This is a genomic window from Pseudoclavibacter sp. RFBB5, assembly GCF_002931555.1.
GTDB lineage: Bacteria > Actinomycetota > Actinomycetes > Actinomycetales > Microbacteriaceae > Pseudoclavibacter.
In genome coordinates, this window is sequence record NZ_PSTZ01000001.1 from 451,413 (window position 1) to 565,308 (window position 113,896).

Sequence of the window (113,896 nt, forward strand, 5' to 3'; positions counted from 1 at the left end):
TTCGCATAGACGAGGAAGTAGAGGGGGAGTGCGCCGAGCAGCAGCACGAACGCGGCGGGGAGCGCGTACCAGGCGTCGTTGATCCACGGCTCAGCATCGAAGTCGCGGATCCCCAAGGCCATCTGGCGACCGGAGTTCCGCTCGGCGATCAGCCCGAATCCGAGCAGGGCACCGAGGACGAAGAGCGCGGCGCCTGCCGTCCAGAGCGCCGCGAGCGTGCGCGGGCTCCCGATGCGGCGCTCCGCTCGCGCTCGCCGTGCTTGGACCGGGTCGATGGTGCTCATGGGTGGATAGTGACAGGCGGATGCGCCCCGCACCAGTCCCGGATGCTTCGACTTCGCCGCGCAGGTGCCCCGTGTCACAGCGCGTCGCCGCGCACGCCCCGAGCGCGCGGCGTCGGATGCACGCAACGGCGCAGCTGGCTCGTGCGGGTTAGCGCGCGGCCCGCTCCGCATCCGCTGCCCCGTCGGCCCCGGCGACGAGGTCGTCGCCGGCCTCATCGACGTCGGATCCGCGGAGCTTCGCGATGCCGCTCATGAGGTGGTACACGACGAGCGTCGCCACGGTGCCGAGGACGATGCCGCCGAACGTCACCTGGCCGCTGTTGATCGTGAAGTCGCCGATCGCGACGATGAGGCCGACGCCCGCCGTGAACTGATTGGTGGGTGACGAGAAGTCGACCTTGTTCTCGAGCCAGATGCGCACGCCGATGATGCCGATGAGTCCATAGAGGGCCGTCGTGATGCCGCCGAGCACGCCCGCCGGGACGCTCGCGATGAGCACTCCCACCTTGGGGGAGAGCGCGAGGAGGATCGCGGCGATCGCGGCGACCCAGTAGGCGGCCGTCGAGTAGACGCGCGTCGCCGACATGACGCCGATGTTCTCGCCGTACGTGGTGGTGGGGGAGCCGCCGCCGAAGCCGGAGAGCACCGTCGCGAGGCCGTCGGCCAGCAGGGCCCGGCCCGCCATCGGGTCGAGGTTGCGGTTCGTCAGCTGGCCGACGCCCTTCACATGGCCGACGTTCTCGGCGATGAGCGCGAGCACAACCGGCACGAACATCAGGTAGACGAGCAGGTGCTCGGCGGCGAAGACCGGAGCCGTGAACGTGGGGAGGCCGATCCAGGCGGCATCGTCGAATCCCGCGAGGTCGACCTGATCCATGAACGCGGCCACGATGTAGCCGACGACCACGCCGATGAGGATCGACAGACGCCCGACCATGCCCTTGAAGGCGACCGCGACGACGATGACCGTCAGCAGCGTCACCGACGCGACGAGGGGCGACGCCTCGAAGTTGTTCTTCGCCGCAGGGGCGAGGTTGAAGCCGATGAGCGCGACGATCGTGCCCGCGACGACGGGCGGCATGAGGAGGTTGATCCAGCGGGTACCCGCGAGGTTGACGATGAGCCCGACCACCGCGAGCAGCGCGCCGACGACGATGATGCCGGCAAGTGCGACGCCCTGCCCGTCGGAGGCGACGGCCGCGAGGATCGGAGCGATGAACGCGAACGACGAGCCGAGGTAGCTGGGTATGCGGTTTCGGGTGATGAGGAGGAACAGCATGGTGCCGATGCCCGAGAACAGCAGCGTGGTGGACGGCGGGAAGCCAGTCAGCAGGGGCACGAGGAACGTCGCGCCGAACATCGCGACGACGTGCTGAGCGCCGAGCCCGATGGTGCGCGGCCAGGTGAGGCGCTCCTCGGGCAGCACGATCTCGCTTGCGGGGACGTTCTTGCCGTCTCCGTGCAGTTTCCAGGGCAATGCCACGGCGGTCTCGCTTCCAGGTCGTTCGGCGGGGATCGGCCTGCGCGGGGGATCGGCGCGTGACCTCTACGAGATTAGGGGATACGGTGACCGCCGTCGCGCGTCAGCCAAGGTGACGTAGGAGTGAGATCCAACTCGGTGGCGGCGGCGATCCAGCTCACGTCACCCTGAGTGTCGATGCCGTGCGTCACCCTGACTGTCGCGCGGAACAGGGCGGCGCAGAGCGGTCGAGCGGCAACGGGCACTCCGCGCGCTGGCTACGCTTGTCCCTGTACCGCGAGCAGCACGATCAGGGGAGCCGCATGAGCGACAGCCACGAGTCCGCAGTCGACTATGAGCAGGCGGAGGGTGGCGACGGCGGACACGTTGCGACGCCAACGCGTGCGACGCAGGTCGCGCCGACGAGACGTGGCAGCGGGTCGACGTTCAAGGAGCGCCTCGACACGTTCTTCGAGATCACGCACCGCGGCTCGAACGTGCCGCGCGAGATCCGCGGTGGCCTCGTCACGTTCATGACGATGGCGTACATCGTCATCCTGAACCCCCTGATCCTCGGCGGATTCTCGCAGGACCAGGCGACGCTCGACGTCGAGGGCGGCTGGCTGCAGGCGTCGCAGGTCGCAGCGGTCACGGGGCTCACGGCCGGCGTCATGACGATCCTGTTCGGCGTCATCGCGAACCTGCCGTTCGGCCTCGCCGCAGGCCTCGGCATCAACTCCTTCCTCGCCGTCAACGTCGTGCAGCAGGTCACCTGGGCTGAAGCGATGGGGCTCGTGGTCATCAACGGCCTGGTCATCGTCGTGCTGTCGGCGACCCGCCTGCGCGAGATGATCTTCCACGCGGTGCCGCCGCAGCTGAAGACCGCGATCACGGTGGGCATCGGCCTGTTCCTGGCGTTCATCGGGCTCGTGGACGCGGGCTTCGTCACGTCATCGGGGAACGCGTCGCCGCCCGTGCAGCTCGGTGTGGGCGGTTCGGTGACGACGGTTCCGACGCTCATCTTCGTGATCGGCCTCATCGTGATGGGCGTGCTCATGGCCCGTCGTGTGAAGGGCGCGCTGCTCATCGGCATCGTCGGCACGACGGTCGTCGCGGTGATCGTCGAGGCCATCATGAAGCTCGGCCCTGCGTTCGAGAACGAGGGCGGATGGTCGCTCAACGTGCCCATGCTGCCGACGCAGATCGTCTCGGTGCCGGACCTCGGCCTGATCGGCGCATTCGACTTCGGTGCGTTCGAGCGCATCGGCATCCTGGCCGGCGTCATGCTGGTCTTCACGCTCGTGTTCACGAACTTCTTCGACGCGGTCGGCTCCCTGACCGGTCTCACGCGCGAAGCGGGTCTGCAGGACAAGCAGGGCAACTTCCCTCGCCTCAAGTCGTCGCTGGTCGTCGAGGGCATCGGGGCGGTCGCGGGAGGAGCGACCTCGAGCTCGTCGAACACGATCTTCGTGGACTCCGCCGCGGGTGTCGGTGAAGGTGCCCGCACGGGACTCGCGAGCGTCGTGACCGGTGTCATGTTCCTGCTGGCGATGTTCTTCACGCCGCTGACGCAGATCGTCCCGCTCGAGGTGGCGGCCGCGGCGCTGGTCGTCGTCGGTGTGCTGATGGTGTCGCAGGTCCGCGAGCTGAAGTGGGACGACTTCTCGGTCGCCCTCCCGGTCTTCCTGACGATCGTGATTATGCCGCTCACCTACTCGATCGCGAACGGCATCGGCGCGGGCTTCATCTCGTGGGTGCTCGTGCAGACCCTGACCGGCAAGGCGCGCAAGGTGTCGCCGCTGCTGTGGATCGTCGCCGTCGGCTTCCTCATCTACTTCGCACGCGGCCCCATCGAGGTCATGTTCGCGTAGACGTGACGGGGAGCCGCTCACCCGCCCGCTAGTACTGGCCTGGGTACTGACCGCCGCCGCCAGCGGGCCCGTAGCCCTGATGCGCCGTGTACGCGCCGGCCCCGGCGAGGCGCGCGTTGGCTTCTCGGACGAACTGCGGGATGAGGAAGAGCTCGACGATGACCCAGATCGCGACGCCGAAGATGAGGAGCAGGCCGATGCCGAGCCAGGACGTCGCGAATCCCACGAGGTAGAGCACGAGCTGCGTGATGGCGATGCCCGTGCGGCCGAGGTAGAAGTTGTGGATGCCGAGTCCGCCGAGGAAGATCGCGAGCACGTACGTGATGCCGACTTCCTTGCCGCCGCTGACGACAACCGTCTGCTGGTAGAGCACGGGCGCGTTGGGGGCTGGTGCCTGCGTGGGCGCGTAGTGCCCCCATTGGGCGCCGTCCCAGTAGCGCTGCCTGCCCGTCGGGTCTGGGTACCAGCCGGCGGCCGGCGAGGACGGCCCGTGGTTGGCGTCGGACGAGCCGAAGGTGTCGTCTTCGGGCTGCGATGCGTATGGATCCGATGGAACGAGGCTCATCAGGCACTTCCCTGCTGTCGAGTGGATGCGTCACTCATGCTAGCGAGCACCACCGACACTGGGCGGGCCTGTGGGATTTCGGGACCGAAGCGCGTCAGGGTCAGAGCGTCGGGTGTGCGCCTGGTGCCTTGCGCAGCGCTCGCCGGACGAGCAGCCCTTCGGAGATGAGGAGTGCAGCCACGATCGCGGCGCCGAGCAGGAACCACAGCGCGGGGCCGACGACGTCCCCCGAGGCCCAGAGCAGTTCGCGGTCCTCTGTCTGCCACGGCCACAGGGCGCGGAGCGACCCGGCCATGAGCCCCGTCATGAGGGCGAGGGTGACGCGGCGGTGCTTGGTGAGGAGCCACAGCAGCACCTGCACGAAGAGCGCGAGGCCCGTGACGGCGCCGACCGCGAAGAGCGCGATGTATCCGAGGTCGAGCGAGTTGAGGGCGCGCAGCGTCGGCTCGTACATGCCAGTCGTGACGAGGACGAAGGATCCGGAGACCCCGGGCAGCACCAGCGCGCAGACCGCGACGGCGGCCGAGACGAGGATGGCGACGGGGGATGGGTCAGCGTCGTTCGCAGACGGGAGTCCCGTCAGCACGAAGCTCAGAATGGCGGCGGGGACCGCGATCGCGTAGTCGCGCAGCTGCCAGCGCGCCCCGAGCATCCGGGCCGGAACGATGAGCGACACGGCGATGAGCCCCGCGAAGAGCGCGCGGGATGGGATGGGGTGCGCCTCGATGAGGGGCGCGACGATGCGGGCGGCGGCGACGATCGCCACGAGCATCCCGATGCCGATGGGCAGGACGACGCCCCACCTGACCTGCGCGAAGTGCTCGCGTGCGCGCTGCAGGCCCTGGCCGCGGATTGTGTCGACGGCGGCTCGCACGACGCCGCGCACGAGATGGCCAGCTGAGTCGATGAGGGTCTCGTAGACACCGATCAGCAAGGCGATGGTGCCGCCGCTGACGCCCGGGATGATCTCCGTCACGCCGATGAGCGCGCCTCGGAGGAGATTGACGAGGACGTTGAGCGCTGACAAACCGGCCCTTCTCGGGCGCCGGGGTCGGGGGCGGCGCCGGATGCTTGTGCGCCAGGAGAGGCGGCACAAAGCCTCTAGTCTGTCAGGCCGCATCCGCGACCGCACCCGCGGCGCCTCGCCGCCGCCAGCATCCGGGTCACGAGGCGGGCGGCATTCACAGCGGATTCACGCAATCCACCGGCACTCAGCCCGGCCGGGTCTGGCGCGCGTACCGTGTCCGCCATGTCCTCCGAACCCAGCCTCGCAGTGGCTCAATCACGTCGCGGACGCCTCCGCGGTGCAGCCCCCGCCGGCCTCGCCGGCATCGGTGCGGCGGCGCTCGGAGTCGGCCTCGGTGAGCTTGCGGCCGCGTTCCTGCAGACCACGGCGAGCCCGATCGTCGCGGTGGGGGCCCTCCTCATCGACCTCGCACCGCCCTGGGCGAAGGACACGGCGATCGCGCTCTTCGGGACCGCCGACAAGATCGCCCTCATCGCGCTCGTCGCGGTCGTGCTGCTCGTCGTCGCCGCGGTTGCCGGCGTACTCGAGCGGGCTCGTCCGCCGTGGGGGCGCGTGCTCATCGGGCTCATCGCCGCGATCGGTGCTGTCGCTGTAGCCACCCGTACCCCCTTCTCGCCCCTCGATACCGTGCCGCCGCTGCTCGCCATGGTGGTGGCTGTGCTGACGTTGCAGTTCCTCTCGAAGACGCTCGCCGATGCTGAGCAGCGGGCCCGCCAGCGCTCGAGGGAGTCGGCCGTCGCCGTCGGGCGGGGCTCAGCCGCAGGCGCGACAGGACGCGCGACCGGAAACGGTTCGGAGGCCGAAGGGCCAGCCGGCGCCGACGTGGAGTCGGCCGCGCCGCCCGCCGGCGTCGACCGCCGTCGCTTCCTCATCTACTCGGGGGCATCCCTCATCGTCGGCGCGATCGCGGCCGCCTCAGGTGCCGCGCTCTCGGCCGGAACTCGCGCCGTCACGGCCGTCCGCGAGGCGATCGCCCTGCCCGCGGCCGCGGTGAAGGCCGCCGCCGTCCCTGCGGGCGCGCAGTTCGACATCCCGGGCCTCCCGCCCGTCGTCACCCCGAACGCCGACTTCTACCGCATCGACACGGCCCTCAGCGTGCCGCTCGTGAACCCCGAGGGCTGGTCGCTGCGCATCCACGGCCTCGTCGACAACGAGGTGACCATCACCTGGGACGAGCTGCTCGCCCTGCCGCTCGAGGAGAGCATCACGACCCTCATGTGCGTGTCCAACGAGGTCGGCGGCGGTCTCATCGGCAACGCCCTCTGGCTCGGCTACCCGCTCCGTGAGCTGCTCAAGCGCGCGGGCCCGCAGGCGGACGCCGACATGGTGCTCTCGAAGTCCGCCGACGGGTGGACCGCCAGCACCCCCATCGGCGCGCTCACCGACGACCGCAACGCGATCCTCGCGGTCGGCATGAACGGCCAACCCCTGCCCGCCGAGCACGGCTTCCCGGTGCGGATGGTCGTGCCAGGCCTCTACGGGTACGTGTCGGCGACGAAGTGGGTCGTCGACCTCGAGGTCACCCGCTTCGACCGGGTCAACGCATACTGGACCGACCGCGGGTGGAGCGCCGAGGGGCCGATCAAGATCGGCTCGCGCATCGATGTGCCAAGCGCCGGAAGCCTGAACGCGGGTCCGACGACGATCGCCGGGTTCGCGTGGCAGCAGCACACGGGCATCGAGGCCGTCGAAGTGCAGATCGACGACGGCGAGTGGATGCCGACTGAGCTCGCCGCGCCCATCTCCGACGACACGTGGCTGCAGTGGAAGCTCGACTGGGACGCCCCAGCCGGCGAGCACTCCGTGCGCGTTCGCGCGACCTCCAGCGATGGCGAGGTGCAGACGGATGCGCGTGCCAACGTCGTCCCAGACGGTGCCACCGGGCACCACGAGATCAAGGTCAACGTCACGGCGTAGACCTCGGCATCGGCGGGGCCGCCCGCATCCGCTCGCGCCACACCTTCCTCCTCCGCAGAGGTGTGGGAGGCGCAGCCTCGTTCCGGGACGAGCCTGCATTTCCCAAAGGTCTGCGCCGAGTCCCAGCCGGAGGCACCGCGCAAGACGCCCCGATAGCCTGGCCGGGATGCCCCCACATTCCCCCGAAGAGGCTCCCCGTCCGTCGACCCTGCGCGATCTGCCGCGCGCCGCGTGGATCTCGGCACGAGCATCCACCCCGAATACGCCCCTGGCCGTGCTGTCGGTGCCGATCTACGCGTTCTCGATCGTGCCGATGACGCTTCGTGGCGGGCTCTACCTCGATGAGTCGCGCACGGGAACGGTGCTGTTCGCGCGGCGCCGACCCATCCGCGATGGCCTCGTGGTCGGGCTCGTCACGGCTGCGGCGTTTGCGCTCTGGGTGGCCGGCATTCTGCTGTTCGACACCATGCTCGTGCTGCTGCTCGGGATGCTCGCCTACGCGGCGCTGCTCATCGGAGCTGTCATCGCGCTGGTGCAGCCGGGAGGGACGACGCTCTCGGCGTCCGGGCCGGAGACCCCCAAGGGGGAGCGGTGGATGGTCGCGGCGCTGGCGCAGCTTCCCGGCACCCGCATGACCGCGGTGATGCTCGCGAGGCGCCTGATCGAGCAGGCACCGCCCGGCTCGATCCTGGTCGCGGCCGCGGCGACGGATGCGCTGCACGAGCGCTACGTGCGCGCCGGCTTCACGGCGGGGCGGGCACGGCGCGTCTATCGCCTCGTTCCCCCGCGGACGCAAAGAAACCCCGCCATGTAGAAGCTAGGCGGGGTTTCAGTGGCTCCGACGGGCGTCGATCCCGTGACCTCACGATTTTCAGTCGTGCGCTCTACCAACTGAGCTACAGAGCCGGAGGCTGTTGCCTCGTGGCGACGCACTGATGTTCGTCGCCGTTGCAAATTGCCCTCTTCGAGAAGAGGGCAAGATGCTTGGCGACCCTGACGGGACTTGAACCCGCGACCTCCGCCGTGACAGGGCGGCGCGCTAACCAACTGCGCTACAGGGCCTTACTGTGGTGTCTCAGCCTGGGCTGATCCATCCGTATTCGATTGCGACAGTTCAATGTACAGCATCCCAGCACCTGGTGTTGTCACGACCGTGACCCCAACGGGATTCGAACCCGTGTTAACGCCGTGAAAGGGCGCCGTCCTAGGCCGCTAAACGATGGGGCCGAGTGCTTGTAGCTGACTTGACTACCGAGAGAAGAGCATAGGGGCGTTTTTGGCTCGCGGCAAATCCGGTGCCGCATCGCGGCTCGTTCGGCGTGTCGCGCCGGACGTGGTCGGGTGCGCGCGCAGGCTTCCACGTATCCGGATGTTCCCCACGAGGCGCGGGATTCCGGCCCACACGACGACCCGGTACAGGTTTCCTCACCCGGGTCTCTGTGACGCGCTAGGCAGATGTTGACAAACTTGTTACTGTTTCTCGTGTTGTTGGTGTGAAACGAGTGACTGCAGTGGTAAATGCAGTCTCGCGTTGCCGCAGAGGCGTCCGCCTCGTTCCGCACCCAAGATCCATCACGAGGAGAGCGAATGCCCGCCACCAGGAGCCGGAAGCCCCTGCGACTCCGCGACCGCTGGCGTACCCCGCTCGTGGGCGCAGCATCCGCCGCCGTGCTGGCCGCGCTTGCGCTCTCCGCCGGCCCCGCATTCGCCGCCGACGATGACTACGCCACGTGGGAAGACGTCGTCGCCGCCGAGGGCAACGTCGACCGCCAGGAATCGCTCATCAGCGAGATCGAGCAGCAGATCGCCGACCTCGACGCAAAGGTGACCGCAGCAGCCTCCGAAGCGCAGGCCGCTGGCGAAGAGCACGGCAAGGCGCAGACCGCGTCGAGCGAGAAGTTCGCCGAGGTCACGATCCTGCAGGAGCAGGCGGATGCGGCCGAAGAGAAGGCCGCGACGTCACGCGAGAAGGCCGGTCAGCTGGCTGCCGCCATGAGCACCCGCGGCGCAGGCGACCCCAAGCTCGCCCTCTTCCTCAACCCAGGCGACGCCGACACGCTGCTCTACCAGCTCGGCACCATCAGCAAGCTCTCCGAGCAGACCGACGGCATCTACAACCAGGCCGTCACCGAGAAGAACACGGCAGACGTCCTCGGCACCCAGGCGACAACCGCGCACGACGAGCTCGCGAAGCTCGAAGCCGACGCGAAGACCAAGTTCGACGCCGCGCAGGCCGAGCAGGTTGTCCTCCAGAACGAGAAGTACCTCGCCGACAACAAGAAGGCCGACCTCCAGGCCATGCTCGCGCCGCTCAAGGAGAAGCGCGACGTCACCGCCAGCGACTACGCAGCCGGTGAGAAGCTCCGCCAGGAGCAGGTCGCGCAGACGAACCGCGAGCGTGCAGAAGCCGCGGCCGCCTACCAGGAAGAGGCGTACCAGCAGGCCGTCGCCGACGCTGAAGCAGCCGGCGTCCAGGCGCCAGCCAAGCCCGACATCTCCACGGACGTCCCAGAGGCATCCGCCCCGCTCGCGCCAGCAGACCCGACGGACACCTCTGTCGCCCCGGAGTCGCTGCGCCCGCCGGCACAGGCTGCACCTCCTCGCCAGCCCTCTGCTCCGCCGACGGCCACGGCAGACCCGACTGCGCCGGTCGCGCCCCAGCAGCCGACCACTCCCGCCGAGTCGCCCGCCCCGAACCCTGACCCCGTCACGCCAGCGCCGACCACGGACCCAGCGCCGACCACGGCCCCGGAGCCGACGCGGGCCCCGGAACCGACGCAGGCCCCGGAGCCGACGACCGCGCCGCCGACCACGGCACCCGAGCCCGACCCGACGAAGCCCGACATCGAGATCCTCCCCGAGGAACCGCAGAAGCCTGACGTCGAGCTCGAGCCGGAGCCCGAACCCGAGCCCGAGGTTGTCGCACCGACCACTCCGGAGACCCCGAGCGGCGTGCTGGCCGGCTACTACGGACCGATCAGCAGCGGCGTCGTCACCGACGAGTACGGCATGCGCCTGCACCCGATCTTCGGCACCTACCGCATGCACAACGGCCTCGACCTCGGCGTCAACGGCGGCACCTGCGGAGCCCCGCTCTACGCAGTGCACAGCGGCACGATCACCTACGCCGGCTACAACGGCGGGTTCGGCAACCACGTCGTGCTCGACTTCGGCAACGGCACCCAGGTCTCCTACTCGCACATCATGGACGGTGGCATCAACGTCTACGTCGGCCAGACCGTGAACGCCGGTGACGTGCTCGCCTACGCCGGAACCACCGGTTCCTCCACGGGCTGCCACCTGCACTTCGAGCTGAAGTACTGGGGCACCCTGATGGACCCGAAGCCGTGGCTCGCCTCGGCAGGCATCTACTACTACTGATCCCCGCTCGCACTGGCTGACCCAGCGCGCGCAGAAGGGCGGCTCCTCGCTTCGGCGGGGAGCCGCCCTTCTGCGTCTGACGTCGGCGGCGGTTGCCTGTGGGACGATCCTTGCGCTCGACGTCTGTCCAACATCAGTGCGACTTCGCGCGATTCCGGACCTTAGGGGCCGCAGATCCCCGATATTGCACTCATGTTGGACAGCCGCAGCCGCAGCGTGCACCAGGCGCACGAAGAGCCCCGCATCCACGTGGGATGCGGGGCTCTCGTCAGCCTGCCGCCGGACGAACCGGCGAACGGTGCCTACTCGGCTGGCTTGTACTGCGCGATGGAGCGCTCGATGATCGCCTCGGCGGCGGCAGCGTCGCCCCAGGCCTCGACCTTGACCCACTTGCCGGGCTCGAGGTCCTTGTAGTGCTCGAAGAAGTGCTTGAGCTGGTCCTTGGTCGAGTCGTCGACGTCGCCGAGGTCCTGGATCTTGGCCCAGCGGGGGTCCTTCGCGGGCACGCAGAGGATCTTGTCGTCTCCGCCCGCCTCGTCTGCCATGTTGAGCACGCCGACGGGGCGCACCTTGAGGCCGACGCCGGGGAAGAGCGGGTACTCGAGCAGCACGAGCGCGTCGAGGGGGTCGCCGTCGTCGGCGAGGGTGTGCTCGAAGAAGCCGTAGTCGACGGGGTACACGAACGGCGTGAAGAGCACGCGGTCGAGGAAGACGCGGCCGGTCTCGTGGTCGACCTCGTACTTGTTGTGGCTTCCGCGTGGGATTTCGATGACGACGTCGTAGCTGCCCATGGCGCTCCTTCGTTGCGCCTGGCGGCGCTCATTCTCTGTGGCTTGTCGGCGGGGCCCTGTGGGGCGCTGCTCGCCGCACGAAACCGTTGGTCTCGTTCGGCTTCAGGGTAGTGGATGCGCCTCGGTTGGGGGTGCGGATGCGCGCTTTCCGTCGGCATCGGCGGCGGCCGTTGCCTGCGCCTCGCCTTGTGACGCTCCGCTGGAGCGGCGGCGACGGATCGTGGCATGCTGGTCTGCATGGCTGATCTCAAGGAAGCGCTGCACCTCGATCCGTTCATCCCGCTTCGGGAGGGGACGGGCCAGGCGCTTCCGCACGCGTTGTCGCTTGGGACGGCTCTTGTCGCCGGCGTGCAGTTCACCCTCCTCGCCGCGGCGCTCTTGAGTCTCGTGCGTCGCAAGCCGACCGAGGTGCGGGGTTCGCGACTCGCGTGGGGTGCGTTCTCGCTCGTGAACTTCGTGGGTCCGATCTCTTACTTCCTCTTCGGCCGCAAGCGTTGAGCCTGCTGCCCGCCACCGCGCCTCGCCGCACCTTCGGCGGCGCTTGTTGCGGCTCCGAGCGTGACGGTTCGCGCGGGCGCGTTTAGGCTGTACCTGTGTCAGATCGCCCTCGCCTCACTCCAGCAGTCGCCGACCTTCGCCGAGCCGTCCGTGGTTCGCTCCTCGGGCGTGTGCAAAAGGGCGACCGTGTGCTCGTCGCCTTGAGTGGCGGACCCGACTCTCTCGCTCTTGCCGCTGCCGCCGTCTTCGAGGCCAAGCGCCTCGAGGTCGAGGCCGGCGCGATCATCATCGACCACGACCTGCAGGAGGGTTCGGCGAAGATCGCCGAGCACGCTGCGGAGCAGGCGGCTGAGCTTGGCCTCGCCCCGGTGAGCGTCGTGCGCGTCAATGTCGAGGACCTGGGGGCCGGCCCTGAGGCGTCTGCCCGCGTGGCCCGCTACGAGGCCATCGAGGCCGTGCGCGTCGAGACCGGCGCATCCTGGGTGCTGCTCGGCCACACGCTCGACGACCAGGCCGAGACGGTGCTGCTGGGCCTCGCTCGCGGCTCCGGCGCGAAGAGCCTGCACGGTATGGCGCCCGTCACGGGAACGCTGCTGCGCCCGCTGCTCGGCCTGCACCGCCAGGTGACGGTCCAGGCGTGCGAAGACCAGGGCATCACGCCGTGGATCGACCCGCACAACAGCGACCCCGCCTACACCCGCGTCCGCGTGCGCGACACGGTGCTGCCGCTCCTCGAGAAGGAGCTCGGCCCCGGCATCTCCGAGGCGCTCGCCCGCACGGCGACGACGCTCCGCGAAGACTCGGAGACGCTCGATGCGCTTGCTCTCGAGTGGGCGCACGAGATCGTGAACACCGATGATGACGGCCGCATCTCCCTCGACGTCGGCGGCATCGTCGCGCAGCCTCCCGCGCTGCGCCAGCGCATCTGCCGCATCGTCGCCGAGCAGGGCTTCGGCGTCTCCCTCACGCGTCGCCACACGATGGCCGTCACGGCCCTCGCGACGGAGTGGCGCGGTCAGGGCCCGGTCGACCTCCCCGGAATCCGGGTGGAGCGCGAGAAGGGTCGCATCCTGTTCGGTGCGACGGCCTCCGCGCACGACGACCACCTTGACGAGACCGCCTAGCTTCACCCGTTCCGCCGCACACCACGTTCGTCTTCTCGAGCGCTGAAACACCCCAGGAGCCAGGATGCGCGCCACTGATATCCCGAACGACGTCCGCGAAGTCCTCATCACGGAAGAGGAGATCCAGGCGAAGCTCGCTGAGATCGCCCGCCGCATCGAGGCTGATTACGCCGAGTGCGAGCCGCTGCTCATCGGCGTGCTGAAGGGCGCGGTCATGGTCGTCTCCGACCTGTCCCGTGAGCTGACGATCCCGCTGAAGATGGACTGGATGGCCGTGAGCTCCTACGGCTCCGGCACCGAGTCGAGCGGCGTCGTGCGCATCCTGAAGGACTTGGACACCGACCTCACGGGCCGGCACGTGCTCATCGTCGAGGACATCATCGACTCGGGCCTCACGCTGTCGTGGCTCAAGCAGAACCTCGAATCGCGCGGCCCAGCATCCGTGGAGATCTGCACGCTGCTGCGCAAGCCGGAGCGCCTCAAGTCGGATGTGCCCGTGCGCTACGTCGGCTTCGACGTGCCCAACGAGTTCGTCGTCGGCTACGGCCTCGACTACGACGAGCAGTACCGCCACCTGCGCGACATCATCGTGCTGCAGCCGCACGTGTACGGCGGCGAGTAGGCGGGGTAGCGCGACCCGGTGCATCCGCGCGCCTTCAGCGAACACTGGAGACCCGTGTCGGTGGTGCCGAGTACCATGACTTTCGATCGCGCGCCCCGGTGCGCTGGCGAAGAACCGGCTGAAAGGCACCGAGCACGCCACTCGAGTCTCGACTTATGAAGCAAGTTACCAAGATCCTCAAGAGCCCGATCTTCATCGTGGTGCTCGCCGTGCTGGTCATCGGCCTCGGCTTCAGCCTCATCAACGGCAGCGGCACCCGCGAGGTGACGACGCAGCAGGGCCTTCAGCTCCTCCAGGAGAAGAAGGCAGACAAGGTCGTCATCGTCAACGGTGACAACCGCGTCGACATGGAGCTGGCGCAGGCCGACCCCGAATACGGCCAGAATGTCCAGTTCTACTTCGTGGATGCGCGCGCCGACGACGTCGTGTCGGCCGTCGACACGGCTGCTCCCGCCGGTGGCTACGACGACGACGTGCCTCAGCCGAGCTGGCTGCTGTCGGCCGTCAGCATCCTCTTCCCGCTGCTGCTCATCGGCTTCTTCATCTGGATCCTCTTCGCCGGAGGCCTGGGTGGCGGCGGTGGCCGCGGCGTCATGCAGTTCGGCAAGTCGAAGGCGAAGCTCGTCTCGAAGGAGAGCCCGCAGGTCACGTTCGACGACGTCGCCGGTGCCAACGAGGCGCTCGAGGAGCTGCAGGAGATCAAGGAGTTCCTCAAGGAGCCGGCCAAGTTCCAGGCGGTCGGCGCCCGCATCCCGAAGGGCGTGCTGCTGTACGGCCCTCCAGGAACCGGCAAGACCCTGCTCGCCCGCGCCGTCGCGGGTGAGGCTGGCGTGCCCTTCTACTCCATCTCGGGTTCCGACTTCGTCGAGATGTTCGTGGGTGTCGGCGCGAGCCGCGTCCGCGACCTGTTCGAGCAGGCCAAGCAGAACTCGCCCGCCATCATCTTCGTCGACGAGATCGACGCCGTCGGTCGTCACCGTGGCGTCGGCATCGGCGGCGGCAACGACGAGCGCGAGCAGACCCTCAACCAGCTGCTGGTCGAGATGGACGGCTTCGACGGCTCGACGAACGTCATCCTCATCGCCGCGACGAACCGTCCGGACGTGCTCGACCCGGCGCTTCTGCGGCCAGGCCGCTTCGACCGCCAGATCGGCGTCGACGCGCCAGACCTCGACGGCCGCGCCCGCATCCTGGGCGTGCACGCCAAGGGCAAGCCGCTGTCGCAGGACGTCGACCTTCGCGTCATCGCGCGCAAGACGCCCGGCTTCACGGGTGCCGACCTCGCGAACGTGCTCAACGAGGCGGCGCTGCTCACGGCCCGCTCGAACGCGCAGATCATCGACAACGAGGCCCTCGACGAGGCGGTCGACCGCGTCATCGCCGGTCCGCAGCGTCGCAGCCGCGTCATGAACGACCAGGAGCGCCTCATCACGGCGTACCACGAGGGCGGCCACGCCCTCGCCGCCGCCGCGATGCGCCACACCGACCCGGTGACGAAGATCACGATCCTCCCGCGCGGTCGCGCCCTCGGCTACACGATGGTGCTTCCGCTGGAAGACAAGTACTCGGTCACCCGCAACGAGCTCCTCGACCAGCTGTCGTACGCCATGGGCGGCCGCGTCGCGGAGGAGATCGTGTTCCACGACCCCACGACGGGCGCATCCAACGACATCGAGAAGGCCACGAAGACGGCCCGCAAGATGGTCACCGAGTACGGAATGACCGCATCCGTCGGCTCCGTGAAGCTCGGGGAATCCTCCGCTGAGACGGTCTACGGGCAGCAGGCCGGCGCAGGTCGCAACTACTCGGAGTCGGTCGCCGAGACCGTCGACCGCGAGGTGCGCCTCCTCATCGAGCAGGCGCACGACGAGGCGTGGAAGGTCATCAACGACAACCGCGACATCCTCGACCAGCTCGCGGCCGAGCTCCTTGAGAAGGAGACGCTCGACCACGTTCGGCTGGAAGAGATCTTCGCGCCCGTGCGCAAGCTGCCCGAGCGCCCGCAGTGGCTCTCCAGCCCCGACCGGCCCGTGAGCGCGCTGCCGCCCGTGCCGCTCAAGCCGCACATCCCGGTCGACCAGATGGACCCGATCGAGCACGCTCAGGATGGCGGCGCCGAGCTCGGCTTCTAAACCCCGCATGCACGACGAAGAAGGTAGGTTCCCGGCGATGGGAACCTGCCTTCTTCGTGTGTGCGTGCACCTGCGGTCAGGGCATGGTGGCTAGGAGCCGCGCGTCTTCTTGAGAGCGGCCGCCGTCACGGCGATGCTGACGACTGCGAGGGGCACGATGAGGATGCCCATCTGCAGCAGGTTCCAGCCGAACGCGAGGAACATGGCAGTCAGGAGGGCCGTGGCCACCCAGAGCGTGATGGCGAGTGGCGTGGATGCGAAGCTCCGGAAACCGGGGCGTTCGGTCGTCATAGGTGCTCCTCCGATCGTCGGTACGCACTTCGTGGCAGCTACGCCGGGGTTTGCGTGGCCCTTCGACCCTCTCGAGGCGGGCGGTGGCCTGTCAACCTGAGGCGTTGATGCCCAGGCAACCTGCAACCGGCACGACGTCGCTGGCCCGGTCGGGGGCGCCGTCGCGCCCGCCGCCCGCTTCCATGAGCCAGTTGCTGATGATGTCGAATCTGGATGGCTCCCCTCCGCCTCGGACGCACGCCTTCGCGTCGCCGCGCGACTCGCGCGAGTGCCGCGGGGATGCGCGCGGGCTTCGTTTCGCGGGAGGATGGAGACCGACCCGCGTTGCGGGCGCTGCGGAGTGAGGACTTGCAAATGAACGATGTCGGTTCCGGATCGTCGGAGCGGGTCGATCTTGCGCGCGCGCAGGCTGCCGTGCGGGAGTTCCTGGCGGCAATCGGCGAGGACCCCGACCGCCCTGGCCTCGCGCGCACTCCCGAGCGGGTCGCGGAGGCCGCGCTCGAGCTGTTCGGCGGCATCGGGGTTGAAGCGATCACGCCTCTGGCTGGCGCCAGGTTCCCCGTCGCCGACACGCAGCAGCCGCTCGCGGCTGTCTCCGGCGCGGCCGGATCCGCGGCTCCGCTTTCCGCATCTGCGAGTGCCGTCGCGTCCGAATCTGCCTCCGCACGCGAATCCGCGTCCGCAGCTCCATCCGCGGACAACGCAACCGCGCCTGTGTCGCAGCCCGTCGTCCTCCGCGATCTCGCCTTCAGATCCATGTGCGAGCACCACCTGCTGCCCTTCTCTGGCCGTGTGCACCTCGCCTACGTGCCCGGTGATTCGATCGTCGGCTTCGGTCGTCTGCACGCGCTCCTCGAGACGCTCTCCGCACGACCGACCCTGCAGGAGCGCCTCGGCGACGAGCTGGTCGACGCAATGATGACGGCGCTCGACGCCCGCGGGGCGCTTGCGATCATCGTGGCGAGTCACGCGTGCGCCGGGCTTCGCGGCTCGCGGCAGCAGGCAGGCGTCGTCGTGACCGTGTCTGCGCGGGGCGAGCTCTCCGAGCCCATCGCTCGCGCCGAGATCATCTCGCTCATCGGGGCGCAGCCGATCGTCGCCGCCGATGAGGCCGCCGCGACGCCCGCCGCGAGCGGTCAGTCGGCTCCGCCCGCCGCGCCCATCGTCGGTCACGTGCTGCGCGGCGCGCGCTTCGACCCACGGTTGGGGACGCAGGCGAGCTCCGCGTCAGCCGACGAGGACGACACGGCTGGAGCGCCAGAAGCAGCGGAGCCGGAGGCTGCAGGGACTGCAGCGGCGGCACCCGCATCGCACGCGCCCGCCGAGGTCACCGAGCGCGACGCGCAGCTCGACGCGGCGACGGGTGAGCAGTGGGCGGAGGACTCCGGCCCCGTGAACACGCGACCGTTCGAGCTGCCGCAGCGGTTCACGAACCTGCTGCAGCCTGCGATCCCGAAGCGTCCGCGCATCCTGGGCATCCTGAACATCACGCCGGACTCCTTCAGCGACGGCGGCAAGTTCGAGGATCTCTTCAGCCAGAATCGCCGCACGAAGCGTGCGCTGCGACGTGCGCGTGAGCTCGTCGCACAGGGCGCCGACATCATCGACGTGGGTGGCGAGTCCACGCGCCCCGGCGCCGTGCGGGTGCCGCAGGAGGAGGAAGCCGCGCGCGTCCTGCCGGTCATCAAGGAGCTCGCGGGGCTCGGCGTGCTCGTGAGCATCGACACGATGTACGCGAAGACGGCCGAGGCCGCACTCGAGCTCGGCGCCGAGTACGTCAACGACGTGTCGGGCGGACTGGCCGATCCCGCGATGCTCGGCCTCGTCGCCGAGAGCGGGAACCCGTTCATCCTGAGCCACTGGCGCGGCCACTCGGTGCGCATGAACGAGCTCGCCGACTACCGCGACCCTGCCGCCGAGATCCTCTCGGAGCTGGCGGGTGCCCGGGACCGCGCCGTCGACGCCGGGCTGGACCCGTCGCAGATCGTGCTCGACCCCGGCCTCGGTTTCGCGAAGCGCCGCGACGACAACTGGGCCGTGCTGCGCGAGCTCGAGCAGTTCGTGGCGCTCGGGCATCCGCTGCTGGTGGGCGCCTCGCGGAAGCGCTTCACGGGCGAGATGCTGGGACCGGATGCGGACGTGACCGAGCGCGACCTGCCGACGGCGATCATCACGGCGCTCGCCGCGAAGGCGGGCGTCTGGGGCGTTCGGGTGCACAACGTCGAGGCGAACCGCGTGGCGCTGGATGTCGTCGACGCGTGGCGTGAAGGAGCACAGGATGACTGATCACTCGAGCGGACACGAGCCGAACCTGGACGCCAGACGGGTGGCGGATGCGCCCACCGCCACACGCAGTGCGGCCGCTGATGCTGCTCGCGGGCATGCGCACGAGCACGCGTTCGTGCGCGAGCGGGTTGTCGGTGCGACCAACAGCGTCGCCGGTCAGGTCCCGTCCGAGCTCGCAGCAACGGCGACGCCAGAGCCGGTCCGCCGCACCGGTGTCCCGGAGCCCGAGCTGGACCGCATCATCATCAGGCGCATGCACGCCCGCGGCCATCACGGGGTGTTCGAGCACGAGCGCCGGGACGGGCAGGACTTCTACGTCGACGCCGAGGCATGGGTCGACGCGGCCGCGGCCTCGTCGAGCGATCACATCGGCGACACACTGCATTACGGCGAGTGGATGCACGCGTTGCACGCGATCGTGACCGGTGAACCGGTCGATCTCATCGAGACGCTGGCCGAGCGCCTGGCGGCGGCCACGTTCGGCTTCGACGACGCGGCGGCGGTGCGGATCACGGTGCACAAGCCCCAGGCGCCTGTCGCCTTGGACTTCGAGGATGTCGCCGTGAGCATCCTGCGGCATCGGCCGGCCGCTCCGGGGGAGTACCTGGAATCGGCGGCCGCGCACGCGGTCCAGGCACCCAGCGCCCAGACGGCAGCCACGGCCGTTCCTGCCACCGTTCCCGCTGCGGCTCCGAGCACCGCCGCGTCGGCGAGCGCCGAGGACGATTTCCTCGCGCGTGAAGCGGCCGCCGCCGCGCACACCGCCTCCGACGCGTCGATCGTCCTCGACTCCGGGGGAGCCCCCAACGTGCCGCTGCCACGCATCGAGCCTGCTGGCGACCTCTTCTCGCCGATCGCGCAGCGCGAGCAGGACGAGCGCTCGCCCTCCGATGCGGCCGTCGTGAGCCGCGCCGGTGGCGCCCCGAACGCCACGTCGGCCCAGCTGCCGACACGCGTTCGCCAGGCGGTGATCGCGCTCGGCGCCAACCTCGGCGACCGCGACGCGACCCTGTCCTCCGCCCTGCGCAGCATCTCGGAGCTGCCAGGCACGAAGCTGGTCGCCGCTTCGAGCCTCTACGAGACGCCCGCGCTGACGCTCGAGGGCGTCAGCGAAGAAGCCCCCGCCTACCGAAACGCTGTGGTGCTCGTCGACACCGATCTGCCCGCCGAAGACCTTCTGCAGGCGCTGCACGCCATCGAGGATGCGCACGGCCGTACGCGCGAGACGCGCTGGGGGAGCCGAACGCTGGACCTCGATCTCATCCAGGTGTCCGGCGAGCTCCGCGACGGTGCTCTGCAGCTCCCGCACCCGCGGGCGCACGAGCGTGCGTTCGTCCTGGCCCCGTGGCTCGAGGTCGACCCGCGCGCGCAGCTCGCCCCGCACGGCAGCGTCGCGGAGTTGCGGGCGGCCGCTCCGGATCGGGTCGATCGGATCGTGCAGTGAACCTCGCGAGCAGAACGCGACCTGGCCTGCTCGTCGGGCTGGTCGTGATCGGAGGCGTGCTCGCGTGGTGCGTGGAGACCTGGCTCGTGACATCGGGTCGTCCCGTCATGGCGCCGCCGCTCACGATGCCCCTGACGCTGGTCGTGCTCGCGGCGCTGCTCCTGTGGCTCGCGTGGCCCATCCGGGCGTACACGCGCCGCCTCTGGCGTGAGCGCCGCGAGGCCGAGTCGCGGCGGCGTGCGCCTGGTCTCGAGCGCGGCGGCCGTGCCAACCCCGGGAACTGCGACGGACGCCAGGGCCAGGGCCAGGGCCAGGGCCAGGAGGGCCAGGAGATCGAACGCGACGTCAGGGGAAAGCGCGTCGACCCGCAGTACGCGTTCCGCGTGCTGGCGTTCGCTCGAGCGGCGAGCCTGGCTTCATCGCTTATGGGCGGCGTCGCGTTGGGGGTGCTCGTCTTCGCGTCGACCCGCACGGTGCCGCCCGAGGAGCCCATCTGGCACGCCGCGGTGTCGCTCATCGGCTCGGTGGTCCTGCTGGCGGTCGGACTCATCGCCGAGTCGTGGTGCCGCATCCCGCCGGGTAACGACGCGGCCTCTACCTCGCCGAACCCGATTGCGGTATAGGGGCGTTCCGTCGAAATCGCAGTAAGTTCATAAGCATTCCTCTTTCGTATTATCCGGGTATTTCGCTCCCATTTGAGAATCGCCGGAAGCGGGTGCCGCTAATTGCTTTTCCGACTACTGTTGACGACTATGCCCGAGGCTTCGTACCGCATTCTCATCATCGAAGACGACGGTGACGTCGCCGAATTCCTTGAAACGGTGCTTCGGAGGCGTCTCGGGTGCGAGGTTCGCGTGCTGCGCGACGCGGTTGCCGTGCTGATGAACGTGAACGATTTCGATCCTGATCTGGTGCTCACGGATGTAGAGCTGCCGGGAGCGAATGGCCTCGAGGTTCTGGGAAGACTGCGTGAGATCAAGCCCGATCTGCCTGTCGTGGTGATGACGGCGCACGCTTCTGTCGAGTACGCGGTGCACGCCCTGCGCCACCGTGCCGACGAGTTCCTGCAGAAGCCGATCTCGAGTGCGCTGCTGGTCAGCACCGTGCAGCGCCTTGTCGAGGCGGCCAGGGCCAGGCGCGCGCAGAACTCGCGCCGACGAGTGCTCGCGATCGGGGCGCATCCGGATGACGTAGAGATCGGTGTCGGCGGCACGCTGGCCGCTCACGCGGCTGCTGGCGATTCGATCGTCATTCTGACGCTGTCTCGCGGCGGGCGGGGCGGTGACGCCGCGGATCGGCAGCATGAGTCTCTTGCCTCTGCGGAGTCCCTTGGCGCGCGCCTCTTCCTCGAGGACCTCACGGACACGGCCATTCCGAACAGTGATCCGACGGTCGGCATCATCGAGCGGGTGATCGCCGAGACCGATCCGACGATCGTCTACACGCATTCCCGGAATGACCGTCATCAGGACCATCGCGCAGTGCATGAGGCGACGCTCGTCGCGAGTCGGCGGGTTGCAAGCGTGGCCTGTTACCAGAGCCCCTCATCGACGATCGATTTCCGTCCCACACGGTTCGTGACCGTCGACGGGTTCATAGATACGAAGCTGGGTCTCCTGGCGCGTTTCGCTTCGCAGGCCGACATCCGCGACTACCTGGCACCGGACTTCGTGCTCTCGGCGGCAAGATACTGGTCGCGGTTCGGGACGGGGACGTACAGCGAGCCGCTCGAGGTGATCCGGGATGCGAGTAGCATCACTGTGGAGCGCGGCGACGGTGAGTTCGCGACGGTGCACAATCTGGGCACGACTGAGACTGAGAAGAAGAACCGCGCATGAGACTTCGTGTTCTGATCACTGGTGCCGGTGGGCCTGCTGGGGTCGCGGTCATCCGCTCTCTGCTCGGCCGGGCTGACCTCGAGGTGTTCGCAGCTGACATGGACGGCTGGGCGAGCGGCCTGTATCTCGTCGATGCGGCGCACCGGAGGCTTGTTCCCCCCGGACTCTCGGAGGGTTTCTGCGACGCGGTGATCGCCGTCGTAGCTGCCGACGGCATCGACGTGGTCGTGTCCACAGTGGATGTGGAGCTCCCATCGCTCGCGGTTCGGCGCTCCGAGCTCGGAGCGGCGCTCGCGGCGCCCTCCGAGGAGGCGCTTGCGACGTGCCTCGACAAGTGGCTGCTCGTGCAGGCGTGCGAGCCGCACGCGCTGGTGCCGGCGACTGCTCTGCTCGATGACGAGGGCATCGCGCGCGACTGGGTCTTTCCGGTCATCGTGAAACCTCGCAGCGGTGCAGGCTCGCGCGGCGTGCATCTCGTGCACTCGCGCGAGGAGCTCGAGGCGAAGACGCGCGATGCCGCCTTGCTCATCCAGGAGAACCTCCCGGGCGACGAGTTCTCCGTGGACGTCGTGATGGGTGCCGACGGTCAGGCGATCGCCGCAGTTCCTCGTCTTCGGGCGCGCGTGGATTCCGGCGTGGCGGTTGCGGGCCGGACGGTGCATCGCTCGGAGCTCGAGGAGACGGCTGCCGCCTGTGCTCGCGCGGTTGGGCTCGTGGGGGTGGCGAACGTGCAGCTGAGGTACAGCACCGATGGCCGCCCAGCGCTGCTGGAGATCAACCCGAGGTTCTCGGGCGCTATGCCGTTGACGATAGCGGCCGGTGTGGATATGCCGTCGCTCGCGGTGGATATCGCGCTCGGCCGGTCGGTTCCTGCGCGCGTCGAGTTCCGTGAGGTCGCGAACGTTCGCTTCCTCGAGGATGTCTTCCTGCCCTGGGATGAAGTGCTCGCTCGTGCCTGAGATGCAGGCGGGTCCCGGTCTCGACGCGCTGCTGCTCGGCGACTGGCATGTCCATTCCGATTTCTCGGACGACGCGGAGAGTCCCATCTCGGCGAATGTCCGCGCCGCCGAGCGGGCCGGCCTGATGGCGATGCGGGCGACCGATCATGTGCGCCGTGACACGGCATGGGTGCCGGAGTTCGTTGCTGCGGTCGTCGAGGCGCGGGGCAGGACCGGTGTCGAGCTGGTGATCGGTGTCGAGGCGAAGATCCTGGATGCGCGTGGCACGCTCGACGTGCCGAGCGACCTCCGGGTGGGTGGCGGCGGAGTCGATGGCATTGTGATCGCCGATCACCAGTTCCCCGGTCCGGATGGTCCGTGGTCCCCGCGTGAGACGAGGGAGCGTCTCGCTCGCGGCCTGGCGGTCGAGGATGCGCTCGATCTGCTCATCGGCGCGACGATAGGCGCGATGCGCATGGCGGGCGGCGGCGCACAGCTGGCGCATCCGTTCTCGATCCTTCCCAAGGTGGGCATCGACGAGTCGCGGCTTTCGGCGGGGCATCTGTCGGCGTGGGCGTCCGCCGCGCGCGAGACGGGGACGCACATCGAGGTGAACGAGAAGTGGGTGTGCCCGAGTGCGCGGGCGATCGAGGCGGCCCTCGCAGGGGGTGCGACGCTCGTCGCGTCGACGGACAGTCACCGCGCGGCCGATGTCGGCGTCTACGACCGGGTTCGCGAGCTGCTGACGGAGGTGCCGGCGTTCAGCGCGTCGGATGCTGGTGGTGTCGCGTGAGCGGTGACGCCTGGCTCGATCTCGGCGGGGCGGTGCTGGCGACGATCTTCGTCGCGTTCGTCGCGGTCGGTGCGATCCCGGCCTTCACGATGGCCTACCAGTTCCTCATCGTGCCGTTGCACGCTCACTTCAATCACTACGCGAAGGCCGCGCCGTATCTCCCGAACGTGGCGGTTGTCGTGCCGGCGTGGAACGAGGGCGCGGTGATCGGGGGGTCGATCGATCGGCTCATGGCTCTCGAGTATCCACCGGAGCGTCTCAGGGTGTACGTCGTCGACGATGCGTCGACCGATGACACCCCCGATGTCGTTCTGGAGCGCGCCGCACGGTACCCGGGCCGGGTCTTCCACCTGCGTCGCGAGAAGGGCGGGGAGGGCAAGGCGCACACGTTGAACCATGGGCTGCGCCGCGTCCTGAGCGAGGACTGGATGGAGGCGTTGCTCATCATGGACGCCGACGTCATCTACCTTCCGGATTCGATGCGGAAGATGACAAGGCATCTCGCCGACCCCGAGGTGGGGTCGGTCACGGCGTACATCAGCGAGGGGAGCCTGCGGAAGAACTACCTGACGCGGTTCATCGCGTTCGAGTACGTCCTGTCGCAGGTCGGCAGTCGTCGCGCGCAGAATGTGCTCGGGGCTCTCGCCTGCCTCGCCGGCGGTGCGCAGCTGCATTCGCGGGAGAACCTGCTCGCCATCGGCGGGCAGATCGACACGAGCTCGCTGGCGGAGGACACGGTCACGACTTTCGAGACGCAGCTCTCCGGCCGCAAGGTGGTGTTCGAGCCGCACGCTGTCGTGCTGGCCGAGGAGCCTCGTCACGTCGGGGACCTCTGGAAGCAGCGGCTTCGCTGGGCCAGGGGCAACGTGCAGCTGACGAAGCGGTACAGCCATCTGTGGTTCCGGCCTTCGAGGGAGCACAAGCTCGGCACGGTCTCGTTCGGCCTCTTTTGGTTCAGCGTGTTCCTGCTGCCGGTGCTCATGCTGCTGTCGTCGGTCGGCCTCATCGGGCTGTACCTGATGGATTCGCCGCTTGCCTCGCTCGTGTTCCGTGCGCTCTGGATCGTGGTGGGCTGCGCATACGTCTACATCATGCTGTTCGCGGCGCAGCTCGACCCGAAGGTGGGCAGAGTGGCTTGGCGCGAGGTGCTGCTGTTCCCCGGCCTGATCTCGATGATCGTGCTGCTGGCCGCGTTCTTCCCTGGGCTGTTCGAGGAGCGTGTGCCTGCCCTGTTCGGGCTGACGCTCACCCAGGCCGGGTACGACGCTTGGAACCTGGCGATCTTCGCGTGGATCTCGCTGTGCATGGTCGCGGCGTGGGGCATGAAGGCGATCGACTCGACGAGGATCGGCCGTTTGCTGAATCCCTTCCTGGTCTATCTCATCGGTTACGGGCCGATCTTGTGCGCGGTGACGTTCGACGCCTACATCAAGGAGGCGCGTGGTGCCGCGATGACGTGGGATAAGACGGAGAAGAGCGGACGCGTGCTGGCATGAGCGAGTTGGGTGAGCGCCGTCTGGCGGAGGAGATCGAGCGGGATGCCAGAGCGGAGCGTCGCCTGTACCTGCAGGCGACGTTGGCGTTGGTGGGCGTCGCAGCGCTGGTCGTCGTGCGAGAGGTGTTCTTCCTGTGAGCGATGGGCCGTTGCGGGTGCTGATCGTGGATGACAATGCGGACCAGCGTGAGCTGCTGCGCACGCAGTTCCGGAAGGCTGGCTGCGGGGTGGCGTCAGCGGCGACCCTCGATGAAGCTCTCGCGAGCATCCGCGTCGAGGTTCCCGATGTCGCGGTGATCGACCTGCTGCTTGGTGTCGGGAGCGGCTGGGAGGTGCGGGAGAAGATCTGCGAGCTGGTGCCCGAAGTGGCCATCGTCATCTCCTCGGTTCTCGACGAGTCCGACTATCCGAGCTCGGATGATGTGCTCCCGAAGCCGTTCACGGGCAAGCAGGTCAAGGGGCTCGTGTCGCGTCTGCGTGAGAGGCGTGCCTGATGGCGACGAGGGTGGTGATCGCGGATGACGATGACGACATCCGCTTCCTGCTCGAGACTGCCGCTCGTCGGGCCGGGTTCGAGATCGCGGGCTCGTACGGCGACGGGGTGAGCGCGTTGCGCGCTGCCGTCGAGTTGTCGCCCGAACTGCTGCTTCTGGATGTGTCCATGCCCGGGCTGTCGGGGCTCGAGGTGCTCGCGCGGGTGCGTGCCCAGGAGGGCGACGTTCGGGCGCACGCGATCATCGTGTCGGCCAACGCCGCGGTCGTGGCGCTGGAGGCGGGAGAGGCGGCGGGGGCAGACGGCTATCTGACGAAGCCCTTCTCGCTGGCCCGTCTCGTCGCGATGCTCAGGGAGGTGCGGTCATGAGCGTCTCTGTGAAGAGCTCGTTCGGTCAGTTCACGATCGACACGACGTCGCCTGCGATCCGGCAGCTCGCCTCGGTGTTCGGCTTGGTGCTGGCGTTCGGTGCCATGGTCGTCGTGCCTGGCGTGGTCATCATGGAGCCTGTTGCAGCGTGGACGGGGGTCGTGATCGTGTTCGCGCTCGCGGGTGTCGCCTTCGTGATCCCGTGGCCGAAGATCGCGCCGTTGTGGCAGCTAGTCCTTCCCGTGATCACGATGCTGGCGCTCGGCCTGTTCCGCGCTGGCACGGGCGGGGCGCAGTCGATGTTCACGTCGCTGATCCTGCTCCCCCTGATCTTCATCGCGGCGGCGCCCGGTCGCCGTGCCATCTGGCTGGCGATCGGCACGTCGGTGCTGACCGTCGCGATCCCGTATCTGATCGGCACGGCGCCGTGGAGCGACCCGCTGATCCTGCGCGTCGTCTTCACCCCGTTGGTGTTCGCGGTGATCGCGAGCATCATCAACGAGCTGTCGCATCGGGCGAGGGTGCAGGTGGAGAGCTCGAAGCTCTACGCGGACGAGCGGGATCGCCGCCTTCGGGAGGTGCAGGCGAGCAACGAGGCCCGCGAGGTCGCTCTCGGCGAGCTACGCGCCTCCGAGGCCTTCAACCGCAGCGTCTGGAACGCCGCGGTCCACGAGATTGCCATCGTGACGGAGCTCGACGGGACGATCGTGGCGTGGGGTCCTGGTGCGCGCAACCTCCTCGGCCCGGCATCGAGCGAGGTCGTGAGGTCCCGGAATGTGACGGAGTTCCTGTCTGAGGCCTCTGCGTGCGCGTTGCGCGGCGAGGGAGAGGGCGATGAGGGCGGGGATCGCCTGCTTCGGCGTCTTGTCCAGATCGCCGGATGCGACGAGCAGGCGGGGACGCTCGTTGAGTTGGTCCGCACCGATGGAGAGCCGCTGTCGACGCTGATGACGTGCGCTCCGAGGAAGACGCCAGAGGGGGACGTAGTCGGTCACATCTTCATCGCGTACGACATGACGCAGGTCAATGAAGCTTCCAGACTCAAGGATGAGTTCGTGGGCACGATCTCGCACGAGCTGCGGACTCCGCTGAGTTCCATCCTCGGCTACCTGGAGCTCGCTCGCGATGAGGAGAGCGGGCCGCTTAACGACGAGCAGCGTCACTACCTCGAGGTGGCTGAACGCAACGCTCAGCGGCTGCTCGCGCTCGTCGGGGACCTGCTCTTCGTCGCTCAGGTGGACGCGGGGAAGGTGCCGATGGAGTTCTCGCCGGTGCGCATCGGGGAGGTCGTGCGGCAGTCGTTGGAGACGGCACTGCCGACTGCTGCGCAGGCCTCGGTAGAACTAGTCCGTGAGCCAGGTAATGAGGAGGAGACTCTCGCCGGCGACGCGATGCGCCTCGGGCAGGCGATCGACAACCTGATCTCGAACGCGGTGAAGTTCACGCCGCGGGGCGGTGTCGTCCGCGTCGGGGTGCGCCGGGATGGGAACCAGCTCGTGGTGTACGTGTCGGACACGGGCATGGGCATTCCCGAGGCGGAGATGCATCGTCTCTTCACGAAGTTCTTCCGTGCGACGACGGCGACGAAGCAGGCGGTTCCTGGTGTGGGCCTCGGTCTGAACATCACGCTCGCGATCGTGAAGGCGCACGGCGGGCGGCTGGAGGCGTCGAGCACGGTGGGCGAAGGCACGACCTTCGAGATGCACCTGCCGGTCGCCGCGCGCTGAGCGTGCTCGCCTCCGCGGTGATTCGCACCGTGCCGCCCGAGGAGTCCGGCTGGGGGCACCGTGGGGTGCTCGGTCACGCCGCGACCAGCCCTCTGCGCGCACGCCTCGCAAACTTTGGTGACTATTCGCGGTCTCTGCACGGTTTGCGCGCAGAGCGTCTCGGCTAGTCCCCGAACCTGGCGGCCTGGCCGGACGACCAGCAGGTGCCCGGAGGAGGGCCGCCCGCGGTCGTGAGCGGTGCCTCCCGGCCTGCTCGCGTCAACTTCGGTGACTATTCAGCCGTACAAGTTCCAAGGCACGCGCGAGGGCGCATCAGTCACCGAAGTTTGCCAAGGCGGGACATCGGCCGCGATGGCGGCGCGGGATCTTGTCCACAGTTTCTCGACTGGTCGTCCGAAGATAGGGCCTCTGGCGTTGGCTGTGCACATGCCGCCGTTGCCCTCTGACTTCGAAGCCCCCATCGGCGGGGTGTTCGCGCGTGACCGTTGGCTACGGTTCGGTGGTTCTGACGCTGAACTTCGACGGAGTCTCCGGGCTGGTGTGTTTCGCCGGGTTGCGCCTGGTTGGTACGCGCTTCCGGATGCGAGCAGCCATGCGGTGAAGGCGGTTCAGGTGGGCGGCCGGGTGACGTGCTCGAGTGCCCTTGCGCTGCTGGGTGCCTGGGATCTGAAGTCTCCGCTCACGCATGTGCGTGTGCGTCTCGGCGCCGGTGGCGAGATGAGGCGGCGTGCTGGGGGCACGCGGGATGTCGCAGCACAGTCGCGAGCGGGAGTTCGCTTGCATCGGCGGCCACGGTCGTTGGCGCTTCCGTTGGGGAAGGACGCCGTCGACGATGTGGAGTCGGCGGTCGGGTCCGCGCTTTTGTGCCTGGACGAGCCTGATCTGGTCGTTGTGGTCGATTCGCTCCTCCAACGGCGGATTCTCGAGTTCGGCACGTTGGAGGCATTTGCTGCTCGCGTGCCTTCTGGCGCGCTAAGCAAGCTGCGCTATGTGAGCGGCGCAGCCATGTCGGGAACCGAGTCGAAGGTGCGCTTCTGGTTGCAGAGCGGGGGTCACCGAGTGGAGCCCCAGTCGTGGTTCGAGGGCGTGGGCTTTGTGGACCTTCTGGTCGACGGATGGCTGGTGATCGAGTGTGATTCGAGGTTGCATCACACCGATCAGGCGGCGTTCGAGGGTGATCGTTCGCGCGATCTCGTGTTGAACGGAGTGCGCGTGCATTCGCGAGTGCGGGTCGTCCGGCTGTCGTATCGGCAGGTCATGTTCGACTGGGAGGCGACGACGCTTGCTCTGTTGGGGGTTCTCGAGCAGGGGCCGTCGGCCTCGCGGTTGCGGGCGCGTCGGCGGAGGGGTCGGGGCTTTTCGTAGCGTGACGAGGCGCGTCTCGGTGGCGTTTGTCCGCTACTCCCATCCCGGGAACTGGTCGGCATAACCATGCCAGGCGGTCGGGCCGGTGATGAGCTCATCGTCGGTGAGGGCGCAGTCGTGCAGGGCGGTGTCGATGGCGTCGGTGCGGAGGTTCTTCCCGAAGAAGGCGATGGTGGTGCCGATGGGTGCGTCCGGGTCTGAGCTGGCGAGGCCGGAGGCGCCGAGCTGGATGCTGCTGCCTGTGCTCGACCAGTCGCCGACGTGATCCGTGCGGCTGGCGAGGCGGAAGAGTCCGCGGGAGCGGGCGATGAGTCCGACTCGGTCGGGGGTCAGGCCGCCGAGGGCTGTGGCGAGGCGTTCGGGGTGGAGGGGTCTCGGCTCGTTGAAGACGTGGCAGTCGAGGGGGCCGCCGGCCGGCGGGAAGTGCGTGTGTTCGTCGAGGCGCAGCATCCAGCCGGCGGTGGAGGCGAGCTGGTGCGCGAGTCGTGGACGGATCGGCCGCAGTCGCCGCCCGAGTTCGGTGGCCGCGGCTGGTGTGGTGATGGCGGTTGTGGGGTTGAGCTGCTGGATGAGCGCGCAGGTCTCGCTGACGACGCCGGCGGGGTGCGCGTCGGCGGCGGTGAGGACGATGACGGTCGCGAACTCGAGCTGCCCGACGAGGGTGGCGGATGCGTCGGTGTCGTCTGGCGGGGAGGTTCCCTCTTGGAACAGCAGGCGTCTGACGTCGGAGATGCTGGCGACGGTGACGAACTCTCGTGGGCCTATGACGAGCCCAGCTTCATCATCGCCTGGAGTTGAAGCCCTCGCGCCGCGTCCCTCGGCGAGGACATGCTCCATCGCGAGTCCGATGCTCTGCGGGTCTGCGTCTGCCGAGAGCTCGACGATGGTGTTGCCGCGCCGTCCGTCCGAGGCCTGCCGCAGCAGGTCCTCGGCGAGTTCGACGCCGAGCTCCAGCGCCCCCGTCTGCTCGTCGCCGTAGTCGCTCGCGGGTGTTGGGCCGCCGGGTTCGCCGCACATGAGGGCGGTCACGAGTTGCCGCCCGGAGGTTTCGAGGCCGCTGACGAGGGTCATGCCGAGTGAGCTCGTCGCGGTCTGGCTGGTTGGCTGGTTGGGGGTCATGCGAGTAGTCTAATGAGAAAGATTCTCAAGAAGGAGGTCAGGCTCATGAAGGTTCGCAACTCGCTCAAGGCGCTCAAGAAGGTCCCCGGCGCGCAGATCGTCCGCCGCCGCGGTCGCACGTTCGTCATCAACAAGAAGAATCCGCGCATGAAGGCGCGGCAGGGCTGACCCGCCGCTCGGGCGCGCCTGTTCCCCGGAACTGCCAGAATGGTGGCGGGTGCGTTCCGGCGCGTCCGACGAAGCCCGGCGCAGCCGCTCGGCGCTGACGCACTCTGAGGAGATTCACCATGACTGTGCTCATCACCGGCGGTGCCGGTTACATCGGCGCTCACGTGCTTGCTGCCCTTGAGGCTCGCGGCGACACGGCGGTTGTCGTCGATGACCTCACGACGGGCACTCCCGAGAAGGTCGGCGCGACCCCGCACTTCAACTTCGATATCTCCACGACGGGCGCGGCGGATGCGCTTGCCGACATCATGCAGGCGCTCGAGGTGACGAGCGTCATCCACTTCGCGGCGAAGAAGCAGGTCGGCGAGTCGGTGGCGAGGCCCGCCTGGTACTACCAGCAGAACATGGGTGGGCTCGCGAACGTGCTCGAGGCGATGCAGCGTGCGGACGTGAAGAGCCTGGTGTTCTCGTCGTCGGCGGCCGTGTACGGCCTCGGGACCGGGTCCGACGAGCCGATCCGCGAGGACGATGTGAAGAACCCCATCAACCCGTACGGTCAGACGAAGCTGGCGGGGGAGTGGCTCGTGCAGGCGGCGGCGAAGGCCGCGGGCATCAGTGCTGTGTCGTTGCGCTACTTCAACGTCGCGGGTGCTGGCAGCGATGAGCTGGCCGACCGCTTTGCGTTGAACCTCGTGCCGATGATCTTCGAGAAGCTTGCCGAGGGGAAGTCGCCGCTCGTGTTCGGCGACGACTACCCGACGCCTGACGGCACGTGCGTCCGTGACTACGTGCACGTCGTCGACCTGGCGGATGCGCACCTTGCGGTGCTGGATGCGATCGCGGCTGGCGAGCCGGTCTCTGCCGAGTACAACGTGGGTCGCGGTGAGGGCTACTCCGTGTTCGACGTGCTGGATGCGGTGCGTCGCGCGAGCGGGCAGCAGTTCGAGGCGGACGTCGCGCCTCGTCGCCCGGGTGACCCTGCCTTGCTGGTGGCTGACGCATCCCGGATCAAGGATGAGCTGGGGTGGACGGCGAAGTACTCGCTGGACGACATGGTCACGTCGGCGTGGTCGGGGTTCGAGCGCAACGGCGCTCCGGTCAGGGCGTAGGGCGGCGGCGGGGTCGCAGCTTCGGGAAGACGAAGACGGCGTCTCCTGCCGGCCAGCGGCGCAGCCAGCAGAAGAGGTAGCTGAGGCTCATCGCGACGATGGTGTTGATGATGAGCATCCAGGTGGGGTCGCGCATGCCCCAGTCGCCGAGCCATGAGGTGATCATGATCTGCGCGGGGTAGTGGACGACGTAGAAGACGACGGAGTTGCGGCCGATGTATTGCAGCCAGCGGGCGGAGTTGCCGTCGAGGCCCCGTTGGGTGCCGGTGAGGCGGCGGGTGGTCATCATGATCGCGGCGACCCCGGCGAGGACGACGGGGATCCAGACGAGCTCGTAGCGGTCGATGAGGCGGGTCGCGGCGGTGAGTGAGCCGTCGCCGGGGGCTGTTGAGGTTGTGCCCGAGACCCACTGCAGTGCGCCGTCGAGGCCGAAGTAGGTGCCGCGCGTCTGCCCGATGAGCAGCGCGCCGAAGCCGCCGGCGATGGCGGTGCAGGCGATGAGCAGCGGCCAGCTCTCAATGCGGGCGAGCTGCTGTCGGTGCTGGGCGACGAGGTGGCCGGCGAAGAAGAATCCGCCGTAGTAGGCGAGGTCGCCCCACATCCCGGATGGGCCGATCCCGTCGGCGGAGAGCACGGCGCTGAGGCCCCAGAGGGCAAGGGGCACGAGCGCGAACCAGGGGCCGCGGATGCGGGTGAGGAGCGGGGCGGCGAGGTAGTAGATGGCGAGGTAGGAGATGAACCAGAGCCAGCTGAGGGCGATCCAGTTGCCGGGGTCTGTCCACCCGTCTTGCATGGTGACGAGCCAGTACACGGTGCCCCAGAGCAGGTACGGCCAGACCAGGGTGCGGAGCTTGCCCGTGTAGTAGGTGGGGCCCGTCTTCGCGAGGGAGCGGCCGAGGAGCATTCCGGAGAGGAGGAGGAGCGTGCTCATCCGGTAGGGCGCGAAGAGCGTGTTGAGGTCGTTGATGACGCTGGTCGGGTCGACGCCGGCGAGGAAGATCGGGATGGCGCTGGCGTGGAAGGTGACGACGAGGAGGATCGCGGCGCCGCGGACGAGGTCCATCCAGTGCTCGCGCCGTCCTGCGGGGCCGGGGCCGGGGCCGGGGTTCGTGGCGGAGTCGGGCGTCACATGGGCCGGGCCTCTGCGGGATGGCTGCTCGGTGGGTGCTGGTGTTGGCATGGGGGTTTCATCGGGCGCTGGAGGGGTGTCACGGTGCGCGAACCGCGTTCCGATCATCTGGTGACCGGCGTTGCTCGTTGTGGGAAGACGAAGAGCGCATTCACGACGCGGCTGCGGCGTCGGAGTGCAACAGCGCCGAACGATACGGCAAGTGCGGCGATGATGCACGCGCTCATCACGATGGGCTGCTCGGTGATGCCCGCCGCGGCCAGGAGTCTCACGAGCACGATCTGCAGTGGGTAGTGAATGAGGTAGAACACGACCGAGTTGCGGCCGATGTGCTGCAGGAAGCGTGAGGGGGCTGGTTCGCGGTGTCCGTCGAGGGTGCCGCGGATGCGTCGCGCGAGGAGCGCGGTGCCGGCGATGCCGGCGAGTACGACGGGAACCCAGATCAGGTCGAAGCGCTCGATGGCACCGTCGTCGTTTGTGCCAGGCGTCGTGGGCGAGGTGAGGGTGAGCCCGTGCTCCTGGAGGACGAGCAGTGCGGCGAAGGTGGAGCTGCCGGCGAGGAGCAGCACCATCGCCAGCGGGGTGTCGAAGCGCCTCAGCAGGTGCTGGGTTCGGGCGATGAGGTAGCCGGCGAAGAAGAATCCGCTGTAGTAGCTGAGGTCGAAGAGCGTGCCGTCTGGGGCGACGGTGCTGAGCAGCCAGAGGGTGATCGGCACGAGGGCGAACCACGGGGTCGGGATGCGGGTGAGCAGGGGCGCGGCCACGTAGGAGAGGAAGAGGCAGAGGATGAACCACAGCCAGCTGCGTGTGGCCCAGCCATCTGGGCGCATCCACTCTGTGGGGTTGGAGGTGGCGATCCAGAAGATCACGAGCCAGACGACGTACGGCCAGGCGAGGGTGCGGAGTTTGCTGGCGTAGTAGCGGCGGGGTGGTTTGGCGAGGGCGCGGGGGAGGAGGAGGCCGGAGAGCAGCATGAGGGAGGTCATGCGGAACGGCGCGAAGTAGAGGGTGATGTCGTCGATGACGGTGCCGGGGGTGATGTCGGCGATGTGCATGGGTACGTCGATGGCGTGGTTGGCGATGACGAGGAGGATGGCGGTGCCGCGGATGAGGTCGATCCAGCGTTCCCGCTGCTGGGGCACGGTCGACGATGCGCGTGCTGTCGCGTCGTGTGTCACCATTCGTTCTCCGTCTCGCCGTGTCTCGACGCTACACTTGCCCGTTTTCTGGGCTACGACATTGCGAATTTGGATGAATCTGAAATGACGTCCAGGGCTAAATCCCGCGGATCTGCGCGTGTCGGAACGGCCTTAGGTTCCCCGGGGAGTACAAGGTGTGCCGCTGGGCCGGTACGATCACTGGGAAATGAAAACACGCAACCAGAGTGCGCGTCGTTGGCCCCAGCTGACACTGCTCGTGGTCGTGGCTCTCGCTGCGGCTGCGTTGGTGGCTCTGGCGTTCATGCCACGGCAGGCCCCCGCGGGGGTCGGCGCAGAACCCGTTCTTACCATTGCCAGCTCGGAAGATGCCGCTTCGGCGACGAACTCCGGTGGAGCTCCATCCGCTTCCGCACCGTCGGCGACCCCTGCGGGAACCGGCCTGACGGTCGCGTTCATCGGTGACTCGTACACGGAGGGTGTCGGCGCGAGCGACCCGTCGCTGCGCTGGACCACGCTGCTGGCCGCGGCGAACGGCTGGGAAGAGCTCAACCTGGGTGTGAGTGGCGCGAGCTACGGCCAGGGCCTCGAAGAGTGGATTTCGTACGCGGTCCAGGTCGAGGAAGCCATCGAGGCGCAGCCTGACGTGGTGATCGTCTCCGGCGGTCTCAACATGTCGGAGCTCGATCAGGAGCTTGGCGTCGAGTCGGTCTTCACCGACCTTCGCGCCGGGTTGCCGGATGCGCGCATCATCGCGGTCTCGCCCTTCTGGGTGAGCACGGCGTACCCCGCGCAGCTGACGCTCACGAGCGAGCTGATCGAAGCGGACGTGACCGCAGTCGGCGGCCAGTACCTGGACGTGGGTCACCTGTTCGAGGACGAGTTCCAGTACTTCGAGCTCGACGGCCTGCACCCTGACGACGCCGGTCACCAGCTGATCGCGAACGCTGTCGACGCGGGCCTGCCCGTGGAAATCGGCGGCTGATCAGCGTTCTTCGCCAGCATGTGCCCGATCTGCGACCAGCGCGGCACATTTCAAGAATTTACAGCCGAATAACATGACACCAGTAGTATGAGGCCGGGCTTGCCCCAGCTTGCTTGACATACCCCCTGCGCTCCGAACCGCGAGCCACCCGTTTCGTGCCAGCCGCGAAAGCGGCAGCGGCACGAGCGCGAGAGACACACGGACGGACCCCACATGGAACTGCGCGACTACTTGCGAATCCTGCACAAGAACTGGATCATCATCCTGATTTGCACTCTGGCGGGTGTGGCCGCGGGAGCTGGGGCATCGCTCCTGATGACTCCCAAGTACGAGTCGCAAGCACAGCTCTACGTGTCAGTACGCGCGTCCGATGGCACAGAAGTCCAGGGTCTTAACCAGGGAACGACGTTCGCCCGTCAGGCAGTCCAGTCCTACACGACGGTTGTCGACAAAGAGATCGTGACCTCGCGAGTCGTAGAGGAACTGGGACTCGATCGAACCCCCGCGCAGCTCGCCACTCAGATTACGGCGACGAACCAGGTCAATACTGTGGTTATCGAGATATCCGTCATCGATGAGGACCCGCAGTTGGCGGCGACGCTTGCAAACTCGGTAGCCACCAACTTCATCGACGTAGTTGTCAATGAGTTGGAGAAGCCCGAAGGTGGGGCTCCTAGCCTGGTAAAGATTGAACCCGTTCAATCTGCCGAAGTACCGACCAGCCCGATAAGCCCACGAGTGTCTCTCAACGTCATCATCGGTGCTTTGCTTGGTTTGGCTATCGGTGTAGGTGTGGCTGTACTTCGCCAGCTCGTGGACACGAAGATCCGCAGTACTCACGACATTGCTCAGATCACGGATCGCCCCATCATTGGGACGATCGCCTTCGATCCTGATGCCGCTAAGCGCCCCCTCATTGTTCATGAGGAGCCAAAGAGTCCCAAAGCAGAGTCGTACCGGGCACTTCGCACGAACCTGCGATTCATGGACATCGAAAACACGCGACACAGCTTTGTGGTCACTAGCTCACTCCCATCAGAGGGAAAGAGCACCACGTCCGCCAATATCGCAATCGCCTTGGCGGAGCAGGGGGCCAAGGTCGCGCTCGTAGACGGCGATCTCCGCAAGCCGAAGGTCGCGACGACAATGGGTGTTGACGGATCCGTAGGCTTGACCGACCTCCTGAGCGGACGCGCCGAGCCGAAGGATGTTCTGCAGCGATGGGGCCGTGGGCGCCTCTATGTGCTCCCCGCCGGCCGTATCCCGCCGAACCCGAGTGAGCTCCTCGGCTCCCACACGATGCAGCAGGTCCACGATCAGCTCCTCGCGGAGCACGACTACGTGATCATCGATGCGCCACCCCTCCTGTTGGTAACAGACGGTGCGGTACTCAGTGAGCTAGTCCATGGAACGATTCTCGTAGTGGCCAGCGGACAGACACCTCGCTCGGCTCTGGCGGGCGCAGTTTCACAGCTCGAAGGCATCGGGCGAGAAGTCTCAGGAATCGTGGTAACCAAGGTACCGACCAAGGGCCCTGACTCTTACGCCTATGGTTCCTACGGTGCTTACGGTGCCTATTACGGCACGGACCAGGACGGGAACCCGACGACCGAGTACCGAAAAATCGGCACCGGTCAGATGCCGATCATCACGTCCGCTCGGAAGGGAACACGGTAGAAATCTCGGCTGGACGCTGAACGCGGGAGGGGCGACGAAAATGAACTCTCCTCTCGAGCGGTGATCATGGATAAGGGAGCTTAGGGAATGAATCAGGCGAGTGCTCGTGCTGTTGTATACTTCCGCATCCATGACTCGACCTACCCACGTAACAGTCGCATTCGCTCGGCTCTGTCTAGCGAATACGAAGTAACGTGTCTCGCCAGAGTCCAGGGTGTGCACGGTCCACGTAAATTGATTTACGAATCTTTGGGATTGTGGCGTGCCTCGCGGGGTGCTCGGATTCTTGTGCTTTCGGAATTTAACCTACAATACGCGAGCGTCGCCTGGGCAATTGCACGACTGAGGGGCATGACTCTCGTTATTGATGGCTTCATAGGTATGTACGAGACTGAAGTCGAAGATAAGAAAACTGTCTTGCCTGGGTCGTATCCAGCCAAGAAGTACAGGTTTCTCGACGCAGTGGCGCGCAGAGTTGCCGATTATTACCTGATTGATACCGAAGTGCGCGCCAGAGAGATCGTAATGCGCACTAGATCCAAAGTGTTCGCGTTGCCGGTCGGTGCGCCTGACTGGGCTGTGCAGCATGAGCCTGCAAATGGCCACGACGAGATGAGGATTCTTTACTACGGCAACTACATCGAACTGCACGGACTCGATGTCTTGGTGCCGGCTGTGCGTCGAGCTTCAGAATCTCGCAAGATACGCTTCACACTAATCGGAGACGGACCTAGCAGGGCTGCGGTCGAGGCCATGACGAATAACTGGCCCAGTGGCTCGAGGGTCGTTTTCTTGGATCCAGTGCCGCAGGAAAAACTTCCGAAATATATAGCAGAAAATGATCTCGTACTCGGAGTCTTTGGGTCATCTCTCAAATCTCGCTCTGTTATAGCTAATAAAGTCTGGCAGGGTTTATCTTCTGGACGTGTTGTGTTGACGCAGGTATCTCCAGCCATGCTCGAAATTGAGCAAATAGCCGGTTCCGCCCTCGTGCAAGTAGAGGCTTCAGAAGAGGCGATCGCTACTGCCCTCGTCGGTCTAGATCTCTTGCGCGTGGACCGTGGTGAGCTATCAGCGCACTTGGAAGATTACGTACAGATGAAATTTGAAAGATTCCTGTCGGCGATACGCGACGTAAGCCCCCGAAGTCATTGGAAGTTTTAGTATGCCTAAAGTAGCAATCATCGGAACGCGAGGTTACCCGAGTTTTTACGGTGGCTTTGAGACGGCCGTCCGAAAACTCGCCCCGTACCTCGCGGACCAAGGGTGGGATGTAACTGTCTATAGTCGCGCGCGTCGCGGGCCGAATTCAGGCGCGGATCGTCGGGTCAGAAGCGTGATCACACGCGGTATCGAGACGAAGAGCCTGAGCACGCTCTCGTATGGCTTTACCTCGGCGGTGCACGCAGCGCGCGAGAAACCAGACGTGGCACTCGTCATGAATGTTGCTAACGGATTCTGGCTCCCGATCTTGAAGGCGCGAGGTGTGCCTGCGCTCGTGAACGTGGACGGAATCGAGTGGGACCGAGAAAAGTGGGGAAAGGTCGCGAAGGGAGTGTTCAAGAGTGGCGCCAGGTTCACCGCGAAATGGGCGGATCAGCTAGTTTTCGATGCCCACGAGATCGGTCGACGCTGGGCTCACGAATTCGACCGCGACGGCGTTTTCATTCCTTACGGTGGAGATGCTCCCTCTTCGAGATTGCCCGTAGTGACTGGACTCGAGCGCCGTGGATACATACTGGTCGTCGCCAGATTTGTTCCTGAGAACTCGATTCCTCAGTTCTTCGACGCCGTAGAGCTGCTGCCTTCTGATCTGCGGGTCATAATCGTGGGATCGTCCGGCTACGGTGGGGAGCTAGACGAACGAGCAGAGAAGCTTAGCCAAACTCGGCCCGGCGTCGAATGGCTCGGGCACGTTTCTGACGATCAGAAACTTCTTTCGCTTTGGCAAAACGCTGGAGTGTACTTTCACGGCCACAGCGTAGGAGGAACGAACCCAGCTCTCGTTCAGGCGATGGCCGCCGGGGCTCCGACGCTGGCCCGCGACACGCCGTACAATCGTGAAGTGCTGGGTGATGAAGCGACTTACACCTCACCAAATGCAGCTGAGATAGCTTCTAAACTCGTCAAACTTTTGAATGATCCAGATGAGATGGAAGCCAACTCAATGCGAGGACAGCGGCGTGCCGAGGCTATCTACACCTGGGAGCGGGTGTGTTCATCTTACGAGCGTTCCCTCCGGGAGTTGATCGCATGACCACTTCGTTCCCCAAGGCTTCCGTACTCTGCTTCCCAATGCACGGGCAGTCTAAACTTAGCTCGGAGGGGTATCGGACTAGGGACGGGCACGTCATCGAGTGGTTAGGCAAACTGAACGATCCCGATCCTGTCGCGGTCATTTCCAGACCGGAACCAGCTCCGCTAAGCCTTCGCAAGAATAGGAATGTCGCGCTCAATACGATCGATGTTTCCACCCGTGCTTGGAAGGTACCGAACCTGCGAAACCGGCGTCGTTGGTGGGTCGACAGCGCTAGTAGTTATCCTTCGCTCGATCCCTGGGGTCCCGCGGTGCCTGCAGTCGTCTGGAATCCCTTTGTAGCTTTGGCACCCAAGGGATCCAATCCGTTCTCGAACACGCGTCGAGTCGTTTTCGATCTACTCGATGATTGGACTGTGCACTTCGCGTTCGCGGGGATAAGCGAGGATGTACTTCGCGCTTATAGAGCAGCATTCGAAAAAGCAGATAGTGTTACAGCTAACGCCGAGGGCACGCTTGAGCTTGCTCACCGATTCGGTCGTAAGGACGCCGTACTATTGCCGAACGGTGTCGATCCGGAACGCTTTAGCCGCCGTAGTGAGCCGACGGGGGCACTCAACATCGGTTACGTAGGCAAGATCGGCAAGCGAGTTGACCTCGCTTGCATCGTAGAAACTGCTGAGTCTAACCCGGACGTGACGTTCACCTTCGCGGGACCCATCTTGGACGAAGAGTATCGTGCGCCTCTTAGCGCTTTGCCGAACCTGAGATTGTTGGGCGATGTGCATTACACTGACGTCCCCGATCTCTTGCAGAGCTTCGACGTTGGCTGGGTCCCTCATCGGGTCGGTGAGGGCGAGGTTGGAGGCGATGTAATCAAGACCTACGAATACCGCGCCGCCGGACTTCCCGTGCTGGCGACTCCGTTCGCTGGCGTTGAACAGCGAGGATTTGCAGGACTGCATGTGCTCGAGGGGACTCGACATGGTTCGTGGATCAAGGATCTGGCGAGTAAGCACTCGCGAGTTAGCCGGGTCGAGGAAGATTTTCCTGAACTCATGACCTGGGAGTCAAAAGCGCGTCGAATCCGAGGTCTCTACGGTGCCTAATGATACGAAGCGAGTCGTCCTTCTCGCCGCTCCACTGATGGCTAGAAGCGGGGTGTATAGAACGGCGCTGGACTTGGTTGCCACTGCTCAAGCGCAGGGTCATGACTGGAAAGCACTAATAGGCTTGCGATCGTCGGCCTTGGGCGAACGTTCAGAAGCACCAGGCGTAGAAGAACGTGATGTCGTTAGTCATGGCCGGCACGTTATAGATGAACTGGGCGACTGGTTCGCTAGATCTGACGCAGTTCAAGAGGCGGACACTGTCATCACATTGATCTCGCAGTCCGACATCGCGTATGGCAGACGGCTACGAATGGCGGGGAAGAACTGGGTGGCCTGGACGAGGGGAATGCCTTGGCCCGACAAAGGGGAGCAGTCAGCCTCTAGGACGTTAGCGGCTCGCATGATCGAGAGCTGGGCTCTGCGACGCGCGGATGAGGTGTGGGCCACGACGCCTATCCTGGCCAAGGAAGTGGCTCGGGCTCGCGCTCCCTTCATCGTGCCTGCCGGAGTTCCCTCCTCAGTCCGGGTACATGACGGCACGGTCTTGCCTGAGAGGCTTATTTGGGCGGCTCGAGTTGACCGGGACAAGAACCCGCAGCTCTTCCTCGATATCGCCCGAGGCACCGGCATTCATTCTGACATGTACGGCACTGGTCCCCTGGAACAGGCCATGAGAAGGCAGGCTCCGCAGAATGTCAGCGTCGCGGGCTGGGTCGATGCGCGTTCACTCTGGACCCGTCCCAGTATCTTCATTGGCACTTCCCTACGCGAAGCATTTGGTAGAAGTGCAGTTGAGGCAGCTATGACGGGGACGCCTCTGATCCTGTCAGACCAGTACGGAGCTGCTCCGCTCCTATACACGGACCCGGACCTGCGAAAGGCTTTCGTCCTTCCGTTGGATGATGAGGAAGCGTGGATAAGGAGCACTCGGTCTTTAATCGAAGATGACGAGCTGAGAATCAGAGTATCCCAGCACGTGTACGATAATGCCCAGACGCAGTCCATCGAAGCCTCGCTGGCTGCCGCTCAGGCGCGACTGCTGCAGTTCGGGAGCTGACGTGAAGTTAATCGTGCTCTGGATCTTGCGTCGGCAAAGGTTGACCACATGTCAGTAGTTATCTTTGTGATGACATCCGTGATTCTCCTAGCATCGATGCTGTCGAAGACTGACTTGCGATGGAACCTTCTGGGATCGGTCATCCTCATCAACTTGACTGTCTTTCCAGCCTCTTTCAACCGAAACGCATTCGACCTGGTTTCCGGCACGAACCTCGTCATAGTAGTCGCGGGAATGGCTCTCCTAGCACGTGGCCGATTCTACAAGACCTTATTGCTTTTCGCGCCATTTCTAATTATTGCTCTCCTGCTTCAGATCTACGAATGGCATGCCTTAACCTCGTCACTATTGAATTATGCGGTGTATCTACTCGCGTGGGTGGTAGGTATGCGCGTGAGCCAGTCCACTCACGACTCAGCTCGCAACATGCGATGGTTTGCATGGACGCTTCTGATCGTTGTCGTCGTTCAGACGGGTGTGACTTCCCTGCAAGCGATGGGGGTGCCGATCTTCCAGCTCGAGGGGGTTACCGCCGAGCTTGAGAGCGGTCGTGCTAATGGCACAATGGACCACCCAGGAACGCTCGGGAAAGTGCTCATGTTGATTGCTGTTCTAGCGCTGCCTGCGACGCTGAGTGCAGATGTGGCAACCAGACGTATCGCCAGCGTCGCCGTCTGGCTAGCACTGGTACCTATTGCTCTGACAGCCAGTCGTTCAAATTTCATTGCCTACTTAGCCGTCGTCCTTGTTTGGGCCGTAATTCAGCCTGCCAGCAGAAGGTTCGGGGGGCGCCTGGTTCTACCCATGTTTGTTGGCGTGGTTGCACTGATTTTTGTGGACCAAATAATTCAGCGATTCCTAGCGGATCCGAGCGGTGGGCAGCGAGAACACTTCACGATCGTTACGCTTGAGTACTTGCCGCGAGTCCTGTGGACAGGTGTTGGGCCGGGGAAATTCACAAGCTATTTCGGTCAGTTCGATGCACTCATTGCACAGAACTGGCCGGTCCACCATGTAGGTCTACTGCTCCTCTCTGAGCTAGGTCTGCTAGGCGTTGTGGCGTTCTTGATCCCAGTGATCGTCGTGTTCGTCCGAGCACTTCGAGGAGGCAAGGCAGCAGGAGTGGGTGATGCTAGAGCGTTGTTGGCACTCATGCCGTCCTTGATTCTCGTGAGTGTTACTGGTTGGGGTCTCATGTATCCGAACGTATTTACTCTGCTCATGTTCCTCTTCGGATATTTCTCCTTCAGTCTTCAAAGCGCGTCCAAGGCTTCGCAAGCACCTGGGGAACCGGTGGGCAGAAATGTCGTCGTGTATGGCGAAGCTAAACGTCGGAAAAACAAGCGGGAAATGGGATCGATGTCGTGAATCTTTACTGGTGGTCGCCCGGTCGGCATTATGAGTATTTTCGCAAAGAGGCTCGCCTGAATGGCCGGGCCTGGGCAAGTCTTGCTCTCCGAAGTGGGCGCCTTATGCGAAACTTCGGTGATGAGATGTCCCCGTTGGCATGGTCAATCGCCTCCTCGTCGAAAGCGCAATGGAGCCCGCCTTCATCTGCGGATGCGATTGCAATTGGCTCGATTCTCCACCTCGCCCTACGCGACGCTCGACGTGATCTCCTGGTCTGGGGAACGGGTGGGAGGCAGGATCTTACTTCTGCGGAGAAACAGAGGCTGGACTCCTGGAATATTCTTGCGGTGCGGGGGCCGAGGACTGCGGCGCTGCTCGGTAGCGAGTCTGTAGTCACTGGTGATCCTGGCTTGTTTGCTAGCGAGCTTCTAAGTCGACCCATCAGGAAGAAAAGCGGAAAGAAGATATACCTTCCGCATTTTCGCGCGTGGAGTACCAATGAGGGCATCGATGGAATCAGATCGGCCAAGAAGCTCGGCTTCCAGGTGCTTACGCCGGCACATTCGCCGAAGCACATCGCGGAGCAGATCGCTGAGAGTCAGTACCTAGCAGCGTCCAGTTTGCATGGACTCATCTTCGCTCATGCACTCGGAGTTCCAGCGATGGCCGTTACGCCACCTGGACAGGAGCCGGATTTCAAGTACCGTGATCACTACGAATCGGTGGGTGCCAGGCTGACGTTCAGGTCATTGGATCAAGTCGCTACTGCTCTCGAGACTGCTAGCTCGCTTGATTCACTGCCCGAAGTTGCATATAGGGCGGAAATTAGCCGAGAGGCGGGCGTCCGACGCGAGGCACTTGCTAAGGCTCTGATTGAGCACGGGGTCTAGCGGTGCCTCTGAACATAGTCAGTGTCTCTAAAATAGTTCCATTCGCTAGCGCGCCTCATGCAGGCGGCCAGTTCTACTATCAGCACATTAGAACGCTCCTTAGTCTCGGCTACAAAGTGACGATCATCTCTCCTTACGACAAGAGAAACGTCGATGCAAGAGCACGACTAGATCTCCCCGTAAATGTGCTTCTCTTCGGGAAGGATCCCACACCGGCGGGCTCCTTGGGCGTGATTCTCGCGCGAATAGATTTGCGAGTTCGTGTATACAAGGGTCGACTAAGTCGACGGCACCGGAAAGCTTTTCGGCGCGAGCCGGCCGTCCTCAGCGCCGTTCTAGCGGCCGATCTGGTCGAATTTCAGTGGACAGAGGCTGGTGAGTTGGCTGCTGGGCCGCTCTCCGAGGTGAGAAGGTCTTGGCCAGAGCAGACTCCGCGTGTGCTGATTGCCCACGACGTACTTGCACAGCGCGAGAATCGACGTTTGGACGCAGCCCGAAAATTCTCTGCCCGCTGGACTCTGGCAAAAGTACGTCGGAGGCAGACGGTCCGGGATGAGTGCAGAACCGTTAAGGTCATGGACCTAGTTCTCGCGTTGAGTCCCAAGGACAAGGGCATGCTCCAGACAATTTCAACTGGAACCTCCGTCGTGTCTGTCACTCCTCCTCTCACTCTCGAGAGGATAGAGACACCAAGCGTACACGAGCGATCTGCAGGGGTTCTTTTCGTCGGTGCCTTCCATCGTCCAGAAAATATCGATGCCGCCTTGTGGCTGCTCAGGGAAATCTGGCCACTGGTGCGAGCTAGGAACCCGGCGGCGGAGCTAGTGATCGCAGGTGCTTCACCAACAGCACAGATGAGGATTCTCGCGAATGATCTGGGCCGCGTAACAGTTACGGGGTACGTTCCGAGTCTCTATCCGTATTACGCGAGTTGCTTAGTGAACGTCGTTCCCCTTCGACAGGGTGCTGGCGTAAAGTTTAAAACGATCGATGCGCTGCTAATGAGTCAGGCAGTCGTGTCGACGTCAGTTGGTCTCGAAGGTATCCACGCCCCTGAAGGCACGGTCTGGGCACGTGCAGAAAACGCGGACGAAATCGCAGGGGCGATTCTCGAGGCTCTCAAGGATCCGCGACACAGTGCTTCCGTTGGTAAGAAAGCAGCAGAGTGGGCAGCTGCGGAGTACTCGCATGAGAACTATTCGTCGACTCTCTTACGTGAGTATGCACGCTTGATCACTGCCAGGGTCCGCGAATGACGATCAGCTCATTCGGCCGGCAGGCAAGCCGGGGCGGCATGATCACCATGATTGGCCAGGTCGCCAGGATTGGCACACAGCTAGTCAGCCTGGTGATCTTGGCTAGGTTGCTAGCTCCGGACGACTTTGGACTGATGGCCATGGTGGTGGCTGTGGTGGGTGTCGGTGAGGTGGTGCGCGATTTCGGTTTGAGTTCGGCCGCCGTCCAGGCCGCCTCGCTCTCAAGAGGACAGAGAGACAAGCTCTTCTGGATCAATTCTGGTATTGGGTTGGCGCTGGGACTCGTTTGTGCGTCGATGGCTCCGCTCTTGGCCTACCTCTATGACAGGCCTGAGCTTGTAGCTATCACAATCGCTTTGTCTCCAACATTCCTGCTGAATGGTTTAAGCACACAACATCGGGCGAACCTGAACAGGGAGATGAAGTTCGCTAGGTTGGCCATAGTTGAGACGCTGGCTCCAGTGATGGCCCTCGTCGTTGGGGTCGCGATCGCTTTGCTCTCGGGAGGCTACTGGGCTCTCGTCGGTCAGCAGCTCGCATTAGCTGTATTCACTCTCCTGTTATCCGTCTGCCTCGGCCCCTGGTTGCCTGGTGGCTGGCGCCGCGACGCGGACGTCAGGCCGTTCATGAGATTCGGCCTGAACCTCCTCTTAGTGCAACTCTTGAACTACGCCAGCCGTAACATCGATTCCGTGGTCATCGGTGCTCGATTCGGAGCACAGTCCCTGGGTCTGTACGATCGTGCCTTTCAGCTCGTCATGAAGCCAGTTGCGCAGATCAATGCACCTGCGGTAAAAGTGGCACTACCCACTTTGGCTAAATTGCAAGAATCGCCGGATTTCGCCCGGTTTGTTCTTGCTGGCCAACGTTTGCTGTTGCTTCCTCTGATCGCACTCCTGGGATTCCTTGCTGCAAGCAGTCCCGTTCTGGTGGTTGCGCTGCTGGGCGACGAGTGGGAAGGTTCTGCTTTATACGTATCCATCTTGTCCGTGGGGGCGATCGCGCAAGTAGGAAGCTATTGCGTGTACTGGATATTCCTGGCCAAGGGGCTGACCGGATCGAATCTGAAATACGCGCTAGTCACGCGCCCAATCATGATTGCCATGGTGCTGATGGGGGCGCTAGTCAGTCCTGAATTAGCAGCTGCTGGCTATTCTGCATCACTCTTGGTGATGTGGCCTCTTGGCATTTGGTGGATTCGCCGAGTTCCTGGGGTGCCTGCGCGTTCCATGGCGTGGAACGGCTTCCGAACACTTCTCACAGTGACACCAGCCTCCGTAGTCGTAGCCGCGTTTGCCCTCCACTGGTCAGAGAGCGGCGAGCTGCCGGGCTGGATTGCGTTGGTCCTATCTCTGGTCCTCTACGCAGTGTCATATTCTGTTACCCTCGCTATCTGGCCTGCGGCTAGGAGAGACTTTGTTTTCGTGAGCACAAAAGCGAGGGATGGGCTGAGGCGTGCTTAGTTTACTTAATACCAAATCTCGTTAGATCAAACTCTAGGAGTATAGAATGCACTTGTCTGTTATTGGATGCGGTTACCTCGGAGCTGTCCACGCTGCAGCAATGGCCTCAATTGGGCATCATGTTGTTGGTATTGACGTCGATGAGGCAAAGATCGCCCAGCTATCTGCTGGGCATGCTCCATTTTTCGAGCCTGGCCTGCAGGAACTTCTAGAAGCCGGGCTTCAGTCTGGACGACTAGCGTTCTCCTCTGACATGTCTGCAGCTCAGCATGCTCAGGTGCATTTCATCGGTGTTGGGACCCCCCAGCAGAGAGGCAGCTACGCTGCTGATCTCACCTTTGTTGATGCGGCGGTAGAATCCTTGCTGCCGTACTTAGAGGCAGGAGACATCGTCGCAGGTAAATCGACCGTCCCAGTGGGTACGGCGGAGCGCCTGGCCCCGTCCATCACCGCTACCGGCGCGACTTTGGTCTGGAACCCGGAGTTCTTGAGGGAGGGTTTCGCAGTGGTGGATACGATCTCTCCAGATCGCCTCGTTGTCGGCGTTCCCGCCGGAGATGACGGGGAGAAAGCTGTCGAAGTATTACGCGACGTATATCACACGGCTATCGCCTCTGATACGCCGTTGATCGTCACCGATTATGCGACATCCGAGCTGGTAAAGGTATCAGCCAACGCTTTCCTTGCTACCAAAATCTCATTCATCAATGCTATGGCCGAGATAGCCGAGGTGACTGGAGCAGATGTGACTCAGTTGGCAGACGCCATCGGGCATGATGCTCGGATTGGCCGGCGTTTCCTCGGCGCGGGAATAGGTTTCGGTGGTGGATGCTTGCCGAAGGATATCCGTGCCTTCTCAGCGCGCGCCGAGGAGCTCGGCCGAGGAGAATCGGTCAACTTCTTGCGAGAGGTGGATGCCATCAACTTGCGGCGCCGCGAGCGCGCTGTTCAGCTGGTGGTCGAGAGTGTTGGCGGCTCGGTCTTCGACAAGCGTGTCGCCGTTCTCGGTGCGGCATTTAAGCCACACAGTGACGACATTCGAGACTCCCCGGCACTGGACGTAGCTGTGCGGCTCCACGGCCTGGGCGCTGACGTCGTTGTTACCGATCCTGAAGCCCTCGAGAATGCCCGACGAGCCCATCCGCAGCTCTCCTTCGAGCCGGATCTGGTGAGGACGATTACTGGTGCAGACGTGCTCCTGGTGGTCACTGAGTGGGATGAGTACCGTCGCGAACTCGACCCCGATGACGCCGCTTCATGGGCTAAGGAGCGGATCGTAGTAGACGGACGAAATTGCCTCGACGCTACACGGTGGCGAGCGGCAGGGTGGCAGTACTTCGGGATGGGCCGGCCATGAGCCCGGAGTGATAGCTGGCGCTCGTGCAGACCGGCTATCACTCTTCAACCGTGTCGATGAAGGCTCTTCTCGCGTCCAAGTCTTGGAGGAGTTCTATGGTTTCGGAGCCTGGATCCCAGCCCCGTCGCTTTTCTTCGCGAGGTGTGCGCAGGGCACTCATCTCCGCTGCTTGCGTGTCGCTCTTACTATGTTTCATCGGCATGACCCGACTAGTGTTCTTCCCGGAACGCCTCACCCCTACCCGGGCTGATGTCGTGTTCGTTTTGGGGCCAGCTGAGGCAGATCGTCTTGAACTTGGTGAGCGCCTAGTAGAGCATGGGTACGCGGATGCGCTTGTGATTTCTGCGCCCGACAACGAATCCAGATTCGGTAAGAATCAGATCAGTGCCTGTGTCTCGGAGCGACCATACTTCGTCTTCTGTGGTAGATCTATTCCGTACACTACTCAAGGGGAAATGGCTCTGCTTCAGCGGCTCTCTGATGAATACTCTTGGGACTCTGTGCTGGTGGTGACCTCCCGCACTCACGCTAGCCGAGCTGCTCTCTACGCGGCGAGATGCTTCGACGGTAGCTCGTCCGTCATCTGGACAGATCCGCCGCTCAGCTATGAACGCGGTCTTCAGCAACTGGCTTATCAGACAGGGGGTTTCGTGAAGGCGTTCACGTTGACTAATGGCTGTGTTGACGAGTGGTCGCTGTGGTGAATCGTAAGGGTCAACCGCTTCTCATCCTCCACGAGCTTTTGCGTAGCCACCGTTCATGCGACGTTTTGGTTATTGGTGAAGGCTCGTGAGCAGTTTTTGATAGTCACCCGCTGACGAAATGGCAATGCGGCTCCTGTTCAGGCGAGCATGAGTGATCTTTCTTGCACAGTTCTGAGTGGTTCCAAAGTGCACCGTGCAGCAACTGGGGAGCCACGCGCTACGGGGTGACCGGCCCATGCGAAGATTCTGTCGAACTGGTGTCGGCCTGGCGCGACGTGGCGCTGGGGAATATTACCCGGGCGTTGGCGAGTAGTGGCGTCGCATGTACGATCGCTGAATGCCTGAGTCGCCACACAGTACGAAACCTCGATACGCCTGGGTAGACCGAGCGAAGGCCTTTTCTATAATCCTCGTCGTGCTGGCTCACACCCGACTGGAGCTTGCCTTCGTGGGGCTCGAGGTCGCGTGGGTAGATGTGACTGTCGATATCTTCGCCACGATGAGAATGCCGCTGTTTTTTGCTGCATCTGGTCTTTTCGCCGGATCGTGGTTGAAAAGAAGCTGGCCACAGTTGTTGCGCGGGAAGGTTGTCCTACTTGCGTGGGTATTCTTGGCGTGGCAACCTGTCGTCTTCGCGTACAAGCTTCTCGAGATGTATTTCCTGCCTGGGCAGCCTGATAATTCGTTGCTTGGTCAGGTGGGTAAAGTTTTGCTCTCGCCTTTGCGTCCCAACGGTGAGCTCTGGTTCTTGTGGGCTTTAGCCGTGTTCTTCATTTTTGCGAAGGTGGCGGCGCGTGTGCCGCCGAGGATTCAGCTTGCAACTGCTGCGCTCGTGTCTATCCTGTGGCTAAGCTTTTCGAACGCCCTTGTCCCGGATAGCGTGATTCGTCTTCTGGGCAATGGTTGGTCCGGAGTTTTTTCCTATTATTTCTTCTTCCTGGCGGGTGTTTACTTCTCGAAAGGTCTTCTCTCCTGGGTGGCGAACTGCGCTTGGTACGTGTGCGCAGTGGGCGTGATGGTTTGGGGTGCGGTCGCCTGGGTAAGAATGACTTACTTGGTTGACGTGCCAGGTATGATGTTTTTCGTGTCTTGTCTGGGCGCAGTTGCCGGATTCCAGTTAGCGAAATTGCTCTGGTTCGCCTCGTTGCTGGAGCTACTTGGCAAGAATACGTTGCCCATCTATGTAGCACACACATTTGTCCTTGTGGTCCTGACTGTGGCTCTCTATCACTCTCCTTTCTACGCGCTCGCGTTGGCTTGGCCTGGTGTCACCGCGGCTGTTTGGGTCGTCCTGGCGGTGTTGTGTGCCTGGTGGATACACGCAGGCCTGGTGCGGACGCGGTTTGGGTCGCTCTTTTATCGACCGCCCTCGGCTCTTGCGGGGTTCGCGTCGGCCCACAAGTCGTGACGCACGGACATGTCCGAACGGATCGACTCAGCCATTGCCTTGGTCCCGACGATTCTCTGCGCGTGCCCGTCCGCAGAAATCCAGGGCATGGCGGTTCTGTCACTCGGAACGATCCACTCGGCTTGAGGCAATAAGCTTCCGGTATGCGCGCAACTATCACGAAGGCCGTCATCCCTGCTGCGGGCCTGGGGACTCGTTTTCTACCCGCGACCAAAGCGATACCGAAGGAGATGCTCCCAGTCGTAGATCGCCCAGCGATTCAGTATGTGGTCGAGGAAGCTGTGGAGGCTGGTCTCTCCGACGTGCTCATGATCACGGGTCGTCACAAGGCCTCACTCGAAAACCACTTCGACCGCGTTGCCGAGCTCGAGTCTCTCCTTGCGGCGCGTGGTGAGCACGAGAAGCTCGCTCGGGTGAATGCGGCCACCAACCTGGCTGACGTGCATTACCTTCGTCAGGGTGACCCGCTCGGCCTCGGTCACGCGGTGCTCCGCGCCAAGCAGCACATTGGGCATGAGGCCTTCGCTGTGCTCCTCGGCGACGACATCATGTCCTCCGGCGGTTCACTCCTCAAGCGCATGATCGAGGTCCACGAGCAGACTGGCGCGAGTGTCGTCGCTCTGCAGGAGATCGATCTAGACCAGATCTCGGCATACGGCGTAGCCGCGTACGACACGAGCATCCCGCGTGAGCAGGGTGTGGTCGGGCCCGACACGATTCAGCTCACGGGCCTCGTCGAGAAGCCGGCTCGGGAAGACGCGCCGTCCAACCTTGCCGTCATCGGCCGCTACCTGCTCCGGCCCGAGGTGTTCGACGTCCTTGAGCGCACTGCGCCCGGACGTGGCGATGAGATCCAGCTCACCGACGCCCTCGAGGTGCTCGCCGGTGATCCGGAAGCCTTCGGAGGAGTAGTTGGCGTCGTCTACGACGGGCGCCGCTATGACACCGGAAACAAGCTCGAGTACATCAAGGCAACCGTCGAGCTCGCAAGCCAGGACCCGAAGCTTGGCCCGGACCTCAGGCCATGGCTTCAGAGCTTCGCGGCGCAGCTCACGGACTAACAGCTAAGAAACCGTGGGGTGCACCCCGATTGGAGTGCACCCCACGGCTTTCTCGTCTTCGCCGCCTACTTGACTGGTTTCGCGGCGCTGGTCTTGCTCAGACTCGTGTATCCGCTCTTGGACCCCGTGACTTTCACGGTGATGTTCTTGCCCTTGTCCGCCGCAGTCAGTTTGTACGTGCTCTTGGTCGCGCCGCTAATTGGGGCTCCGTTTCGCAGCCATTGGTAATTCAGCGTGACCGGAGCCGGCGACCAGGCACCGGTCTTCGCCGTCAGAGTCTGTCCGACGGCACCCGACCGAGCAATCATCGGGGCCGAAGCAACGGTCAGCGATTGCAGGGGGATACCCTTGACTGCACTCGTCTTCGCGATGCTCGAATAACCAGTCTTCGTGGCCGTGACCCTCACGCTGATGCTCTTCCCTGCATCCGCAGCCGTCAACTTATAACTGCTGCTGGTCGCTCCTGAGATCGCCGAACCACTCCGTAGCCACTGGTACTTCAATGTGACCGGGGACGGAGACCAAGTGCCTGACTTCGCCGTCAGCGTCTGACCGACTTTGACACTGCCAGTGATGGTGGTGTAGGCGTCGCCGAGAGTTGCAGCATCGGTACAGCCTTTGCGGCACTCGTCTTGTTGACATCGACGAAGGTGCCCTTGCTACCAGTGACGCGGACCGACACGTTCTTGCCTGCATCGGCCACGGTCAGTTTGTATGTGTTGCTAGTGGCACCGCCGATAGTGACCCCATTGCGCAGCCACTGGTACGTGAGCGTTACGGGCGACGGTGCCCAGCTTCCTGCCTTGGCGGTGAGCGTTTGACCGACCTTGGCAGTGCCCGAAACCGTCGGCGCGGGCGTGGCCGTCAACGCTTGCAGAGGCACGGCCTTCTCAGTGCTGGTCTTGCTCGCGGTCGTGTGACCAGTCTTGGATCCCGTGACCTTGACGCTGACCCGCTCGCCGGCGTCGGCGGCGGTCAATCTGTACGTCGCCGCCGTTGCTCCGCTGATCGAGGACCCATGACGAAGCCACTGATACTTCAGCGTCACTGGCGAAGGGGACCAAACGCCGGCCTTGGCCGTCAACGTCTGACCGACCTTGACCGTTCCGGTGATCGTTGGAGTCGGGGCGGCGCTCAGGGTCTGAGGCTGAACTGTGGCCGTCGCGCTCGAGCTTGCTTCGGAGCGCGGAGCAGCGGAGCCTGTCGCCGTGACACGCACGCTCATGGTCTTCCCGAGATCGGAGGAAGTCAGCTTGTACGCCTGACCGGTCGCTCCAGGGATTGCATCCCATCCCCGGATCTACTGGTAGCTGAAGTTGAGTCCGCCGGTGCTCCACGAACCCGGGTTTGCTGTGAGGGTCTGTCCGAAGACTGCCGACCCGCTCACCGTCGGGCTCGACGTGACCACTGGAGGCCCTGCCGCCGTGGCGATGACTGGGTTGCCGCCCGAGCCGTAGTTGATGGCGTAGATCGTGTACGTACCTCCTCCGCTGCCGGCGGGCAAAAGGACTTCGAACCCGTGCTTCGCACCGCGACCATGCGCCTTGTCGACATCGTCCCGGGTGAGGAAGGCCTTGACCGACGCGAGGCCAACCCCATCCCGATAGATGTGCACGTCGATGGGGTCATTCGTATCTGGGTCGAGTGCCCAACCCCGTAACCGAACATTCCCGTCCATGCCAACGACTTCATCCAAGTGGCCGAAGGGCGTGCTGGATGCCGCAATCTGTTTGACTCCGAGTTCCGGATTATCGCCGCCGCCAGCGTTGATCGCGTAGACCTTCACCGACCCGACAGCAAACTCTGTTCCTAAAAAGTACTCATATCCGTGATATGCGCCGCGCCCATGCACAGCGTCGACGTCCGGGCGATGTTTATCTGCGCGGACGGCGCCTCGATAGACGCCGTTCGAGTACACGTGTACGTCAATGGAGTCATTTGTGTCCGGGTCGATTGCCCAGCCTCGCAAGAGCACGCCTCCGAGAACGGGTTCGGCCGAATCGAAGCTGCCGAAGGGCTTAGCGCTTCCCTGCGGGATGTCCTGGAAGTGGATGAACCCACTGGGCCAGCCCGGCCCGCCGCGTGTCACTCGCTTCCAGTGGAAATCTCCAACCCAGTTGTCCTCCGAGATGATGATTTCGTTTGCGGAAATCACCTGTTCAACGTATGCGACGTGGCCCGTGGGCCCGGCCCCTGACGCGTTGGCGTCCCACCATGCGACTGAGCTCACAGTCGGGTTCTGGTCGACCTTGCTCGAGTTCAGGCGCCCCCAGTTGTTGGCGTTGCCATCGCCGCTCCAAGGTCGCTGGTTAGCCATCCCGTTGGAATGGATGAGGCGGTACGCGACGTAGTTCGTGCAGTTGTGGCCGCCGAGCATACGCCAGTACATCGTGTTCGCGGCGCTCGCGCCGGCGTAGCCCGCGTGGCTGTATCCGGCGTTCTGGCAACCTGCGTACCCAGAGCAGAGGCGAACGCTAGCGGCCTGAGCTGGAGCTGCGCTCAGGAAAAGGCTCAGCATTAGCGCGCACACTGTCAGTAGTGCCAGGGATATGCGCCTCAGTTGGGTCTGAGACTGATTATGGGGGGGGGGGTTGCAAAGGCCAATTCGAACTCCAAAGTCGGGGATGAGGAAATCGTAGCTTTCGCCGCCCGGGATGCCTATATCCTCTTTTGACCCGTATGTTGGGGTCGTGCTCGAGGAATTCGAGGGTAACCGCTGAGAATTTCGACTTAAGCTATCTCGAGTTAGATCTCCGGGCCTTCAAAACCCGAGTGAGATACGCCTCGATGGGTCCGCACCTCAGTTCACTAGTCGTCCACCTAACGGACACTGCCGCGATTCCCCGGATCCCTACGCTCGCGGAGTTCATCCCCCGACCGTTAGGCCGAACCCCGCATGCGCATCACGACGTCTCGACGACGCCTCGCTTCCACTCTCGCTGTGACGACCGGGCTGGGGGTGCTCCTCTCCGGCTTCGGCGCGGGGGCAGCATCCGCCGCCGAGCCGTTCACCGACGACCAGCTCGCCTACGACTACCCGTCGAACGCCGAGTACGACTATGTGCCGATCATGGACCAGTTCTCCTGGCTCGTCACCGACCGCGCCGACATCATCGCGCTCAACGACAGCCAGACCGTCGACATCAACAACTCGGCCACCCCCGAGCAGGTCGAGCGCGCGATCGTCGACCAGTACGACGACATGTCCGTCTCCATGGCCGACGGACTCGGCGCGAACCTCGGTGCCATCTACGCCGAGGCGCGCCTCGCGGGCGAGCTGCCGAAGATCGACGCGCTCCTCGCGAAGAGCGGCGGCCTCGTCGGCTACTACTCGTCGTCGAACCCGTCGAAGAACTACTTCGACTACGACCGCCCCTACATCCGCTTCCCCGAGCTGCTCCAGTACCGCGACAAGGAGGGTGGCGACGCGTGGGACTCCACCAGTGGCGCCTACCCGAGCGGCCACACCTCGCAGGCGTACTGGCAGGGCACGTCGCTCTCGATGATGCTGCCCGAGCTCGCCCCGCAGATCCTCGCCCGCACCTCCGAGGCCGGCAACAACCGCATCGTCATGGCCGCCCACTACCCGCTGGATGTGATGAGCGGGCGCATGATGGGTCAGCACATCGTCGAGCGTCGCATGAGCGACCCCGCGTTCCGGGAGCTGTTCGCTGAGGCCGAGACCGAGCTGCGCGGTGTCCTCGAGGCCGGATGCGGTGCGGCACTCGCCGTCTGCATCGCCGCCGACACCCCGTACCTGTCCGATGAGGATGCGCTCGCGCTCTACGAGCAGCGCATGTCGTACGAGTTCCCGCAGATCGCGCCCGCTGGCGACACCGTCACGATCCCCGCGAACGCCGAGTCGCTGCTCATCACGAGCCACCCCGACCTCACGCCCGAGCAGCGTCGTCAGGTGCTCGAGCTCACCGCCATCGACTCCGGATACCCCCTGGACGAGGGCGCCGAGGGCAGCTGGCAGCGACTCAACCTCGCCGCCGCCATGGCAGCGCAGGTCGAGGTCAATGCCGACGGGACGATCAGCCTCGTCGACGCAGGAGCCGAGCAGCCGGAGCCAACCACTCCCGGCACGACCGAGCCAACCGAGACGCCAGCCCCGACCGCCGAGCCGACCGGCACCGCCACTGCAGCGCCCACCGCGCCGGCACCCACCACACCCTCCGCATCCGCAACGCCCACGACTGCGCCGGTAGCAGTCGGCGACAACGCAGACAGTGTCTCGGACGCCCTCGCCACCACCGGCGCCGAGAACCTCAACACCGGACTGCTGGCCGCACTCGCGCTTCTGGTCGCGGGCGCGACCGCACTGCTAGTGCGCAAGCGCGCCACGAACGCGAACGGCTAGCCTCCGCGCGGCGCCTCGCTGCTTGAGGTCCGGCGCCTTGGCGCACGCCTCGCAACCAAACGATGGCCATCCACTTCGCTCTCTGAGCGAGGTGGATGGCCATCGTTTTCTCCGCGGCACAGAGTCGCAAAGCCCCCTTACTTGATGTAGTTCTTCAGTTCCTTCTCAACACTGGTGGTGACGGCGTTGTTGCCGCCGAGGATGACGATGTTCTTGGGCTTGAGCCTCGTGAGTTCGGTTTTGATGACGTCGGGGAGGCTGTTGCCGGGGATGAGGAGGACGGGGCCGTTGTTGGCTCCGGCGACGGGTGCTCCGGAGAGGGCGTCGGGGAAGTTGGTTCCGTTCGCGATGTAGACGGTGTTGACGCCGGGCTTGAAGGTGGACTTCGAGATGGCGACGGAGGTTTGGTAGCGGTCGTCACCGGCAAGGCGAGTGGTGGTTGCCTTGGTGTGAGTGCGGAGCTGGTTGGCGACGTCGGTGGTGACGGCGTTGTTGCCGCCGAGGATGACGATGTTCTTGGGCTTGAGCCTCGTGAGTTCGGTTTTGATGACGTCGGGGAGGCTGTTGCCGGGGATGAGGAGGACGGGGCCGTTGTTGGCTCCGGCGACGGGTGCTCCGGAGAGGGCGTCGGGGAAGTTGGTTCCGTTCGCGATGTAGACGGTGTTGACGCCGGGCTTGAAGGTGGACTTCGAGATGGCGACGGAGGTTTGGTAGCGGTCGTCACCGGCAAGGCGAGTGGTGGTTGCCTTGGTGTGAGTGCGGAGCTGGTTGGCGACGTCGGTGGTGACGGCGTTGTTGCCGCCGAGGATGACGATGTTCTTGGGCTTGAGCCTCGTGAGTTCGGTTTTGATGACGTCGGGGAGGCTGTTGCCGGGGATGAGGAGGACGGGGCCGTTGTTGGCTCCGGCGACGGGTGCTCCGGAGAGGGCGTCGGGGAAGTTGGTTCCGTTCGCGATGTAGACGGTGTTGACGCCGGGCTTGAAGGTGGACTTCGAGATGGCGACGGAGGTTTGGTAGCGGTCGTCACCGGCAAGGCGAGTCGTGGCGCCCGGAACTGCTGGAGTCGACGTTGGCTTCGGAGTCGCAGTCGCCGTGGGCGTTGGCTTCGGAGTTGATGTTGCGGAGGGAGTTGGCTTCGGAGTATCCGTAACGACCGGTCCGTAGGTGACCGTGAGCGTATGTGGGTAGCTAGCGGGTGGGCCGAAGGAGCCTGAGTTGCCGAGGTTGTCGCGCAGGGGGTAGAGACTGACATCCCAGGCGCCGGGTGCTGACCCTGCGGGGATCGTGACGGTTCGCTCGTAGGTGCCGTCAAAGCTGGAGCCGGAGATGAGCGACATCTGCCCGAACCCGGCGGACTGGCCGGAGTCGTGCGACAGCGTGATGTACGGCGCTTGTGCCCCGGAAGGATCGGAGATTCTCGTGGTCACCTTGACTGTCGCGGACGACTTCGAGACATCTACGGTCTTTGGGGTGAAGTCAAACGAGTGCAGCGTGGGAGGCGAAACATCGCTCGGCCCGTTCGAGACGGTTAGCGTTTGTGGGTAGCTAGCGGGTGGGCCGAAGGAGCCTGAGTTGCCGAGGTTGTCGCGCAGGGGGTAGAGACTGACATCCCAGGCGCCGGGTGCTGACCCTGCGGGGATCGTGACGGTTCGCTCGTAGGTGCCGTCAAAGCTGGAGCCGGAGATGAGCGACATCTGCCCGAACCCGGCGGACTGGCCGGAGTCGTGCGACAGCGTGATGTACGGCGCTTGTGCCCCGGAAGGATCGGAGATTCTCGTGGTCACCTTGACTGTCGCGGACGACTTCGAGACATCTACGGTCTTTGGGGTGAAGTCAAACGAGTGCAGCGTCGGAGGCGAAACATCAGGAGCCGCTGATGCCACGGGGGAGAGGCCAACGACGGCGAGGGAAGCGAGAGCGAGGCTCCCGACCGCCTTAATCAAGAAAGCGCGCACAAGTACCTAACTTCGTTGGAGGTTCAGAACAGAGTTACGTTACTTGTTGGTGGCCACCAGGCGCTCACCTGGATATGTCCGGGTAATCGCGCGCGATCGATGGCTGGCCTCACTCGCGAGCAGTTCACCTGACTCATCCGCCAAAGCCGCTATTCTCGAGGCGTCCATTCGCCCCGAGCGGTGATTCGAGGATCCCCCACCCCGGAAGAGGTCGCATGTCCGCTGTTACGAAAGGCGCACGTCGAGTTCTGAATGCTCTGCGGCAAGTCGGCCCACGAGAGGTCGTTCCGCAACGTCGGGAAACTCCCGAGCCAGTCAACGAACCGACGACTGGGGACACCGTCGCGCTTCTGGAAGAGGCCGGTGAGCGCATCCGGCTCGATGTGCTGCGACAGCTGGATCAGAGTCGCGCTTACCAGCCATTCGTCGGTGAGGCTTCAGTCGAGCACCTTCCGATCATCATGTGTCTGTGGGATCGACGGGAGCGTTTCGAGGAGATCCTCCGGATGGTCGACGGCGTGGATGCCCCGCGGCCGTTGCGCCTGATCCTCTGGAACGACAACGAGGCAGACAGCACCTACTACCGCGAGCGACTTGAGGCCTTCACTCCTGAAGGTGCCATCGCTTCCATCGAGTTCCACTCCAGCTCGAAGAACATCCGCGGAATCGCGCGCTTCCTGGCCGTCGTTGATCTCGATCAGCAGGGTTACAGGGGGCCGATCGTCACGCTCGACGACGACCAGATCGTGCAACCCGACTTCGTGACACGGCTACTTCAGGGGTACGAGCCGCAGACGGTCAGTGGCTACTGGGCTTGGAGCTCAAGGCTCGACGACTATGGCGCGCGGCGCCAGCCTCCGGTCGGTGAGATCGCGAACTACGTCGGAACCGGCGGTGCCATCTTCGACAGTCAGATCGTGCGAGATCGGACGTACTTCACGTCCATCCCCCGCAACGGCGTGCTGATCGAGGATGTCTGGATGACGCGGTGGGCTCAGTCTCGCGGGTGGCGCACCTTCCGCGCAGACATAAATGTTCACATGGTCGAGGACGGCAGGAATCAGTTCAGCGCACTGATCCCGATCAAGATGAAGTTTTGGTTAGAGCTGCAAGAGAGATTCCCCGTGGAAGCTTCCGAATTCCAAGGGTAGGCCGCTCGATTTTCTCACTCCGGTAGAAGATTTAGAGTGCGAAGAGCCGGGTAATGCATGGGTGGGGTGGGTCATCCAGGTTCTCCTTGACGTGAATCACAGTCGATTCTTGTGATTCTCCTGACGCTCCCAGTGCATTCTTTCCCATTGGCGAGCAATGCGTTTATTGCTACAGGCTTCGACTTCCCCGACGGGCTTGCGGGGGCGGATGCGGCAGGCAAGCGGGCCATGTCCCTTTACTTTTCTCAGGGGCGCTGAGTGCCTCCGACTGCTCTTGCCGACCTGGGACGGTTGAAGATCGCTGCGCCTTCCAAAGGGACGCTGATCGGTGGACTATATGCATTGAATGCCAACGTTGAGAAGCTCGGTCGGTGTTAGTGCGACTGAGCTGACTGGGTCCCAGGTGTAGCCCGAGTGCTGGGCGTGCCTGGGGTCTAGGTCCCAGCCAGGGTGAGGCGGCGATCGACAGTGGCAGGCTCGCCCCTCCCACCGAACTCCCTCCACATCCACGCCACACTCTGGCCATCGCGGCCAGCGCGCGGTGAACTGGACCCATGCCTAAGACAACGCGCGTGATCAGCGTCTCGGTCCCTGTCTCCGATGTGGATGCGGCGCTCGCCTTCTACACGGATGTGCTCGGTTGCGAGCTCGTCATGGACGTCGAAGCGTGGCCGGGCGCCCGCTACGTCGAGGTTCTTCCGCCGGGTTCCAGCGTGGGCATCGTGCTGCTCCCGCACGACAGCGAGATCCCCATCGCCGTGCGCCTCGGCACCACCGATGCGCAGGAGGCGCACGACCGCATCCGGGCAAGCGGCGTCGAACTCCACAACGACGAAGTGCTGCGCAGGGAGGGCGTCGAGCCGATGTTCTCGTTCACTGACCCGGACGGCAACGGGCTCGTCTACCTGGAGGAGCCGGGCGACCAGACGCCGGGGGAGTAGGGGATGGGCAACGTCGCGCGAAGCGATCGAGCGGCGCGAACAGCCCGAAGCCCCCGCGCTGCCAGCACCCGCCGCACCGCGCGCATCCTCGTGCTCATCGCCGCCGCGATCGGCGTCGTGCACGCCGCCTTCAGCGCGTACTGGGCGCTCGGCGGAACCTGGCTGCTGTCGACCATCGGGGCGATCGCCGTCGAGTTCTCGAGGCGCGAACCAGTGGAGTCGGGCCTCATGCTCGGCGCGGTCGCCCTCGTGAAGGCCCTCGCCGCGCTCATCCCCGTCGCCGTCGACGCGCAGCGGATGCCGTGGCCCAGAGCCTGGCGAGCGATCAGCTGGGTGGGCGGCGGCGGCATCGTGCTCTACGGACTCGTCAACATCGTGGTCAGCGGCGCGGTGCTGCTCCGCATCCTCGTCCCGGAAGGCGGCTACGACCGCGACGCGATGATCGGCCACGCGCTCCTCTGGGACCCGCTCTTCCTGGTTTGGGGGCTTGCCCTCACCGGCTGGCTTTGGCTCACGAGGCCAGTTGGCAAGGCGGTGTCATCCGGGTCTGCCTCGTGACGCTCGCCGCATCCATCGCCGCGTTCGACCACATCATCCCCATGGTCGGCCTCGCGCTCATCGTCGGCATCGACCGCTTCATGTCGGAGGGCCGCGCGCTCACCAACCTGACCGGTAACGGCATCGGCACGTTGGTCGTCGCCCGGTGGACGAAGGCCCTCGACCGGGACCGGCTGCAGGAAGTGCTCGACAACCCGAACGACGTCGACGTCGAGCACCTCATGAGCCTCGACGGGGAAGACGAAGCCGAAGCACGGGCCGAGGGCGAGGACAACCTCGAGCTCGCCTCCGACAGCATCGACCGGAAGACCGAGTTCGCGGTCGACGGGCCGGGACAGGACCGAGCCGACGCTGTCGGCCCCTCGGAGCGCCGTGGATCGTCCAGCGAGTCGAGCTCGCGAGGCTGAGTCCGCGGCCCCACCCTGACCAACTTCAGTGCTCATCGAGCCTGTTCCGGGGCCGAGCGCCCCGAGCCGACGCTTTGGGCACTGAAGTTGGTCATCGGTGTCTCCAGCCCGCGGTGTCTCGCCGCTGTGTCGCGGACGTCGGCGACCGGGCCTCGAGCTGGCGGCGCAGCGGTTCCGCCGGGCCGTCGCTCCGGGACCGCTGTCCAACATCAGTGCTACATGGGCGATTTCTGGCGGATGAATCGTGTCATCGGTCGAATCTGCACTGATGTTGGACAGAGCCCCCGCCACCCGCCGCCGCCACCCGCCACCCGCGGACCCGCCACCTGCCGCCCCGTCGCCGGGCCCGACAAAGAAGAGACGCCCGCCGCCAGCTGATGCTGGTGGCGGGCGTCTCTGAGCTGCAGAAGCGCTCGCAGCCTTACACGCTCGGCGCCCCGAGCTCCCGCGAGATGCGGTCGGCCGCGGCGATCGCGGCGGGCGCGAGTTCCTCGATGGTGTGCCCGGGGTACTCGAGCTCGATCGACGACACGGAGAGTCCGTGTGTCACGGCGCCCGTGTGGTCGCGGATGGGTGCCGACACGCACACGGTGCCGCTCTCGTTCTCGCCGAGGTCGGTCGCGTAGCCGCGAGCCCGCACGCGTGCGAGCTCCTCGTGGAGGGCGTCGAGGTCGGTGATCGTGAGGTCGGTGCGTCGGGGGAGACCCATGCGCTCGGCGAGTGCGTCGACCCGTTCGGGTGCCCAGTCGGCGAGCACGACCTTGCCCATACCGGAGCTGTGCATGGGCACGGCGAGGCCGACGCGGGATCGCATGCGGTACGGCTTCGCGGCGTCTCGGCGGATGACGTAGACCATCTCCGAGTCGGTTGCGACGCCGACGTGGATGGTGCAGTCGACCTCGGCCGCGAGCTGCTCCACGAGGGGGGCGGCGACGCTGGAGATGTCGACGCTCGCGAGCGCCCGGCCGGACAGCGCGAGCAGGGTCGGGCCGGCCCGGTAGCCCTGCTCGGCGCTGCCGCCGAGGTACTCCTGCGAGACGAGGGTGGCGAGGATGCGGTGCACGGTCGCCTTCGCGAGCCCGGCCTCCGCGACGATGTCGGTGAACCGCGGGTGCGCGAGTGCCGCCGCGAGCACGCGCAGCGTCTTCTCGCTGGCCCCTGCAGATGGTGCGGGGGAGCGGTCCACGTCGTCCATGATGACCATCCTCGTCGTCTCCGTCATCACCGCATGTCGGTGATCGGCACAGAGTCCATGTCGTCGAACGACTGGTTCTCGCCGGCCATCGCCCATACGAACGAGTAGCTTGAGGATCCTACTCCGGAGTGCAGGGACCAGCTCGGGGAGAGGACGACGTCGCCGTTCGCGACCATGAGGTGGCGGGTTTCCTTGGGGGCGCCCATGAGGTGCACGACCCGCTGGTCGTCGTCGAGGTCGAAGTAGTGGTAGACCTCGGTGCGGCGGTCATGGGTGTGGGCGGGCATGGTGTTCCACATGCTGCCGGCGTGCAGGCTGGTGACGCCCATGACGATCTGGCAGCTCTTGACGCCGTTCTCGTGGATGCACTGGCGCAGTGTGCGGCGGTTGGAGGTGACCTGGTCGCCGAGTTCGCGGATCGTGCCCTCTTCCGGGGTGACGAGCGTGTTCGGGTAGGTGGTGTGGGCGGGTGCGCTGAAGCCGTAGAACTTGGCGGGGTCGGCGGCGTCTGCGCTTTCGAAGGTCACGTCGACGGTGCCGCGGCCGAGGTACAGGACGGCCGTCTTGGCGAGCTCGTAGCGTTCGCCGTCCGCGACGATGGTGCCCGTGCCGCCGGTGTTGACGAAGCCGATCTCGCGGCGGTCGAGGAAGTTCTCGCTGCGCAGCTCGTCGACGGTCTCGAGCTTGAGGGGCGCGTCGACGGGGACGGCGCCGACGGTGACGACGCGGTCGAAGTGCGTCGAGACGATGCGGATCTCACCGGGGGTGAGGAGCTGCTCGACGAGGTAGCGGTCGCGGAGTCCCTGCTGGTCGAGGGTGGGGATGTCTTCCGGGCGGCCCGGACGGTACTGGTGAGACAAGGGGATGCCTTTCGTTTGCGGTTGAGGTCAGGGGTGGTCGGGTCAGACCAGGCCGAAGAGGCCCGGCAGCCAGAGCGAGAGCTGCGGTACGAACACGACCAGGAACAGGACGACGATGAGCGCGAGGAGGAAGGGGAGGAGGCGCATGATGACCGGCTCGAGCCTCACTCCCGCGACTTGCGCTCCGACGAACAGCACGGGTGCCGATGGCGGCGAGATCACACCGATCGAGAGGTTCATGACCATCATGATGCCGAAGTGCACGGGGTCGACGCCGTAGGAGATGGCGATGGGCAGGAAGATCGGTGTGAAGATCAGGATGGCCGGGGTCGGGTCGAGCGGAATACCGATGATGATCAGCACGATCATCATGATGAGCAGCACGACGACCTTGGAGTCGGTCCACCCGAACAGCGAGTCGGCGAGGATCTGCGGCAGGCGTGCGTAGGTCATGACGAAGCCCATGATCGACGACACCGCGATCAGGAAGATGACGATGGAGCTGGTTCGCGCGGACTCGAAGAGGAGGCGCGGCAGGTCCTTCACGGACACCGTCCGGTAGATGAACGACAGCAGCAGGGCGTAGACGACGGCTACTGCAGAGCCCTCAGTCGGGGTGAAGAACCCGGCGACGATGCCGCCGATGGCGACGACGATGAGGCCGAGCGCGGGGAGCGCCTTCAGGAAGGTGCTGACGATGACGCCGAACGCTGGCAGCGGCTTGCCGCGCAGCTCGGGGTGCTTGCGGGCGTAGAAGAAGACGACCACGGCGCAGGCGAGTGCCCAGAGGGCGCCCGGGATGTACCCGGCGACGAACAGGGCGCCGACCGACGTTCCACCCGCCGCGAGCGAGTAGATGATGAGCGTGTTGCTCGGCGGGATGATCATGCCGGCGGGGGCCGAGGCGACGTTCACGGCAGTGGAGAACGCGGGGTCGTAGCCGTCCTTCTTCTGCATGGGCGCCATGGTGGCGCCGACTGCGGAGGCCGTGGCGACGGCGGATCCGGAGACGGTGCCGAAGATCGCGTTCGCGATGACGTTGGTCTGCGCGAGCGGCGCGGGCATCCGCCCGACGAGCACTCGGGCGAGATTGATGAGCCGTTCCGCGATGCCGCCGTTGTTCATGATGACGCCCGCTAAGACGAAGAACGGGATCGCGAGCAGGGCGAACGAGTTGGCGCCGCGGAACATCTGCTGGGCGCTGGTGATGGCTCCGTTGTCGAAGCCGAGGATGAGGAGCATGCAGAGCGCCGAGGGCAGTCCGATGCTGATGGAGATGGGCGCACCGAGCGCGAGCAGCAGGACGAGCCCGCCGACGAGGATCAGTGCGATGAGACCTGGCTCGATCATATGGATGCGGCCTCCGGGTCCTCGTGCCCACGCGACCTGACGGAGTAGCCGGGCGAGAGCGTGCGTGAGATGTGCAGGACGATGTAGAGCGAGAAGAGGATGCCCGCGATGGGCAGGGCCAGGTAGAGCTGGCCCTGCGTCACCGGGAGGATGGGGTTGGACTGCCCCCAGGCGAGGATCGCCTGCTTGCCGCCGCCGTAGACGAGGGCGTAGAGGACGAACGCGAGGGTGGCGAGGTAGGCGACGATGTCGGCTCCGCGCTGGAGCTGCCTCGGCAGGCGCTCGACGAGGAAGTCCATGACGACGTCAGCCTTCTGGCCGACGACGACGGCGATGCCGATGAAGCTGACCCACACGAAGGTGAAGCGTGCGGCTTCCTCGGTCCACGCGCTCGGTGCGTTCAGCACGAGTCTGGTGAACACCTGCCACACCACGAGCAGCAGCAGCACGCCGAAGAGCGCGATGACCAGTGCTTTCAGGATGCGTCCGAACCACAGCTCGACTGCGGCGGCGGCTTGCTTCACGAGCTAGCTCCTCGCTGCTTCGATGGCGTCGTAGATGGCCTGCGTGCGCTCGTTCGTGACGCGCTCCTCGTGGAGCGGGAGGGTCGCTTCGCGGAACGTCTCGACGTCGACCTCGTTGAACGTGGCGCCGGCCTCTTCGGCCTCGCCCTTGGCGGCGTCGACTGCCTCGGCGAAGAGCTCGAGCTCACGGTCGGAGCTCGCTGCGAGCAGGTCCGTCATCGTGGCCTGCACGTCCGGCTCGATGCCGTCCCACACCGTGGTGCCCGCGATGAGGTAGTCGGGCATCATGAGGTGCTGCGTCTGCGAGTAGAACGGCGCGATCTCGTCGTGCGAGAGGCTCGAGTAGATGAGCTCGTTGTTCTCGGCGCCGTCGAGCACGCCCGACTGGATGGCCGTGAAGACCTCACCCTGGGCCATCGGCGTGCCGACGCCGCCCATGAGCTCCATCATCTTGACGTTCGTGTCGGAGCCGATGACGCGGATCTTCTGTCCGGCCAGGTCGGCGGGCGTCTCGACGGCGCCCTTGCTCGAGTACACGTTGCGCACGCCGCCGTGGAACGCGGACAGCACCTTGATGCTGTCGTCTTCGACGGCGCCGTACAGGTCGCCCATGATGGCGTCGTCGTTGAGCACCTGCATCTGGTGCTCTGGCGAGTCGTAGAGGTAGGGGAGGTTCACGACGGAGAAGTCGGGCTCGAAGTTCTCGAGCAGCGAGCCTGCGATCATCGCGAAGTCGATGGTGCCCGACTGCACCTGCTCGATCGTGGATGCCTGGTCGCCGAGCACCTCGTCGGTGTAGAGGTCGAGGGAGAAGCGGCCGTCGGTCGCCTCGTAGAGCTCGTCGGAGAACTCGAGCAGCGCCTGCGCCTGGGGGTGCTCGACGCTCTGGTTGAAGGCGACCCGGAAGGCCTTCTCGCTGCCCATGAGCTCGCCGACGCCTGGTTCCGCTCCGCCTTCAGTGCCGCCGCCCGCGCCGCTGCCAGAGCATGCGCTGAGGGTCAGTCCTGCGATTGCGACGCCTGCGATGGCGCCGATCTTGCTGATCTTGCTGATCCGCATGGTTCCTCCTCGTTGAGTACTGGCGGCGCTTGCCTTTGCGCTCGCCACGACCGCTATAGTAGCCAGATGAAACCGAGTTCCGCCAGTCGGACCTCGCAACGGAAACAAGTTTCACCGAGCAAGGGAGCACGGGAGTGAGAGCAGCGCAGTACAGCGGCGAGCACCGCATCGTCGTCAACGAGGTCGAGGCGCCAGCGCCGGCCAGCGGCGAAGTCCAGATCCGGGTCGCCTACACGGGCATCTGCGGCACCGACCTGCACGTGCTGCACGGGTCGATGGATGCACGCGTCGACGTCCCGCAGGCCATCGGCCACGAGATGAGCGGCACCGTCGAGTCCGTCGGCGAGGGCGTCACCGCGTTCGCCGCCGGCGACAAGGTCACCGTCATGCCCCTCGACTGGTGCGGCACCTGCCCCGCCTGCAAGGCCGGCAACTCGCACATCTGCCAGAACCTGAACTTCGTCGGCATCGACTCGCCCGGCTCGCTGCAGGAGCTGTGGAACGTGCGCGAGGACCTCGTCGTCCCGCTGCCGGCATCCCTCTCCCTCGAGCACGCCGCACTCGTCGAGCCGCTCGCCGTCGCCTGCCACGACGTGTCGCGCTCGCGGCTCACCGAAGGCGAGACCGCCGTCGTCATCGGCGGCGGCCCCATCGGCCAGCTCATCGCGCTCGTCGCCGCCGCCACCGGCGCGACCGTGTACGTCATCGAGCCCAACCCCGAGCGTCGCGCGCTCGCCGAGCGCCTCGGCGCCCGCACCATCGACCCGACCACGAGCGACGCGGTCGCGATCATCGACGAAGCGACCGGCTCAGCCGGCGCCGACGTCGTCTTCGAGGTCGCCGGCGTCGCCGTCACCGCCCTCACCGCCGTCGACTACGCGAAGGTCCGCGGACGCGTCGTGCTCGTCGCCATCCACCCCAACCCGGTGCCCATCAACCTCCACCGCGTCTTCTGGCGCGAGCTCGAGCTCATCGGCGCCCGCGTCTACGTGCGCGCCGACTTCGAGCGGGCCATCGAGCTGCTCGCATCCGGCGCCGTCCCCGCCGACGAACTCATCACGAGCGTCGTCGGGCTGAGTGAGACCCAGTCGGCCTTCGACCAGCTGTCGGGTGCCGCCGCCATGAAGATCCTCGTCAACGTTCAGGAAGGCTAACCATGACCAGCTTCGACCTCACCGGAAAGACCGCAGTCGTCACGGGAGCCCGCCGCGGCATCGGCCTCGGCATCGCCACCGCCCTCGCCGAAGCCGGCGCAGACATCATCGCCGCCTCCTCGCAGCAGGAAGCCGACGGGGGCGAGGTCGGCGCGCGCGTCCGCGCCCTCGGCCGCAGCTTCGAAGGCCACGGCGTCGACTTCACCGACCGCGCCGCGGTCGAGCAGTTCGGCGACGCCGTCAAGCACGCCGACATCCTCGTCAACAACGCCGGCACCATCCGCCGCGCACCAGCGGCCGAGCACTCGCTCGACTGGTGGGACGAGGTCATCCAGGTCAACCTCTCCAGCCAGTTCGTGCTCAGCCAGATCGTCGGCGGCGCGATGGTGGAGCGCGGCGAGGGCCGCATCATCTTCACCGCGAGCCTCCTCAGCTTCCAGGGCGGCATCAACGTGCCCGGCTACACCGCATCGAAGTCGGCCATCGCGGGCCTCGTGCACGCGCTCAGCAACGAGTGGGCGGCGCGCGGCGTGACCGTCAACGCCATCGCCCCCGGCTACATCGCCACCGACAACACGGAGGCGCTGCGCGAAGACAGCGACCGCTCGCGCTCCATCCTCGAGCGCATCCCGGCCGGCCGCTGGGGTGAGGCCGACGACCTCGGCGGCGCCGCCGTGTTCCTCGCGAGCCCCGCCGCCGCGTACGTCACGGGCGTCGTCCTCCCCGTCGACGGCGGGTGGCTCGCGCGATGAGCTCCCTCTTCGAGGGGCACCCCATCGTTCCCCTCTCCACACCGAGCACCACCGCGCAGGCGGAAGCGCTCGCCGACGGGCTCGTCGCCGGCGGCATCGGCATCGTCGAGATCGCCCTCCGCGGCGACGGGGCGCTCGCCGCGATGCGCCACATCGCGGGCCGCCCCGACCTCATCGTGGGAGCCGGCACGGTCCTCGACGTCGAGCAGGCGCAGCAGGCGCTGGATGCGGGTGCCCAGTTCCTCGTGTCGCCCGGCCTCTCGGCCGACGTGGTGCGCGCCGGACAGCGCGCGTGCGTGCCCGTGCTCCCCGGCACCCTCACGCCAACCGACATCACGGCGGCCCGCGAGCTGGGGCTCACGCAGCTCAAGCTGTTCCCCGCCGGAAACTTCGGCGGGCTCGCGCTGCTCGGCACCTACGCGTCCGTGTTCCGCGGCATCACGTTCATGCCGAGCGGCGGCATCACGCCCGCGAACCTCGCCGAGCACCTCGAGCATCCGGCCGTCTTCGCCGTCAGCGGCAGCTGGCTCGGCGGCGCGAAGCTGCTTGACGCCGGAGCGGATGCGGTCGCCGCGGCGGCACGCGAGGCGTCAGAGATCGCCGCCCAGGTGCTGCAGGCCAAGGCGGCCGCCGCGTGAGCGGCATCGTCACCATCGGCGAGGCGCTCGGGCTCGTGCTCGCGCGCCGCGCCGGCGGCTTCGACCTGCAATCGGACGCGGAGATGAGCTTCGGCGGCGCCGAGAGCAACGTCGCGATCGCCGCCGCCCGCCTCGGCAGCGAGGTCGCCTGGATCGGACGGCTCGGCGACGACGCCATCGGCAACCGCATCCGTCGCACCCTCCGGGCCGAGCAGGTGCAGCTGCACGCGCGCATCGACGCGGATGTTCCCACGGCGCTCATGGTCAAGGACCGGCCACGCCCAGGGCACAGCCGCGTCACCTACTACCGGCACGGGTTCGCGGGCAGCCGCATCACCCCGGCCGACGTGCCGAACGACGTGATCGCCGGGGCAGACGTGCTGCACGTCACCGGCATCAGCCTCGCCCTCAGCGACAGCTCGGCCGAGACGATCTTGAACGCCGTCCGGTTCGCCCGCGAGCGCGGCGTGACGGTGTCGTTCGACGTCAACCACCGCAGCAAGCTCTGGTCGGCCGAGACCGCGGCGCCCCGCTACCGTGAGCTCGTCGCGCTCAGCGACATCGTCTTCGCCGGCGACGACGAGGCCGCCATGATCGTCGGCGAATCCTCGCCCCTCGAGCAGGCCCGCGCCCTGCAGGCCCTCGGGCCCACCCAGGTGCTCATCAAGCGCGGCGAGCACGGCGCATCCGGCGTCGACGGCGAGCTCGAGCTCGAGGTGCCCGCCTACCGTGTGGACGTCGTCGACACCGTCGGAGCCGGAGACGCGTTCGCCGCCGGCTACCTCGTCGAACTCACCCGCGGCGGCACCCTCGAGCAGCGGATGCTCACCGCCGCCGCCTGCGGAGCCTGCGCGTGCCGCGCCGACGGCGACTGGGAGTCGCAGCCGAGCTGGGGCGACGTGCGCGGCCTCGTCGAAGGCTCCGGCGACGCCGTCCTCCGCTGAGCCGCGGCCCGCCAGCCCGCCAGCGCCTCACCGCACCTCACCGAAACCGAACCCCTGCCGACGCAGACAGAAGACTGGAACACGCCCATATGACCTTCGAGATCGGCGACGAGCACTTCCTCCTCGACGGCGAGCCGCACCGCGTGCTCTCCGGGGCCCTGCACTACTTCCGCGTGCATCCCGAGCAGTGGGCTGACCGCATCCAGAAGGCGAAGCTCATGGGGCTCAACACCATCGAGACGTACGTGGCGTGGAACGCGCACGAGCCCCGCAAGGGGGAGTGGGATGCGACGGGCTGGAACGACCTCGGGCGCTTCCTCGACCTCATCGCCGCCGAGGGGATGCACGCCATCGTGCGGCCCGGACCGTACATTTGCGCCGAGTGGCACAACGGCGGCCTGCCGACCTGGCTCACGGCGATGCCTGGGATCGGGCTGCGCCGGTCGGAGCCCGCGTACCTGTCCGAGGTGGAGACGTACCTGCGGCGCGTCTACGACATCGTCGCACCGCGGCAGATCGACCTGGGCGGGCCCGTGGTGCTCGTGCAGATCGAGAACGAGTACGGCGCGTACGGCAACGACACCGCCTACCTCGAGCGGCTCATCGAGGTCACCCGCGAGGCTGGCATCACGGTGCCACTCACGACGATTGACCAGCCCACCGACCAGATGCTGAGCGACGGCAGCGTCGCAGGCGCCCACCTCACCGGCTCGTTCGGGTCGCGCGCCGACGAGCGCCTCGCCACCCTGCGACGCCACCAGCCCACCGGCCCCCTCATGTGCGCGGAGTTCTGGGACGGCTGGTTCGACTGGTGGGGCGCCTTCCACCACACGACCAGCGTCGAGGATGCGGCGCGCGAGCTCGACGCGCTCCTCGCCGCCGGCGCCTCCGTGAACTTCTACATGGTCCACGGTGGCACCAACTACGGCCTCACCAATGGCGCCAACCACAAAGGCCGCTACCTGCCCATCGCGACGTCCTACGACTACGACGCCCCACTCGACGAGGCCGGCAACCCGACACCCAAGTTCTTCGCGTTCAAGGACGTCATCGCGAAATACGCGGACGTGCCCGCCGAATCGCCGGCCGCCGGCGGGCCTGCGCCCGAGTTCACGGCTCCGCTCTCCGTCGTTGCGGCGGATGCGTGGCTGCCGACCGTCTCGGACGCCCGCGCCGGCTCGCCCGGTTCGGCTGCATCGGCTGCATCGGCTGACACTGCTCGCTCGGCCGGTTCGGCTGGTTCGGCTGCATCGGCTGACGCCGCTCGCTCGGACGGGACTCTCGCCTCGCCAGCGACGTACGCCGTCCCACCGACCTTCGACGCGCTGCAGCACCTCAGCGCGCTCATCAGCTACGAAGTCGAGCTGCCCGACGCATCCAAGCCTCGCCTGCTCGAGTTCGAGGAGGTGCGCGACCACGCATGGGTCTCGGTCGACGGCATCCCCATCGGCACGCTCTCGCGCACCCTCCACGAGACCGCGATCGTCGTCCCGCCCGGGCAGCGACTGCGCGTGCTCGTCGAAGAGCAGGGCCGCGTGAACTACGCCGAGCGCATCGGCGAGGAGAAGGGCATCATCGGCACGCCACTCCTCGACGGGGTACCGCTCGAAGGATGGACGGCGACCCCCATCGACGTCGCCGAAGCCGGAGTGGCGATCGCCGCGGCCGGGGCTGACCTCGCCGCTGGTTCTGCTGGTGCTCCTGCCGATGTCGGTGGTGCTGGCCTCGCTGCCGCCGACGCATCCTCGTCACTGGCTCATCCCGGGACGCCGCTCGGGCTCACAGGCCTTCGCGGCGAGTTCGAGCTCGAAGAGCCGGCGGATCTGTACCTGGACACCTCGAAGTGGGGCAAGGGATACGCGCTCGTCAACGGCTTCCTGCTCGGGCGCTACTGGCGGAGCGGGCCGCAGCAGACGCTCTACGTGCCGGGCTCGGTCCTCAAATCCGGCACGAACACGATCTCGGTCATCGAGCTCGAGGTGACGGCGTCGCCCGTCGCCCGCTTCGTCGCCCAAGCCGCCCTCGGCCCCCTCGAGGAGTAACCCCGCCGCGCGCTCGCCCCGCGCGCCGCATCCGCATCGCTGCCAGTCGAATGGCCCTTCTGGGAAGTCCAGAAGGGCCATTTGGCTGGCAGTGCTTGCTTCTCGGCGGCGCTCAAGGGCCACTTGACTGGCAGCGATCACCGGGAGGGGGTAGGGGGCATTCGGCTGGCAGCGTTGAGATGGGCGCTCGCGAGGTGAGTCTCCTCCGCCCTCTCGCCTCTCGCCTCTCGCCTCCACCTTGCCGATCTTTCGGGGCGGGGCAACGCGCCGTGTCCGCATCGCTGCCAGTCGAATGGCCCTTCTGGGAAGTCCAGAAGGGCCATTTGGCTGGCAGTGCTTGCTTCTCGGCGGCGCTAAAGGGCCACTTGACTGGCAGCGGCGGCGGATGAGCGGCGCTAAGGGGCCACTTGACTGGCAGCGATCGCCGGGGAGGCGGCACTTGCCGCTAGGCGTCGTTGGATCGCCCGCCGGTGCGGGTCGCGTCGCTCGAGGACGTGCGGGTCGCCTCGCTCGAGGATGAGCTGGACGCCTCGCCCGAGGTCGGGCTGATGCTCGCGCGCGCATCCGTCGCATCCGTCGCAACCCGGGCATCCGTCGCGTCGGCGGCCGTCTCGATGGGCTCGTCCTGCACCGTGGAGCGCTCGGACTTGCTGCGGTCGTTCCGCGTCTTGAGGAGGCTCGCGATCGTGGCGACCGCGATGGTCGCGCCGATGAACGTGAGCGAGAACCAGATCGGGATCTCGGGCACCCACAGCAGCGGCTCGCCGCCGTTGATGAACGGCACCTCGTTGACGTGCAGGGCGTGGAAGACGAGCTTCACGGCGATGAAGCCGAGGATGACGGCGAGGCCCTGGCTGAGGTAGACGAGGCGCTCGAGGAGTCCGCCGATGAGGAAGAACAGCTGGCGCAGGCCCATGAGGGCGAAGGCGTTCGCGGTGAACACGATGTACGCCTCGTTCGTGAGGCCGTAGATGGCGGGGATCGAGTCGAGGGCGAAGACCAGGTCGATGAAGCCGATCGCGACGATCGTGAGCAGCATCGGGGTGACCCAGCGCTTGCCGTCCTTCTTCACGGTGAGCTTGTCGCCGTGGTACTCGTCGGTGACGGGCAGGATGCGGCGCACGAAGCGCATGAACGCGTTGTTCGAGGGGTCACCGTGGTCGCCCTTGATCTGCTGGTAGGCGAGCACGAAGAGCAGCGCGCCGAACAGGTAGAAGACCCAGGAGAAGTTCTCGATGAGGGCGGCGCCGACGGCGATGAACCCGCCGCGCATGATGAGCGCGATGACGATGCCGATCATCAGCACCTTCTGCTGGTAGATCTTCGGCACCGCGAAGCCGGTCATGATGATGAGGAACAGGAAGAGGTTGTCGAGCGACAGCGCCTTCTCGGTCAGGTAGCCGGCGAAGTACTCGCCGCCGTAGCGCCAGTCGGTGACGAAGCCGATGCCGACGCCGAACAGCAGCGCGAGGCCGATGTAGAACGCGGACCAGCGCGCGGATTCTCGGATGGTCGGCTCGTGCGGCTTCCGCACATGGGCGAAGAACTCGTAGACGAAGAAGCCGATCGTCACGGCGATCGTGATCAGCCAGACAGAGGTCGTGACCTGCATGGGGGTACTCCAAAGGGGGATTGGTGTTCGACAACGACACCAAGGTCTCCTCCGCCCCGACCAGATCAGCGACGCTGACCTGGTGGAACCGGCGCCCCGGAACGTGGAATCACGCTCGTATTGACGGGCACACCGCAGACGGGAGTACTCCCCTTGCTTCGGGAGATAGTAGACGGACTTCCGCAGAGGAAACCTGGAAGAACTCCTTCGCGGGCCTGGCTCGAGCCTGCCTCCTTCTGCTCGTAACCGGATGGGATGCGGGCTTGACGCCGCACCCGAGGCCTGAGCTAGTCTTGAATCCCGCATTGGCAATCGGTTGCCGCATGCGTAGAAGTGGAGAAGCAGCCATGTCTCGTCCGAACTTCCTGTTCATCTCGACCCATGACATCAATCCTCATCTCGGCACCTACGCCGGGATCTGGCCGGGTGCAGAGCAAGCTCGGACACCGAACCTCGATCGGCTGGCAGCGCAGGGGGTGAGGTTCGATCAGGCATTCTCGGCGGCTCCGATCTGCGCACCGTCCCGGTCTGCGGTCTTCACGGGCAGGTATCCCATATCGACGGGAACCATGCACATGCGCAGTGCTGCCGTGCCACCAGCGGATGTCGAGCTGTTCAGTGAGACGCTCCGACGCTCCGGCTACTACACGACCAACAACTGGTTCACGGATGTCAATTTCGACGTTCCGCCGACTGCTTTCGACGACTGCTCGGCGACTGCGCACTGGCGAGACCGCCCGACTCGCGAGACTCCATTCTTTGCCGCGTTCCACGGCATGACCACGCACGAGTCCCAGATCTACGCGCCGGAAGAGCGGCTTCAGGCTGCACTCGCGGCTCTGTCGGTTGAGGACCGTGTGCGCCCCGAGGATGTGTCGCTGCCTCCCTACCACCCGGACACCGAGTCTTTCAGGCGCGCTTGGAGTGCGTACCTGAATCTGATCACCGTCATGGACATGTGGGTCGGGGACCTGCTCTCGCAATTGGAGGAGGATGGACTCGCCGAAGAGACGATCGTCATCTTCTGGAGCGACCACGGTGCTGGCATGCCCGGCGCCAAGCGCTGGGCCTCGGAAGCGGGAGTTCGCGTCCCGCTGATCATGCGTTGGCCTGAGCACATCGAGCCAGGTTCCGTGCGCTCCGAGGTCGTGGAGCTGCAGGATCTGGCAGCGACGGTCCTGACGATGGCGGACGTCCAACCCGCTGCGCCTCTGGAGGCAACACCCTTGTACGACCGAGAGGGTGAGGTGCTCGAGGCGCGCAAGTACGCGTTCAGTGCTCGAGATCGGATGGTGGACGATCGGGACACGTCCCGCACGGTGAGGGATGAGCGATTCCGATACACGCGACACCTGCATCCGGACCGCCCATGGATGCAGTACTCGCACTACCCAGAGCGTTTCGCGACGTGGCGGAACCTGCGGGAGCTGCGCTATCAAGAGGCACAGCTCACCGGAAACGGCGAGCAGGCGCTCCTCCTTACGCCCCCGCAGCGCAGGTTGGTGGACTCGCACAAGGAACCGGAGGAGCTCTTCGACATCCTGCACGACCCCCACCAGACGGAGAACCTGGTGGGGTCACCCGAGCATGGCGCGAAGTTGGCTGAGCTGAGCGCGGCCCTCGACCAGTGGATGGAGCGGACGGGCGATCTGGGGCAGCTCGCGGAGGATGCGCTTGTCGAAACGTGGGGGACCGGTGAATATCGACCACGAGCGGAGGCGCCGCGTGTTCGCTGCGAAGGAGGCGAGCTCACCGCTGAGGTGTCTGATCCGTCAGTGTCGATCGGGTGGAGCTACGAGCCACCTGGACGGCGAGACCCGATTCCGCTCGAAGTGATCCTCGGTCAGCGGATGACCTTCGAGCACCCTTGGAATCTTTACACTGGCCCGATCACGTTGACGGAGAGGACCGTCTGGGTTCGGACCTGGCGTCTGGGCTACCAGCCCGGGCTCCCCGTCAGGCTGGACGTCCCATCGGAAGCGGCGTGAGGGAGCGTTTTCCAAGAGGGGTCTATGCGCGAGGAACTGAGCCCGACCCGCGGTTCAGTCTCGCCAATGAGCGCACGTTCCTCGCATGGGTGCGTACCGCCCTGGCGTTGCTGGCCGTGGGGGTTGCGCTGGAGGCCGTTCAAGTGCCGGTCTCGCCGACCCTTCGCTTCGCGTCCGCTGCGATCTTCGTGCTGCTGGGTCTGCTGGCAGCGGTGCAGGGCTGGTGCGGTTGGAGGCGAACAGAGACTGCACTGCGGGAGGGCAGCCCGTTGCCTCCTGCCAGCAGCGCCTTGGTCATCGTCATCGGAGTCGTCTTGGCCGTGGCGCTGCTTGCTGTGGGACATGCATGGGGGTGAAGGGACGACAGCTGCTCTTCGACCCTGGACTGCAGCCGGAGCGCACGGCGCTCGCCTGGCAGCGGACGATTCTCTCGCTCGCGGTGGCGTCCACGGCTTGCGTTCGCGTCGGCGGGGCGGCGCTGGGGGTCGATGCGGCCCTGCTGGGTCTTCTCTCCGTCCTGTCGGTGGTCGCCTGCCTCTACAGTCTGAGTCGTTCTCGCTACCGTCGAGTGTGCCGGGAGCTCTGTGAGGAGAATCGACTGGGCAGAGGCGGGATGGGGATCGCCATGGCGGCGCTGGCGTTGGTGGTCGTTGCGCTTCTCGCTGCGGTCGCCGTGGTCGGCCTCGCGATCGGACGAGCGCAGGGCTGATGTCCACGGCGTCGTGGCAGCTCGGCAGGTGTCGGACTTCGATTCCCGTGTCCGTGCGATCGCTGGGCTACGCCGCATGGCAATCGGTTGGCACCAAAGCACAGGGTAGGCGGTCGGAGCGGGGAGAGGACCTGTCTCGCTTGGTTTCAATCGGTCAACGGACTTTGGCAACCGGTTGTGGCCAAAGCCCATCTTGTGCATAATGGGCTCAGCGAATCTGGTGACGATCGCTTGAGACGAGCTGAGTGCTTGTGACATTCAATGAGGAAGGTCAACATGTCAATACGGAAGTCCCTAGCGGCCGCCGCAGCGGTTGCGGTGCTGGCGCTTACCGCCTGCAGCGGTGGCGGTGGCGGCTCGACGACGAGCCCAGCCGGCGATGGTTCACGCGGAGACCTCCTCCGCGTGGGCGTGATCAATGATGTGAGCTCGTGGGACCCTGCGCAGGCCGCTCCCTCAGCAGACCTGCTGGAGATGGAGCGTGCGATCTACGACACGCTCCTGCTCACGGACCTCGAGGGCGAGGTGATCGCGGGCCTCGCCGAGGAGTGGGCCTATGTGAACGACGAGCGGACTGAGCTGGAGCTCAAGATCCGCGAGGGTGTGACGTTCAGTGACGGAACCGCACTTGATGCCGAGGCCGTCAAGATCAACCTCGATAACTTCATGGCCGGCAACGGCCCCATGGCAGCACAGCTTGGTGGTGTGCAAGCCGTCGAAGCCGCTGATGCACAGACCGTTCGGCTGACCCTCGGCGCGCCGAATCCTGCTCTCCTCTTCAACCTCACTCGGCAGGCTGGCCTCATCGCGAGCCCCGCAGGCATCGAGAGCGGCTCTATTGCTACGGACCCGGTGGGAACAGGACCATATGTGCTTGATGCCGCTTCGGTCCGCGGCAGCCAGTACGTGATGACCGCGCGCGAGGACTACTGGCAGCCCGATTACCAGATGTGGAACAGCCTGAACTTCCGGGTGCTCGCCGACCCGACCGCGCGAGCGAATGCGCTCACCTCGAAGCAGATCGACGTCACCCTGGTCCAGCCAGGTCAGATCGAGCAGGTCGAGGCCCAGGGAGCTGAGATCGCGACCTGGACGGCGAGCGTCATGGGGTTGATCCTCATGGACCGCAACGGCGCCATGGCACCTGAGCTCGAGGACGTCCGGGTTCGTCAGGCCATCAATCACGCGTTCGACCGCGACCTGATTCTCGAGCAGGCCGGTAAGGGCCTCGGAGAGAAGACGGCCCAGCTCTTCGGAACGGGAACAACGGCATATGTCGAGGAACTCGACGAGGCCTACCCCTACGACCCGGAGAAAGCGCGCGCACTGCTCGCAGAGGCTGGCTACGCCGACGGCTTCACCGTCCCGATGGCTTTCGCTCCCCCAGGAGAATTCGTGGCGCCATTCATCACGCAGCAGCTCGGTGACATCGGCATCACCGTCGAGAAGGTCTCCATCACTCCGCAGCAGTTCTCGAGTTCGATCAGCGGCGGGGAATATGCGATGGGGTGGACGGTCCAGGGTCTGGACCCTGCCTGGGTGACCGTTCAGAGGAACATCCTTCCCGAGTCTGCGTACAACCCTTTCGGTACGACGAACGACGATGTGGCTGCGCTCATCGATCAGACCCGCAACGCCGGGGACGCTGATGATGCAGGCGAGGAACTCAATCGCTACCTGGTCGACAACGCCTGGTTCGCGCCCTGGTACCGCGTCGGCGCCAGCTACGCCTACAACCCGGACGTCGTCTCGGAGATCCGAAACATCGTGGACTACTCCTCGGTCCCTCTTCTCTTCGGATACGTGCCAGCTAAATAGTGGGCAGCGGGTGCCGGCGTGACTCACGTCGGCACCCCACCTACCGAAAGGAAGAGACAACATGCTGATGTTCATACTCAGGCGTGTCGCTTCGAGCGCAGTCATTCTGGTGTCAGTGTGCTGCGCGGCCTACGCACTTCTGTTCTTCAGTAGCAGCTCCATCGCGCGTAATCTGCTGGGGCCCGAGGCGACCCCCGATCAGGTCGCTCTCAAGGAAGCCGAGCTCGGTCTCGACGAACCCTTCCTGATTCGCCTTGCGGGGTGGTGGGCGGGGGCGGTCCAGGGGGACTTCGGAACCTCGTGGGTCAGCGGCCAGCCCGTGTTCGAGGCTATCGGCGCGAGGCTCCCGGTGACGCTCGTCCTCGTCACTCTCGCGGTACTTCTCACCATGTTGCTCGCGGTCATCCTCGCCGCCTGGGCCGCAGTCAAGCGTGGCATTCTCGACCAGGTCATCCAGGTTGGAAGCATCGCTGGCACCGCCCTCCCCGCCTTCCTGATCGGCCTGATTCTGGTGACTGTCTTCGCGATCCAGCTCGGATGGCTGCCCGCGATCAGCACCATCTACCCGGGGAGTGGTCTGGCCTCGTGGGCGAGCAGTCTTGCGCTGCCGATCCTGGCCCTCCTGATCTCCGGTGCCGCCTCCACCGTCATGCAGCTCCGCAGCGCGATCCTGCGTCAGCTCGATGCCGACTACGTTCGCACGCTGCGCAGTCGCGGGATCGATGATCGCGAGATCCTCTTCGTGCACGTTCTCCGCAGCGCCGCACCCGCCGCCCTCACGCTGCTGGGGCTTCAGTTCGTCGGCATGCTCGGGGGCGTCGTCGTCATCGAGCAGCTGTTCGCGATCGCAGGCATCGGCACGCTCGCCGTCTCAGCGACGAGTACGAGTGATGCGCCTCTGGTCATGGGGATCGTCCTCTACACAATCATCATCGTCATCATCGTCAACCTGCTCGTGGACCTCATGAACGGTTGGCTCAACCCGAAGGCGCGCGCGTCATGACCGAACCCAGTACTGCCACACTCGCAATCCCTACCGCCGACAGCCCCCGGACCCCTCCTTGGCGGCGGCTGCTCAAGATGCCGCTTGCCGTCGTGTCGATCGCCATTCTGGCGCTGCTCACGATCGCTGCCGTCGCAGCACCGCTGATCGCGAACTTCCCACCGCAGTTCGCAGACCTCGGCAATCCGATCGCGCCTCCCTCCGGCGAGCATCTGCTCGGGACGGACAGCGCCGGCCGCGACAACTTCAGTCGACTGGTCTGGGGCGCGCAGACCACGCTCATCGGCGTCCTGATCGTCACGATCACCGCTATGGTCGTCGGCATCCTCACCGGACTTCTCGCGGGTTACTACGGAGGCGTGTGGGATGAGATCGGAACCTGGGGCTCCAATGTGCTCCTGGCGCTCCCAGGCATGATCGTCCTTCTCACCGTGCGCGCGGCAGTCGGGCCATCCTTGGTGCTGACCATGGTGGCTCTCGGGTTGATGGTCAGTCCGTCGTACTTCAGGCTCACTCGAGCTGTCGTCCAGGGCGTCCGGCGCGAACTCTACGTGGACGCGGCAGTCGTATCCGGGCTCAGCGACGCTGCCATCCTCGGCCGTCACGTGCTCACCGCCGTGAGGGCACCGCTGGTGATCCACACCGCGAATGTCGGGGCCATCGCGATCGGAGTTCAGGCTTCGCTGGACTTCCTCGGACTCGGCAACCCCAATACCGTGACCTGGGGCGGGATGCTCGCGGACGGGTTCACGACCATCTACCAGACGTTGGCGAACATCACTTGGCCGGCGCTCGCCATCGGTCTGGTGACGGCCGCATTCGCGCTCCTCGGCAACAGCCTTCGCGACGTCCTCGAGGACGCTGCACCGTCCTCCAGCCCTCGACGCCGTCGGCGTGCAGAGGTCAAGGACGAAGAGCCGCTCTCGAAGCGAGACCTTCCAGAGCCGACGGGCTCGCGGCTTCTGGAAGTGAGGGGGCTGGAGATCGCCTACCCGCAGGGGGAGCTGACGGCGACGGTAGTCCGAGATGTGTCCTTCACCGTGGACAGGGGCGAGGTCGTCGGGCTCGTGGGCGAATCCGGTTCAGGCAAGAGCCAGTCGGCGTTCGCAGTCCTCGGGCTCCTGCCTCCGAACGCAGTGGTCGCGGCTGGGTCCATCGTCTTCGACGGAGACTGGCTTCTGGAACCCGGTGAGAGCAGTGTCTCACCTAAGCGGTACCGGGAGCTCCGGGGGGCGAAGATCGCCTACATCCCACAGGACCCCATGTCGAACCTCGACCCGACCTTCACGATCGGCTACCAGCTCATGCGTCCCATGCAGAAGGTGCTGGGGCTCTCGAAGCACGAAGCCAGAGCCAAGGCGCTCGACCTGCTCACCAGCGTCGGTATTCCCGACCCCGACAGCATGATGCGGTCAAGAGCCCACGAGATCTCCGGAGGAATGGCTCAGCGAGTGCTTATCGCCGGTGCGATAAGTTGCGACCCCGATCTCCTCATCGCTGACGAGCCCACGACGGCTCTGGACGTGACAGTCCAAGCTGAAGTGCTGGACGTCCTGCGAGGACTCCAGCGACGACGGAACATGGGGATGCTGATGATCACCCACAACTTCGGCGTCGTGGCGGATATCTGCGACCGCGTGGTCGTCATGAACGCGGGACGCGTCGTGGAGGACGGAGACGTGCGCGACATCATGAAGCGTCCGCAGCGCGCATACACCCAGATGCTGTTGAGCTCGATGCTGTCATCACCCCATAGCGACGTCCATCAGAAGATCGACTCGGAAGGCGAATGATGAGTGAGCATGCGAAGACCGCTGCGCACCTCCTCGAGGTGAACGACCTTGTCGTCAAGTTCAAGGGCAAGCACAGACTGTCGCCATCCAAGCAGGTCCTCAACCGGGTCTCGCTCAAGGTCGATTCGGGAAAGACACTCGGCCTCGTCGGCGAATCCGGATCAGGGAAGACCACCATCGGCCGCGCGATCCTCGGCCTGGTACCGGCCGCGGACGGCATGATCTCGTTCGAGGGCAGCGACATCACCCATCTGCGGCGACGAGCGCGCAGAGCCCTGAGCCGAGACATCCAGGTCGTCTTCCAAGACCCCTACGGATCATTGAACCCATCGCGCACCATCGGAGACACGCTGTCGGAACCGCTGTACGGCGGTGGGGATTCGAAGAGCGACGTCAGGAGACGAGTCAGAGAGCTGTTGGATCGTGTGCAGCTGCCCGCTGGCTCGATGGACCGTCTGCCCCGTGAGTTCAGCGGTGGTCAGCGCCAGCGGGTCGCCATCGCGCGGGCGATCGCCCTGAAGCCGAAGCTCATCGTCTGTGACGAGCCGGTGAGCGCGCTCGATCTTTCAACGCAGGCGCGCGTTCTCGACCTGTTCTCCGAGATTCAAAGAGACACCGGCGTCGCCTATCTGTTCATCTCCCATGACCTCGATGTGGTCCGGCATGTCAGTGACCAGGTCGCGGTGCTCTACCGGGGAGACATCGTGGAAAGCGGCGAGGCGTCGCAGGTCACGACGGCACCTGTCCACCCCTACACGCAGCGGCTCCTGCTGGCCTCACCGGTTCCTGACCCGGACCTGCAGGCTCAACGCCGCGCAGAATGGCGATCTTTGTTCGAACAGACCGGTTCGTGGAGGCTGAGCTGATGCAGAATCAGAACCTGGGCATCGCACCGGATGAGATGCGCGTGACCGCACTGGGGACCGGGCGCCCGTATTCGAGCCTCGCCCAGGCGAACTCCTCCTGGCTGGTGCAGCTCGGCAACGGGGACAGCTTCCTGTTCGACTACGGCTACGGGTCTTTCACGCGTTTCGCCGCCCTCGAGGTCCACCCTGGCGCGCTCACGGCCACTTTCGCCAGCCACCTGCACACGGACCACGTCGGTGACTTCGCCCAGTTCTGGGTGACCTCCCGCATTGCGGGCCGACTGCAGCCGTTGGAGGTCTACGGTCCGTCCGGCTCCAGCCCTGAGCTCGGGTTCGCGCATTTCGCCGCACATCAACTCGAGTCCTACGCCTGGGACACGGTCTCGCGGCGCGGATCTCTGCCGGAGGCGGGCGAGACGCCCACGGTCCACGAGTTCGACTGGGAGACCACTGGCATCATCTATGAGCAGCGCGGCGTCGTGATCAGGGCCGTCCCGGCTGTTCACGTCCATGACGGTGCTGTCAGCTACCGCCTCGACTGGAACGGCCACTCTCTGGTGTATTCCGGTGACACAGCGCCGAACAGGTTCCTCACCGACATCGCGGCAGGTGTCGACGTCCTTGTCCACGAGACTGCCAACGCCCGAGGCGCGAACGCGCCAGTTCCCGGACCCGAGAGCATCGTTCACACCAACCCCTGGGAGCTGGGCAGCGTCTTCGCCCTCACGCGTCCTCGGCTCGCTGTGGCCTTCCACTTCATGAATGACGCGCGGACACGCCAGCTGGTCAGTGACGCCATCAGGAGCAGCTACGACGGTCCGCTCCTCCTCGCGGAGGATCTCATCTCGGTGCGTGTGGGCAGCGACATCTCGATCGAGGTGATTCCGGTCTCGCCGTTCAGCAGACCGCCGGCGAGCGGCAGAGGGGGGTACGGGGCCGGAAGCGCGGCGGCGCGCCCACACCTCTCGTCGAAGCTGCGTGAAGCACGTCTGTTCACCGGAGAATCGGATGCCTGACCGGCCCAATGTCCTCTGGATCTACTGCGATGAGCTCCGCGCCGACGCTCTCGGATGCTACGCGGAACCGGGCGGTCTGCGACCACGCACTCCGAATATCGATGCGCTTGCGAATGAGAGCGTCGTGTACGACCGGGCCTACACCAACTCGCCGATCTGCGTCCCCAGCCGAACTGCGCTGCTGACCGGGCGTCTGCCCGAGGAGACCGGCGTCTACGCCAATGAGGGGTCAGCTCCCGGGTACGAGCTCCCTGATGTGTTCTCGACCTTCACGGAGGCCTTCGCGGATGCCGGGTACGTGACGGCGAGCTACGGCAAGGAGCACATTCCTGAGCAGCTGAGCCCCTGGCAGGTCTGTGACGAGCAAGGCGCAGGCCGACGCGATCCCTTCGCTGGTGCCATCCAGGAGGAGATGATCCTCTCGCCCGAACGAGGTTTCGTCATCGGGGGAGTCACAGAGGTGGAGACTCTCCCTGCCGAGCGCATAACCGCGAACGTCGTGAAATTCCTCGAAGAGGCGCAGGGGCCTTTCATCCTCCGCGCTTCCTACCTCCAGCCCCACACGCCAGTGCTCCCGCCAGCGCGCCTCCGAAGGGAGTTCCCCCCGCACGAGCAGCCGGGGATCGGCCGCGGCGCCGCTTCCCTGAGTCGTTTCGAGCAGGTGTTCGCCGAGATCAACGGGGCTGGCGGCATCCAGCCGGAGGTTCTTCGTCGAGCTCAGGCCGACTACCTCGCGCTGGTTGCCTGGGTCGACGAGCAGGTGGGGATTCTCCTCGCCACGCTCGAAGAGCTCGAACTAGATCGAGACACCATCGTCATCCTCACTTCGGACCACGGTGCCCATCTGGGTGAGACCGGCGCTTTCGGCAAGCACACGTTCGCGCCGAACAGTCAGCGGGTTCCGCTGCTGCTGAGGTGGCGGGGCCACCTCGCAGCCGGTCGCGACGCGAGTCTCGCGCAGTCCGTCGACATCGGCCCCACCTTGGCGTGGTTGGCTGGCATCGATCTCCCCGAGGATCTGTCCGGGCGTGCGCTCACCAGCCCGCAACCCGCGCCGCAGCACATCTTCGCCACTATCGGACACGGGGGTCCGCAGAGTCGCGCCTTCCCCAATGGCGGAACCGGCGAGTGGGAAGCAGGCAGGGGATGGCCGCGCCGGACGTGTATCCGTTCGGGGCGCTGGCGGTTGGATATGAACGTGCGAATCGACGGGGGCGTGCCCACTGCTGCCGAAGAAGACATCTTCCTCGCGGATTCGGAACACGACCCCGGAGAGACGCGCAATCTCGCCGGGCACCCGGAACATGCGACCATCTGCGCATCTCTGGCAGCTCTCGTCCGCGAGCACGCAGCCTCTGCCGTCAATTTTCCCTCCGATGAAGAAATCCAGCGTCTCCAGAAGCAGGCCATTGCCCGGCGACGAGCGGGGTCGAGCGTGGAGCGGAAGTGAACTGCGGCATCGGGCTCGAAGACGGGCAGCGCAGCAAGCACATGATTGAATACAGGAGACGTGAGCGCAACCATCCTGGTTGCAGACGCAGTGCGTCCAGAACACCGCAGCTCCCTGCCGAGTCCAGGGTCTTGGAACGGAGAGCGAATGCCTGCTGACATCGTTTCCGACCCGGAGGGCATGGACAGGGAGATACCACGGGAGATCCTGGAGCGGATGAATCGGCGAGGTGGTGCGGCGACGATTTATGACATCGCGACACTCGCCGAAGTCAGCCCGTCGACGGTCTCGCGTGCCTTGTCGAAGCCTGGACGTATCAGCGCTCAGACCGAAGCGAGAATCAGAGCGGCTGCTCAGCGCCTCAACTTCCGTTTCAATCCGATGGCGCGAGCCCTTCCCACCGGACGTAGCCACACCATCGCGGTGGTCGTCGCGGACATCACCAACCCAGTGGTCTTCGGGATCGTGCGGGGAGCTGAGAGCGCCGCCAGCGCCGCTGGCTACACCCTCGTCATCGCCGAGTCTCAGGAGTCCGGTGAGACCGAGAGCGAAGTGGTGGAGCGGCTGCTGCCGAGCGTAGACGGCATGGTCCTCGCCACGACACGGCTCTCCGACGAGGCGATCTCGCGTATCTCCGGTGCCAAGACCGTCGTCCTCATCAATAGAGCTGTGCAGGGGGTCGACAGCGTGCTTCCGGACGTGGCCGCCGGTGTGAACGAGCTCATGCAGCACTTGCACAAGCTGGGTCACCGATCCGTTGTCTTCCTCGGCGGCCCCGACACGTCCTGGATCGGTGATCGGCGATGGGAGTGCATGCTGCAGGAAGCGGAATCCCTGGACATGGCTCTGGTCGAGATCGGTCCGAACCCCCCGACCATCGAAGGCGGACGGGACGCTCTCCGACGGGTCCTGGCTGCACACCCCAGCGCGGTGGTCGCCTTCAACGACCTGCTCGCGATCGGCCTCATGCAGGCGGCCGCCGAGCGAGGCGTGGCCATACCGGCGGAGCTCAGCGTGGCGGGGTTCGACGACATCTTCGGCAGCGAGCTGATCGTTCCTGCCCTCACCACCGTACGAAGCCAACTGATCGAGGCGGGCGAGCTGGCCGTGCAGAACATTCTTGCAAGGATCGAGAACAGGGAACTGCCGCCGCAGGACATCGGACTGCTTCCAACCCAGCTCGTGGTCCGCGGTTCAACGGCGCTCGTATAGGCGCTCGGTGCCTGCGGCCTGCGTCAGGAGGCGCCAACCCTCAGGAGCATTCCATGCGCTTGAAGTCGCTGGCGACCTCGAGAATCAGCTCGCGCATCCATGCGTGCGCGGGATCGTGGGTGTGGGCGGAATCCCACCAGAAGGCTTCTCTCATGAGCGGAGTCGCCAGAGGAATCTCCACGACTTCGAACTCTCCGGAGGCGACGAATCGCTGGGCGAGCGAGCGCTGAAGGAAAGCGAGGCTTTCTGCATCCTCGAGAAGCAGGGGGAGTATCAGGAAGCTCTCTGTCACCGCCACCACTCGGGGGCTGACGCCCATCTCCCGGAGGTTCTGCGTCGCTGAGGTGAACGACTCTCCGGCATCGAACGCGTGAATCCACGGCGCTGTGCGAAGGTCTCCGATCGTGAGGGGGCCCCGATCGGGGGCGCGTCGCCGCAGCGCTACCCATGGCTCTTCCCAGAGGCTCACGCTGGGGAAGTCATGCAGGTGCCCCCTCGGAATGAACACGCCATCTGAGCGACGCAGCGTTTCCGGCGCTGTCCGCACATCCGCTGTCGTCAGCTGGCGGAAATAGACGGTCACGCCCGGTGCTCGCTGGCCAGCGAGCGTCAGCAGGCGTCGTCCGATGCTGGCATGAGAGTAGTCCGACCCGTAGAAGGTGAACCGGCGCTTCAGCTCGAGGGGGTTCGCGGTCTCGCTGGCTTCGAAAACCCGTGAGGCGAGCGCCAGCGCGTGTGTCACCTGCTCGCGCAATCGCTCCCCGAGCGGGGTGCAGCGTGAGGAGTGTCCGCTTCGTACGAGCAGAGGATCGTCGAAGTGCTGTCGCAATCGGGCGAGCGAACCGCTCATAGCTGGCTGCCCCACCATGAGCCGCTTGCCGGCGGCCGTGACGCTCTGCTCGGTCAGGAGAGCATCGAGTGCAACGAGCAGGTTGAGATCCAGGCGCCGCAGCTCGGCGCCTTCGCGTCTTGCGGTCACGCTTCTCCTCGGATCATGGCTCAGGCCCTCCCCGATCGTTGTGAGGTCTGAGGTGGGCGTAGAGGTCTGTCGGTGACGCGGTGCATAGTTCGGCAACCGATTGCTTGACCTTACCGCAAGCGTGGCGCCCAGTCAGACGATTGCCCGCTGGTCGCGTCCGGCATGGCCGGAACGCACGCGCTGGCGGTCGGCAATAGTTTTTGGAAACCGATTGACAGAGTCTAGTCGCATGAGCACAATGGAGGTGCGCTTGGCTGCATAGATGCATCCAGGGTGATGTTCGATGGACTGCCAAGATTCACCGGTCAACGTTTCGAGCATCACGTCGTCGCCAGGTTTCCATCACCTTGAAACGCCGAAAGCAGGAACGCACCGATGAACAGCCCTGTCGAAACGGCTATCGGCTCTGCGAGCAGGACGGGTCGCGCGCCCGACGGATTCGAGCTGCAGGAGGATCGCCTCTTCCCGAGCGACCCCCGCAGTCGCGACCTGGCCCGCGAGCTGTACTCCACCGTCAGCAGTTTGAACGTCATCTCCCCGCATGGGCACGTCGAGGCCTCGATGCTTGCAGAAGACGCGGCCTTCTCGGATCCCGTCAGTCTGCTGCTGTCCAGAGATCATTATGTGCTCCGCCTCTTCCACGCGGATGGCGTCGACATTGAGCGCCTGGGCGCGGGGTCGGGTGCACCCGCCGATCCTCGTGCCGCGTGGAAGATCTTCTGCGACCGATGGCACCTCCTCGAGGGCACTGCATCCGGGTACTGGATGCGCGACGTGCTCGGCCGCGTCCTCGGACTGCCTGTCGAGCCCAGCCCCGCCAATGCCTTCACCACCTACGAGTTCCTGCAGGAGCGTCTGCGCGAAGCGGGTATGCGACCGAGGGCGCTGTTCGAACGGTTCAACATCGAGGTGCTGGCCACTACGGACGACCCGCTCGATTCTCTTGATGCCCACCGGCAGATCCGGGACGACGCGTCGTTCTCCGGGCGCGTCCTGCCGACGTTTCGGCCGGATGCGTACCTCGACCCGTCAGGTTCGGGCTTCGTCGAGGCGACCGAGCGACTGGCGGCTTGGTCAGGAGCCGCGGTCGACGACTACACCGCGTACATCCGTGCCCTCGAAGACAGGCGTGGCTATTTCATCGAGCACGGCGCTGTCTCGGCCGACCACGGCGTCCACGACCTGCTGACGGTCGACCTCGATGCCCTGGAGGCTGCGTCGATGTACAGGCGCGCCGTGCGCGGCGACCTCACGTCCGAGGAGGCGAGGGTCTTCCGGGGGCACATGCTGGTGGAGAGCGCCCGGATGAGTGTTGAGGACGGGCTGGTCATGACGGTCCACCCGGGCGTGCACCGGGACCACAATGACCAGATCCTGAATCGATTCGGCAAGGATGTCGGTGCCGACATTCCCGTGAGTACCAGCTTCACGGAGAACCTCCGGCCCCTGCTTCAGCGATACGGCCTCGAACGCGACTTCCATCTCGTGCTCTTCACGATCGATGAGACCGCGTATTCGCGCGAGATCGCGCCGCTCGCCGGCTTCTACCCGAGTGTCTACATCGGTGCCCCGTGGTGGTTCCTCGACGCACCTGACGCGATCCAGCGCTTTCGTGCCGCGACGACCGAGACCGCTGGATTCTCTCGGGCGTCGGGGTTCATCGACGACACTCGAGCCTTCCTCTCGATTCCCGCGCGGCACGACATGGCTCGACGAGCGGATGCGGTCTACCTCGCCCGACTCGTTCTCGAAGGACGACTCACTCACCGCGCGGCGGCTCGGATCATCCACGAGCTCACGAGCGAGCAGCCGAGGAAGGTGTTCAAGCTATGACCGAACCTCTCCGCCGGAGCACACTCGCCGCTGCCGTCGGTGGCGAAGCGGCAGCCCCACCGGTTCGTCTCGTGCATCTCGGTCTTGGCGCATTCCACCGCTCTCACCAGGTGCACCATACTGCTCTGGCTTCGGACGCTGACGATTGGGGTTTCGCATCCTTCACCGGGAGGCGCCCGAACCTCGCAGCCGCGCTCCGTCCGCAGGATGGCCTGTACACCCTGATCGCGAGGCATCCGGATCGGGACGAGGCGGCTATCATCCGCAACCTCTCGAGCGTGCATGATGGCGCGGACATGGCAACCTTCCTGGACCTGCTGGCTGCCCCGACGACGGCTGTCGTCACCTTGACGGTGACCGAAGCGAGCTACCGACTGAGGAAAGACGAGAGCTTGGACCTCGACGACAGCGACGTCGCCAGCGATATCGCTGCGCTTCGCGCTGCGGCAGGCGCGTCGTCGTCGAGGCTGATGCTCGCGCGCACGCCTGCGACGCCGCTCGCCCGGGTCCTTGCAGGGCTGGAACAGCGCAGGCGGTCCGGTGTCGGGGGTCTCGCGATCGTGCCGTGCGACAACCTCCTGGCGGGGGGCAGCAAGGTCCAGGCGGCACTGTCGCTGATGGCCCAGGAGATCAGCGGCGAGCTCTCCGACTACGTGTCCGAGGAAGTCAGCGTCGTCAGCACCTCGGTCGACCGGATCACTCCATCTGCGACCCCCGCTGATGTCGTGATCGCGGGGGAGCTCACCGGCTTCGCCGATGCGTCGCCTGTGATCGCAGAACCATATTCCAGCTGGGTGCTCAGCGGTGCGTTCCCGGCGGGGCGCCCCGGGTGGGAGGCCAGCGGGGTCGAGATCGTCGATGACATCGGGCCGTTCGAATCTCGAAAGCTCTGGTTCTTGAACGGCGCTCATTCTCTACTCGCGTACGCGGGTCTGATCCGGGGGCACACCACGGTCGCGGACGCCATCGCCGATCCGGTGCTCCGGGGTTGGGTCGAGGAGCTCTGGGACGATGCGGCCTCGGCGCTGCCGGAGGTCTTCTCCCGCGAAGAGAATCTGCACTATCGGGAGCAGCTGATCCGCAGATTCGAGAACCGGCAGATGAATGATGCGCTCCAACGTATCGCCAGGGACGGCGCAGTGAAGCTGCGGGTGCGGGCGGTGCCGGTCATCGAAGCTCTCGAAGGCCGCGGTGTCCGAGCTCGAGGCGCTTGTCGTGCAGTCGCAGCCTGGGTCCTCGCCACCCAGCGCGGTTTCCTCGACGACAGCCCGGCGACGCGCGAGACGAGATCCCTCATCGCGAGCGTCGATGACCATCTTGCCGATGATGGAGGCGTCATGCTCGAGATCACGTCCCTGATGGGCACCCTGGATGAACATTCCCGGCAAGACACGCAGAGGAGCGATCGCTGATGCTGAGAGCAAAGAGCACACCCACCCGTGAGGTCGTCAGCTTGGACGGCCTCTGGAAGTTCGCTGTCCGCCACGAGCCGACAGCCGTCGAAGACTGGGCGAAGCGATTCGACCCGAGAGCCCGCGAAGCGGCCGTTCCCGCCAGCTACAACGATCTCTTCGCCGATCAGGAGATCCACGACCATGTCGGCTGGGTCACCTACCAGAAGACGGTTCGCATTCCAGCCGGCTGGGCCGCCAAAGAGGTCGTGATCAGATTCGACGCGGCAACGCACGAGGCAATCGTCTGGGCGGACGGCCACGAAGTCGCACATCACGTTGGGGGATACACCCCCTTCGAGGCGGTCATCACGGACTTCGCTCGGCCGGGCGAAGAGGTGACCATCACCGTCGCGGTCAACAACCAGCTGACACTCGAGACGATCCCGCCAGGCGAGATCTCGCAGCGAGGTGAACGACGTACCCAGACGTACCGGCACGACTTCTTCAACTACGCCGGGCTCACGCGATCAGTGTGGCTGTGCGGCGTCCCGAAGACGCGGATCGTCGACGTGACGGTGACTACCCGGCTGGAGAGCGGCGTCGCCCGGATCGGGTGCGACGTGCGTCTCTCCGAGACCGCGGAATCAAGTGCCGTTCAGATGCACCTCCGGATCAAGGATGCGGAGGGAGCCGTCGTCGCGACTGCCGGTCCGGGAGCAGACACGCTCTCCCTCGACGCACCGACACTGTGGCGCCCAGGCTGCGGCTACCTCTACGAGCTCGAAGCGACCGCGATGTCGCCCGAGGGCGAGACCCTCGATGTCTACTCGCAGCCGTTCGGCGTCAGGACCGTCGAGGTGCGGGGAACCGAATTCCTCATCAACGGGGAGCCCTTCTACTTCACGGGCTTCGGACGCCACGAGGATCTCCCCGTGTTCGGAAGAGGACACAGCGACGCGCACATGGTGCACGACTTCGCGCTGATGACCTGGATGGGGGCGAACTCCTTCCGCACATCGCACTACCCATACGCGGAGGACGTCCTGGACTACGCGGACCGCGCCGGCATCGTCGTTATCGACGAGAGCGCGGCAGTCGGGCTCAATACCGCGATGGGTGGCGGCGAGTTCGGCCACAGGGACAAGCCGACCTACGGGCCGGACTATGTGACGGATGCAACGCGCCTCGCGCACGAGCAGCATCTCCGCGAGCTCATCGCCAGGGACAAGAACCACCCGAGCGTGGTCCTGTGGAGCGTCGCCAACGAGCCCGACTCGTGTGTGGACGGGGCACGCGAGTACTTCGAGCCGATAGTGGCGCTGACTCGCGAACTCGACCCGACGAGACCCGTCACGTTCGCACATGTGGCTCTGCCCGGCGCTGGAGATGACCGCATCGCAGATCTGTTTGACGTGCTCTGCCTGAACCGTTATGCGGGATGGTACTTCCTCACGGGCGATCTGGCGGTCGCCGAGAAGGTCCTTTCCCGCGACCTTGGAACCTGGGCGAAGAACTATCGACGTCCAATCATCATGACCGAATACGGAGCCGACACCGTGGCGGGATTGCATACAGCGCCCGCGCAGCCGTGGTCAGAGGAGTACCAGCGCGACTTCCTCGAGACCTACCACCGTGTGTTCGACAGCATTCCGGAAGTTGTGGGTGAGCAGATCTGGAACTTCGCCGACTTCGCGACGCAGGTGACGACGCATCGCGTCGACGGGAATCGGAAGGGCATGTTCACGCGGGACAGAAAACCCAAGTCGGCCGTAGCCGACGTTCGTCGACGCTGGTTGGAGCTCAAGAACCGGGCCTCGAGCACACCGACGACAGATCCAGAGACGACAGCAGAGGAGCAAGCATGATCATCGAACAAGCCGAGGTCATCGTCACGAGCCCGGACCGGAACTTCGTCACCTTGAAGCTGACGACGAGCGAGGGACTGACGGGTCTCGGCGATGCGACGTTGAACGGGCGAGAACTGGCCGTCGTCGCGTACCTTCGAGAGCACGTCGTGCCCCTCCTGATCGGGAGCGATGCGTCTCGCATCGAGGACACCTGGCAGTTCCTCTATCGGAGCGCCTACTGGCGTCGTGGACCGGTGACCATGGCGGCCATCGCTGCCGTCGACATGGCGCTCTGGGACATCAAGGGCAAGGCTGCGGGCATGCCGGTCTATCAGCTCCTCGGCGGCGCCTCGCGCAGGGGCCTTCTGGCGTACGGCCACGCGTCCGGCAAGACCACCGATGAGATCTTCGACAGCGTCCGAGACCACCTCGACCAGGGATACAGAGCGATTCGCGTGCAGACGGGAGTCCCCGGCCTCAAATCCATCTATGGAATCGCTTCCAATGCGACATTCGAGGCCAACAACGGTGTCCGCTACGACCACGAGCCCGCCCAACGTGGTGCTCGTCCGGCCGAGGAGGACTGGGACACGCGAAGCTACCTCCGCCACGTGCCGACGGTCTTCGAAGCAGTGCGCGCGGAATTCGGCTCGGAGATCCCGCTGCTCCATGATGCACACCACCGGCTCACCCCCATCCAGGCGGCGAAGCTCGGCAAGTCACTCGAACCCTACGACCTGTTCTGGCTGGAGGACGTGACCCCGGCTGAAAATCAGGAGGCGCTGCGTCTCGTGCGGCAGCACACGACCACTCCGCTGGCCATCGGAGAGATCTTCAACACCGTCTGGGACTATCAGATGGTCATCCGCGAGCAGCTCATCGACTACGTGCGAAGCGCTGTGACCCACACTGGTGGCATCACACACCTCAAGAAGATCCTCGACTACGCGTCGCAGTATCAGATCAAATCCGGCATGCATGGGCCAACCGACATCTCGCCCGTCGGCATGGCTGCGGCCATGCACCTCGGGCTGGCGATCCACAACTTCGGCATCCAGGAGTATATGAAGCACGGGTCGAGGACCGATTCCGTCTTCGAGCAGTCGTTCACCTGGTCAGACGGCTTCCTCCACCCCGGTGACAAGCCAGGGCTTGGTGTCGACCTCGACGTCGACGAGGCGGGCAAGTATCCGTATGAGACCGCGTATCTCCCTTACAACCGGCTTGCCGATGGGACCGTCCACGACTGGTGACACCACTGATCGACCTTCAGCTGAGTAACGAGGAGAGCCCCCATGCGTGCCATTGTGATGATGTTCGACAGCCTCAACAGGAACATGCTGCCCCCCTACGGCGGTGAGATGGTCAAGGCGCCGAACTTCGAGCGTCTCGCGGCCAGGTCTGTCACCTTCGACAACTTCTACGCGGGATCGTTGCCCTGCATCCCGGCGAGACGCGAACTCCATACTGGGCGTTACAACTTCCTCCACCGGAGCTGGGGCCCGCTCGAGCCATTTGATGACTCGACGCCCGAGCTGCTGGGCCGTGCCGGCGTCCACACGCACCTCGCGACAGACCACTTCCACTACGTGGAAGACGGTGGCGCGACCTACCACCCCAGATTCACGACATGGGAGCTGTTCCGTGGCCAGGATGGTGACCCCTGGAAGGGGGTGGTCGACGCGGGCGTGGCCACCGCCGGCTTCCGAGCGAAGAGCCATCTCCAGGACGCGGTGAACCGAGACCACATGCCGTCTGTCAGCGAGCACTCCCAGACGCTGACTGTGGACGCAGGACTCGACTTCATCAGCAGAAATGCGGATGCGGACCGCTGGATGCTCCAGTTGGAGCTCTTCGACCCCCACGAGCCCTTCTTCACGCATGAGCAGTACAAGCAGCGCTACCCGCATGACTACGACGGACCCGAATTCGACTGGCCCCCCTACGCGAAGGTGACCGAACCGGAGTCCCAGATCGAGCATGCTCGCATGGAGTACGCCGCACTCGTGTCGATGTGCGACGACTCTCTCGGTCGAGTTCTTGACGCGATGGACGAGCACGACCTCTGGGACGACACCTTGCTCATCGTGAACACCGATCACGGGCTGCTTCTCGGGGAGCACGGGTGGTGGGGCAAGAACTTCCAGCCCTGGTACAACGAACTCGTTCAGCTCCCGATGTTCATGTGGGACCCTCGCCAGGGCTCTCACGGCACGCGGCGCGAAGAGCTCGCGCAGACCATCGACATCGCACCGACGCTGCTCGGCTTCTTCGGCGTCGACGTGCCAATGGACATGCAGGGCGTGGACCTCGGCCAGGAACTCGGCGAGGGGCCTCACCGCGAGGGAGGCCTGTTCGGGATTCACGGTGGGCACGTGAATGTCACCGACGGAAGGTACGTGTACATGCGTGCATCCCTCAACCGCGAGAATGCGCCCCTCGAGGAGTACACGCTCATGCCGACCCACATGCGCTCCCGCTTCAAGCGGAGCGATCTCGTGGACTGGGAGCCGGCGGCCCCGCGGACGTTCACGAAGGGAGTGCGCACGATGTGCATGCAGACCAGGAGCCTGCTGATCAATTCCTGGACCTACGGCACCTTGCTCTTCGATCTCCAGGAAGACCCAGATCAACTTGCCCCGATCGTCGACGACGACGTGGAGCTCAGAATGCTGAATCTGCTCGCCGATCTCATGCGAGAGAACGATGCACCCGAGAGCCAGTTCGAGCGTCTCGGCATGCCAGCCACGGGCCGTGTGACCCCCGAGCATCTCCTAGTCCGGGCGCAGCGCGACCGAGCGGAGAGCCTCGCGGAATCCATGCCGGATCTCAGCGACCTTCCGGAGACCGCGGTTCGAGGGCCACAGGTCAAGGACCTGCTTCGCGATCCGGTTGCGAAGACGATCCTCGACCGTCACGCGCCCGAACTCTCGAAGACCGAGCTGCTCGCGCTGCCCACGCCATTCGACCTGTACCAGTTGACGCGCATGGGGGCGATGCCGAGCAGCGTCCTGCGCAGCATCGCCGAGGACTTCGCAGCCCTGGAGGCGAACCGTGAATGAACGGGTGCCGGGGGAAGCCGCACCAGCGAGCGGATGCGGTTGCGGATGCGGTCCTGGCCCTGGCGTGCGCCAAGAAGCTGCAGGTGCTGACGTCGGCGCGCGTCGTTCCGATCTCCTCCGCTCCTCCTGGACGGGCGCTGATCGGGAGATCGCCGACGGATTCCTCGACCTGGTGCGCCTACCGGGAGGTTCCTTCCTCATGGGGGGAGACGATCCCGACAAGAACGTCGTTGACGGTGAAGGTCCTGTCCGCGAGGTGATCCTGTCCCCATATCGACTCGGCAGGACCCCGGTCACCAATCGGCAGTTTCAGCAGTTCGTCGAGGCGACCGGATACAGGACAGGCGCCGAGCGCATCGGCTGGTCCTTCGTCTTCCACCTCTTCGTCGATGAAGAGACTCGCAAGAGGACGCAGAGAGTACGAGGCGCACCCTGGTGGTGCGTGGTCGAGGGGGCTTCGTGGTGGAGTCCGGAGGGGCCCGGGTCGACGCTCGAAGATCGCTGGCTGCATCCGGTCACGCACGTGGACCACATGGATGCCCTCGCCTTCTGCAGTTGGGCGGGTGTTCGTCTGCCGACGGAAGCAGAGTGGGAGGCGGGTGCCAGAGGTGGGCTGGTGCAGGCCAGATTCCCTTGGGGTGACGAGCTGACGCCCGATGGCGTGCACCAATGCAACATCTGGCAAGGAACCTTCCCGACGGTGAACACGCGGGACGATGGCTACATTGGCACCTCGCCCGTCGCCACGTACCCTCCGAACGGGTATGGGCTGCATGATGTCGCTGGCAACGTCTGGGAGTGGTGCGGGGATTGGTTCACGAACCGCCACGCCGCCGAGAGGTCGAGCAACCCGCCGGGGCCGGCCCGCGGCACCGAGAAGGTCATGCGCGGTGGGTCGCACATGTGTCACGATTCGTACTGCAATCGCTACAGGGTCGCCGCGCGATCGAAGAATGACCCCGACAGCTCGAGCGGGAATCTCGGTTTCAGGATCGCGGCGGATGATGCGACCGGCTGAGGATGGCAACCTGCCGGGAGAGCCGGAGCGCGACCCCGCTCCAACTGTGACAGCCCGTCAGCACCTCGGACTCATGCTGAAGGTCGGCGTCATCGGGTTCGGCGGCGGGAGCGCGCTCATCCCGGTCATGGAAAAGGAGATTGTCGGCCCTGGACGGCTGTCGGAGAACGAATTCGTTCAGGATACGGTCATCGCCAACATCACGCCGGGGGCCCTGCCAGTGAAGCTGGCCGCGCTTGCCGGCGTGCGCTTCGGGCGGTCCAGGACCGCCCTCGCTGGCGCGTTCGCGGTTGCGATTCCTGGTGCGGTAGGCACGGTCGCATTCCTCGCGCTTTTTGCGCAGCTCGGTCCGGGCGCCATTCGTTCGGTCGAATTCGCCTCGCTCGGTATCACGGCGTTCATCATCTACCTGCTCGCACACTACGTCGGCAAGGTGCTCCTGCCGAACGGGAAGGTGCAACGCAGCGCAGTCATCATCGCCGCGCTCGCGTTCCTCGCAAGCGGCGCTGGCGATGCCATCGAACTCGCAGGGGTGATGGTCGGGCTGTCGTTCGAGCTGCGCCCGCCCGAGCTCACCGCGTTGGGTCTCGTGCTCGTCTCACTGGCGGCCATCAGCGTGGCGTCCATGATCCAGTACTTCTCAGCGCGGAGATCTCCACGCTCCGATGCAGCGCCCGGTGCCAATCGGACCGGCCCCCCTCCGGGGAACGGTGCCGCGGCAGCTGTTCGAACAGTTCTCCTGTTCAGCAGTCTCGCGGGTCTCGCTGTGGCCGCAGGGCTCCTCATTCCGGGTAGCGGTCTGGTCGGCTTCCAAGCCCTGGTCCTGACGTCGACGCTGACGTCCTTCGGTGGTGGAGAAGCATATGTGGGGGTCGCAGATGGGTTCTTCGTGGCTTCTGGACTGATCGAGTCCACGGTCTTCTACGGGCAGATCGTTCCCGTCGCGAATGCCCTGCCCGGTCCGATACTCGTGAAGGTCGCTGCAGGCACCGCCTTCGTCCTGGGCGGTTCGCTCGGCTGGGTCTTCGCTGCGGTGGCGTTCATCCTCACGGTCGCCTCTTGCAGCGCCGTAGCCGTCGGCGTCCTCTCCGGTTACGATCGGGCGAGGAACTCGTTGCTGATCCGCAACATCTCCACCTTCATCCTGCCGGTCATCTGCGGTCTCCTCGCCTCGACAGCGCTGTCGATGCTGCTCTCCAATGTCCGGATCGCCGGGGAAGCCGGTGTCCCTGGACTGATCACTGTGCCGGTCAGCGTGCTCCTCGCAGCCGCGGTGCCCACCATCCGGCGGCGCGTTCGCATCCCGGACATCGCCCTGATCGTCATCTTCGCTGGCCTGACTCTCCTCGGACTCACGCTGGCGGCCTGAAGGTCGGGATTCATGAGGGTCAGATGACAACGTTCAAGGAGAGCAAATGAGTGATGCGGAACCGAGACGGATAGTCGTGTTCGGGGTTTCAGCTGTAGGCAAGTCCACGATCGGCGCCGCGCTGGCTGCGAAGTTGAGTCTTCCGTTCCTCGATGCTGACGCCCTCCACAGCGACGCATCCCTGAGGAAGATGACTGCAGGCGTTCCTCTGGATGACTTTGACCGGAGACCCTGGCTGCTGTCGTGCGGGCGCGCGCTCGCGCAGAGCGAGGCTGGCATGGTGCTCGCGTGCTCTGCGCTCGCGCGTCGCTATCGCGACCTCATACGCCTGGAGTGTCCGGATGCGGTCTTCCTCCACCTCCACGCGAGCTACGACGACGTCCTCGAACGCGCCGTGAGTCGTGACGCCCACTTCATGCCACCCGCCCTGCTGCAGTCGCAGTTCGAAGCTCTCGAACTCCTCGGCACGGAGGAGGCGGGTGCAGCCCTTGACGCCCGACTATCGGTCGGAGGAGTGCTCGATGCCGCAGTGAAAGTCCTCGATGAGCTGAGTCGGCCGGGCTGCTGAGTCCCTGAAGCCCCGAATTCCTCTCGGGGCTCTCACTTTTCGTGCAGGCTCATGCGTCGTTCGACTCCAGCTCAGGGAGGGGCAGGCAGGGGCAACCGTCAGCCGCCCTGCATCTCGCGCAATTCAATCCAGGAGGCGGAGACGGAGCTCGTCCACATCGACCACGATCCTGCGCGAGTACGCCGCAATCGCACCGGGTTCGTAGCGCACGTCGAGCAACCCGCCTCGGTGTGGCGTGTCACCGCCCCGGGCGTGGAGATCCCAATCCACGGGGCCACCGCCCTCCTGGCCGACGCTGATTCCGGTGAACGGCGCCATGCCGACGAGCATGGGGACACGCTCCAGTGAGGCCCGGCATTCGCCATCGACGCTGATGTCGATGCTCCACGCGAGGTCCGGCAGGGCCGTGAAGTTCAGCGTGATCTCTGCAGGTTGAGAGGCTTGGACTCGCAGGCGGTGCATGTCGCCGTACGCGTTGTAGGCGAACCAGGCATCGCCCTCCGCAGTCCAGAGGATGTAACCACCGCCCTGGTCGCCGTGCGAGACCACGACGCCCTCGCCTGCTGTCGGCTCGAAGCGCGCCGTGATCGTGAACGAGCGGAGCGCGATGAGGCGGGAGGAGCGGAAGCGCTCAAGGGTGGGAGCGCCTGGGCGGATCGTGATCGGGCGCTCCAGCGGGAGCTCTGTCGACGGTCGAGTCGCAAGGAACGTTGGCTCGTCGGGCAGCGGGAACACCGTGTTGTGCCATGCCGCGCGCCGCCACTCCTCCGCCATGATCGACACAAGTCCTGGATGATCTCCGGCGACATCCGTGGATTCCGTCGGGTCAGCCTCCAGGTCGTAGAGCTCCCAGGCTGAGTCCGGGTCGCTCCTCGGTCCCCAGTCAGAAGCTCGGATCTTCCAGTTCCCTTGGAGGTACGCGCGTTCCTTGAGGAGGCCGAGATACTGACCCGGAGTGCGCTCTTGAGAATCGGACCCATCGAATGGGGATGCGAGATCGTCACGGATGCTGCGGCCATCGATCTCGTCGACGCGAACATCACCGAGCGTCTCGGGTCGTCGATGGCCGCTGAGGTCGAGAAGTGTGGGAGCGACATCGGTGACATACGCGTGCTCCCTGCGCACACCATCGTCCTCCTCATGGCGAGGGAGTCCATTCGGCCACGATATGAGCAGCGGGCTCCGGATGCCGCCCTCGAGAGCTGAGCCCTTGTACGACCTGTGCGGGGTATTTGAGACCTGAGCCCATCCGCGGGGGTAGTGTCCGTGGACAGTGGGGCCACCCAGCTCCTCCAGCGGGCGTGCTACATCCCGAACCCAACCTGACGGGAGGCTCGGCATGGTCGTGAACTGACTGAAGTAGCTCCGCGTTCCCGCGGGTCCGCCCTCACCGGTGCCCCCGTTGTCGCTGCTGAAGACGAAGATGGTGTTCTCGTAGTCGCCTGTCGTCTTCAGGTGGGACAGCAGCCGATCCACACTCTCGTCGACTGCCCGCACAGCGGCCGCGTAGACCTCCATGTGCCGCGCGTACAAGGCCTGAGTCTCTGCGTCGAGTGCGTCCCACGGCTCCACTCCCTCATCCCGATCAGGCAGCGTGAGGGCGGCGTCCACGATGCCGAGGAGCTTCTGCTTCGCGATCCGCGCTTCACGACAGGCATCCCAGCCGGCGTCGTAGGAGCCTCGCTCGGCGTCGATGTCCGCAGGTTTGGCTTGAACGGGGCCGTGGACAGCGTGATGGGCGAAGTAGAGAAAGAACGGGCGAGTTTCATCGCTGGCTCGCAACCCGTCGATCATTGAGATCGCCTCATCGGTGAGGCGATCTGTCAGGTACGCGTCATCGGCGAACCTCTCGGTGACGGGGGAGTTGTCGCGGACGAGTCTGTGCGGGTGGTACAGGGTCGTGCAACCGTCCATGGCACCGAAGTAGCGGTCGAACCCCCGCTGAAGCGGCCAGGAGTCTTTCGGCGCTCCATCGTGAAGCTCCCACTCTGGAGTCAGGTGCCACTTCCCGACCATGAACGTGGAGTACCCCTGGCTTCGATAGATCTCGGCGAGGGTGGGCAGGGTCTTGGGGAGCTTCATCGAGACACCCGGGTAGCCGGGATTCGCGTGGGAGACGAAGCCGAAACCCGCCCGGTGCGGATTCGCACCCGTCAGGAGCGCAGCTCGAGACGGGGAGCAGAGAGGGGTCACTCGGAAGTTCGTGAGGCGGAATCCCTCGTTCGCGATCGCGTCCAAGGCGGGGGTCGCTATCTCTCCGCCGTAGGGGGAGATGTCGCTGAAACCGAGGTCGTCGACCAGCATGACGATCACATTCGGTGCATTGTCATCCGCGCGAACTTCCTCTGGCCACCACGGATCGGACTCGGAGGACCTGGGTGAGACCCGGCCCTTGAAATCTTCGTATCTGCGTGGCTCCGCGCCGCGAACGTCGGAGAGCGCGTCATTGCGCTGTGAATGTGCAGTCATAGGAGAGTCCTCGAGTGTTGGGCTTCGGGGCTAGGTGCGCTGATGCTGACAACCGGTTGCCACTCTAAACCTGACCCCATTCTTCGTCAATGCTGGCCAATGAATGCGATCGGTTGCCGTTTAGTCGATGCAGTCGATGCAGTCGATGCAGTCGATGAGCGGAGCGCTCGCACTCGCGCTGGCACTCGCACTCGCACTCGCGCATTGTCGGTTGACCTGTTCACCCCATGGGAGCCGTCGAATGTCGCGCCGCAGCCATCCGACACCGCGAGGAGAACGGGGCCCGGCGTCCCGTCCCGCTCAGACGGCTCGGGGCGGCGCCGTCGAGAGGCGCGAGTTGAAACTCGGGCTGAGCACGGTGCGGTGCACGGGCCTTGACGGGTCGGCGATGCGTGCGAGGAGCGTCTCGACGGCCGCGCGGCCCAGTGACGAACGGGGCGGGGTCACGGCGGTCAGCGCGGGTGTGAACAGGTCGGCGACCTCGTCGTCGTAGGCCACGACAGACAGGTCGTCCGGCACGCTGAGCCCACGAGCGAGAGCCACGTCGATGATCGCCATCGCCTCCCGGTCGGAGTGCACGAGCAGGGCGGTGACGCCGGCTTCGAGGACCGCGTCGAGCACCGCATCCACGGCCCCCGAGAAGCGAGGGTCGCGGCGGTCGGGCAGGATGCGCTCGACGTGCTCACCCGGCGTGAGGCCCAGCTCGCGGCAGGCGGCCGACCAGCCGGCGATGATCTTCCGCGACGTCGGCGAATTCCTCGAGATGAAGAGGCCCACCTTGCGGTGCCCGAGCTGCGCGAGGTGGCGGGCTGCGAGGACGGCGCCCAGGGCGTGATCGGTGGTGACCGACTCCGCGGGCGTACGGTCGGGGCCGACGACGGCATCGCGCTCGGCGAGCACAAACGGCAGCCCCGACTCGTGCAGCCACTCCATGACCTCGCGGGCATGGTCGGTGTCGGTGTTGGGGGCGACGACGAGGCCCGTGACACCCTCGTGCTCGACCATCCGCTCGAGCACGGGCCGCTCATCCTGCATCTCGTACGACGTTCCCCGCAGCAGCAGCTTCGCGCCCTGCTCGCGAGCCGCCTGCTCCATGCCGCGGATGACACGCGGCCAGTAGAAGTCGAGCGAGGGCACCAGCACGCCGATGGTCTGCTGCGCGCCGTTCGTCGCCTGGCGCGCCTGCAAGGCGGGCGCGCCGTCGGGCGGGAGCACAGCGCCGCCGTGCACGCGCACGAGGAGGCCGTCCGACTCGAGCTGCTGCAGGTCGCGTCGCAGCGTCACCGGGGTGACGTCGAGCTCGTCGGTCAGCTCGGCGACCCGCACCGCACCGGAGGCGAGCAGCCGTTCCAAGATGAGGTCGCGCCGTTCGGCGGCGAGCCGTGATCCCTGTTCCATCATTCTGCGTCCCCCACAGCGTTCATGCCCCCGAAGGGCGGTGTCGAGTGCTCCTGGCGCACGGTGACGGTCATCGTTGACCGGTCGGCGACGTCGAGGTCGAGTCGCACGAGTCTAGGGCCCCACACGTCCGTCAGCATCGGGTCGTCGAGCTCGATCGGCGTGAGGGTGGCGGTCGCGGTGCCAGTCCAGGTGACGTGGACCCGCGGGGCACCACCCAGAGGCGTGATGACGGCGCTGTCGTCACCCTGACTGTCAGGTGCGAGGGCAACGTCGCCGGCGAGCAGCATCCGCAGCTGCGTCGGGGCGGGTGCGGCAGAGGAGGATGTCGCGTCCGTCGCGTCGGCGTCAGGTGCGGAGAGTTGTGGCGAGGTGCTGTTCAGCTCCTCGCGGACCGCGCTTGGCCACAACTCTGTGGAGCTCGCGGGGGCGGGGCTCTCGGTCGCGGGGGCGGCCGCTGCATCGGCGGGTGTCGACGCACAGAGCCACGCGTCGTGGACGCGCACCTCGGCGCGCTCGCGGTCGAGGAGCACCTCGCGGCGCCACGACTCGAGCCCTGCGACGTCGTAGGCGCCGGCCAGCTCGAGCTCGAGCGAGGGCGTCTCGCCGGTCGACACCTCGATGACCGACGCCGCGTACTCGCGGCCCGTCGGCTGCCCGCGCCCCGCGATGACCGGCACGTTGTGCCATTCGCTCCGCATGGGCCACAGCTCGTAGCGGCGGTCGCTGAAGGTGCGGGCGTCGTAGCTGGGGCGCCCGGCGTCGACGATGACCGGCACTCCGTCGGAGGCGACGAGGAACGTGCCGACGTCGTTGTGGTTGTGGTTCTCGTCGTTGTGGCCGCCCTTGACCGCGACCGACAAGCCCGAAGACGAGCCGTCGCGCTCGCGGGCGACGAGCATCTGCGTGGAGGGGAGCCAGGTGGATGCGGGGGCCGGGGGAGCGGGCGGGCTCAGCTGCAGCCAGGGCGCGTCGGTGAGTCCGCGGAGCACTCGCCCGAGTCCCTCGGCCTCGACGACCGCGGCCTCTGATGGGCGGCGGTGGGAGGCTGCGAACGCTTGCGCGTCGGCGTCTCCAGCGCGAACGGCCGTCCGGTGCAGGGAGTGCCACGGCTGGTCGCTGCTGGGCTTGGCCTGCCCGTCGGCGGCGTTCACGAACCAGCCGTCGCCGAGGTGCATGCGGTGCGGAAACGCGACGGTCTCGCGCAGCGAGCGGATGCTCGGAACGGGGTCGAAGGCGCCACCGGTCGCGAAGGTGAGCAGGTCGAGGGCTTCGAGGAGGCGGCAGGCGCCGTTCCACCAGTAGGCGTAGCCCTCGTCGATGGCGCCGTCTTCTGGGAGCACGGCGACGTAGCGGTCGAGCCCTTCGACGACGAGTTCCAGGATGCGCGCGCGTTCCGCGGCCTCGCTCGGTGCGTCGAGCAAGCGGAGGGCGGCGACGAGCACGTTGCCGTGGATCCACGGGTTCCAGTTGTGCGCATCCCCGTCGAGGCCGAGCCAGTGCCAGTCGCGGCGACGCACGAACGGCTCGAAGACGCGCACGCGGGCTTCGTGGCGGATGCGCGCCCGCACACCCGGGTACTGGGCGTCGAGCTGGTCGCCGAGCAGCTGGTCGATCCAGGCGAGCTGCCCGACGACTTCGCCGGCGCCGAGGTCGAGGTACGGGTCGGTGACGGTTGCGAGCACTGAACCGTGCCGGGCGAGCGTGTCGTCGTGGGCCGGCCAGCACCAGGAGCTCTGCTCGCAGAGCAGGATGACGCCGTCGACGACCTCCGCGAGCAGCGACGGGTCACCGGCGGCCGCCACCGCGGTGCGGGTCAGGCGTTCCTGCCGCGCGAAGGCGGGCGTCTCCCAGGCGATCCGGTTGCCGTCGCCGTGATACCTGGCGGCGTCGCTCGCGCGCGGCTGGGGCCATGGTGTGCCCTGTTCGGCGGTGGCGCGTTCGGTCATCTCCGCGAGGGTGCGCGCGTCGGCGATTCCGGCGGGCCAGTCGGATGCGGGTGGCACGGGGAGCGCGTGGTTGGGGTCGGCGATGACCTCGTCAAGGTTCCGGCCGCCGAACTGCTCGTCGAGGGCGCGCGAGAGGGGTCCACGGAATGCGGTGCCGCTCTGCACGGGAATGTCCGTGGTGTCTGTCATCGTCGACCTACTTCTCAGGGGTGGTGCTCGCCGCTGCTGCGGTGGTGGTGTTGCCACTGGAATCGATCGTAAACGATCATGCACGATCATAACCGCATTGTTGTGATCGAGAATGATTGCTACTCTTTCGAAACGTCACCACCCCCGGGGGACGCCGCAGGCACCCCGGACGGCAATTCAAAGGAGAATCCGTGTCCACTGCACTCACGCCCGAAGCGCCCGCCGCTGCGCTTCCGTCAGCGTCGCAGCGAGCATGGACCCGCGACGACTGGACCGCCTACGCCGACCGCCTCCTCACGGGCGCCATGGCCTGGTCCTCTCCGGGCAAGGGGCGCATCACCCCTCCCGGCGCGGAGGGTGGCTACGGTCACGACATCGACGGCCTCGAGGGCTTCGCCCGCACGTTCCTCCTCGCCGGCTTCCGCATCGCGGGGGAGCGCGGCGAGGGCGTCGACGAGCTCATCTCCTTCTTCTCCGAAGGCGTCCGCACGGGCGTCGACCCGGATGCGGCCGACCGCTGGGTGCGCCTCGAGGAGCACCCGCAGGCGAAGGTGGAGGCGGCGTCGCTCGCCCTCATCCTCGACCTCACGCGCCCCTGGATCTGGGATGCGCTCGACGAGCTCACGCAGCAGCGCGTCATCGACTACTTCGCGCCGGCCGTGGGCGACGACACCTACCCGCGCACGAACTGGCTGTGGTTCCGCCTCGTCGTGCAGACCTTCCTGCGCTCCGTCGGCGGCCCCTGGTCGCCGGAGGACGTCACCGACGACCTCGCCCTGCACGACTCGTTCGTGCGCGCCGACGGCTGGCTCTCCGACGGCGACGAGCGCTCCTACGACCACTACGTCGGCTGGGCGCTGCACATCTACCCCGTCCTCTGGTCGCGGATGCGCGGGGCCAGCGAGCTCGCGGGCGACCGCCTCGCCGGAGACGTCGCCGCCCTCGACCGCTTCCTGCAGGACGCCGTGCACCTCATCGGCGGAGACGGCTCCCCGCTCCTGCAGGGCCGCAGCCTCATCTACCGCTTCGCCGCCGCCGGCCCGTTCTGGGTCGGCGCGCTCGCGGAGGTTCCCTCGGTCTCGCTCGGCGCGCTCCGCCACGCGGCCGAGAAGGTCGTCTCCCACTTCGCCGAGCGCGGCGTGCCGGACGAGCGTGGCCTCCTCACGATGGGCTGGCTCGACGAGTGGCGCCAGCTCGCTCAGGCCTACTCCGGCCCCGCCTCCCCGTACTGGGCCTCGAAGGGCCTGCTCGGCATCCTCCTCCCCGCCGACCACCCCGTCTGGGCCGCCGAAGCCGACCCGCTCCCCGTCGAGCAGGGCGACTTCGTGCGCACGATCGCCGCCCCGGGCTGGGTCGTCACCGGTACGAAGAGCGACGGCATCGTGCGCATCGCCAACCACGGCACCGACCACGCGAAGCCGAACACGCTGGTCGGCGACTCGCCCCTCTACGCCCGCATCGCCTACTCGAGCGCAACCAGCCCGCTGCTCGACGACGCCGCCTGGCACGAGCCGCTCGAGCAGTCGGTCGCGCTCGTCGAGAGCGCCACCACGGGCGAGAACGCCACCACGGGCACCGAAACCGCCACGCACCGCGCCGCGATGGAGCTCCTTGCCACGACCACCGACGGCGACGCCGGCGTGGCCGCATCCACCTGGCTCGCCCACACGCTGGTCCCGAGCGCGAAGCAGCAGCGCCACGGCTCCGGCCTCGACGGCGAAGCGACGGTCGTCGCGCGCCTCACGGTCGTCTCGGTCGTGCGCGGCGCCGAAGAGGTGCGCCTCGCCCGCGTCACCGACCTCGCCGACGGCGTCGACGAGAGCGACTGGATGCTCCGCTGGGGCGGCTGGCCCGTCACGAGCCGACAGGATGCGCAGATCACGAGCGCACTCCGCGGCCTGACGGCGGGCACGACGGCACGCACCGTGACGCGCACGGACGCGAGCCCGCTCGGCGCATCCACCGCGGTGCCCGTGCTCGACGCCCCCGTCGAGGTCGGCACCTGGGCCGCCGCCCACCTCACCCTCGCGGGCGCAGACCACACCCCAAGCCCCACCACCGGCGTCGAGCTCACCGATGAGCTCGCCGCCATCACCTGGTCGGACGGGGCGCACAGCACCGTCGACCTCACCAACTACCGCCTCTCGTAGCCCGGGCGTCGGTTTTCAGGGATCCGAAGCGGGTCTCGTTCATTGCAGCAAAGGAGCAGCACCATGAAGAAGCGCACCATGATCGCCACTGCGGGCCTCGCCGCCGCCGCACTGGCCCTCACCGGATGCAGCGGTGGCGGGAGCGTCGACCCAGACGGTCCCATCACGCTGTCGGTGTCGGGCTGGAGCGTCGCATCCACCCCCGAGTTCCAGCTGCTGGCGGACGGCTTCACGGAGAAGTACCCAGACGTGACCGTCGAGGTCGTCGACTACGACCCCGCCGAGTACAACACGCTCATCACGGCCGACCTCGCGGCCGGTTCGGGCCCCGACATCATCACGCAGAAGGAGACGAAGTTCGTCACCACCTTCCAGGAAGGCGGACAGCTGCTCGACGTGTCCGACATCGAGCTGCCCGAGGGCATCAGCGGCGCCGCGTCGTACGAGATCGACGGCACCACGTGGGCGACCCCGTACCGCCAGGACTCGTGGGTGCTCTACTACAACAAGGCCCTCTTCGACCAGGCAGGCGTCGCCTACCCGGACGGCAGCTGGACCTGGGACGACTACGTCGAGAACGCCGACCTCCTGACGCAGAACCTCACCGCAGCGGGCTCGACCGCCAAGGGCGCGCACCAGCACAGCTGGCAGTCGACCGTCCAGGGCTTCGCCAACGCGCAGGCTGACGGCGACATCTTCAGCGGAGAGTACGACTACTTCGAGAAGTACTACGACAACTCGCTCAAGCTGCAGGACGACGGCGCGCAGGCCTCCTTCAACACGGTCACGGCCAACAAGCTCACCTACCAGGGCGAGTTCGGCAAGCAGAAGGCCGCGATGATCCCCATGGGCTCGTGGTTCGTGGCGACGCTCATCTCGCAGCAGGCGGCCGGCGAGGCCGACGACTTCGAGTGGGGCATCGCACCTGTGCCGCAGATGGATGCATCCACCGCCGGTCTCGAGAACACCCCCGTCACGTTCGGTGACCCTGCCGGCTTCGGCATCAACGCCAACATCGACGAGGGCAAGACGCAGGCCGCCAAGGACTTCCTCGCCTACGCAGCAAGCGAAGAGGCGGCGACGAAGCTCGCCGGCATCGGCATCACCCCGGCGCTCCTGAGCGACCCGGTCGTCGAGGCGTACTTCGGCGTCGAGGGCGCCCCGCAGGACGAGCTCTCCGCGTTCGCCGTGCAGACGCACGAGACGCTCCCCGAGAGCCCGACCAACTCGAAGACCGCCGCCGTCCAGAACATCCTGAACGACATGCACTCCTCGATCCTCTCCGGCTCGAAGTCGGTCAAGGACTCCATCACGGAGGCCGAGACCCGAGTCGCCAACGAAGTCGGCCTCGACTAACCCCTCTCGTCGGTCGGCCGGTGCTCTCTCACCGGCCGACCGGCACCTCTCTCCAGGAGAATCATGACCACCACAACGGAACCGGCGCAGCCGAAGGCCGCGCCTGAGGGCCTGTCGCCCGAGGCGCGCAAGCTGCGCAACCGCTCACGTCTCAAGCGCTCGCTTGTCGGCTGGAGCTTCATCCTGCCGAACTTCCTCGGCTTCGCGACGCTGACGCTCGTGCCCGTCATCGTGCTGTTCTACATGTCTCTCACGAACTGGAACATCTTCGGCACCTCGACGTTCGTCGGCTTCGACAACTTCACCCGACTCCTGGGCGACGGCAGCTTCCAGGTCGCGTTCGGCAACACCATCTACTACTCGGTGCTGCACATCCCGCTCACGATCGTCGTTTCGCTCGGGCTCGCGCTGCTGCTCAACAACAAGCTCCGCGGCGTCGCGTTCTTCCGCACGGCCGCGTTCTTCCCCTACATCACGTCGATCGTCGCGATCGCGCTCGTCTGGAACCTGCTCTTCAGCCCGGACTTCGGCCCCATCAACGAGGGCCTGCGCCTCATCGGCATCGACAACCCGCCAGGCTGGCTCACCTCCATGGAGTGGGCGATGCCCGCGGTGGTCATCATCAGCACGTGGCGCGACATGGGCTACTACATGGTGCTCTTCCTCGCGGCCCTGCAGACGGTGCCGCCCGAGCTGCACGAGGCCGCACGCGTCGACGGCGCGAACGCGTGGCAGCGCTTCTGGAACGTGACGCTGCCTTGCCTGCGCCCGACGATGTTCTTCGTCACCGTCATGCTGACGATCAACTCGCTGAAGATCTTCGACCTCATCCTCGTGCTCACCGAGGGCGGGCCGGGCCAGTCGACGACCGTCATCTCCCAGTTCATCTACCGCAAGGGCTTCGAGGAGAACGAGTTCGGATACGCGTCAGCGGCCTCCGTCGTGCTGTTCCTGCTCTGCATCGTCGTCACGATCATCCAGTTCATGTGGAACAAGCGGAAGGACAGCTGATGTCCCAGACCATGGCAGTCGTCCTCCCCGAGGAGACCACGACCCCCCTCTCGACCGACCACGTCGAGCCCGCGAAGCCCGCTGGCAAGAAGGAGCACAAGCTCGCTCGCGCGCTCCTGTACGTCATCCTCATCGTCGCCGCGGCCGCGATGCTCACGCCGTTCTTCTGGATGATCATGAGCTCCCTCAAGGAGGCCAACGCGGTCTTCTCGGTGCCGGTGCAGTGGATCCCCGAGGTCTTCGTCTGGCAGAACTACGTCGACATCTGGACCAAGTCGGACATCATGACCTGGATCGGCAACACGCTCATCCTCTCGGTCACCGTCACGGCCCTGCAGGTACTCACCGGCTCGTTCGCCGCCTACGGCTTCTCGCGCGTCAAGTTCCCCGGCCGCGACGTGCTCTTCCTCCTCTACGTCGGAACGATCGCCGTGCCGTGGCAGTCGTACATGATCCCGCAGTTCATCCTGCTGTCCAACGCGAACCTCTCGAACACCCTCTGGGCGATCATCCTGCTGCAGGCGTTCGGCGCCTTCGGTGTGTTCCTCATGAAGCAGTTCTACGAGACCATCCCCATGGAGCTCTCCGAGGCGGCCCGCCTCGACGGGCTCAGCGAGTACGGCATCTGGCGGCGCATCATGCTGCCGCTGTCGGTCCCGGCCATCGCGAGCCTCTCGCTGCTGACGTTCGTCAACACCTGGAACGACTACCTCGGACCGCTCATCTACCTGCGCGACCCGAGCCTCTGGACCATGCAGCTGGGCCTCAAGAACTTCGTCTCGAGCCTCTACGACGTCGACTACGGCGTGCTCTTCGCGGGCCTCACCATCTCGGTGCTGCCCATCGCGATCGTGTTCCTCCTCGGCCAGCGGTACTTCGTCGAGGGCATCGCGACCAGCGGAATGAAGGGCTAGGCCATGAAGCGCATCTCGCACGGCGTCTACGCGACGGCGTTCAACGTCACCTACCTGGCGCTCGCCGTCAACCTGATGCTCGCGGTCATGAGCCTGCCGTTCCTCGTGCTGCTCGTGACCACCGACCCGTCACTGTCGTGGCCGCTGCTCGCGGCGAGCGCGGCGCTCACGGGGCCGGGCATCGCGGGTGCGTTCGCGACCTTCCGTGCGCACGCTGAGGGGGACACGGATGTGATCCGCGCCTTCATCAGCGGGGTGCGCCGCACCTGGAAGCGGGCGCTCGTGATCTCGGCGGTCACGTCCGCCGTGGTCACGGTCGCGCTCGTGGATGTGTTCGTGCTCGTCCCGACGGGCATCGGCGTCCTCCTCGTGCCGCTGCTCGTCGTCGTCGCGATCCTGACGCTCGCGACCGCAGCCGTGACGCTCGTGGCCATCACGCAGGCCGAGGACACGCGCCTGCTCGTGCTGGCGCGCGCATCCCTCATCCTCGCCGTGCGCCGCTGGCCGCTGACCTTCGCCTCGTTCGCGATCGTCGGCGTCCAGGCCGCCGTGCTCACGGCGGCCCCGGCCATCGCCATCGGCATCACCACCGCCGCCTGCCTCTACGTCGTCTGGGCTGGCGGCCGCTTCACCCTGCAGCAGGCACCCGCGCGCGTCGCGGCCTGACTGACCTCCCGAACTCTCACGAAGGAACACCCATGACTTTCGCGCCCGCATCCACGACCGTGGAGAACGCGCTGGCAGCGGCCACCGACACCGTTCGACGCAATATCGAAGCGTTCGGTGCCGCCTACCCGGACGACACGACCAGCGACAACAGGTACCTGCTTCGCCCCGCCACCGACACCTTCGCGGAAGGCGCCAACCGCGGCTGGACCACCAGCTTCTGGCCGGGCATGATGTGGCTCGCCGGCGACGTCACGGGCGACGCGGTCTTCCACGAGGCCGCGCTCGCGCACGCCGTCGACTTCGAGCGCCGCCTGTACGGCGACGAGGATCTCGAGACGCACGACCTCGGCTTCCTCTACTCGCTCTCCGTCGTCACTGCGTGGAAGCAGACCGGCGACGAGCGCTGGCGCACGGCCGGCATCAAGGCCGGCGAGCGCCTCATGACGCGCTTCCTCGAGCCGGCCGGCATCCTGCAGGCCTGGGGCGACCTCAGCGACCCCGCGCAGCGCGGCCGCGCCATCATCGACAGCCTCATGAACATGCCCCTGCTCAGCTGGGTGGGCGAGCAGACGGGCGACCCGCGGTACGCGGATGCGGTGCGCCGGCACACGGAGCAGCTGCGCACGCAGATCTTCCGTGCAGACGACTCGACCTTCCACACCTTCTACTGGGATGCGGAGACCGGCGAGCCCCTGCGCGGCGGCACCGAGCAGGGCGCGTTCGACGAGTCCTGCTGGGCGCGCGGCGAGGCCTGGGGCATCTACGGCTTCGCGCTCAACTCGCAGACGGTCGGCGACCCGCGGCAGCTCGAGGCGGCCTGGCGGTGCGCCGACTACTACCTGGCGCACCTGCCGAGCGACGGCATCCCGTACTGGGACCTCGTGTACACCGAGGGCAGCGATGCGCCCCGCGACAGCTCGGCCGCCGCGATCGCCGCATGCGGGTTCTTCGAGCTCGCCGCCGTCGAGCCCGACCCGGAGCGCTCGGCCCGGGCGCTGCAGGCGGCGCACGCGCAGATCGACGCGCTCATGGCCGAGGCCACCCCGCAGCCGCCCGCGTCCTCTGACGCGCTCCTCCTGCACGGGGTCTACGACCTGCCGAAGCTCGTCGGCGTCGACGAGGGCACCCTCTGGGGCGACTACTTCTACCTCGAGGCGCTGACCCGCGCCTCCCGCCCCGACTGGAAGCGCTACTGGTGAGCGGCGTCATGGGCGAAGGAGTCTGCGCATGAGGATCGTCAACTGGGACCGCGCTGGTGTCAGCGTGCCCGCAGCGCTCGTCGACTCGGGCGACGGCGACCAGCTGGTCGACCTGTCGGGCGTCGCCGCCTCGACGCTCGAGCTGCTCACCGATGAGGGGGCGCTGGCGGATGCACGTGCCGTGGTCGACGCGGCGGATCCAGCCAGCCTCCCTGCTCGCGATGGCGAGCGCCTGCTGGCGCCGATCACACCCCGCGTGCTGCTGTGCATCGGCTACAACTACCGCGGCCACGTGGTCGCAGGCGGAGAAGGACAGCCCGACCCGGAGCATCCGGACGTGTTCGTGAAGACCGCCAACACGACGTTGGGGCCGGACGACGCTGTGGTCCTGCCGCCGCAGAGCGACGACGTCGACTACGAGGGCGAGATCGGGGTCGTCATCGGGCGCACGGCGCACGCCGTCTCCGCGGAGGACGCCCTCGACCACATCGCCGGCTACACGCTGGTCAACGACGTCTCGGCCCGCGACTGGCAGAACCGCACGAGCCAGTGGACGCTCGGCAAGTGCTTCGACGGGTTCGCCCCGTTGGGGCCAGCCGTCGTGACGGCCGACGAGATCGCGGACCCCGCGAATCTGCTCGTCGAGGTGGTCCGCGACGGGAAGACGACCGTCTCGCAGAGCACGTCGACGCTAATCTTCCCGTTCGCGGAGATCGTCTCCTACGTGTCGCAGTCCATCACCCTCCAGCCGGGTGACGTCATCGCGACGGGATCGCCGCAGAAGCTCGAGGATGCGCTGCGCGAGCACCGCCCGCTCGTCGACGGCGACTCGGTGCTCATCCGCGTGGCCGGCATCGGCGAGCTGACGACGCGCTTCCGCACGGCGGACTGAGCGCTCCGGCCGTCTCGAGAGCTACGGGGTCGGCGTCGGGCTCATCGTCTCCGACGGGGTCGGCGAGTCGGTCGTCGACTCCGTCTCCTCGGGATCGGGGGAGACCGTCATCGTGTCGTCCTCGTCCGCGGTCTCCTCGGTCGTCGATGTCGGCACCCCGGTGTCGGGGGAGATCGGGCTCTGGACGACCTCGTCGCCACCGCAACCGGCCAGGAGGAGAGAAGCAGCGAGTGCCGCGGAGGCGGCGAAGGCAGTCCGTAGGGTCTTGGCTGTTGGTGTCATGCGTCCAGTCAAGACAAGCCAGCTGGGAAGTTCGTTCCCCCTTGACACGGTGACGTGCGCTCGTTCTCACCGTCCTCATCCGCCAGGAGTCAATACTGACGTGAAACTCGGGTTGGCTTCCTACCGTTGGCGTCATGAGCGCAGCGAAGCACGACTCTGACCGGCACGGCATCTGGACAGCCCTCGGGCAGCGGACGACCGAGCACCCCGAAGCACTGAGCGTGGAAGCCGACGACGCCTACGACGTACTCGTCGTCGGCGCTGGGATAACGGGGCTCACGAGCGCCGTGCTGCTCGCCGAGTCCGGCCTTCGGGTCGGGGTGCTCGAGGCCCACGACCTCCGCGCATCGGCCACCGTCAACAGCACGGGCAAGCTGTCGCTCCTGCACGGCCAGACACTGGCATCGCTGCGCAGCAGGCGGGGCGACGAGGTCGCGGCCGCGTACGTGCACGGCAACATCGCAGCCATCGACTGGGCGAGGGCGTTCTGCGCCGAGCGGCACGTGCCGATGCAGGAGCGCACCTCCATCCTCTTCGCCCGCACCGAGCAGGGCGCGAAGCAGGTCGGGAAGCAGCGAGAGGCCGCCGAAGCGCTGCGTCTCCCCATCGGCGACCAGGTCGCCCGGGAGCTGCCGTTCGAGATCCTCGACGCCATCACCCTCGACGGCGGCCTGCAGCTCAACCCCTACGAGCTCATCCTCGCGCTCCTCGAACGGGCCATCGAGCTCGGCGTGCACCTCTCCCTCAGCACGCGAGTCACGGGCGTCGACCACCACCGCACGCACGTCGACGTGCACGCGAGCCGCGCCGGCCGCGACCTCTCCGTGCGCGGCGCGCACGTCATCATCGGGACCGGCTTCCCCATCGTCGACCGCAGCGCCGAGTTCACGACCCTCACCGCCTACCGCTCCTACGCGCTCGGCTTCGAGACCGGGATGCCGCTGCTCACGGGCATGTACCTGGGCCTCGACAGCGAGACCATCTCGCTGCGCGAGTACACCACGGCGGGCCGACACCACCTCGTCGTCGGCGGGGCCGGTCACAAGGTCGGCGCCAGCGTCTCCTCCCGCGAGCGCGTGGATGGCCTCAGCCAGTGGGGCCAGGAGACGTTCGGGCTCGTGAGCCCCGAGAAGTACCGCTGGTCGGCGCAGGACTACGAGGAGCCGGACATGACGCCGTCCTCGGGCGTGGCCACGCCCGCCCATCCGCGCATCCTCTACGCCACCGGCTTCAACAAGTGGGGACTGTCGAACGGCATCGCCGCCGCCCACGATCTGCGCGGGCGCATCCTGGACAGCCGAGACGAGTGGATGCACACCCTCTACGACCGGCGCGTGACCGCTGCCACGGTGGGCGGCCTGGTCGCGCGGGGCGCGGAGGTCGGGGTGACCGCGGTCGGCGACTGGGCGCGAGCCGAGCTGTCCACGCCGGAGGCGCATCCGGCGGAGGGGGAGGGGAGCGTCGGCCGATCGGGAGGCGTACCGGTGGCCGTGAGCACGGTCGACGGGGTGACCCGTTCCGTCTCGGCGGTCTGCACGCACCTCGGCGGTGTGCTGCGGTGGAACGACGAGGACTGCTCGTGGGATTGCCCGCTGCACGCGTCCCGGTTCGCGCCTGATGGGACGCGGATCGAGGGGCCGGCGACGTCCGACCTTCCGTCTCGTGACGCCGACGGGGCGTAGCCGCGCATCCCCGGGCATCCGGAACGCGGGCCAGGGTAGCGGTGTCGGCCTCGTCGCGCTAGGAGAACGGCGCAATTGCTGGGCGGGGACAGACTAGAGGCACCCGTCGCCGGCCCCTGGCTCGATCCCCCGACTGGGCGTCCACGATGTGGACCCCTGGGCCAGGGGCCGTCGTCGGGGTGATCTGAGCAGGTCAGCCCGATGCCCCCGACGCGAAGCCAGGTCCTATGCGCTCCCACCTTTTCCAGCTGCCCGCGTTCGACGCGAGCGCGCTGCCGTTGCCCCTGGCGCTGCCGGCGGAGCCACCGGTGGTCGCGGCGTTCCCGTCTTCCATCGATCTGATGGTCACGGGTGTGGTGGTGAGCGTGGCGGTGCTGTTCGTCGTCGGCGTCTGGGTCGCCGCGGCGATGCGGTTGCGCAGCGGGCAGCGGATGTCTTTGGACCTGGTGGGACGTGTGGAGCGGGCGCAGCGCATCAACCGCACGGCCACCATCTCGACGCTGCTCGCCTCCGGTGCGATGATCGCGCTGCTGATCGTCTGGGTGGTCGTCAGCCTGGTCTGGCTCTCCTAGGGCGCCGACTGCGCTCCCCGGACCCGCTGGCCTGAGCGAGCGGGTGCGACGTGGCGAGCCCGGCCGAGCCGCTCGGTCAGCGCGCGGGCCCGGAGATCTTCGCCCGCGAGCGGCGGGCCACGACGGAGCTCGCACGACTCGTCGACGGCTTCTCGCCGGTCGAGGCGCGACGGGTCGCGAGCTGCGCCTCGCCTTCGCAGCAGGCCGCGACGAGCGATTCGATCGCCCGCTCAAGCTGCACGTGCTGGCTGATCTCGACGCCGGTGTCCACCCGTGCGCCACGGAGGACGACGTGCACGCCCTCGACATCGACGATGAATCCGAGTGGCGCCCCTTCGCGTTCGAGGGCGACGATGCCTGCCGTGGTCTGCGTGAGTTCGTATCCGGTCAATGCGGAGATGGGAATCATGGGGGAGCTCCTCTGCCGTTCCTGAAAAGCGTGACGGGGCGGTCTGGGAGGAGCTTGGAGATTTTCGGGTTTTCGACCGAGGGTGACAGCTGCTCCGGGGATCGCACCACCATGACCAGGCATTTTGCTGCCAGCAGTGTTGTCGCTAGCTCAACGAAGGAATTTGCGCAAGCCCCTCGGGCAATTCGGTCCGAAGGGAGGGCGCGGCGCGGTTGACCGCGAGATGCGCGGCACACTAGGCGGATGCCCGCACCGATCACCCCCTGGCGACGCCGGTTCCGTCGATGGCGCGAGCGCAGTCGCCTCGTGCGCCTGTGGCGTCTCGCCCGCACCTCGAGCCCGGTCACGTTCACCGACAAGGTGCGGTACAAGATGCTGCGCGATCGGCGGCCGCTGATCGTGACGTTCGCGGACAAGGCCGCCGTGCGCGGGTACGTGGAGGCGGCCGTGGGCGCGCGCTACCTGCCCGAGGCCTACGGGGTGCTCGACGACCCTCGCGGGCTGGAGGCCCTCGAGCTGCCGGAGTCGTACGTTGTGAAGCCGACCCACGGTTCGGGTGCAGTGGTCGTCGTTTCGCCCGCCGCGCCGGTGGACTCGCGGCTGCCGGAAGCCAGGTGGGGGTGGGTGTACGCGCACGTGCGGCCGGAGCACGCGAACCGTGAGCACCTCGCGGCCATCAGCGAGGGGTGGGTGTCGAAGCTGTACGGCCAGGGCCCCAACAAGGAGTGGGTGTACGGGCGGATGCCGCGCCGCGTGCTGGTCGAGGAGTATCTCGTCGGCGAGGACGGCGCGGTGCCGGAGGACTTCAAGTTCTTCGTGTTCCACGGGGTGGTCCACTTCGTGCAGGTCGACGGCGGGCGGTTCGGCGAGCGGACGCAGGATTTCTTCCGACCTGATTGGACGCACCTCGACATGTCGGGCGGTCTGCCCTGGCGGACGCCGACTCCGCCTCGACCGGCTCGTCTCGACGAGATGCTCGAGGTCGCAGCCAGGCTCGGTGCGGAGACCGACTTCGTGCGCGTCGACCTCTACCATCTGCCGGATCGGGTCATCTTCGGCGAGCTGACGAACTACCCGGCCGGTGGCGACAGCCCCTTCGAGCCCGAGAGCTGGAACACGGCCTTCGGTGAACCCTGGCGGGTTCCCCGGCGCTACCGCTGAGGCGCACCGCCCGCCCGCCCGCCCGCCGTCCTGCGACAGATGTGGGCCTTGGACCGCTGAATGTGCGCAGCGCGGTGAGCAAGGCCCAGGTCTGCGGATGGGTCTGCAGCAGACCTGGGGGTTGTGCACGCCTCCGCGCGAGCTGCGGTGCGCAAGGCCCAGGTCTGCTGCAGACCCATCCGCAGACCTGGGCCT

99 protein-coding genes and 3 tRNA genes (1 of these 102 running past the window's edge) are annotated in these 113,896 nt (G+C 65.9%); 74 read left to right on the forward strand and 28 right to left on the reverse strand.

Features of this window, described 5'->3' with window-relative positions:
- Together C5B97_RS02155 and C5B97_RS02160 are read right to left on the reverse strand one after the other, a co-directional pair.
- A protein-coding gene (locus tag C5B97_RS02155; protein WP_104310481.1) for a DUF3592 domain-containing protein crosses the window boundary here: on the reverse strand, positions 1-284 show its beginning. The gene continues 562 nt to the left of window position 1, outside the view; the window shows 284 of its 846 coding nt (coding positions 1-284); the start codon lies at positions 282-284; its stop codon lies beyond the left edge, outside the window.
- 148 nt (positions 285-432) lie between these two features.
- Positions 433-1,767, reverse strand: coding sequence for a uracil-xanthine permease family protein (locus C5B97_RS02160; protein WP_104310482.1), 1,335 nt, complete (start codon positions 1,765-1,767; stop codon positions 433-435).
- A gap of 299 nt (positions 1,768-2,066) precedes the next feature.
- Between C5B97_RS02160 and C5B97_RS02165 the strand changes: the two genes are divergently transcribed.
- On the forward strand, positions 2,067-3,614 hold the full coding sequence (locus tag C5B97_RS02165; protein WP_104310483.1) for an NCS2 family permease: 1,548 nt from the start codon (positions 2,067-2,069) through the stop codon (positions 3,612-3,614).
- Positions 3,615-3,642: 28 nt separating this feature from the next.
- On the opposite strand, the gene C5B97_RS18135 is transcribed toward C5B97_RS02165, so the two are convergent.
- The gene (locus C5B97_RS18135) at positions 3,643-4,179 is read right to left on the reverse strand and encodes an NINE protein (RefSeq protein ID WP_104310484.1); all 537 of its coding nucleotides are present in this window, start codon (positions 4,177-4,179) and stop codon (positions 3,643-3,645) included.
- Between the two features lie 100 nt (positions 4,180-4,279).
- Positions 4,280-5,206 (reverse strand): DUF368 domain-containing protein, encoded by a 927-nt coding sequence (locus tag C5B97_RS02175; protein ID WP_219819742.1) that lies wholly within the window; start codon positions 5,204-5,206, stop codon positions 4,280-4,282.
- A gap of 222 nt (positions 5,207-5,428) precedes the next feature.
- Between C5B97_RS02175 and C5B97_RS02180 the strand changes: the two genes are divergently transcribed.
- The gene (locus tag C5B97_RS02180) at positions 5,429-7,123 is read left to right on the forward strand and encodes a molybdopterin-dependent oxidoreductase (RefSeq protein WP_104310486.1); all 1,695 of its coding nucleotides are present in this window, start codon (positions 5,429-5,431) and stop codon (positions 7,121-7,123) included.
- A 166-nt stretch (positions 7,124-7,289) separates the two neighbouring features.
- Positions 7,290-7,937, forward strand: coding sequence for a hypothetical protein (locus C5B97_RS02185; protein ID WP_146080694.1), 648 nt, complete (start codon positions 7,290-7,292; stop codon positions 7,935-7,937).
- A gap of 19 nt (positions 7,938-7,956) precedes the next feature.
- On the opposite strand, the gene C5B97_RS02190 is transcribed toward C5B97_RS02185, so the two are convergent.
- The 3 genes from C5B97_RS02190 to C5B97_RS02200 all read right to left on the reverse strand — a co-directional run bounded on the left by C5B97_RS02190 (position 7,957) and on the right by C5B97_RS02200 (position 8,350).
- A tRNA-Phe gene (locus tag C5B97_RS02190) sits at positions 7,957-8,029 on the reverse strand.
- Positions 8,030-8,108: 79 nt separating this feature from the next.
- Positions 8,109-8,185 (reverse strand) — tRNA-Asp (locus tag C5B97_RS02195).
- Between the two features lie 92 nt (positions 8,186-8,277).
- Positions 8,278-8,350: transfer RNA gene (locus tag C5B97_RS02200), tRNA-Glu, on the reverse strand.
- Between the two features lie 360 nt (positions 8,351-8,710).
- Between C5B97_RS02200 and C5B97_RS02205 the strand changes: the two genes are divergently transcribed.
- A complete protein-coding gene (locus tag C5B97_RS02205; RefSeq protein WP_104310488.1) occupies positions 8,711-10,504 on the forward strand; it encodes a peptidoglycan DD-metalloendopeptidase family protein in 1,794 nt (597 codons plus the stop codon).
- A 302-nt stretch (positions 10,505-10,806) separates the two neighbouring features.
- Here the strand turns inward: C5B97_RS02205 and ppa are convergent, their stop codons facing one another.
- The gene (gene ppa / locus C5B97_RS02210) at positions 10,807-11,295 is read right to left on the reverse strand and encodes an inorganic diphosphatase (RefSeq protein ID WP_068479635.1); all 489 of its coding nucleotides are present in this window, start codon (positions 11,293-11,295) and stop codon (positions 10,807-10,809) included.
- A gap of 237 nt (positions 11,296-11,532) precedes the next feature.
- Between ppa and C5B97_RS02215 the strand changes: the two genes are divergently transcribed.
- From C5B97_RS02215 to ftsH, 4 genes are all read left to right on the forward strand, one after another.
- The gene (locus C5B97_RS02215; RefSeq protein WP_104310610.1) at positions 11,533-11,793 is read left to right on the forward strand and encodes a PLDc N-terminal domain-containing protein; all 261 of its coding nucleotides are present in this window, start codon (positions 11,533-11,535) and stop codon (positions 11,791-11,793) included.
- Positions 11,794-11,888: 95 nt separating this feature from the next.
- Positions 11,889-12,917, forward strand: a complete 1,029-nt coding sequence (tilS, locus tag C5B97_RS02220) for a tRNA lysidine(34) synthetase TilS (RefSeq protein ID WP_104310489.1) — start codon at positions 11,889-11,891, stop codon at positions 12,915-12,917.
- 64 nt (positions 12,918-12,981) lie between these two features.
- Complete coding sequence (gene hpt / locus C5B97_RS02225; RefSeq protein ID WP_104251707.1) at positions 12,982-13,539, forward strand: hypoxanthine phosphoribosyltransferase; 558 nt, start codon at positions 12,982-12,984, stop codon at positions 13,537-13,539.
- Between the two features lie 155 nt (positions 13,540-13,694).
- Positions 13,695-15,671 carry an ATP-dependent zinc metalloprotease FtsH gene (gene ftsH, locus C5B97_RS02230; RefSeq protein WP_104310490.1) on the forward strand — a complete coding sequence of 659 codons (1,977 nt, stop codon included), beginning with the start codon at positions 13,695-13,697 and terminating at the stop codon, positions 15,669-15,671.
- Between the two features lie 90 nt (positions 15,672-15,761).
- Here ftsH and C5B97_RS02235 read toward each other — a convergent pair whose 3' ends face one another.
- Positions 15,762-15,962, reverse strand: coding sequence for a hypothetical protein (locus C5B97_RS02235; RefSeq protein WP_104310491.1), 201 nt, complete (start codon positions 15,960-15,962; stop codon positions 15,762-15,764).
- 354 nt (positions 15,963-16,316) lie between these two features.
- On the opposite strand from C5B97_RS02235, the gene folP reads away from it, so the two are divergent.
- The 12 genes from folP to C5B97_RS02290 all read left to right on the forward strand — a co-directional run bounded on the left by folP (position 16,317) and on the right by C5B97_RS02290 (position 28,710).
- A complete protein-coding gene (gene folP, locus C5B97_RS18305; protein ID WP_181026858.1) occupies positions 16,317-18,248 on the forward strand; it encodes a dihydropteroate synthase in 1,932 nt (643 codons plus the stop codon).
- Positions 18,241-19,692 carry a 2-amino-4-hydroxy-6-hydroxymethyldihydropteridine diphosphokinase gene (folK, locus tag C5B97_RS18150; RefSeq protein WP_181026859.1) on the forward strand — a complete coding sequence of 484 codons (1,452 nt, stop codon included), beginning with the start codon at positions 18,241-18,243 and terminating at the stop codon, positions 19,690-19,692. Before folP ends, folK begins: the two co-directional genes overlap by 8 nt.
- Positions 19,689-20,315, forward strand: a complete 627-nt coding sequence (locus C5B97_RS02250) for a DUF3180 domain-containing protein (protein ID WP_181026860.1) — start codon at positions 19,689-19,691, stop codon at positions 20,313-20,315. Before folK ends, C5B97_RS02250 begins: the two co-directional genes overlap by 4 nt.
- Before the next feature lie 129 nt (positions 20,316-20,444).
- Positions 20,445-21,530, forward strand: a complete 1,086-nt coding sequence (locus C5B97_RS02255) for a response regulator (RefSeq protein WP_104310495.1) — start codon at positions 20,445-20,447, stop codon at positions 21,528-21,530.
- Entirely contained in the window at positions 21,527-22,489 is a 963-nt protein-coding gene (locus C5B97_RS02260; protein WP_104310496.1) for an ATP-grasp domain-containing protein, read from the forward strand. Before C5B97_RS02255 ends, C5B97_RS02260 begins: the two co-directional genes overlap by 4 nt.
- Position 22,490: 1 nt before the next feature.
- Positions 22,491-23,261: a PHP domain-containing protein gene (locus tag C5B97_RS02265; RefSeq protein ID WP_181026875.1), complete on the forward strand. Its 771-nt coding sequence runs from the start codon at positions 22,491-22,493 to the stop codon at positions 23,259-23,261.
- 44 nt (positions 23,262-23,305) lie between these two features.
- The gene (locus tag C5B97_RS02270; protein ID WP_258067859.1) at positions 23,306-24,757 is read left to right on the forward strand and encodes a glycosyltransferase family 2 protein; all 1,452 of its coding nucleotides are present in this window, start codon (positions 23,306-23,308) and stop codon (positions 24,755-24,757) included.
- Positions 24,754-24,894, forward strand: a complete 141-nt coding sequence (locus tag C5B97_RS17845) for a hypothetical protein (RefSeq protein WP_181026861.1) — start codon at positions 24,754-24,756, stop codon at positions 24,892-24,894. Before C5B97_RS02270 ends, C5B97_RS17845 begins: the two co-directional genes overlap by 4 nt.
- Positions 24,891-25,250 carry a response regulator gene (locus tag C5B97_RS02275; RefSeq protein WP_104310497.1) on the forward strand — a complete coding sequence of 120 codons (360 nt, stop codon included), beginning with the start codon at positions 24,891-24,893 and terminating at the stop codon, positions 25,248-25,250. The genes C5B97_RS17845 and C5B97_RS02275 overlap by 4 nt, the downstream gene beginning before the upstream one ends.
- Positions 25,250-25,618 (forward strand): response regulator, encoded by a 369-nt coding sequence (locus C5B97_RS02280; protein WP_219819743.1) that lies wholly within the window; start codon positions 25,250-25,252, stop codon positions 25,616-25,618. Before C5B97_RS02275 ends, C5B97_RS02280 begins: the two co-directional genes overlap by 1 nt.
- Positions 25,615-27,345, forward strand: a complete 1,731-nt coding sequence (locus C5B97_RS02285; RefSeq protein WP_104310498.1) for a PAS domain-containing sensor histidine kinase — start codon at positions 25,615-25,617, stop codon at positions 27,343-27,345. The genes C5B97_RS02280 and C5B97_RS02285 overlap by 4 nt, the downstream gene beginning before the upstream one ends.
- 810 nt (positions 27,346-28,155) lie before the next feature.
- Positions 28,156-28,710: a hypothetical protein gene (locus C5B97_RS02290; RefSeq protein WP_146080695.1), complete on the forward strand. Its 555-nt coding sequence runs from the start codon at positions 28,156-28,158 to the stop codon at positions 28,708-28,710.
- 33 nt (positions 28,711-28,743) lie between these two features.
- Here the strand turns inward: C5B97_RS02290 and C5B97_RS02295 are convergent, their stop codons facing one another.
- Positions 28,744-29,829, reverse strand: a complete 1,086-nt coding sequence (locus C5B97_RS02295; RefSeq protein WP_104310500.1) for a GTP-binding protein — start codon at positions 29,827-29,829, stop codon at positions 28,744-28,746.
- Between the two features lie 45 nt (positions 29,830-29,874).
- On the opposite strand from C5B97_RS02295, the gene ykgO reads away from it, so the two are divergent.
- Positions 29,875-29,997: a type B 50S ribosomal protein L36 gene (ykgO, locus tag C5B97_RS02300; RefSeq protein ID WP_104251782.1), complete on the forward strand. Its 123-nt coding sequence runs from the start codon at positions 29,875-29,877 to the stop codon at positions 29,995-29,997.
- A gap of 119 nt (positions 29,998-30,116) precedes the next feature.
- Positions 30,117-31,106: a UDP-glucose 4-epimerase GalE gene (galE, locus tag C5B97_RS02305; protein WP_104310501.1), complete on the forward strand. Its 990-nt coding sequence runs from the start codon at positions 30,117-30,119 to the stop codon at positions 31,104-31,106.
- On the opposite strand, the gene C5B97_RS02310 is transcribed toward galE, so the two are convergent.
- Positions 31,096-32,286 carry an acyltransferase gene (locus C5B97_RS02310; protein ID WP_181026862.1) on the reverse strand — a complete coding sequence of 397 codons (1,191 nt, stop codon included), beginning with the start codon at positions 32,284-32,286 and terminating at the stop codon, positions 31,096-31,098. The genes galE and C5B97_RS02310 overlap by 11 nt on opposite strands.
- Positions 32,287-32,339: 53 nt before the next feature.
- Entirely contained in the window at positions 32,340-33,416 is a 1,077-nt protein-coding gene (locus tag C5B97_RS02315; protein ID WP_104310503.1) for an acyltransferase, read from the reverse strand.
- A 184-nt stretch (positions 33,417-33,600) separates the two neighbouring features.
- Between C5B97_RS02315 and C5B97_RS02320 the strand changes: the two genes are divergently transcribed.
- From C5B97_RS02320 to C5B97_RS02385, 14 genes are all read left to right on the forward strand, one after another.
- Positions 33,601-34,377 carry an SGNH/GDSL hydrolase family protein gene (locus C5B97_RS02320; RefSeq protein WP_104310504.1) on the forward strand — a complete coding sequence of 259 codons (777 nt, stop codon included), beginning with the start codon at positions 33,601-33,603 and terminating at the stop codon, positions 34,375-34,377.
- A 213-nt stretch (positions 34,378-34,590) separates the two neighbouring features.
- On the forward strand, positions 34,591-36,054 hold the full coding sequence (locus C5B97_RS02325; RefSeq protein WP_104310505.1) for a polysaccharide biosynthesis tyrosine autokinase: 1,464 nt from the start codon (positions 34,591-34,593) through the stop codon (positions 36,052-36,054).
- Between the two features lie 351 nt (positions 36,055-36,405).
- Positions 36,406-37,218, forward strand: coding sequence for a glycosyltransferase (locus C5B97_RS02330; protein ID WP_181026863.1), 813 nt, complete (start codon positions 36,406-36,408; stop codon positions 37,216-37,218).
- A 1-nt stretch (position 37,219) separates the two neighbouring features.
- Positions 37,220-38,311 carry a glycosyltransferase gene (locus tag C5B97_RS02335; RefSeq protein WP_104310507.1) on the forward strand — a complete coding sequence of 364 codons (1,092 nt, stop codon included), beginning with the start codon at positions 37,220-37,222 and terminating at the stop codon, positions 38,309-38,311.
- A 416-nt stretch (positions 38,312-38,727) separates the two neighbouring features.
- Positions 38,728-39,420 carry a glycosyltransferase gene (locus C5B97_RS18060; RefSeq protein WP_219819744.1) on the forward strand — a complete coding sequence of 231 codons (693 nt, stop codon included), beginning with the start codon at positions 38,728-38,730 and terminating at the stop codon, positions 39,418-39,420.
- A gap of 403 nt (positions 39,421-39,823) precedes the next feature.
- Positions 39,824-40,480, forward strand: a complete 657-nt coding sequence (locus C5B97_RS18350; protein ID WP_368845299.1) for a glycosyltransferase — start codon at positions 39,824-39,826, stop codon at positions 40,478-40,480.
- Positions 40,481-40,528: 48 nt separating this feature from the next.
- Positions 40,529-41,848: an O-antigen ligase gene (locus tag C5B97_RS02350; protein ID WP_104310510.1), complete on the forward strand. Its 1,320-nt coding sequence runs from the start codon at positions 40,529-40,531 to the stop codon at positions 41,846-41,848.
- Positions 41,845-42,720: a polysaccharide pyruvyl transferase family protein gene (locus C5B97_RS02355; RefSeq protein WP_368845300.1), complete on the forward strand. Its 876-nt coding sequence runs from the start codon at positions 41,845-41,847 to the stop codon at positions 42,718-42,720. The genes C5B97_RS02350 and C5B97_RS02355 overlap by 4 nt, the downstream gene beginning before the upstream one ends.
- A 614-nt stretch (positions 42,721-43,334) precedes the next feature.
- On the forward strand, positions 43,335-43,976 hold the full coding sequence (locus tag C5B97_RS17855) for a glycosyltransferase family 4 protein (protein ID WP_181026866.1): 642 nt from the start codon (positions 43,335-43,337) through the stop codon (positions 43,974-43,976).
- Entirely contained in the window at positions 43,973-45,439 is a 1,467-nt protein-coding gene (locus tag C5B97_RS02365; protein ID WP_104310513.1) for a lipopolysaccharide biosynthesis protein, read from the forward strand. The genes C5B97_RS17855 and C5B97_RS02365 overlap by 4 nt, the downstream gene beginning before the upstream one ends.
- A gap of 46 nt (positions 45,440-45,485) precedes the next feature.
- Entirely contained in the window at positions 45,486-46,796 is a 1,311-nt protein-coding gene (locus C5B97_RS02370) for a UDP-glucose/GDP-mannose dehydrogenase family protein (RefSeq protein ID WP_104310514.1), read from the forward strand.
- 200 nt (positions 46,797-46,996) lie between these two features.
- Positions 46,997-47,500 (forward strand): ElyC/SanA/YdcF family protein, encoded by a 504-nt coding sequence (locus C5B97_RS18355; protein WP_181026867.1) that lies wholly within the window; start codon positions 46,997-46,999, stop codon positions 47,498-47,500.
- 337 nt (positions 47,501-47,837) lie between these two features.
- Positions 47,838-48,908 (forward strand): acyltransferase family protein, encoded by a 1,071-nt coding sequence (locus C5B97_RS02380; RefSeq protein ID WP_104310516.1) that lies wholly within the window; start codon positions 47,838-47,840, stop codon positions 48,906-48,908.
- Between the two features lie 143 nt (positions 48,909-49,051).
- Complete coding sequence (locus C5B97_RS02385; protein WP_104310517.1) at positions 49,052-49,969, forward strand: UTP--glucose-1-phosphate uridylyltransferase; 918 nt, start codon at positions 49,052-49,054, stop codon at positions 49,967-49,969.
- Between the two features lie 65 nt (positions 49,970-50,034).
- On the opposite strand, the gene C5B97_RS17695 is transcribed toward C5B97_RS02385, so the two are convergent.
- From C5B97_RS17695 to C5B97_RS02395, 3 genes are all read right to left on the reverse strand, one after another.
- Positions 50,035-50,376: a hypothetical protein gene (locus C5B97_RS17695; RefSeq protein WP_146080698.1), complete on the reverse strand. Its 342-nt coding sequence runs from the start codon at positions 50,374-50,376 to the stop codon at positions 50,035-50,037.
- Positions 50,377-50,510: 134 nt separating this feature from the next.
- A complete protein-coding gene (locus C5B97_RS17700) occupies positions 50,511-51,017 on the reverse strand; it encodes a hypothetical protein (protein WP_146080699.1) in 507 nt (168 codons plus the stop codon).
- A gap of 252 nt (positions 51,018-51,269) precedes the next feature.
- A complete protein-coding gene (locus C5B97_RS02395; RefSeq protein ID WP_104310519.1) occupies positions 51,270-52,487 on the reverse strand; it encodes a CHAP domain-containing protein in 1,218 nt (405 codons plus the stop codon).
- Positions 52,488-52,910: 423 nt separating this feature from the next.
- Between C5B97_RS02395 and C5B97_RS02400 the strand changes: the two genes are divergently transcribed.
- Positions 52,911-54,332 carry a phosphatase PAP2 family protein gene (locus C5B97_RS02400; RefSeq protein WP_258067836.1) on the forward strand — a complete coding sequence of 474 codons (1,422 nt, stop codon included), beginning with the start codon at positions 52,911-52,913 and terminating at the stop codon, positions 54,330-54,332.
- A gap of 137 nt (positions 54,333-54,469) precedes the next feature.
- Here the strand turns inward: C5B97_RS02400 and C5B97_RS02405 are convergent, their stop codons facing one another.
- Positions 54,470-56,116 (reverse strand): cell wall-binding repeat-containing protein, encoded by a 1,647-nt coding sequence (locus C5B97_RS02405; RefSeq protein WP_104310521.1) that lies wholly within the window; start codon positions 56,114-56,116, stop codon positions 54,470-54,472.
- 386 nt (positions 56,117-56,502) lie between these two features.
- Here C5B97_RS02405 and C5B97_RS02410 point away from each other — a divergent pair, with 386 nt between their 5' ends.
- The 4 genes from C5B97_RS02410 (at position 56,503) to C5B97_RS18065 (ending at position 59,344) form a co-directional block, all read left to right on the forward strand.
- A complete protein-coding gene (locus C5B97_RS02410; RefSeq protein WP_146080700.1) occupies positions 56,503-57,438 on the forward strand; it encodes a hypothetical protein in 936 nt (311 codons plus the stop codon).
- Positions 57,439-57,992: 554 nt separating this feature from the next.
- Positions 57,993-58,379, forward strand: a complete 387-nt coding sequence (locus C5B97_RS02415; protein WP_104310523.1) for a VOC family protein — start codon at positions 57,993-57,995, stop codon at positions 58,377-58,379.
- A 3-nt stretch (positions 58,380-58,382) separates the two neighbouring features.
- Entirely contained in the window at positions 58,383-58,937 is a 555-nt protein-coding gene (locus C5B97_RS02420) for a DUF3995 domain-containing protein (protein ID WP_104310524.1), read from the forward strand.
- Positions 58,934-59,344 carry a hypothetical protein gene (locus tag C5B97_RS18065; protein ID WP_219819745.1) on the forward strand — a complete coding sequence of 137 codons (411 nt, stop codon included), beginning with the start codon at positions 58,934-58,936 and terminating at the stop codon, positions 59,342-59,344. The genes C5B97_RS02420 and C5B97_RS18065 overlap by 4 nt, the downstream gene beginning before the upstream one ends.
- Before the next feature lie 421 nt (positions 59,345-59,765).
- On the opposite strand, the gene C5B97_RS02430 is transcribed toward C5B97_RS18065, so the two are convergent.
- From C5B97_RS02430 to C5B97_RS02450, 5 genes are read right to left on the reverse strand one after another with little or no spacing between them, the layout of a single operon-like run.
- On the reverse strand, positions 59,766-60,539 hold the full coding sequence (locus tag C5B97_RS02430; protein WP_181026868.1) for an IclR family transcriptional regulator: 774 nt from the start codon (positions 60,537-60,539) through the stop codon (positions 59,766-59,768).
- A gap of 26 nt (positions 60,540-60,565) precedes the next feature.
- Positions 60,566-61,399, reverse strand: a complete 834-nt coding sequence (kduI, locus tag C5B97_RS02435) for a 5-dehydro-4-deoxy-D-glucuronate isomerase (RefSeq protein WP_104310526.1) — start codon at positions 61,397-61,399, stop codon at positions 60,566-60,568.
- A 42-nt stretch (positions 61,400-61,441) separates the two neighbouring features.
- Positions 61,442-62,749 (reverse strand): TRAP transporter large permease, encoded by a 1,308-nt coding sequence (locus C5B97_RS02440; RefSeq protein ID WP_104310527.1) that lies wholly within the window; start codon positions 62,747-62,749, stop codon positions 61,442-61,444.
- The gene (locus C5B97_RS02445; RefSeq protein WP_104251740.1) at positions 62,746-63,273 is read right to left on the reverse strand and encodes a TRAP transporter small permease; all 528 of its coding nucleotides are present in this window, start codon (positions 63,271-63,273) and stop codon (positions 62,746-62,748) included. The genes C5B97_RS02440 and C5B97_RS02445 overlap by 4 nt, the downstream gene beginning before the upstream one ends.
- A 3-nt stretch (positions 63,274-63,276) precedes the next feature.
- Entirely contained in the window at positions 63,277-64,332 is a 1,056-nt protein-coding gene (locus C5B97_RS02450) for a TRAP transporter substrate-binding protein (RefSeq protein ID WP_104310528.1), read from the reverse strand.
- Positions 64,333-64,466: 134 nt separating this feature from the next.
- Here C5B97_RS02450 and C5B97_RS02455 point away from each other — a divergent pair, with 134 nt between their 5' ends.
- From C5B97_RS02455 to C5B97_RS02475, 5 genes are all read left to right on the forward strand, one after another.
- Positions 64,467-65,486 (forward strand): zinc-binding dehydrogenase, encoded by a 1,020-nt coding sequence (locus C5B97_RS02455; RefSeq protein WP_104310529.1) that lies wholly within the window; start codon positions 64,467-64,469, stop codon positions 65,484-65,486.
- Positions 65,487-65,488: 2 nt separating this feature from the next.
- The gene (locus C5B97_RS02460; protein ID WP_104310530.1) at positions 65,489-66,238 is read left to right on the forward strand and encodes an SDR family oxidoreductase; all 750 of its coding nucleotides are present in this window, start codon (positions 65,489-65,491) and stop codon (positions 66,236-66,238) included.
- A complete protein-coding gene (locus C5B97_RS02465) occupies positions 66,235-66,876 on the forward strand; it encodes a bifunctional 4-hydroxy-2-oxoglutarate aldolase/2-dehydro-3-deoxy-phosphogluconate aldolase (protein ID WP_104310614.1) in 642 nt (213 codons plus the stop codon). Before C5B97_RS02460 ends, C5B97_RS02465 begins: the two co-directional genes overlap by 4 nt.
- Positions 66,873-67,820, forward strand: a complete 948-nt coding sequence (locus C5B97_RS02470) for a sugar kinase (RefSeq protein ID WP_219819746.1) — start codon at positions 66,873-66,875, stop codon at positions 67,818-67,820. The genes C5B97_RS02465 and C5B97_RS02470 overlap by 4 nt, the downstream gene beginning before the upstream one ends.
- An 89-nt stretch (positions 67,821-67,909) precedes the next feature.
- The gene (locus C5B97_RS02475) at positions 67,910-69,862 is read left to right on the forward strand and encodes a beta-galactosidase family protein (RefSeq protein WP_104310531.1); all 1,953 of its coding nucleotides are present in this window, start codon (positions 67,910-67,912) and stop codon (positions 69,860-69,862) included.
- 445 nt (positions 69,863-70,307) lie between these two features.
- Here C5B97_RS02475 and C5B97_RS02480 read toward each other — a convergent pair whose 3' ends face one another.
- Positions 70,308-71,474 (reverse strand): TerC family protein, encoded by a 1,167-nt coding sequence (locus tag C5B97_RS02480; RefSeq protein ID WP_104310532.1) that lies wholly within the window; start codon positions 71,472-71,474, stop codon positions 70,308-70,310.
- A gap of 347 nt (positions 71,475-71,821) precedes the next feature.
- Between C5B97_RS02480 and C5B97_RS02485 the strand changes: the two genes are divergently transcribed.
- From C5B97_RS02485 to C5B97_RS02530, 10 genes are all read left to right on the forward strand, one after another.
- Complete coding sequence (locus tag C5B97_RS02485) at positions 71,822-73,462, forward strand: sulfatase (RefSeq protein WP_104310533.1); 1,641 nt, start codon at positions 71,822-71,824, stop codon at positions 73,460-73,462.
- Positions 73,459-73,818, forward strand: coding sequence for a YidH family protein (locus C5B97_RS02490; RefSeq protein ID WP_104310534.1), 360 nt, complete (start codon positions 73,459-73,461; stop codon positions 73,816-73,818). Before C5B97_RS02485 ends, C5B97_RS02490 begins: the two co-directional genes overlap by 4 nt.
- Positions 73,815-74,171: a DUF202 domain-containing protein gene (locus C5B97_RS02495; RefSeq protein ID WP_219819747.1), complete on the forward strand. Its 357-nt coding sequence runs from the start codon at positions 73,815-73,817 to the stop codon at positions 74,169-74,171. Before C5B97_RS02490 ends, C5B97_RS02495 begins: the two co-directional genes overlap by 4 nt.
- Positions 74,172-74,447: 276 nt before the next feature.
- On the forward strand, positions 74,448-75,989 hold the full coding sequence (locus C5B97_RS02500; protein ID WP_181026869.1) for an ABC transporter substrate-binding protein: 1,542 nt from the start codon (positions 74,448-74,450) through the stop codon (positions 75,987-75,989).
- 61 nt (positions 75,990-76,050) lie between these two features.
- Entirely contained in the window at positions 76,051-76,992 is a 942-nt protein-coding gene (locus tag C5B97_RS02505; protein ID WP_104310537.1) for an ABC transporter permease, read from the forward strand.
- The gene (locus C5B97_RS02510; RefSeq protein ID WP_104310538.1) at positions 76,989-78,785 is read left to right on the forward strand and encodes a dipeptide/oligopeptide/nickel ABC transporter permease/ATP-binding protein; all 1,797 of its coding nucleotides are present in this window, start codon (positions 76,989-76,991) and stop codon (positions 78,783-78,785) included. The genes C5B97_RS02505 and C5B97_RS02510 overlap by 4 nt, the downstream gene beginning before the upstream one ends.
- The gene (locus C5B97_RS02515; protein ID WP_104310616.1) at positions 78,785-79,651 is read left to right on the forward strand and encodes an ATP-binding cassette domain-containing protein; all 867 of its coding nucleotides are present in this window, start codon (positions 78,785-78,787) and stop codon (positions 79,649-79,651) included. The genes C5B97_RS02510 and C5B97_RS02515 overlap by 1 nt, the downstream gene beginning before the upstream one ends.
- A complete protein-coding gene (locus tag C5B97_RS02520; protein ID WP_181026870.1) occupies positions 79,651-80,667 on the forward strand; it encodes an MBL fold metallo-hydrolase in 1,017 nt (338 codons plus the stop codon). The genes C5B97_RS02515 and C5B97_RS02520 overlap by 1 nt, the downstream gene beginning before the upstream one ends.
- Positions 80,660-82,117 carry a sulfatase gene (locus C5B97_RS02525; protein WP_104310540.1) on the forward strand — a complete coding sequence of 486 codons (1,458 nt, stop codon included), beginning with the start codon at positions 80,660-80,662 and terminating at the stop codon, positions 82,115-82,117. The genes C5B97_RS02520 and C5B97_RS02525 overlap by 8 nt, the downstream gene beginning before the upstream one ends.
- Before the next feature lie 147 nt (positions 82,118-82,264).
- Complete coding sequence (locus C5B97_RS02530) at positions 82,265-83,329, forward strand: LacI family DNA-binding transcriptional regulator (RefSeq protein WP_104310541.1); 1,065 nt, start codon at positions 82,265-82,267, stop codon at positions 83,327-83,329.
- 40 nt (positions 83,330-83,369) lie between these two features.
- Here the strand turns inward: C5B97_RS02530 and C5B97_RS02535 are convergent, their stop codons facing one another.
- Complete coding sequence (locus C5B97_RS02535; protein WP_146080701.1) at positions 83,370-84,308, reverse strand: LysR family transcriptional regulator; 939 nt, start codon at positions 84,306-84,308, stop codon at positions 83,370-83,372.
- A 375-nt stretch (positions 84,309-84,683) separates the two neighbouring features.
- Between C5B97_RS02535 and uxaC the strand changes: the two genes are divergently transcribed.
- From uxaC to C5B97_RS02575, 8 genes are all read left to right on the forward strand, one after another.
- Positions 84,684-86,141, forward strand: a complete 1,458-nt coding sequence (uxaC, locus tag C5B97_RS02540; protein ID WP_104310543.1) for a glucuronate isomerase — start codon at positions 84,684-84,686, stop codon at positions 86,139-86,141.
- Positions 86,138-87,553 carry a mannitol dehydrogenase family protein gene (locus tag C5B97_RS02545; protein WP_104310544.1) on the forward strand — a complete coding sequence of 472 codons (1,416 nt, stop codon included), beginning with the start codon at positions 86,138-86,140 and terminating at the stop codon, positions 87,551-87,553. Before uxaC ends, C5B97_RS02545 begins: the two co-directional genes overlap by 4 nt.
- Positions 87,553-89,400: a beta-glucuronidase gene (gene uidA, locus C5B97_RS02550; RefSeq protein ID WP_104310545.1), complete on the forward strand. Its 1,848-nt coding sequence runs from the start codon at positions 87,553-87,555 to the stop codon at positions 89,398-89,400. The genes C5B97_RS02545 and uidA overlap by 1 nt, the downstream gene beginning before the upstream one ends.
- Positions 89,397-90,635 carry a D-mannonate dehydratase ManD gene (gene manD / locus C5B97_RS02555; protein ID WP_104310546.1) on the forward strand — a complete coding sequence of 413 codons (1,239 nt, stop codon included), beginning with the start codon at positions 89,397-89,399 and terminating at the stop codon, positions 90,633-90,635. Before uidA ends, manD begins: the two co-directional genes overlap by 4 nt.
- Positions 90,636-90,677: 42 nt before the next feature.
- On the forward strand, positions 90,678-92,444 hold the full coding sequence (locus tag C5B97_RS02560) for a sulfatase (protein ID WP_104310547.1): 1,767 nt from the start codon (positions 90,678-90,680) through the stop codon (positions 92,442-92,444).
- A gap of 64 nt (positions 92,445-92,508) precedes the next feature.
- The gene (locus tag C5B97_RS02565; protein WP_258067841.1) at positions 92,509-93,462 is read left to right on the forward strand and encodes a formylglycine-generating enzyme family protein; all 954 of its coding nucleotides are present in this window, start codon (positions 92,509-92,511) and stop codon (positions 93,460-93,462) included.
- Positions 93,446-94,831: a chromate transporter gene (locus C5B97_RS02570; RefSeq protein WP_181026871.1), complete on the forward strand. Its 1,386-nt coding sequence runs from the start codon at positions 93,446-93,448 to the stop codon at positions 94,829-94,831. Before C5B97_RS02565 ends, C5B97_RS02570 begins: the two co-directional genes overlap by 17 nt.
- 46 nt (positions 94,832-94,877) lie before the next feature.
- Positions 94,878-95,399, forward strand: coding sequence for a gluconokinase (locus C5B97_RS02575; protein ID WP_104310549.1), 522 nt, complete (start codon positions 94,878-94,880; stop codon positions 95,397-95,399).
- 123 nt (positions 95,400-95,522) lie between these two features.
- Here C5B97_RS02575 and C5B97_RS02580 read toward each other — a convergent pair whose 3' ends face one another.
- The 3 genes from C5B97_RS02580 to C5B97_RS02590 all read right to left on the reverse strand — a co-directional run bounded on the left by C5B97_RS02580 (position 95,523) and on the right by C5B97_RS02590 (position 101,404).
- Positions 95,523-97,712, reverse strand: a complete 2,190-nt coding sequence (locus tag C5B97_RS02580; protein ID WP_181026872.1) for an arylsulfatase — start codon at positions 97,710-97,712, stop codon at positions 95,523-95,525.
- Positions 97,713-98,168: 456 nt separating this feature from the next.
- Positions 98,169-99,269 (reverse strand): substrate-binding domain-containing protein, encoded by a 1,101-nt coding sequence (locus C5B97_RS02585; RefSeq protein ID WP_104310551.1) that lies wholly within the window; start codon positions 99,267-99,269, stop codon positions 98,169-98,171.
- On the reverse strand, positions 99,266-101,404 hold the full coding sequence (locus C5B97_RS02590; protein WP_104310552.1) for a heparinase II/III family protein: 2,139 nt from the start codon (positions 101,402-101,404) through the stop codon (positions 99,266-99,268). The genes C5B97_RS02585 and C5B97_RS02590 overlap by 4 nt, the downstream gene beginning before the upstream one ends.
- A 191-nt stretch (positions 101,405-101,595) precedes the next feature.
- Between C5B97_RS02590 and C5B97_RS02595 the strand changes: the two genes are divergently transcribed.
- The 7 genes from C5B97_RS02595 (at position 101,596) to C5B97_RS02625 (ending at position 109,595) form a co-directional block, all read left to right on the forward strand.
- On the forward strand, positions 101,596-103,554 hold the full coding sequence (locus C5B97_RS02595) for a DUF2264 domain-containing protein (protein WP_104310553.1): 1,959 nt from the start codon (positions 101,596-101,598) through the stop codon (positions 103,552-103,554).
- A 63-nt stretch (positions 103,555-103,617) separates the two neighbouring features.
- A complete protein-coding gene (locus C5B97_RS02600; RefSeq protein ID WP_104310554.1) occupies positions 103,618-104,910 on the forward strand; it encodes an ABC transporter substrate-binding protein in 1,293 nt (430 codons plus the stop codon).
- A gap of 63 nt (positions 104,911-104,973) precedes the next feature.
- Positions 104,974-105,921: a carbohydrate ABC transporter permease gene (locus tag C5B97_RS02605; RefSeq protein ID WP_104310555.1), complete on the forward strand. Its 948-nt coding sequence runs from the start codon at positions 104,974-104,976 to the stop codon at positions 105,919-105,921.
- A gap of 149 nt (positions 105,922-106,070) precedes the next feature.
- Entirely contained in the window at positions 106,071-106,835 is a 765-nt protein-coding gene (locus C5B97_RS02610) for a carbohydrate ABC transporter permease (RefSeq protein WP_368845301.1), read from the forward strand.
- A gap of 3 nt (positions 106,836-106,838) precedes the next feature.
- Positions 106,839-107,501: a ferredoxin-NADPH reductase gene (locus tag C5B97_RS02615; protein ID WP_104310556.1), complete on the forward strand. Its 663-nt coding sequence runs from the start codon at positions 106,839-106,841 to the stop codon at positions 107,499-107,501.
- Positions 107,502-107,533: 32 nt separating this feature from the next.
- Complete coding sequence (locus C5B97_RS02620; RefSeq protein ID WP_104310557.1) at positions 107,534-108,703, forward strand: glycoside hydrolase family 88 protein; 1,170 nt, start codon at positions 107,534-107,536, stop codon at positions 108,701-108,703.
- A gap of 28 nt (positions 108,704-108,731) precedes the next feature.
- The gene (locus tag C5B97_RS02625) at positions 108,732-109,595 is read left to right on the forward strand and encodes a fumarylacetoacetate hydrolase family protein (RefSeq protein ID WP_104310558.1); all 864 of its coding nucleotides are present in this window, start codon (positions 108,732-108,734) and stop codon (positions 109,593-109,595) included.
- A gap of 21 nt (positions 109,596-109,616) precedes the next feature.
- Here C5B97_RS02625 and C5B97_RS02630 read toward each other — a convergent pair whose 3' ends face one another.
- Positions 109,617-109,877 carry a hypothetical protein gene (locus tag C5B97_RS02630; RefSeq protein ID WP_104310559.1) on the reverse strand — a complete coding sequence of 87 codons (261 nt, stop codon included), beginning with the start codon at positions 109,875-109,877 and terminating at the stop codon, positions 109,617-109,619.
- Positions 109,878-110,011: 134 nt separating this feature from the next.
- Between C5B97_RS02630 and C5B97_RS02635 the strand changes: the two genes are divergently transcribed.
- Positions 110,012-111,559: an FAD-dependent oxidoreductase gene (locus tag C5B97_RS02635; RefSeq protein WP_104310560.1), complete on the forward strand. Its 1,548-nt coding sequence runs from the start codon at positions 110,012-110,014 to the stop codon at positions 111,557-111,559.
- Positions 111,560-111,786: 227 nt separating this feature from the next.
- Complete coding sequence (locus tag C5B97_RS02640) at positions 111,787-112,131, forward strand: hypothetical protein (protein WP_104310561.1); 345 nt, start codon at positions 111,787-111,789, stop codon at positions 112,129-112,131.
- Between the two features lie 76 nt (positions 112,132-112,207).
- On the opposite strand, the gene C5B97_RS02645 is transcribed toward C5B97_RS02640, so the two are convergent.
- The gene (locus tag C5B97_RS02645; protein WP_104310562.1) at positions 112,208-112,540 is read right to left on the reverse strand and encodes a hypothetical protein; all 333 of its coding nucleotides are present in this window, start codon (positions 112,538-112,540) and stop codon (positions 112,208-112,210) included.
- Between the two features lie 243 nt (positions 112,541-112,783).
- Between C5B97_RS02645 and C5B97_RS02650 the strand changes: the two genes are divergently transcribed.
- Positions 112,784-113,701: an ATP-grasp fold amidoligase family protein gene (locus C5B97_RS02650; RefSeq protein ID WP_104310563.1), complete on the forward strand. Its 918-nt coding sequence runs from the start codon at positions 112,784-112,786 to the stop codon at positions 113,699-113,701.
- The last annotated feature ends 195 nt before the right edge of the window (positions 113,702-113,896 follow it).

Coding starts and splice junctions, on each gene's coding strand:
- C5B97_RS02625 (WP_104310558.1), top strand. CDS start 108,732: ATGAGGATCGTCAACTGGGACCGCGCTGGTGTCAGCGTGCCCGCAGCG.
- folK (WP_181026859.1), top strand. CDS start 18,241: ATGACTGATCACTCGAGCGGACACGAGCCGAACCTGGACGCCAGACGG.
- C5B97_RS18355 (WP_181026867.1), top strand. CDS start 46,997: ATGACCCGACTAGTGTTCTTCCCGGAACGCCTCACCCCTACCCGGGCT.
- C5B97_RS02185 (WP_146080694.1), top strand. CDS start 7,290: ATGCCCCCACATTCCCCCGAAGAGGCTCCCCGTCCGTCGACCCTGCGC.
- C5B97_RS18135 (WP_104310484.1), bottom strand. CDS start 4,179: ATGAGCCTCGTTCCATCGGATCCATACGCATCGCAGCCCGAAGACGAC.
- hpt (WP_104251707.1), top strand. CDS start 12,982: ATGCGCGCCACTGATATCCCGAACGACGTCCGCGAAGTCCTCATCACG.
- C5B97_RS02635 (WP_104310560.1), top strand. CDS start 110,012: ATGAGCGCAGCGAAGCACGACTCTGACCGGCACGGCATCTGGACAGCC.
- C5B97_RS02395 (WP_104310519.1), bottom strand. CDS start 52,487: ATGCTGAGCCTTTTCCTGAGCGCAGCTCCAGCTCAGGCCGCTAGCGTT.
- C5B97_RS02480 (WP_104310532.1), bottom strand. CDS start 71,474: ATGCAGGTCACGACCTCTGTCTGGCTGATCACGATCGCCGTGACGATC.
- C5B97_RS02325 (WP_104310505.1), top strand. CDS start 34,591: ATGGAACTGCGCGACTACTTGCGAATCCTGCACAAGAACTGGATCATC.
- C5B97_RS02520 (WP_181026870.1), top strand. CDS start 79,651: ATGCAGAATCAGAACCTGGGCATCGCACCGGATGAGATGCGCGTGACC.
- C5B97_RS02335 (WP_104310507.1), top strand. CDS start 37,220: ATGCCTAAAGTAGCAATCATCGGAACGCGAGGTTACCCGAGTTTTTAC.
- C5B97_RS02620 (WP_104310557.1), top strand. CDS start 107,534: ATGACTTTCGCGCCCGCATCCACGACCGTGGAGAACGCGCTGGCAGCG.
- C5B97_RS02280 (WP_219819743.1), top strand. CDS start 25,250: ATGGCGACGAGGGTGGTGATCGCGGATGACGATGACGACATCCGCTTC.
- C5B97_RS02440 (WP_104310527.1), bottom strand. CDS start 62,749: ATGATCGAGCCAGGTCTCATCGCACTGATCCTCGTCGGCGGGCTCGTC.
- C5B97_RS02215 (WP_104310610.1), top strand. CDS start 11,533: ATGGCTGATCTCAAGGAAGCGCTGCACCTCGATCCGTTCATCCCGCTT.
- manD (WP_104310546.1), top strand. CDS start 89,397: ATGATCATCGAACAAGCCGAGGTCATCGTCACGAGCCCGGACCGGAAC.
- ppa (WP_068479635.1), bottom strand. CDS start 11,295: ATGGGCAGCTACGACGTCGTCATCGAAATCCCACGCGGAAGCCACAAC.
- C5B97_RS17845 (WP_181026861.1), top strand. CDS start 24,754: ATGAGCGAGTTGGGTGAGCGCCGTCTGGCGGAGGAGATCGAGCGGGAT.
- C5B97_RS02460 (WP_104310530.1), top strand. CDS start 65,489: ATGACCAGCTTCGACCTCACCGGAAAGACCGCAGTCGTCACGGGAGCC.
- C5B97_RS02330 (WP_181026863.1), top strand. CDS start 36,406: ATGACTCTCGTTATTGATGGCTTCATAGGTATGTACGAGACTGAAGTC.
- C5B97_RS02545 (WP_104310544.1), top strand. CDS start 86,138: ATGACCGAACCTCTCCGCCGGAGCACACTCGCCGCTGCCGTCGGTGGC.
- C5B97_RS17855 (WP_181026866.1), top strand. CDS start 43,335: ATGCTCCAGACAATTTCAACTGGAACCTCCGTCGTGTCTGTCACTCCT.
- C5B97_RS02165 (WP_104310483.1), top strand. CDS start 2,067: ATGAGCGACAGCCACGAGTCCGCAGTCGACTATGAGCAGGCGGAGGGT.
- C5B97_RS02260 (WP_104310496.1), top strand. CDS start 21,527: ATGAGACTTCGTGTTCTGATCACTGGTGCCGGTGGGCCTGCTGGGGTC.
- C5B97_RS02295 (WP_104310500.1), bottom strand. CDS start 29,829: ATGACCCCCAACCAGCCAACCAGCCAGACCGCGACGAGCTCACTCGGC.
- C5B97_RS02640 (WP_104310561.1), top strand. CDS start 111,787: ATGCGCTCCCACCTTTTCCAGCTGCCCGCGTTCGACGCGAGCGCGCTG.
- C5B97_RS02465 (WP_104310614.1), top strand. CDS start 66,235: ATGAGCTCCCTCTTCGAGGGGCACCCCATCGTTCCCCTCTCCACACCG.
- C5B97_RS02560 (WP_104310547.1), top strand. CDS start 90,678: ATGCGTGCCATTGTGATGATGTTCGACAGCCTCAACAGGAACATGCTG.
- C5B97_RS02615 (WP_104310556.1), top strand. CDS start 106,839: ATGAAGCGCATCTCGCACGGCGTCTACGCGACGGCGTTCAACGTCACC.
- C5B97_RS02310 (WP_181026862.1), bottom strand. CDS start 32,286: ATGCCAACACCAGCACCCACCGAGCAGCCATCCCGCAGAGGCCCGGCC.
- C5B97_RS02255 (WP_104310495.1), top strand. CDS start 20,445: ATGCCCGAGGCTTCGTACCGCATTCTCATCATCGAAGACGACGGTGAC.
- uxaC (WP_104310543.1), top strand. CDS start 84,684: ATGAACAGCCCTGTCGAAACGGCTATCGGCTCTGCGAGCAGGACGGGT.
- C5B97_RS02650 (WP_104310563.1), top strand. CDS start 112,784: ATGCCCGCACCGATCACCCCCTGGCGACGCCGGTTCCGTCGATGGCGC.
- C5B97_RS02430 (WP_181026868.1), bottom strand. CDS start 60,539: ATGGACGACGTGGACCGCTCCCCCGCACCATCTGCAGGGGCCAGCGAG.
- C5B97_RS02600 (WP_104310554.1), top strand. CDS start 103,618: ATGAAGAAGCGCACCATGATCGCCACTGCGGGCCTCGCCGCCGCCGCA.
- C5B97_RS02475 (WP_104310531.1), top strand. CDS start 67,910: ATGACCTTCGAGATCGGCGACGAGCACTTCCTCCTCGACGGCGAGCCG.
- C5B97_RS02450 (WP_104310528.1), bottom strand. CDS start 64,332: ATGCGGATCAGCAAGATCAGCAAGATCGGCGCCATCGCAGGCGTCGCA.
- C5B97_RS02265 (WP_181026875.1), top strand. CDS start 22,491: ATGCAGGCGGGTCCCGGTCTCGACGCGCTGCTGCTCGGCGACTGGCAT.
- C5B97_RS02350 (WP_104310510.1), top strand. CDS start 40,529: ATGTCAGTAGTTATCTTTGTGATGACATCCGTGATTCTCCTAGCATCG.
- C5B97_RS18350 (WP_368845299.1), top strand. CDS start 39,824: ATGATCGAGAGCTGGGCTCTGCGACGCGCGGATGAGGTGTGGGCCACG.
- C5B97_RS02380 (WP_104310516.1), top strand. CDS start 47,838: ATGCCTGAGTCGCCACACAGTACGAAACCTCGATACGCCTGGGTAGAC.
- folP (WP_181026858.1), top strand. CDS start 16,317: ATGAACGATGTCGGTTCCGGATCGTCGGAGCGGGTCGATCTTGCGCGC.
- C5B97_RS02610 (WP_368845301.1), top strand. CDS start 106,071: ATGCTCACGCCGTTCTTCTGGATGATCATGAGCTCCCTCAAGGAGGCC.
- C5B97_RS02415 (WP_104310523.1), top strand. CDS start 57,993: ATGCCTAAGACAACGCGCGTGATCAGCGTCTCGGTCCCTGTCTCCGAT.
- C5B97_RS02320 (WP_104310504.1), top strand. CDS start 33,601: ATGAAAACACGCAACCAGAGTGCGCGTCGTTGGCCCCAGCTGACACTG.
- C5B97_RS02365 (WP_104310513.1), top strand. CDS start 43,973: ATGACGATCAGCTCATTCGGCCGGCAGGCAAGCCGGGGCGGCATGATC.
- C5B97_RS02285 (WP_104310498.1), top strand. CDS start 25,615: ATGAGCGTCTCTGTGAAGAGCTCGTTCGGTCAGTTCACGATCGACACG.
- C5B97_RS02500 (WP_181026869.1), top strand. CDS start 74,448: ATGTCAATACGGAAGTCCCTAGCGGCCGCCGCAGCGGTTGCGGTGCTG.
- C5B97_RS02235 (WP_104310491.1), bottom strand. CDS start 15,962: ATGACGACCGAACGCCCCGGTTTCCGGAGCTTCGCATCCACGCCACTC.
- C5B97_RS02410 (WP_146080700.1), top strand. CDS start 56,503: ATGTCCGCTGTTACGAAAGGCGCACGTCGAGTTCTGAATGCTCTGCGG.
- C5B97_RS02645 (WP_104310562.1), bottom strand. CDS start 112,540: ATGATTCCCATCTCCGCATTGACCGGATACGAACTCACGCAGACCACG.
- uidA (WP_104310545.1), top strand. CDS start 87,553: ATGCTGAGAGCAAAGAGCACACCCACCCGTGAGGTCGTCAGCTTGGAC.
- C5B97_RS02370 (WP_104310514.1), top strand. CDS start 45,486: ATGCACTTGTCTGTTATTGGATGCGGTTACCTCGGAGCTGTCCACGCT.
- C5B97_RS02590 (WP_104310552.1), bottom strand. CDS start 101,404: ATGACAGACACCACGGACATTCCCGTGCAGAGCGGCACCGCATTCCGT.
- C5B97_RS02515 (WP_104310616.1), top strand. CDS start 78,785: ATGAGTGAGCATGCGAAGACCGCTGCGCACCTCCTCGAGGTGAACGAC.
- C5B97_RS02570 (WP_181026871.1), top strand. CDS start 93,446: ATGATGCGACCGGCTGAGGATGGCAACCTGCCGGGAGAGCCGGAGCGC.
- C5B97_RS02205 (WP_104310488.1), top strand. CDS start 8,711: ATGCCCGCCACCAGGAGCCGGAAGCCCCTGCGACTCCGCGACCGCTGG.
- C5B97_RS02605 (WP_104310555.1), top strand. CDS start 104,974: ATGACCACCACAACGGAACCGGCGCAGCCGAAGGCCGCGCCTGAGGGC.
- C5B97_RS02630 (WP_104310559.1), bottom strand. CDS start 109,877: ATGACACCAACAGCCAAGACCCTACGGACTGCCTTCGCCGCCTCCGCG.
- C5B97_RS02505 (WP_104310537.1), top strand. CDS start 76,051: ATGCTGATGTTCATACTCAGGCGTGTCGCTTCGAGCGCAGTCATTCTG.
- C5B97_RS02315 (WP_104310503.1), bottom strand. CDS start 33,416: ATGGTGACACACGACGCGACAGCACGCGCATCGTCGACCGTGCCCCAG.
- C5B97_RS02420 (WP_104310524.1), top strand. CDS start 58,383: ATGGGCAACGTCGCGCGAAGCGATCGAGCGGCGCGAACAGCCCGAAGC.
- C5B97_RS02525 (WP_104310540.1), top strand. CDS start 80,660: ATGCCTGACCGGCCCAATGTCCTCTGGATCTACTGCGATGAGCTCCGC.
- C5B97_RS02385 (WP_104310517.1), top strand. CDS start 49,052: ATGCGCGCAACTATCACGAAGGCCGTCATCCCTGCTGCGGGCCTGGGG.
- C5B97_RS02180 (WP_104310486.1), top strand. CDS start 5,429: ATGTCCTCCGAACCCAGCCTCGCAGTGGCTCAATCACGTCGCGGACGC.
- C5B97_RS02510 (WP_104310538.1), top strand. CDS start 76,989: ATGACCGAACCCAGTACTGCCACACTCGCAATCCCTACCGCCGACAGC.
- C5B97_RS02575 (WP_104310549.1), top strand. CDS start 94,878: ATGAGTGATGCGGAACCGAGACGGATAGTCGTGTTCGGGGTTTCAGCT.
- ykgO (WP_104251782.1), top strand. CDS start 29,875: ATGAAGGTTCGCAACTCGCTCAAGGCGCTCAAGAAGGTCCCCGGCGCG.
- ftsH (WP_104310490.1), top strand. CDS start 13,695: ATGAAGCAAGTTACCAAGATCCTCAAGAGCCCGATCTTCATCGTGGTG.
- C5B97_RS02530 (WP_104310541.1), top strand. CDS start 82,265: ATGCCTGCTGACATCGTTTCCGACCCGGAGGGCATGGACAGGGAGATA.
- C5B97_RS02585 (WP_104310551.1), bottom strand. CDS start 99,269: ATGATGGAACAGGGATCACGGCTCGCCGCCGAACGGCGCGACCTCATC.
- C5B97_RS02485 (WP_104310533.1), top strand. CDS start 71,822: ATGTCTCGTCCGAACTTCCTGTTCATCTCGACCCATGACATCAATCCT.
- galE (WP_104310501.1), top strand. CDS start 30,117: ATGACTGTGCTCATCACCGGCGGTGCCGGTTACATCGGCGCTCACGTG.